We start from the raw sequence: 109328 nt of genomic DNA, 5'->3' as shown, positions 1-109328 counted from the left end.
CTGGATCATCACCGAGGCCGGCGACATCCTCTCGCCGCGCTGGATCCAGGCGAATTCCCGAGCGCGGGCGCCGCACTAGCCGGCGCCGCGCCGGAGGCGGATCGGATCAGCAGCCGATGCAGATGTCGCGGACCACGTGCTGGTGACGCTGGCCGGTGCGCTGGTTCGGGAGCTGCCCGTCGATCGACGAGAGCCCGCTGCCCAGGCCCCGGAACCGGCGCTCGACCGCCGGAACGGAGGCCGCCCTGACCGGAGCGGGCGGCTCCGCGGCCGCGGCGGGGGCCGGTGCCGCCGTCGGAGCGGGCGCGGGCGCCCCGTTGGCCATGCCGGGATCGGGCAGGGTCAGGGCCATGCCCGGCACCGGCGGGACCTGCGCGAACTCGCCCGCGCGCCCCGGCAGGGGCGCGACGACCAGAAGCGCGACGGCCGGGACCGCGACGACGCGCCGGTTCAGCGGATGCATCACACTCTCCTGCCTCGGGAGCCGGCACGCCACGGACCCCGTGCCTCTGGGCCATCGCCGGATTGGCGCCCGCTCCGATGACGGAACGGGGCCGGCCCCGGTTGTGCGCGGCGGAGCGGGGCGCCGCCACTCATCCATTCGGCGGAGCGTGCGCCGGGCGGCTCAGTAGGCCCGACCGTAGAAGGGCTGCGAGACTGGGCGATAGCGGTCGCTCACCGGCCACGTGTAGGGCTGCTCCTTGCCGGTGCGCAGGTCCGAGCGGAATTTCGGCTCGTTGAAGCCGATCCCGTGCAGGCCGGCCGTGCCCTTGGCGCCGTGAGCCTTCGGCCCGGCATCGCGCGCCAGGGCAGCGCCCGAGACGCCGATCACGAGAGCGGCCGCGAGCGAGACGCGGCCCAGCATGACGTTCATCTCTGTCTCCTGTCCCGGCCGAGGTGCCGGCACAGAAGGAACGGCAGCGGTTCGGCGCGGTTCCGGCCCCTGAGGCCGCTCAGAACCCCTGGCCGAGGCAGGCTTCGGCGAAGGGCCCGCCGCAGAGGTCGCCGGTCCGGACCGGCGCGGCCGCCGCGCCGCCGATGCCGGCACCGCCGATCGCCCCGCCGCCGGTCGGCAGGGTGCGGGCCGCCTGGGCGGGATCGTCCGCGGGCAGCCCGGGCGTCCCGGGGATCCCGGCGCCGCCCGTGCCGGCGCCGCCCGTCCCGGAAACCGTCGCGGCCGTGGCCCCGCTCGCGGCCGTTCCGGTCCCGAGCCCGAACAGTCCGAACAGCCCGAACAGACCGCCGGGGGACAGGGTGGCGCCTGTCGCGCCGATGCCCGACGCGGCCACGCCGCTGCCGAGACCGGCCGACGCGACGCCGGACGAGCCGGTCGCGAGCGAGGAGCCGAGGCTTCCGGCAGCGTTGAGGCCCGTGCCGACACCTACTCCAACGCCTGCGCCGACACCTGCGCCGACACCTGCGCCGACACCTGCGCCGAGGCCGGCTCCCGAGAGTCCGGTGCCCAGGCCGGGGGACAGGCCCGACCCACCCCCGAGACCGCCCGTTCCGAGGGTCGGTGTCAGGAGGCTCCCCGCGGTCGAGCCCAGGCCCGTGCGGGACGCGCCGCTGAGGCCGCTGCGGGCACCGGTGGCGCCGATCGTCCCGCCGGTCCCGAGGGTCGTGCCGGTGACGCCGGCACCGCCGGTCGCGGTGGATCCCAGGCCGCCGAGCTGGCCCGTCGCGCCCGAACCGGCGGTCGTGGCGCCGAGCGTCGTCCCGGCCGAGAGGCCGCCCGACGCGCCGATGCGGCCGCCGCCACCGCCGCCGCCCCCGCCGAAGCTCAGCTGGCCGGCATTCACGAGGCCGCCGGTCTGCGCCGAGACGGTCGGGAACTGCCCGGTGGTGGAACTGCCGCCGAGGCTCAGCTGGCCCGGATTGGCGACAGGGGTGATCGGCTCAAGCGATGCCGACAGGCTCTGGGCCCCGGCCGGGACGGCGATCGCCGGCAGCAGGGCGGCGGCGAGGATGGATCGCATGGCACGCTCCTCAGCGGGGACGGGGTCTGGCTCGGAAACCGGAGGGCGTCCGGCCGGTTCCGGCGGCGCGGGGACGCGGCGCGGCGCTGACCCGTGGGAGAAAGGAGGCCGCCGGCCTTCATGCTGCCGGAAAGACGGTGTGCTCTCGGCACCGGATCCGCCTGCCCCCACGTCCCGACCCGCGCCCGAACCTGCGACCGTGCCGTTGCCCGAAACTCTCGCCCAAGGCCTGCGCGGCGCCGGCTGGCTCGCCGGCCTCCCGGCCCTCGCGCTGATCTGGGCGAGCGCGACCCTCTACGCCGCCCCGCGGATCGCCGACGGCCTCGCGGCGCAGGGCGCGGCGATCGCCGCCGGCACGGCCACAGCCACCGGCGAGCCGTGGCTGCGCGTGGAGGCCGTCGGGCGCGACCTCGTGGCCGCCGGCGAGGCGCCGGACGTCGCCGAGCGCGCCACCGTGCTGTCCCGCCTCGCGGCCCTCGACGGCCCGCGCCGCATCGTCTCCGAACTCGGCATCGTGGAGACCGCCGCGCCCTTCCAGTGGGCGGCGATCCGCACGGGTCAGAACCGGATCGCCCTCGAAGGCAGCCGCCCGGTGGAGATCGGCCGGCGGGCCCTGGAGGCGCGGATCGCCGGCGCCCTCGATCCCGGCACCGGCCTCGACGACACCGCCCGGGCCGCCCGGGGCGCGCCGCCGGATTTCGCCGGCGCGGCCGCGTTCCTCGCGGCCCGGCTCTCCGGCCTCGCCAAGGGCGGGCGGGCGGCGCTCAGCGACACCGTGCTCAGCCTGTCGGGCGAGGCCCTCGACGTGCCGGCCTACGAGGCCCTGCGGGCCGCCCTGTCGGACCCGCCGGAGGGGTTCAGCGTCGGGCGGGTCGAGATCCTGCCCCCGAAGGTGGCCGCGTACCGGTTCGCCGTGGAGAAATCGGGCCGGGGCATCGTCCTCGACGGCTTCGCCCCCTCGGCGGCCGACCGCGAGGCCGCCCTGCGCGCCGCCACCGAGGCCGCCGCGGGCGGCACCGTGGAGGACCGGCTCCTGGCCGCCCGAGGGCTCGACCCGGCGATCGACCCGAAGAGCCTCATCGCCTTCGCGTTCAAGCTCGCCGAGCTGATCCAGTCCGGGCAGGTCGTGTTCCGGGACGGGGCGGTCTCGGTGACCGGCGACGCCATCGACGGGCAGGCGCTCCCCGACGCCGAGGCGCTGATGCGCGACGGCCGGCCCGCCGGCGTGGCGGCCGGGCGGGTGGCGCTCACGGCGCGGCCGCTCTCGCCCTACCGGGTGGCGATCCGCCGGACCGCCGACGCCGTGACCCTCACCGGCCACCTGCCGGACGCCACGACCCGGGAGCGGGTACTGGCCGCCCTGCGCCCGCGCCTGTTCCGGGAGCCGGTCATCGACCGCACCCGCCTCGCCGACGGCGCCCCGCCGGATCTCGGGGACGCGCTGGCCGCCGCCGCCCCGCTGGTGACGAACCTCGCGGACGGGACCGTCGCGGTCTCGGACCGCGCCGTGACGCTCACCGGCGAGAGCCTCTACCGGGAGGGCGCCGCGCGCACCCCCGACCGGCTCGCCGAGGCGCTGCCCCCCGGCTGGACCGGGCAGGCCAGCGTCACGGCGCGGGACGCGGCGGAGCGGCGCGACCCCGCCACCTGCCGCGCCGACTTCACCGCCGCCCTGGCGGGGGCGGACCTGCACTTCCCCGCGGGCGGCGCCGTGCTGACGCCCGCCTTCTACCCGACCCTCGACGCGCTGGCCGCCCTGGCGAAGACCTGCCCGTCGCTGCGCGTCGCGGTCTCCGGCCCCGCCGACCCGGCGAAGCCGCCCGCGACCCCGGCCGCGACCCCGACCGCCGGACCGGCACCGGGGGAGGGCGCGACCGCCGAGCCGACCCGGGTCGCCGACGCCGCCAAGCCGGCCACAGCCGCGCCGCCGGCCCCGGCGCCCAAGGAAGCCGTGATGCACGCGGCCAAAATCGCGGCCAAGGACGCGGCCAAGGACGCGGCCAAGGACGCGGCCAAGGACGCGACGAAGGATCGGAGCAAGGCGGGCGCGGCCAGGAAGGAGCCGGCCGCACCCGGCAAGGCGGCGGCGAAGAAGCCCGCCGAGGCCCCCGACGAGCCGCCGGTCGACCTGCCGCGCCTGCGCGCCCAGGCGGTGGTGGAGTACCTCCTCCAGGCCGGAGCCCGGCCGGAGCAGGTCACGGCCGGGCCGGACGGGCCGGCCGGCCCCGTCGTCTTCGCGCTGCTGCCGTGAGGGAGATCCGCTCCGCCGCGCGCCCGCCAGCCGGGCCGCGCCCATCCGCGCGCCCGGCCGCGCGCCACCATCGCGCCCGCAGGGAGGCCGGACGGCCGTGACGCTGCTGCTCGCCGGATTCTGGCCCGGGCTCGCCGGGGCGGCCGCGCTCGGCCTCGTGGTCGGCGCGCTGGTCGGCTGGCCGGACCGCCTCGCCGCCTCGCTGGGGCTCTGCGTGGTCGCGGGGCTCGTGGCCGCGGCGGCGATCGCCGGGTTCGTGCCGGGCCTGCCCGGCCTGTGGCTCGACGGCGCGGCCCTGATGCTGCCGGTCTACTGCGCGGCCTGCCTGCTCGGGGCGCTGGGACGCCGCCTCGCCGGCCGGACCTGACGGCGCGGGAACCTCTCCGCCCCCCGACGGCGTTTTTCCGGCAGAAAGGGCCCCAGGGCCCGCCCCGAACCCGGAGAGGCCGCGATGCCCAGGACCGTCGACCGTCCCCATCCCGCGCGACGCCGCGCCGTTCGCCTGCCGCGCCCCCGCGCCGGCGCCGCCGCCACCGGCCTGTTCCTGGCCGGACTGATCCTCTCGGCCGCGACGGTGCCGCTGGTCGAGCCCGCCGACGCCACGACCGGTGGCGGCACCGCGCAGGCGGCGCTCGCGACGCCGGCCCGCTGAGCGAGGCAACCCGCGCCCGCCCCGGAATGTTGTTCGCCCGGGCCCGTCCGGCCCGGGCCTACGGGGGGAGACGCGCATGGGACTGCTCGAATCGGCGATCGGCGGCGTGCTCGGTCAGGTGTTCGGCGGGCAGAAGCAGGGGTCCGGGGGCATGTCGCCCCTGGTCAAGGCACTCCTGATGCTCCTGCTGGCCAAGGGCGCCAGCGGCGGCTTCGGCGACATCTTCGGCCGCGGGCGCCAGGGCGAGCCCGGCCCCGAGGCCGACCGCTCCGGCGGCGCCGGACCCTACGGGCGCGATCCCGGCCAGCACCCCGCCGATGCCGGCGGGCGCCGTCCTCCGGAAGAGGGCGGCGACATCGGCGGCTGGGACCAGTACGGCGGCCGCCGCGACGGCGGCCCGGGCGGGCCGTCGGACCCGTCCCTGCCGCCCGGCGACTTCTCGGACCTCTCCGGCATGCTCGACGGCCCCGGCGACGCCCCGCCGCCGAGCCGCGCCACCCCGGACGGGCAGGGGGATCTCGGCGGCCTCGACGGGCTGGTCGACCGGTTCCGCCAGGGCGGCCTCGGCGACGTGATCGAGTCCTGGATCGGCCACGGCACCAACCGCCCGGTGGCCCCGGACCAGCTCGCCCGGGCGCTCGGCCCCGACACGGTGGACACCCTCCAGCAGCAGACCGGGATGGACCGCGAGACGCTGCTGTCGCAGCTCGCCCAGGCCCTGCCGGAGGTGGTGCACGCGCTCACGCCTGAGGGGCGGGTGCCGGGGGAGGCGGAGCGGCGGGGATGGTAGCCGGGCACGGGGTCAGGGGCCGCGCGGCGCGCCCGCCGCGGATCCCGATCACGACGGCATCCTGAAGGGCCCGGGCGCCGCGCGCGCTCGAAGACGCCCGCCGTCGCGGATGCCGCGCGGGAGGTCAGGATCTCGGTGCGCGCGGGCTCTCGCCCGCAGCGCGCACGGATCCGGACCCAGCGACGCGGGTTTCGGGAGCAGCCTCGGCGGGCACGATCGCCCGTTCGGAGGCCGCATTCCGCATGTCGGACGGAAGTCGGAGCGTCGGGACGAGGTGCGGCCGGTGTCGCGGTCGGACGGCGACGCGCCTACGCGACCCGCCGCATCACCAGCGACGCGTTCGTCCCGCCGAACCCGAAGGAGTTCGACAGCACCACGTCGACCTGCTTCCGCTTCGCCTCGAACGGCACGAGGTCGATCTTGGTCTGGACGGAGGGATTGTCGAGGTTGAGCGTCGGCGGGATGACGTTGTCCCGCAGGACGAGGATGGAAAAAATCGCCTCGACCGAGCCGGCGGCGCCCAGCAGGTGGCCGACCGAGCTCTTGGTGGACGACATGGTGGCGTTCGCGGCGGCGTCGCCCAGGAGGCGCTCCACGGCCTTCAGCTCCAGCTCGTCGCCCATGGGCGTCGAGGTGCCGTGGGCGTTGATGTAGCCGATCTCGGACGGCGCGATTCCGGCGCGCTTCACCGCGGCGGTCATGCAGCGGAAGGCGCCGTCGCCGTCCGGGGAGGGGGAGGTGATGTGGTAGGCGTCGCCCGAGAGGCCGTAGCCCACCACCTCGGCGTAGATCTTCGCGCCGCGGGCCTTGGCGTGCTCGTACTCCTCCAGCACCACGATGCCGGCACCCTCGCCCATGAGGAAGCCGTCGCGGTCGCGGTCGTAGGGGCGGGAGGCCTTCTCGGGCGTGTCGTTGAAGCCCGTGGTCAGCGCCCGGCAGGCGGAGAAGCCCGCGATCGAGAGGCGGTTCACCGGCGATTCGGCGCCGCCCGCCACCATCACGTCGGCGTCCCCGAGCGCGATCAGGCGGCTCGCGTCGCCGATGGCGTGGGCACCCGTGGAGCAGGCCGTCACGACCGCGTTGTTCGGGCCCTTCAGGCCGTGGGCGATCGAGACCTGGCCGGAGGCGAGGTTGATGATCCGGCCCGGGATGAAGAACGGCGAGATCCGGCGCGGGCCCTTCTCGTGCAGGGTCACGGAGGCGTCGTAGATGCCGCCGATGCCGCCGATGCCGGAGCCGATCAGCACGCCGGTGGCGCACTGGTCCTCGTGGCTCTTCGGCGCCCAGCCGGCATCCTTCAGCGCCTCGTCGGCCGCCGCCATTGCGTAGACGATGAACGGGTCGACCTTGCGCTGCTCCTTCACCTCCATCACGAGGTCGGGGTTGAAGGTGCCGTCGGTGCCGTCGCCGAACGGGACCTGCGCGGCGATCCGGCAGGGCAGGTCGGCGGATTCGAAGCCGCGGATCGGGCCGGCGCCGCTGTCGCCCGCGATCAGCCGGCTCCAGGTGTGCTCCACCCCGCTGCCCAGCGGCGTGACCATCCCCAGACCCGTGACCACCACCCGCCGCATGTGCCCTGTCCCGTCTTGAGGCGCCGTCCCGCCGGCACCGCCGCGGTCGCGCATCGTCCTAACTCGCTCGGAGGCAGAATCGGTCCCCGCGGGCCCCGTCACGACTCCGAGCCTTGAAACGCATAACGGCGCGGGGGCTGTTTCGCCTCACCCGCGCCGCGTCAAACCCGGTCCCCGGCGCCTCAGGCGGCGGAGTTCTTCTCCAGGAACTTCACGGCGTCGCCGACCGTCTGGATGGTCTCGGCAGCGTCGTCCGGGATCTCGACGTTGAATTCCTCCTCGAAGGCCATGACCAGCTCGACCGTGTCGAGGCTGTCGGCACCGAGGTCGTCGATGAAGTTGGCGCTCTCGACCACCTTCTCGGGCTCCACGCCCAGGTGCTCGACGACGATCTTCTTCACGCGCTCAGCGATATCGCTCATCGGTCTTCCGTCCTCGTCCTTCTGGTCTGTCAGTCTTCTCGGGGTGGTGCCGTGGCCGCGTCGCGCCCCTGCGGGCTTGTTGTGACGGGCCGGTGTCCGATCGCGCGTGCTTCTGAGGTGAACCGGCGCGTGAGCCGGGACGCCCCCGCCGGAGGGCCTTGGACTGAAAACCCGCTGAACCGTCAACCCCCTGTACGGCTGCGGGGCGTGGTAGCACAGGGTTCCAGCCCTGGCGAGGGCCCGTTCAGAAAGCCTTCATGGGTGTGGCACTTGCGTGTCGGCGGGGGTGATTCGCGCGCCGTTCCCGCCGGCCGGGAACCGGTATACGCGCCTTAGTACATGGCCATCCCGCCATTCACGTGCAGCGTGTGGCCGGTGACGTAGCCCGCCTCCGCGGAGGCGAGGTAGAGGCAGGCCGCCGCGACCTCCGACCCCTCGCCGAGCCGCCCGGCGGGCACGCGGGCGAGGATGCCCTCGCGCTGCTTCTCGTTGAGGGCGTCGGTCATGGGCGAGCTGATGAAGCCCGGGGCGATGCAGTTGACGGTGATTCCCCGCGAGGCGACCTCGGCGGCGAGCGCCTTGGTCATGCCCACGAGCCCCGCCTTGGCGGCGGCGTAGTTGCCCTGGCCGGGATTGCCGGTGCTGCCGACCACCGAGCCGATGTTGACGATCCGCCCGGAGCGGCGGCGCATCATGCCCTTCACGGCGGCCCGCGACAGGCGGAAGGCGGCCGTGAGGTTGACGGCGATCACCTGCTCCCACTCCTCGTCCTTCATCCGCATGAAGAGGTTGTCGCGGGTGATGCCGGCATTGTTCACGAGGATGTCCAGCGGGCCGATCGCGGCCTCGGCGGCCGGGACGAGGCCCTCGACCGAGTCCTTGTCGGAGAGGTCGGCCGCGACGGGGCTCGCGCGCTCGCCGAGCTCGGCGGCGAGCGCCTCCAGGGCCGCGGGCCGCGTGCCCGAGAGCGCCACGGTGGCGCCCTGCGCGTGCAGGGCCCGGGCGATCGCCTGGCCGAGGCCGCCGGTCGCGCCGGTGACGAGGGCCTTGCGGCCGGTGAGATCGAACATGCGGGACTCCGTCGGATCAGAGCGCGCGGGTCAGAGCGCGAAGGCGGCGACGTCGGCGGGGGTGCCGATTGCGGCGGCGCTCGCCTGGGGGGCGACGCGCTTGACGAGGCCGGTCAGCACCTTCCCGGCGCCGAGCTCGTAGAACCGGTCGACGCCGGAGGCCGCCATGGCGGCGACGCTCTCGCGCCAGCGCACGGTGCCGGTGACCTGCTCGACCAGGGCCGCGCGGATCGCCTCCGGATCGGTGACCGGGGCGGCCGCGACGTTGGCGTAGAGGGTGACGCGCGGGGCCGCCAGCGCGACGGCGGCGAGCGCCCGGGCCATGGCCTCGGCGGCCGGGGCCATCAGGCGGCAGTGGAACGGCGCCGAGACGTTGAGCATCACGGCGCGCTTGATCCCGCGGCCGGTGGCGATGCCGACGGCGCGCTCCACGGCCGCGCGGTCGCCGGAGAGCACCACCTGGCCGCCGCCGTTGTCGTTGGCGACGTCGCAGACCGCGCCGTCGCCGGCCTCGTCGGCCGCCGCCTCGGCGACGGACCGGGCGGCCTCGAGATCGGTGCCGATCAGCGCCGCCATGGCGCCGGCGCCCGGTGCGACGGCCGCCTGCATGGCCTCGCCGCGCAGGCGCAGCAGCCTGGCGGCGTCTGCGACGGTGAGGCTGCCCGCGGCCGCGAGCGCGGCGTACTCGCCGAGCGAGTGGCCGGCCACGCAGGCGACGTCGCGCCCGAGGTCGAGGCCGCGCTCGGCCTCCAGCACGCGCAGCACCGCGAGGCTCGCCGCCATCAGGGCCGGCTGGGCGTTGGTCGTGAGGGTCAGCGCCTCGACCGGCCCCTCGAACATCAGCCGCGACAGGTTCTCGCCCAGGGCGGCGTCGACCTCGTCGAGCACGGCCCGGGCCTGCGGGAAGGCCTCGGCGAGGTCCCGCGCCATGCCGACCGCCTGGCTGCCCTGGCCCGGAAAGATGAGTGCGCGCATGTTGCGTCCTGGTCGCCGGCGCCGCGCGGCGCGCGAGCGCCGCCCGTGTCGGCCGAAACTCTGGAATGGCGCGCGCACTCGCACCCGCGGCGCTGGGTGTCAACAATGCGCCGCACCATGATGCCGCAGCGACGCGGTCCTCCGGCTCCTCGGCGTTCGGCCCCTCGGCGTCCGGCCCGACCGGACCGGCACGCCCGCCGGACGCGCGCCGGGTTCGCGCCGGACGCGCGCCCCGCGCAACCCGCTGTGCTTGTTGCACAACGGCATCCGGTGTAGAGTGGCGCCATACCCGACATCACCCGTCGCTCAAGCCCAAGGAGCCGCCCCGCATGGCGCGCGTCACCGTCGAAGACTGCATCGAGAAGGTCGAGAACCGCTTCGAGCTGGTGCTGCTGGCGAGCCACCGGGCCCGCCTCCTGGCCGCCGGCGCCCCGCTGACCATCGACCGCGACCGCGACAAGAACCCGGTCGTGGCCCTGCGCGAGATCGGCGACGAGACCATCACGGCCGACGACCTCAAGGAGCAGCTGATCCACTCGATGCAGAAGTACGTCGAGGTGGACGAGCCCGAGGCCGAGACCGTGCCGCTGCTGTCGAGCTCGCCGGCCGCCGCCGCGGTGGCGCCGCAATCCTCCAGCGACGACGCGGCGGTCCAGTTCGACCGCATGAGCGAGGAGGACCTGCTGCGCGGCCTCGAGAACCTCGCCCCGCCGGTCGAGACCGACGACGAGGGCGAGTGAGCCTGGACACGTGGGCCTGGATGGGCGCGACCTGACAGAGACCGGACCCGGCGGAGACGCCGGGTTCTCTCGTTCCGTGGCCGGCCCGCCGGCATCCGGCGCGGCCCCGCCGCCGGGGGCTGGCGCCGTCCCGGCGGTTGCGGAACAATCGCGCGTGATCCAGACCCCGCGCACGACCCCGGACGCGCCGGCCCCGACCCGGCGGATGATGCGCCAGTACGAGCTCGTCGAGCGGGTCAAGCGCTACAACCCGGCCGCCGACGAGGCGCTGCTCAACCGCGCCTACGTGTACGCCATGCAGGCGCACGGCACGCAGAAGCGCGCCTCGGGCGATCCGTTCTTCGCCCACCCCCTCGAGGTGGCGGCGATCCTCACGGACCTTCACCTCGACGACGCCACCATCGTGGCCGCGGTGCTGCACGACACCGTCGAGGACACCGAGGCGACGCTCGAGGAGATCCGCCGGCTGTTCGGGCCGGAGATCGGCGCCTTGGTCGACGGCCTGACCAAGCTCAAGCGCCTCGACCTCGTCTCCAAGCAGGCCGCGCAGGGCGAGAACTTCCGCAAGCTGCTGCTCGCGGTCGCGGCGGATGTCCGGGTGCTGCTGGTCAAGCTCGCCGACCGCCTGCACAACATGCGCACCCTCCAGCACATGCGGGAGGACAAGCGCCACCGCATCGCGCAGGAGACCCTGGACATCTACGCGCCGCTCGCCGGCCGCATGGGCATGCAGGAGCTGCGCGAGGAGCTGGAGGACCTGGCCTTCCGCAACCTGGAGCCGGAGGTCTACGCCACCATCACCCAGCGCCTGACGCGGCTCTCCGCCAAGTCCGAGAGCGTCGTCGAGACCATCGCGCAGGTGCTGACCGAGAAGCTCGGCGCGCAGGGGATCACCGCCGAGGTCAGCGGCCGGCAGAAGCGCCCGTTCTCGATCTGGTCGAAGATGGAGCGCAAGTCCGTCGCCTTCGAACAGCTCTCCGACATCTTCGGCTTCCGCGTGGTCGTCGACACCGTGCAGGATTGCTACGCGGCGCTCGGCATCGTCCACACCAGCTGGCCGATGGTTCCGGGCCGGTACAAGGACTACGTCTCGACCCCGAAGCAGAACGATTACCGCTCGATCCACACCACGGTGATCGGGCCGAAGAGCCAGCGCGTCGAGTTGCAGATCCGCACCCGCGCCATGGACGACATCGCCGAGTACGGCATCGCCGCGCATGCCCACTACAAGGAGATCGGCACCGAGCTGGTGAAGGACCCGGCCCGCGCCGAGGGCAGCGTGCATCCGCGGCTCGCCGCGGAGAGCGGCGCCTACCAGTGGCTGCGCCGGACCATCGAGCTCCTCGCCGAGGGCGACAGCCCCGAGGAGTTCCTGGAGCACACCAAGCTGGAGCTGTTCCAGGACCAGGTGTTCTGCTTCACCCCGAAGGGCCGGCTGATCGCCCTTCCGCGCGGCGCGACGCCGATCGACTTCGCCTACGCGGTCCACACCGACGTCGGCAACACCGCGGTGGGCGCCAAGATCAACGGCCGGATGGCGCCGCTGCTGCACGAACTCGCCAACGGCGACGAGGTCGAGATCAGCCGCTCCGACGGGGCCTCGCCCCCGGCGGCCTGGGAATCCCTCGTGGTGACCGGCAAGGCCCGCGCGGCGATCCGGCGGGCGACCCGCACCGCCGTGCGGCGGCAATATGCCGGCCTCGGACGGCAGATCCTGGACCGGGCCTTCGAGCGCGCCGCCAAGACCTTCTCGGAGGACAAGCTCCGGGGCGCCCTGCCGCGGCTCGCCCGCGCGACGACCGAGGACGTGTTCGCCGCCGTGGGGCGGGGCGAGATGTTCTCGGGCGACGTCGTCCGCGCCGTCTATCCCGACCACCGCGACGAGCGCCGGCCCTCCGCCGCGCAGGGCGCCGCCAGCGGCGCCGGCCGGCTCGTGCGCTCCTCCGACCAGACCATGCGGCTGACCTTCCCGGGCGCCGAGGGCGGCAAGGAAGGCGGCAAGGAGGGGGAGGGCGCGGATCGCAGCGACGCCATCCCGATCCGCGGCCTCGCGGGCGACCTGCCGGTGACCTTCGCGCCGAACGGCGGCGCGGTCCCGGGCGACCGGATCGTCGGCATCCTGACCCCCGGCGTCGGCGTGACGGTCTACCCGATCCAGTCGGCGGCACTCGCGGCCTTCGACAACGAGCCGGAGCGCTGGCTCGACGTCCGCTGGGACACGGAGGCGCTCGGCGGCGAGCGATTCCCCGCCCGGTTGGCGCTCAAGTCGATCAACGAGCCCGGGGTGTTCGCCCAGATCGCCCAGGTGATCGCCGACCACGACGGCAACATCGACAACATCTCGATGAAGCGGCGAACCCAGGACTTCACCGACATCACCATCGACCTGTCGGTCTGGGATCTCCAGCATCTCAACGCGATCATCGCCGAACTGCGCGGCAAGCGCCCGGTCAACAGCGTCGAGCGCGTGAACGGCTGAGGTCGAGGGGCGGGGCGCGCGGCGCATCTGAGGTTTACAGGATCAACTTACGTAAACCACCATTTTCACGACGAAGCCCTGTCGTGGTCAATTAATCCGCCCCGAGAGTTCAGTTTTTCACGACCGCACAATCCCGTGCTCTGCTTGACACGGACCCGTTTGAAACGAATGGTCCGGCGGACGGGGCGTCGGTGGCGCGGGTCATCGACCGCGCCGGTCCACCCCGGTTTGCAGAGCGCGGCGGCCGCGATCGCGGCGCACCGTCCCGGCCACGCGCCCCGGCCTTTCGCCTCGGGCGAACCCTGACCGATTGTTCAGACGATTTCCTGTCACCCACGATTTTTCGGGACCTGACCTGTTCATGCCAGTCACCCAGCGCAGCGCCATCTTCATCGACGGCGCCAACCTCTACGCCACCACCAAGGCCCTCGGTTTCGACATCGACTACAAGAAGCTGCTCAAGGAATTTCAGTCGCGGGAGAACCTCCTGCGGGCATTCTACTACACGGCCATGATCGAGGATCAGGAATACTCCTCGATCCGGCCGCTGATCGACTGGCTCGACTACAACGGCTACCGCGTCGTGACCAAGCCCGTGAAGGAGTTCACGGACTCGATGGGGCGGCGGAAGTACAAGGGCAACATGGACATCGAGCTGGCGATCGACGCCCTCGAGCTCAGCCCGCACATCGACCACATGATCCTGTTCTCCGGCGACGGCGATTTCCGCTCGCTCGTCGAGGCGATGCAGCGGCGCGGCGTGAAGGTGACGGTGATCTCCACGATCCAGACCCAGCCGGCGATGATCTCCGACGAGTTGCGGCGGCAGGCCGACGAGTTCGTCGACCTCGCGAGCCTCGCGGGCCGGATCGGGCGCGAGCCCGGCGAGCGCCCGGCGCGGGCCTCCGGCGAGGCGCCGACCCGCTACCGCGGGGAGGGAAGGGCCAATCCGGGCCTGGAGAACCGCTACGGCATCCGCCAGCCGGAGGCCGAGGAGGAGTAGCGCCTCAGGCGCTGCCCCCGTCGAGCCAGTCGAGGACCTGCCTGGCGCTCCGGTCCGGCGGGAAGACCGGATAGAACAGCTCGCTCACGACGCCGTCGTCGATCACCAGGGTGAGGCGGCGCAGCAGCACCTGGCCGCCGGCCTCGAAGGTGGGCAGGCGCGCCGCCATCGCGAAGGCCCGGTGCGGATCGGCCAGCAGCGGGAAGGGCAGGCGCAGGCGCTCGGCCGCCTCCCGCTGGTAGGCGCTCGTCTGGGTCGAGAGGCCGAAGACCTGGGCGACGCCTCGGGCCGTCAGCGCGGCGTGGTGATCGCGGAAATCGCAGGCCTGCGGCGTGCAGCCCCGGGCGCCGGGAATGGCGTCCCAGTCGGGCGTCAGGCCCGGCTGGCCCGGCTCGCCGGTGCGCGGGTAGGCGTAGGCCACGGTGCGGCCCGGCAGCCGCGCCAGCGAGACCGTGCGGCCGTTGGTGGCGGTGAGCGCCACGTCGGGCAGGCGCATCCCGCGCAGGTGATCGGCCGCGCCGTCGTCGACGGGGACCGGCAGGTCGTCGGGCAGGGTATCGTGGGTGGAGGGCATGGGTCGCTCCGCAGGATCGCAGGCTCGGGACGCCGCACCGGCTAATCCGGGATCTTGTGACATCGCGCGGTCAGCGCAAGGCGAGCGCATCACGGCCTGCGCGCGCCCCCTGTAGGAACGATCGTCTTTGCGAGCGGAGCGAAGCAATCCAGCGGCACCACGCCCGCGGACGTCGCGCTGCCCTGGGTCGCTTCGCTGCGCTCGCGATGACGGCCCGGCCTCAGCCCCGGTCGCGCAGCAGCCGCGCCCGGTCGCGCTGCCAGTCGCGCTCCTTGACCGCCTCGCGCTTGTCGTGGGCCTGCTTGCCCTTGCCGAGGCCGAGCTCGACCTTCGCCCGCCCTTTGTCGTTGAAGTAGATCTTCAGCGGCACCACCGTGTAGCCCTGGCGCTGGGTCGCGCCGATCAGCTTGTTGATCTGGCGGCGGTGCAGCAGCAGGCGGCGCGGGCGCTTGGTGTCGTGGTTGAAGCGGTTCGCCTCCAGGTATTCCGGGATGTAGGCGTTGAACAGCATCAGGTCGTTGCCGGAGGGTCCGGCATAGGCCTCGCCGATCGTCGCCTTGCCGCCGCGCAGGGATTTCACCTCGGTGCCGGTCAGCGCGATGCCGGCCTCGAGCGTGTCCTCGATCGTGTAGTGATAGCGCGCGGCGCGGTTGTCGGCGACGATGCGCCGACTGGGCTCCGGTTTCGGGGCCATGATGCGTGACTTCCCTCAGTCGACCAGCAGGCCGGCGTGGCGCAGGGCGTCGTCGACGATGCGCTTGGTGGGCTCGGTCACCGGCACCAGCGGCAGGCGCAGCTCGTCGGTCATGTGGCCGAGCCGCGACAGCGCGTACTTCACCGGCGCCGGGTTAGCCTCGGCGAACAGGCCGGTCTGCAGGGGGAACAGCCTGTCCTGGAGGGCCAGCGCCTTGGCGTAGTCGCCCGCGAGCGTCGCTTCCTGTAGGTCGGCGCAGAGGCGCGGGGCGACGTTCGCCACCACCGAGATGCAGCCGTGGCCGCCGTGGGCGTTGTAGCCGAGCGCCGTCGCATCTTCGCCCGAAAGCTGGACGAAGCTCGCGCCCATGGCCTGACGCTGCTGGCTGACGCGGTCGATCTTGGCGGTCGCGTCCTTCACGCCGGCGATGTTCTTCAGCTCGAAGAGCCGGGCCATCGTCTCGACGCTCATGTCGACGACGGAGCGCGGCGGGATGTTGTAGATGATGATCGGGATGCCGACCGCGTCGTTGACGGCCTTGAAGTGGGCGTAGAGGCCCGCCTGCGTCGGCTTGTTGTAGTACGGCGTCACCACCAGGACGGCGTCGGCGCCCGCGCGCTCGGCGTGCTGCGCCCGCTCGACCGCCTCGGCGGTGGAGTTGGAGCCCGCGCCCGCCACGACCGGCACGCGCCCGCCCGCCTCGTCGATGCAGGCCTCGACCACCCGGTCGTGCTCGGAATGGGTCAGGGTCGGGCTCTCGCCGGTGGTGCCGGTGGGCACGAGGCCGTGGCTGCCCTGCTCGATCTGCCAGCGCACGAACTTCCGGAAGGCGGCCTCGTCGAAGGCCCCGTCGCGGAAGGGCGTCACAAGCGCGGTGAGCGAGCCCCGCAGGCGGCTCCCGGTCATCTCGGTCATCTCAGGCGTCCCAAAGGGTCCCAGCTGGGATTTCGGCGGTCTCGGCGCCGCGCGTGGTCCGCATCGTACGGGCACGGACCGGCAGACATAGGCGGTCGCGTCACGGCGCGCAAACAGATCGTGGGGACGGTTAACGCGATCTTAATGGTCACGGACCGATCCTCGACCTTTCCCGCTCCGGTGATCAGTAGGGGGGAATCGTGATCCGACCCGCGGCCTCGCATCCGGCCCCGAAGCGCACGTCCCTCACCGCCGCCGCGCTCGTCGCCACCGTCGGCGTGGCGCTCGCCGGCCCGGCCGGCCAAGCCGGCCAAGCCGGCATCGACGCGCCCACGACGCCGCCGGCCACGCAGCCCGCGCCGCCGGCGAGCGACGCCGCCCTCTCGACCGCCCAGGTCCGGGGCGCGCAGGCCGTGAAGGCGAGCGACCCTGTCGCGGCCGACGCCCTGAAGCTCGATCCGGTCCACGCCTCGAGCGGCGACGACAAGGGCGAGGAGCCCGCCCGGACGCTGCCGGCCGCGGCCTCGGCCTACGCCTCCGCCGACCCCGACGCCCCGGTGGCCTTCCCGCTGCCGGACGCCGCGGTCACCCCGGCGGCCCCGGTGCCCGAGGTGCCGGATCCCGCGCGCCCGAAGATCTCCGGCGACACCGACCCGACGCTGCTGCGCGGCGCCATCGACCTCTACCGCAAGGGCCGCGTCGCCGACGGCGACCGGATGCGCGACGGCTTCACCGACCCGGCCGCGAAGGCGCTGCTCGAATGGGTGGCGATCCGCGCGGGCGCCGGGATCGGCTTCAACCGCACCGTGGCCTTCGTCCGGGCCAATCCGGACTGGCCGGCCGGCCCGCTGCTGCGCCGCCGGGCCGAGGAGGCGCTGCTCTCCGAGAAGAAGGCGCCCGCGACGGTCCGGGCCTACTTCGCCACGGCGAAGCCGGTGAGCGCGCCGGGCAAGTTCGCCTTGGCGCTGGCCCTGCGCGCCGACGGCTGCGACGCCGACGCCGCCGAGATGGTCCGAGACCTCTGGCGCACCGAGAGCTTCGGGCGGAGCCTGGAAGCGAAGGTGCTCGACGCCTTCCCGGACGCGCTGACCCGGGTCGACCACCGCTACCGGATGGAGCGGGCGCTCCTGAAGGACGACTGGGAGAGCGCCGGCCGGGCCGCCGGCTACGCGGGCGGCGCCTATGCCAGCCTCGTGCGCGCCCGCCGGGCCGTGGAGGACAAGTCCTCCGGCGCCGCTTCCGCGCTCGCCGCGGTGCCGCCGTCGCTGCGCAGCGACGCGTCCTACATCTTCTCCCGGGCGCAGTATTTCCGCCGGGCCGACAAGCCCGAAGCCGCCGCCGCCGTGCTCGCGACGGCGCCGAGCAACCCGGACGTGCTGGTCGACGGCGACGAGTGGTGGATCGAGCGCCGGATCGTGGCGCGCAAGCTCCTCGACCTCGGCGATGCCAAGACCGCCTACGCGGTGGCGAGCCAGCCGGCGGCGCGCTCGCCCGAGAAGCGCATCGAGGCCGAGTTCCACGCCGGCTGGATCGCGCTCCGCTTCGCCGGCGATCCCGCCGCCGCCGCGCAGCATTTCGCCCGGGTGGCGGCGATCGCCGAGAGCCCGATCTCGGTGGCGCGGGCCGCCTACTGGCAGGGACGGGCGGCCGAGGCGCTCGGCCAGTCGGAGGAGGCGAAGCGCTTCTACGAGCGCGCCGCCCTGCAGCCGATCGCCTATTACGGCCAGGTGGCCCGGGCCCGGCTCGGCCAGACCAGCCTGCCCCTGCGGGCGCCGGCCGACCTCGAGGGCGCGGAGCGCCAGGCCTTCGACGGGCGGCTCTCCATCCGCGCCCTGCGCCTGCTCGGCGAGGCCGGGATCAAGGAGCTGGCCCTGCCGCTCTACATCGACGCCGCCCGGGACCTCTCGGACCCGCGCGAGCTCCAGGCGCTCGGCGACCTCGCCACCGACATGAAGGACGCCCGCGCCCTGGTGGCGATCGGCAAGCTCGCGGTCCAGCGCGGCCTGCCGCTCGACGCCCACGCCTACCCGACGATCGGGATCCCCACCTACGAGACCTTCACGGCGGTCCCGCAGGTCGAGCGGGCCATGGTCTACGCCATCGCCCGCCAGGAGAGCCAGTTCGACCCGCGCGCCCAGTCGGGCGTCGGCGCCAGGGGGCTGATGCAGATGATGCCGGCCACCGCCCAGCGCACCGCCCGCCGGGTCTCGACCGCCTTCGACGTCGACCGCCTGACCAGCGATCCCGCCTACTGCGCGAGGCTCGGCCAGGCCCATCTCGGCGAGCTGATGGAGGATTGGCGCGGCTCCTACGTGCTCGCCTTCGCCTCCTACAACGCGGGCGGCGGCAACGTGAAGAAGTGGATCGACGCCTACGGCGACCCGCGCAAGGGCGACGTCGACGTGATCGACTGGGTGGAGCGCATCCCCTTCACGGAGACGCGCAACTACGTGCAGCGGGTCATGGAGAACCTGCAGGTCTACCGCTCGCGGCTCGACAGCCGCAGCGCCCTGCTGATCGAGGGCGACCTCCACCGCGGCGCGCGGTAGCGGGCTCCTCACCGTCTTTGCGAGCGGAGCGAAGCAGAGACGAAGTTCTCGATCTGCGGCCTGCCGCCGCGACGTAACCCACACCCCAGCTCCGCCGCGGCATAGCTTTTGGTTGTGCCCTCGCTGCCTCGCTCCCTAGAAGATGGTCCGGTCCGCATTGACCGGCTCCCGAGAGCCCGCGCTGCCGAGAGGTTCCCATGCTGCGTTCGAGATCGGGTTTCGCCCTCCTGCTGAGCACCGCGCTCGCGGCCGCCGCCCCGGCCCTGGCCCAGGAGGCCTCCACCGCCGAGCAGACGATCGACGTGATGAACACGCTGTTCGGCAAGCATCCGGGCGCCCGGGCCAACCACGCCAAGGGCGTGGTCGCCGAGGGCAGCTTCACCCCGTCGCCCGAGGCGGCGAAGATCAGCAAGGCCTCCCTGTTCCAGGGGCCGGCGGTGCCGGTGACGATCCGGTTCTCGGACGCCACCGGCGTCCCGACCATCCCGGACGGCGCGGCCGACGCCAACCCGCACGGCCTCGCCCTCAAGTTCAAGCTGAGCGACGGCTCCGAGATGGACGTCGTCACGAACTCGCTGAAGTACTTCCCGGTCGCCACGGGCGAGGAGTTCCGCGACCTCCTGAAGGCCGCCGCCGAGAGCGGCCCGAACGCGGCCCATCCGACCGCGCTGGAGCGCTTCGCCGCCGCCCACCCGGCCGCCGCCACCGCGGGCGGGACCGCCAGGACCCCGTCGAGCCTCGCACGGCAGACCTACAACGGCGTCAACGCCTTCATCCTGGTGGACGCGGCCGGCAAGCGGCAGCCGTTCCGGTTCCGCTTCGTGCCGGTGGAGGGCGAGGAGATCCTCGCCCCCGAGGAGGCGGCCAAGCGCGATCCGAACTTCCTGATGGCCGAGATCGGCCCGCGGGTCGCCAAGACTCCGGCGAGGTTCCGGATGCTGGCCCAGCTCGCCGAGCCGGGTGACCCCACCAACGACGCCACCAAGCCCTGGCCGGACGACCGGAAGACGGTCGATCTCGGCACCGTGACGGTGAGCAAGGTCGTGCCCGACAGCGCCGAGGCCGAGAAGGCGCTGCTGTTCATGCCGAACAACCTGACCGACGGGATCGAGGTTTCGGACGACCCGCTGATCGACGCCCGCGTCCAGGCCTACGCGGTCTCGTTCAGCCGCCGCTCGCAGTAGCGCGGCCCGGCCGGACGGAGTCTCCGACCCGTCGCCTCATCCCGAGGTGCCGGAGCGGATCAGCGGCCCGTCCCGGCCTTCGGGGCGGAGGGCGGCTTCGCGCCGCCCGGCTGCCCCTTGCTCTCGACCGGGCCCGTGCGGGCGCCGTCCCGGGTGGCGCCGGTGCCGCTGAGGCCGCCCGCGCCCATGCTGGTCGTGCGGGCGCCGGCATCCTGGCCGGCCTTGCCCCGGCCCTCGGCGGCGTGAACGGTCCCCGTCGCGCCGGCGAGGAGGACGGCGAGCAGCGTCGTACGGGTCAGGATCCTCATGGGGCCTCCGCGGGTCCACCGCCGCCCGGGCGGGCTCTCCGGTCCAACCGGGCGCGCCCGGGAGCGTTCCCGTGAGGACGGGGCGTCACCCGGCGGCGCGCAGGCCCGCGGCGGCGCGGCGGCCCCGCCGCTCGGCGGGATCCTGGAACACCCCCGACCACAGGCCGAGGCGGCGCCCCCAGGCCCGGTCCGCCGCGGGCGCGTAGTCCGGCGCGAGGTCCCGGTCGGGCAGGGCGAGGCCCTGCGCCACCATCCAGGCCCCGAGATCCGCCTCGCCGACCCGGCAGAGCGCCGCGCCCGCCTCGCCCCGCGGCTCGCAGGTGACGGCCGCCCCGCCGATCCGGTCGGCGAGCGCCCGGGCGGCGTCGCGGCCGCACGGGTAGGGCCGGTCCCGGGCGTCCGCGCAGGTCGCGTCGGCCTCCGGCGCGGCGATCCCGAACAGGCTCACCGGCCGTCCGCCGACGCGCAGCGTCCCGCCGTCGATCACCTGGGCGGGGCCGCGCAGGATCTCGCCGGCCCGCGCGGGGCCGTGCCAGCCGAGGCCGCCCGCCACGAGCGCGGCGAGGAGCGGCAGGCGCGAGCGGTCGCCCCTGTCGTCCGGGCAGAGGAGGGTGCCGGCGAGGCCGGCCGCGCAGGCGAGGAGGATACCGACGTAGAGCGACATGGTCTCAGGTCTCCGGAAGGGCTATGGCGGCCCTTGTGCCGAAGCCCCGCCCCGCGACCCTGACGCCGGCTGTCAGCGTCCCGTCAGGCGGCGCGGCCTAGCCTGCGCCCGCATGAGCCCGTTCCCGCCCCGCCGCCTCGTTCTCGCCCTCGGCCTGCTGGCCACCCTCGCGGGCGGGCCCCTGCACGCCTCCGAGGATGCCGACCGGGCCCGCCGGGCCCTGGAGAGCGGCGAGATCCGCCCCCTCGACGCGGTGCTGGCGGCGGCCCGGGCGGCGGTGCCGGGGGACGTCGTGTCGGTCGACCTCAAGCACGACGACGGGCACTGGCTGTACAAGCTGCGCATCCTCGGGCCCGACGGGAAGCGCCGGACCGTGAAGGTCGATGCCGGCACGCTCAAGATCCTGGACGAGGACGACGATGATTGAGGAGGCCGGCCCGTGCGCGTCCTGATCGTCGAGGACGAGCCGCGCATCGCGGCGGACATCCGGCAGGGCCTGGAGAGGGCCGGCTACGTCGCCGACGTGGTGGCGGACGGCGAGGCGGCGTGGTTCCGCGCCGAGACCGAGACGTACGACGCCATGGTGCTGGATCTCGGCCTGCCGCGCCTCGACGGGCTCGGCGTGCTGCGCCGCCTGCGCGCCGCCGACATCACCCTGCCTGTCCTGATCCTGACCGCCCGCGACGGCTGGCGCGAGCGCGTCGAGGGCATCGACGCCGGCGCCGACGACTACCTCGCCAAGCCGTTCCGCATGGAGGAGCTGGTCGCGCGGCTGCGGGCGATCCTGCGGCGCACCGCCGGCCACGCCGCGCCGGTGCTGCGCGCCGGCACGGTCGAGCTCGACACCCGCACCCGCGCGGTCAGCGTCGACGGCAGGCCCACGGAGCTGACCGCCCTGGAATACCGGCTGCTGGCCTTCCTGCTGCACCGGCAGGGGCAGGTCGTGCCGGCGGGCGAGCTGCTCGACCACCTTCACGGCGTCGGGACCGAGCGCGAGGCCAACGCCCTGGAGGCGCTCCTGACGCGCCTGCGGCGCAAGATCGGGCCGGGGGTGATCGAGACCCGCCGCGGCCAGGGCTACCTGATTGCCGGACCGGACGGACCGTGAGGCGCGACTCCCTCCGCCTGCGGCTCGGCCTCGCGGCGGCCGCGCTGATCGCGCTGGCGCTGGTGCTCGCCGGGATCGGCCTCACGGTGATCCTCGACCGGGTGCTCGACGCCCGCACCGTCGCGGATCTGGACCGGACCGCCAAGCTCATCGCCGGCCGGGTGGGCCTCGCGCCGGACGGGACGCCGACCCTGTCCCGGGACCTGCCGGACCCGCGCTTCGCCACGCCCTACGGCGGCCTGTACTGGCAGGTCGAGGCGGGATCGCGCGCGCTGCGCTCGCGCTCCCTCTGGGACAGGAGCCTCGATCTGGGACCGGCCGGGGCGGGCGCGCAGGCCCCCGCGACCCTCGACACGACCGGGCCCGACGGCGGCCGGCTCATCGCGGTGGTGCGGCCGCTGCAGATCGGCGCGCCGGGCGCCGAGACCGCGCTGCGGGTCGCGGTGGCGGAGGACCGGCGCGGCCTCGCGGCGAGCCGGACCACGTTCCTGCGCCTGCTCGTCCCGGCGCTCGTCGCCCTGTTCGTCGTCCTGACCCTGGCGATGGGCCTGTTCGTGCACCGGGCGCTCGGCCCGTTCCGGGTGCTGCAGGCGGAGCTCCTGGCGGTCCATGCCGGGCGGCGGGCGCGGCTTCCGGAGCAGTTCCCCGACGAGGTCCGGCCGCTGGTCACCGATCTCAACCGGCTGCTCGACGCGCAGGAGCGCGCCCTGATCCGCGCCCGCGACGCCGCCGCCGACATGGCCCACGGCCTCAAGACGCCGCTGGCGGTGCTGGACGCGCTGGCGCGCCGGACCGGGTCGGCCGACCCGGCGCTGGCGGCCGAGATCGCCGAGCAGGCGCGGGCCATGGGCGGGCAGGTGGAGCGGGCGCTGGCCCGGGCGCGGGTCGCGGCCGGGGGCGACCTGCGGCGGCGGTCCTGCCCGGTCGCCCCGGTGGCGGAACGCCTCGTCGCGACCCTGCGGCGGCTGCCGGAGGGCGGGTCCCTCGACTGGGCCGTGGCGGTGCCCGGGACCCTCGCCTATCCGGGCGAGGAGGGCGAGCTGATGGAGGTGCTGGGCAACCTCCTCGACAATGCCCGGAAGTGGGCGCACCGGCGGGTCCGGATCACCGGGACGGAAGCCGGGACGGACGCCGGCCAGCCGGGCCTCGCCGTCGAGGATGACGGCCCCGGCATGAGCGCCGCGGCCATCGCGGGGATCGGGCGCGGCCAGCGCTGGGACGAGAGCCGGCCGGGCACCGGGTTCGGCATCGCCATCGCCCGCGACGTCGCCGAGGCCGCCGGCGCCCGGCTCGATTTCGGCCGCTCGGCGCTGGGCGGCCTGCGAGCGGAGCTGCGCTGGCCGGGCGGGTAGGGCGAGCCAGGCGCCTCCCAATTCGCGCCCTCATCCTGAGATGCTGGAGCGAAGCGCAGGCCTCGAAGGCGGGCTCCAGGGATCGCGCGGCCGGCTGGACCCCTCCTTCGAGCCCCGCTTCGCGGTCACCTCAGGATGAGGGGATGGCTGGGAGGACCCGGTGTGCGCGTCGGGAACCACACGCTCACCGCCCCCGCTCCGCACCCGCGCCCGCCCGGCTCAGCCGCATCAGCCGCGCGCTCAGGGCGCGGGCGCAGGCCGCGGTGCCGCGGCCCTCGGTGGCGATCGTCAGGTCCGGCCGCTCCGGCGCCTCGTAGGGCGCCGAGATGCCGGTGAAGCCCGGGATGCGGCCGGCGCGGGCCAGCCGGTAGAGGCCCTTCGGGTCCCGGGCCTCGCACAGGCCCAGCGGCGTGTCGACGAACACCTCCAGGAACGGGATGTCGCCGGCGATCCGGCGCGCCAGCGCCCGGTCGGCCCGGTAGGGCGAGATCAGCGAGACGATCACCACCGTCCCCGCCTCGGCCATCAGCCGCGCCACCTCGGCGGTGCGCCGGACGTTCTCGGCGCGGTCCTCCGGCGAGAAGGCGAGGTCGGCGTTGAGCCCGTGGCGCAGGTTGTCGCCGTCGAGGACGGCGCTGTGCCGGCCGCCCGCCACCAGGGTCCGGTCGGCCTCCGCCGCCAGCGTCGACTTCCCGGCCCCCGACAGGCCGGTCAGCCACGCGATCACCGGCACCTGGCCGAGGCGCGCCCAGCGCGCCTCCCGCGCCTGGAGGGGGTGCCAGGTCACGGGGCCCGGAGGGAGGCCGGCCGGAACCGTCTGCGGGATCTTCTGCACGACGCACATATCCACCGCCTGGTCACACGCCTGGGGCGGCGTCCGCGCGGGCGGCCGCCGGTTCTCGGACATCGACACGCGCGGGCCCCTACGGCACGCGCCAGACCGGGTAGCCGACGGCCTCGCCGAGGCGCTCCCGGCACTCCTCCAGGATGTGGGCCGTCCGCCGCCGCCACGCGGGCGGGGACCGGAAGGCGGCCCGCGCCGCCGCCGCCCGCACCAGCGCCTCGACCGCGGCCTCCGTCTCGGGCGCGACCGGCCCGGCGGCGAGCTCGTTCGGCGGGGCGGCGGGCGCGGCCGCGATCACCGCGTCCCAGCTCTGCCCCCAGCAGGCGGCGGCGAAGCGCGCGTTCCCGGCCGCGTAGCGCGCCGCGACGCGGGCCAGCCCCTCCGGGGCGGCGCCGCGGAACCGCTCCGCGTCGAGCCCCCGCGCCCAGGCCCAGTCGTCGAGGACGTGGCCGAGCAGCCGGCGATGCCCGGTCACCTGACGGTGCACGCCGAGCCGGTACAGGCGGCGCGACGCCTCGACCGCGACCGGCCCGGAACTCCGGTTGGTACGGTAGGCGAGGTCGGCCGGGCCGAGGAGCGGCGCGAGGCGCTCGCCCAGCCCGAGCCCGTCGACCAGCCGCGCCAGCAGCGGCGCGTCGGACCGCCGGTCGCGGTACGGCAGGGCGGTGACGCGCCCCGCGGCGGCGCGGCGCCAGGGCTCGAGCCGGTCCGCGTAGTCGTAGCGCCGGGACCCGCCCTCGGAACGCAGGAAGCCGCGGAACGTGCGGCCCTCGGCGACGACCTGCGCCCGCAGGGCGTAGGCCGAGGCCAGCTGCTCGGCCTGCGGCTTGACCACGAGCGCCGCCTCCAGGGCGAAGCCGCGGCGCGCGAACAGGTCGGACAGGATCTCGGGAACGCGCCAGAACGGGCGCTGGACGGAGAAGTCCTCGTAGGAGAGCAGGACCGTGTCGGCCGGCGTGGCGGCCAGGATCGCGTCGAGCCGCGCGAGGGCCTCGCGGCGCTCCGCGGCGCCGCGGCGCCGGTCCAGCGCCTGGCCGAGCCGGTAGTGGTTGACGTCGTCGCTGCCGGGGGCGCCCGGCGGGGCGAGGTTCGGGTAGCAGATCCCGGCCGCGGCGAGGCGGGGGCGCAGGCGGGCCAGCACCTCCTGGAACGCGGTGGAGCCGGTTCGGGGCATCCCGATGTGAACGATCGCGCGGCGCACGTGTCCTGTCGACCCTGCTGGAATTCGCGGTTGCGGCAAGTCTTCCGCGCAGCCGGGCACAGTCCACGACCCCTCGTGGACGCGCACGTCTCGGGATGAACGCCGGACGAATCCGTAATCACGGTCCGATCACGGGAACGCGACCAGAAATAGCCAAGCTCCGTTTCTGCTCTATTTCAGACGGATTGCGGAATCGCCGGGCCGGGGCGCCGCGGGTGCGCCCGGGAGAGACAGCGCCGCGCGGCGACCCTCGAGCGCCGGACAACAGCGGCGCGATGCTGGGGCCGCTTCCGATCGTGTTGCAACGGTTGGGAAGGACGACGACCCCGGTCGAGACATCCGCGCCACGCCCCCTCTCCCGCACGGGAGAGGGGACCCGCGCCTCGTCCGGCACGGGCTCGACGCGCCACCGCCTCGCCTTGCTCGGGAGCGGTTCTAGGGCCCGGCATCCTCGCGCCGGAGCAGGAACACGCCCTGCGCGCCGAACAGGTTCCAGACCCACCAGGGCATGGAGAACCGCATCGGCCGGCCGCGGGCGTCCAGCGCCGTGGCGTGCTCGATCCGCGCGCCGATCAGGCGGCACAGGCCGACGAAGTCGCGGATCGTGCAGTGGTGGATGTTGGGCGTCTCCCACCACGCGTCCGGCATGATCTCGGTGACCGGCATCCGCCCGCGGAAGGCCAGCTCGGAGCGCACCCGCCAGTGCCCGAAATTCGGGAACGAGATGATCACCTGCCGGCCGATGCGCAGCAGGTGCTCCAGCACCACCCGGGGATTGCGGGTCGCCTGGATGGTCTGGGACAGGACCACGACGTCGAAGGCCCCGTCCGGGTAGTTGGCGAGGTCGGTGTCGGCGTCGCCCTGGATCACCGACAGGCCCCGGGCGAGGCAGGCGTTCACGCCCTCGCGGGACAGCTCGATCCCGCGCCCGTCGATGGCGCGGCGGTCGCGCAGCAGCGCCAGCAGCGAGCCGTCGCCGCAGCCGATGTCGAGCACCCGGGCGCCGGCCGGGACGAGGCCGAGCACGACGAGGTGGTCGACGCGGGCGCCGCCGCCCTCGGCCGCGTGGGGCAGGGCGTCCGCGCCCTCCCAGGGGGCGCCGTGGCGGACCTTGCCCAAGGAGATCTTGCCCAGGGGCAGCTTGCCGAAGGTCATCTTGCCGGGCCCGCCGCTCGCCATCCGCGTCACAGCCCGCGCGCCCGGGCGGCGGCGTCGATGAAGCCGCGGGCCGCGGAGAACATCGCCGGCTCGTCGAGCAGGAAGGCGTCGTGGCCCTTGTCGCTCTCGACCTCCACGAAGGCCACCGGCGCCGCAGCGGCGTTGAGCGCGTGGACGATCGCCCGGGAGTCGCGGGTCGGGAACAGCCAGTCCGAGGTGAACGAGATCACGCAGAAGCGGGTCTTGGTGCCCCGGAAGGCGTTGGCGAGCACGCCGCCGTGGTCCTCGGCGAGGTCGAAATAGTCCATCGCCCGGGTCAGGTAGAGGTAAGCGTTGGCGTCGAACCGCTCGACGAAGCTCAGGCCCTGGTGGCGCAGGTAGCTCTCGATCTGGAAATCGGCGTTGAACGAGAAGGTCGGCGCCGTGCCGCCCTGGAAGCGCCGGCCGAACTTCCGGTGCAGCGCCGGCTCGGACAGGTAGGTGATGTGCGCGCCCATCCGGGCGACGCCGAGCCCCTTGGCGGGCCGGGTGCCCGCCTCGAGGTAGCGCCCGTCCGCCCAGGCGGGGTCGGCCATGATCGCCTGCCGGCCGACCTCGTGGAAGGCGATGTTCTGCGCCGAGTGGCGGGCGCCGGTGGCGATCGGCATCGCGGCGAAGACGCGCTCGGGATAGAGCGCCGCCCATTGCAGCACCTGCATCCCGCCCATCGAGCCGCCGATGCACAGGAACAGGTCCCGGATGCCGAGATGCTCCAGCAGCATTGCCTGGGCCCGGACCATGTCGCGGATCGTCACCAGCGGGAAGTTCAGCCCGTAGGGCCGCCCCGTCGCCGGGTCGATCGAGGCCGGGCCGGTGGAGCCCATGCACGAGCCGATGACGTTCGAGCAGACGACGAAGTAGCGGTCCGTGTCGATCGGCTTGCCGGGGCCGACCAGCGTCTCCCACCAGCCGGGCTTGCCGGTCACCGGGTGGGTGTGGGCGAAGTACTGGTCGCCGGTCAGCGCGTGGCAGATCAGGACCGCGTTCGAGCGCGCGGCGTTGAGCGTGCCGGCGGTCTGGTAGGCGATCTGGAAGGGCGCGAGCTCGACGCCCGCGTCGGTGAGCAGGGGCGTGTCGGCGGCGAAGCGCGCCACCGGGCTCCTCGGGTCGAGCGCCTGCGAGCGCTCGGACGCGCGCCGCGCCGGCTCGTCGATCGGGTCCGGCCTCAGGGCCGTGTCCGTTTGGGTGTCCATGGCGGGTCTTGACGACCGTGTATCGGTTCGGATCCGAACCGGGAGAGCACGGGATCGCCTGACGCGCCGCACTCGCCCGACGCGGCCAGCCCCGCCGAGGTAATGCGCGGGGGGCCGAGCGTCAACGCGGGCGGGCCGGACGGTCAGGCCCGGTCGGGTCGCTCACGCGATCGGGGCGGCCATCACGGCGAGCCCCAGGGCGGGCAGGCCGAGCGCGAGGGCGGCCCGGGCATCCAGACGGTCCGCGCGGACGCCCGCCCGCCAGTGCCGGCTCGCCGCGCTCTCGATCAGCATGCCGGCGAGCACGAGACCGCAGCCGATCAGGGCCTGCATCGAAACCATGGGAACCTCGCCCGGACAGCCGCGCGACCGGGGGCGCCGCGCGTCTCGGCGCGCCCCCGGTTGCCGCTGGGAAAGTCCGTCCGGTGTCTGACGGTTCCTCGCCGACGCCTCAGCCGGCGCCTCAGCGCATGGCGGCCGCGCAGGCCGCGAAGACCAGGGCGGCGCCGGCGGCCGTGATGCAGCCGTTGGCCCAGGGCGCCGCCTCGGCGCGCCGCAGGCGGCAATCCGCGGCGACCGAAACGAGGATCCCGATCAGGAAGAGGCTGCAGGGGATCAGGTCACCGGGCATCGTCGATCCATCCAGGGGTTGCGGGTCGGGGCACGCCCGACGCGCCCCTGTTCTCCCGGTTCAACAGGCCGAAACGTGGCGAGTGCCCCGCGGCATTTGCGCGTCGCCGATTTGCCGCGGCGCCCCGGATGGATCGCGCTGGTTGAAGTCCCGCCGATGAAGTCCCGCCGATCAGGTCCTGGCCGAGGCCGGCCGGGTGTCGAAATCCTCCGGGCCCAGATCGAGGAGGTCGTTGGGGGTCTCGGTGCGGTCGTAGGCCTGGCTCGCCGCGGCCTCGATCACCGGCTGATTGCGGGCGAACAGCTCCAGGGGGGCGAGGTCGGCGCCGCCGAACTGCTGGCGCAGCACGGGAACCGGGACCTCGACCGCGATCACCCGCTGGCCGTTCGTCATGGCGAAGCGGATCAGCGAGTCGTCGGCGGGGAGGATGTGGGCGCCGCCGTCCAGGTAGCGTTCGAGGGGCATGCGGGGATCCTTCGTGTTGGGCGCCTTTCGGCGGAGCGCCGGCATACAGGCACGACTCCGTGGGGCCGGACAAGTCGCCCCGGCAGGGTCGGGCCGCCACCTCCGGAGTCGGCCCCGGGTTCACCGGCCGAGGAAATGCTGTAGACGGGCGCGGAACCGACCGAACCCCGCGCATCCCGAGTCGCACCGCAATGTCCGCCCCCCGACCCGCCCGTCCGGAACCGCGTCCCGGCGTCCTGGCGATCGACACCTACGTGCCCGGCAAGAGCGGGCGGCCCGGGGGCGGCAAGGTCTACAAGCTGTCCTCCAACGAGACGCCCCTCGGCCCGAGCCCGGCGGCGCTGGCCGCCCTCCACGCGGCGACTTCCAAGCTCGAGACCTACCCGGACGGGCGCGCCACGGTGCTGCGCACCGCCATCGCCCGGCGCTACGGGCTCGACCCCGAGCGGATCGTCTGCGGCGCGGGCTCGGACGAGCTCCTGTCGCTGCTGGCCTACGCGTATGGCGGGCCGGGCACCGAGGGGATCTACTCGGAGCACGGATTCCTCGTCTACCGGATCGCCATCCTGGCCTCGGGCGGCGAGCCCGTGGTCGCGCCCGAGCGCGACCTCACCGTCGACGTCGACGCGATCCTGGCCCGGGTCACCGACCGGACCCGGATCGTCTACGTCACGAACCCCAACAACCCGACCGGCACCTACCTGCCCTTCGACGAGATCCGCCGCCTCCACGCCGGCCTGCCGCCGCACGTGCTGCTGGTGATCGACGGCGCCTACGCCGAGTACGTCCGCGCGAACGACTACTCGGCCGGGCTCGAGCTGGCCCTCGAGGCCGAGAACGTCGTGATGACCCGCACCTTCTCGAAGATCCACGGCCTCGCCTCCGTGCGGATCGGCTGGATGGTCGCGCCGGCGCACGTGGCGGACGCGGTCAACCGGATCCGGGGCCCGTTCAACGTCTCGGGCCCGGCGATCGCCGCGGGCTCGGCCGCCATCGCCGACGAGGCGCACATGGCTGCCGCCGCCGCCCACAATGCCGAGTGGCTGCCGAAGCTCACCGAGGGCGCCCGCGCGCTCGGCCTGGAGGTCACGCCGAGCGTCGCGAACTTCCTGCTGATCCACTTCCCCGACGCGCCGGGCCGCTCGGCGGAGGACGCGGACGCGTTCCTGACCGAGCGCGGCCTCATCACCCGGCGGGTCACCGCCTACGGCCTGCCCAACGCCCTGCGGGTGACGGTCGCCGGGGCCGAGGCGAACAAAGCCTTCCTGGCCGCGCTCGGCGACTTCGTGCGGGGCCGGCATGGCTGAGACGTCCGTGGCCGGGGCGCCCGGGACCGAGGCGCCCGCTATCGGCCGCCTCGCCATCGTCGGCCTCGGGCTGATCGGCTCCTCGATCGCCCGGGCGGCGCGCCGCTACGGCCTCGCCCGGACCATCGTGGCGGTGGACCGCGACGCGGCCGTGCGCGCCCGGGTGCGCGAGCTCGGCATCGCCGACGTCGTCACGGGCGACCCGGCGGAGGGCGCCGCCGGCACCGACCTCGTCATCCTGTGCGTGCCGGTGGGCGCGATCGGGGCGGCGGCGGCCGAGATGGCGCCGCATCTCAAGCCCGGCGCGATCGTGTCGGATGTCGGCTCGGTGAAGGGCGCCGTGGTGGCGGCGGTCCGGCCGCACCTGCCCGAGGGCGTCGCGCTGGTCCCCGGGCACCCGATCGCCGGGACCGAGTTCTCGGGGCCGGACGCGGGCTTCGCGACCCTGTTCCAGGGCCGCTGGTGCATCCTGACCCCGCCCGAGGGCACCGATCCGGCGGCGATCGAGACCGTCCGCGCCCTGTGGGCGGGGATGGGCGCCGACGTCGAGACGATGAGCGCCGAGCACCACGACCACGTGCTCGCCATCACCAGCCACCTGCCGCACCTGATCGCCTACAACATCGTCGGCACCGCGGCCGACCTCGAGGCGGCGACGCAGTCCGAGGTGATCAAGTTCTCGGCGAGCGGGTTCCGCGACTTCACCCGCATCGCGGCGTCGGACCCGACCATGTGGCGGGACATCTTCCTCAACAACCGCGAGGCGGTGCTGGAGATGCTCGGCCGGTTCAACGAGGACCTGTCGGCGCTCGCCAAGGCGGTGCGCTGGGGCGACGGCGACGCGCTCCACGCGATGTTCACCCGCACCCGGGCGATCCGGCGCAGCATCGTGGCGCAGGGCCAGGAGACCGCGGCCCCGGATTTCGGCCGGCCGCGTCCGCCGGAGGAATAGGGAAGGCAGCGGACCGACCCTCACACGGACTGGGTCCCTCAGCGCCGTCTTTGCGAGCGCAGCGAAGCAATCCAGGGTGGCTCTACGCTGTGGGGGATGTCGCGCTGCCCTGGGTCGCTTCGCTGCGCTCGCGATGACGGGGAGCGCTCAAGCCGGCGGGCGGTTGACCAGCACCGGCTGCGCGGCCGTCCGCTCCGGGAACAGCTGCTTCAGGGCCTCGAGCTTCGGCGCGTCGTTGGCGGCGATGTACGGGTGGCCGGGGTGCAGGGCCATGAAGTCCTGGTGGTAGCCTTCCGCCGGGTAGAACGCGGCGCCCGGCTCGATCCGGGTGGCGACCGGCCGCGCGTAGGCCTGGGCCGCGTCGAGCTGGGCGATGTAGGCCCCGGCCACCCGCGCCTGGTCGGCGTCCTGCGGGAACAGGGCCGAGCGGTACTGGCGCCCGGCATCGGGTCCCTGGCGATCCACCTGGGTCGGGTCGAGGGCCACCGAGAAGAAGATCCGCAGCAGCTCGTCGTAGCGGATGACCGACGGGTCGTAGGTGACCGACACGGCCTCGGCGTGGCCGGTCCCGCCGCCGCTCACGGTGCGGTAATCGGCCTCCGCGCGGGTGCCGCCGGCGTAGCCCGACACCGCGCCGCTCACCCCGCGCACGTGCTGGAACACCCCCTGCACGCCCCAGAAGCAGCCGCCGGCGAAGACGGCCACGCGCGGCCCCGGCGGCTCGGCGGAGCGGGTCACGGCCTCCGGCAGGCGCCGGGGCGCCTCCTCGGCGAAGGCCGGGAGCCGGGGGAGCAGGACGGCGCCCGCGAGCCCGAGCCCGAGCCCCGCCCCGAGGACCGGGCGGGAGAGGGTGCGGAACGTGTCGCGAAGGGCCATGGTCAACCTCCTGCCGGATGCTGACAGCCCGTTCGCGCCGGCGCCCGATCCGGTTACGCGCGCGGCTGGCCGCATTGCGGTGACGGCGACATGGGTCTAGGCACCCGGCAACAGATCGACACGCGCGCGCAGGATCCGTCCCGTGACCATCGCCCCCGAGCCCAACTCCTTCCGCACCGGCCCCGACGAGCGCGGCCGCTTCGGCATCTTCGGCGGCCGCTTCGTCGCCGAGACGCTGATGCCGCTGATCCTCGAGCTGGAGGCGGCCTACGACGCGGCCAAGCAGGACCCGACCTTCCAGGCCGAGATGGAGAGCTACGGCACCCACTATATCGGCCGGCCGAGCCCGCTCTACTACGCCGAGCGCCTCACCGAGCACCTGCGCGCCAAGGCGCCGGCGGGGCAGGGCGCCAAGGTCTATTTCAAGCGCGAGGAGCTGAACCATACCGGCTCCCACAAGGTGAACAACGTGCTGGGCCAGATCCTGCTGGCCCGCCGCATGGGCAAGCCGCGGATCATCGCCGAGACCGGCGCCGGCCAGCACGGCGTCGCCACCGCCACGCTCTGCGCGCGCTTCGGCCTCAAGTGCGTCGTCTACATGGGCGCGGTCGACGTCGCCCGGCAGGCGCCCAACGTCTTCCGCATGAAGATGCTCGGCGCCGAGGTGATCCCGGTGGAATCCGGCACCAAGACCCTCAAGGACGCCATGAACGAGGCGCTGCGCGACTGGGTCACCAACGTCGCCGACACGTTCTACTGCATCGGCACGGTGGCGGGCCCGCACCCGTACCCGGCCATGGTCCGCGACTTCCAGTCGGTGATCGGCCGCGAGACCCGCGAGCAGATGATCGCCCAGGAGGGCCGGATCCCGGATTCCCTCGTCGCCTGCATCGGCGGCGGCTCGAACGCCATGGGGCTGTTCCACCCGTTCCTGGACGACCGCGAGGTCGAGATCTTCGGCGTCGAGGCCGCGGGCCACGGCGTCCAGTCGGGCCTGCACGCGGCCTCGCTCACCGGCGGCAAGCCGGGCGTGCTGCACGGCAACCGCACCTACCTGCTGATGGACGGGGACGGCCAGATCGCCGACGCGCACTCGATCTCGGCGGGCCTCGACTATCCGGGCATCGGCCCCGAGCACGCGTGGCTGCACGAGATGGGCCGGGTCACGTACCTGTCGGCGACCGATTCCGAGACGCTGGAGGCGTTCAAGCTCTGCTCGATGCTGGAGGGGATCATCCCGGCCCTGGAGCCGGCCCACGCCCTGTCCAAGATCCTGGAGCTCGCGCCGCAGCGCCCGGCCGAGCACCTCATGGTGCTCAACATGTCGGGCCGCGGCGACAAGGACATCCCGCAGGTGGCCGAGATCTTCGGCACGAAGATCTGAGGGCGCGCGGCGGCAGTCCTCCGCCCGCCGCGCCCCGCCTGTCCCGCGCGCGGACCGTCGGCCTCAGGCGGTCTCGATGTCCGTGAGCGGGAAGTCGTTGCCCTTGTGGAGCAGCGGGATGCCGTGGGCGCGGGCACAGGCGTAGGCGAAGCAGTCGCCGAAGTTCAGGCCGGCCGGGTGCCGGCCCTTGCCGAAGCGGTCGTAGGCGTCCAGCGCGCCCGCTTCGGCCTCCGGCGGGACGGCCACGATCTCGATGCCGGCGAGGTCGAGATAGGCGTGCACCGCCTCGCGGGCGGCCGGGACCGGGAGATCGAGGTGGCGCGCCAAGGCCACGCCGGTTTCCCAGACCGCCAGGGGCGACGTCACGCGGCGCAGCGCCCGCTGAAGCCGGGCCGCCAGGGCGGCCGCATCCGTCTCGTCGGTGAGGATCGCCGTGAGGGCCGACGCATCCACGAACATCGGGTCCCGCCTCAGGTGCGCTCGTACAGACCGTCGATGAACGCCGCGTCGGCGGGCTTCCGGTCCGGACCGGCACGCTCGTGCAGGGCACGGACGAAGTCGGCCGTCCGCTCGACGAGATCGGGCCGGTTCGTCTGGCGGGCGATCTCGTTCTGAAGCGCGCGGCGCACCGCGTCGGTCTTGCTCGTGCCCAGCAACGCCATGAGCTGGGCCGCGAGGGCGTCGACCTGCGGATCCTTGACGTAGAGCGGCATGCGCGGCCCCCTGGGATATCCCGCACAGCGCTAATTTATATCCTCGGACGCCGCAAGGCGGAGCGGGCCGGAGCGGGTCGCCGGGCCGCGGCCGCTCACCGCACGGTCACCGCACGGTCACCGCACAGTCACCTGATCCTTGATCTTCTCGTAGACCGACCGGCTGAGCACGCGCTTCGACAGCAGCTGCTCCACCGACGTGTAGGGCCGCTTGGCGACGATCGCCCGGCCGATGGCGCCGCCGCCGCGCAGGTGATTGAGATCCGCCACCGAGGCGGTGTTGAGATCGAGGATGGCCAGGGCCCGGGGACCGGCGCTGTCCTCCGCCCGGTCGACCTCGGCCTGACCGGCCGCCTCCTGCGCCGACGGATCGGGCTGCGCCTCCCGCGGGAGCGGCTCGGCGGGGAAGGCCGTCGCGTCGGAGGGCATCTGCGTCGGCGCCGGAGCGCCGCCGGGCGGGGCGGGGGCAGGCTCGACCGCCGCCGCGGGCGGGGCGGACGGAGCGGCCGGGGCGGGCGGCGCCGCAGGAGCCGCGGGAGGCGGCTCGACGCGCCGGACCGTGGCCGAGGGCTGGGGGGCCGCCGGTGTTTCCGGAGCGGACGCGGGCGGAATCGCCGGTCCGGGTGCGGGGCTCGGCAGCAGGGCCTGCACCACCGCCGCGAGGATGCCGGCAATGATGAGGAGAACCGAAACTCTGAGGATTGCAGGACCGCTGAGCACGCACCACTCGACGAGGATTAAAACTATATGCATCTACAGTTAATGATATCCTTGCACGTCGTCCAATCCACGCCCCAAACCCGGCGGGTCATCCCCAGGGTATGAGCGGGCCCGTACCGCGGCCGGGGGCGGGACTGCGTCGGCGGCTGGGTGAGCGACTCGGCAAGCGCCTGGGCGCGCGCGTCGGCGCCCTGCGCTACCTGCCGACCCTGTTCCGGGAGATCGCCGCCGCGAGCCCGCGCCTGCTGGCGGCGAGCCTGTCGCTGCGCCTCGTGGCGGCCTGCCTGCCGGTCCTGACCCTCTACCTCGCTAAGCTCATCCTCGACGGGATCGTGGCCGAGCACGCCCGGCCGGCGCCGGAGGCGGGGCTCGCTTCGTGGCTCGCCGATCCCGGCCGGGCGCGGCTCGCCGGCCTCGTCGCCGCCGAGTTCGGCCTCGCCCTGCTCTCGGACCTGACCGGCCGGCTCTCGAGCCTCGTCGAGACCCTGATCGGCGACCTCTACGCCAACGCGGCCTCCCTGCGGCTGATGGCGCACGCCGCCGAGCTCGACCTCGCCCAGTTCGAGGACAGCGCCCAGCAGGACCGGCTGGAGCGGGCCCGCCGGCAGGTCAGCGGCCGCACCGGCCTCATCGGCACGGTGTTCGGCCAGCTGCAGGGCCTCCTGACCCTCGCGACCCTGGCGGTCGGGGTCGCGGCCTTCACGCCCTGGCTCGTCGTGCTGATCGCCGCCGCCCTGGTCCCGGCGGTGCTCAACGAGTGGCACTTCACCAAGGCCGGCTACCGCCTCGCCTGGATCCGCAGCCCCGAGCGGCGGCGGATCGACTACCTGCGCTACCTCGGCGCCAGCGTCGAGACCGCCAAGGAGATCAAGCTCTTCGGCCTCGCGGGCTACGTCACCGGGCTCTACGCCGCGGTGGCGGGGCGGCTGCTCGCCGAGAACCGCGGCCTCGCGGTCGCCCGGGCCGGCTGGGGCTTCGCCTTCGCGAGCCTCGGGACGCTCGCCTACTACGCCGCCTACGCGGTGATCGTCTGGCGCACGGTGGCGGGCGCCTTCTCGGTGGGCGACCTCGCCTTCCTGGCCGGCGCGTTCCAGCGGCTGCGCGGCGGCCTGGAGGGGCTGCTCCTCGGGCTGACCCAGATCACCGGCCAGGCGCAGTATCTCGAGGATTTCTACGCCTTCTTCGCGATCCGGCCGCAGATCCGCTCGCCCGCCCGGCCCGTGCCGGTGCCGAGCCCGATCCGGGAGGGGCTGGTCTTCGAGGATGTCGGCTACCGCTACCCGGGCGCGCAGGGCTGGGCCCTGCGCCACCTCTCCTTCGCGGTCCGGGCCGGGGAGACGGTGGCGCTGGTCGGCGGCAACGGCGCCGGCAAGACCACGATCGTCAAGCTGATGACCCGGCTGTACGAGCCGCACGAGGGCCGCGTGCTCCTCGACGGCGTGCCGCTGCCCGCCTACGACCTCGACGACCTGCGGGCGCGGATCGGGGCGATCTTCCAGGACTTCGTCCGCTTCGACCTCACCGCCGGGGAGAACGTCGCGGTCGGCCGGATCGCGGCCGCCGACGACGCGGACCGCATCGCCGCCGCGGCGGCCCGCGGGCTCGCGGCCCCGGTGATCGAGCGCCTGCCCGCGGGCTACGCCCAGCCGCTGGGCAAGCGCTTCGCCGGCGGCCTCGACCTCTCCGGGGGCGAGTGGCAGAAGGTCGCGCTGTCCCGGGCCTACATGCGCGAGGCCGAGATCCTGATCCTGGACGAGCCGACCGCCGCCCTCGACGCCCGGGCCGAGCACGACGTCTTCGCCCGGTTCCGGGAATTGTCGGCCGGGCGGACGACGGTGCTGATCTCGCACCGCTTCTCCACCGTGCGCATGGCCGACCGCATCCTCGTCCTGGAGGGCGGCCGGGTCTTGGAGGAGGGCAGCCACGCCGCCCTCATGGCGCGGGGCGGCCGCTACGCCGAGCTGTTCGCCCTCCAGGCCGAGGGCTACCGGTAGGCCGGCCGGCGCGTCGCCGGGGCGGCCCAAGCATTGCCCGATTCCCTGAGCCTGCTATCTGCGGCGGACCGAACCGGGGTTGTCCATGCGCCTGCGCCTCTTCCCACTGCTGACGGCCGGTCTTCTCGTCTGCGCCGGGCCCACCCGCGCGGCCCCGCCCGCCGCGCCCGAACCGGAGGCCAAGCCGCCGGCGCCCGAGATCGTGCTCGCCAACCACCGCGCGGTCTACGACCTGTCGCTGGCCGAGGGCGGCGGCACCCGCTCGGTGGAGAGCGCCCGCGGGCGCATCGTCATCGATTTCCGGGGCGACGCCTGCCGCGGCTACACGATGCAGACCCGCCAGGTGACGGAGCTGTCCTCCGGCGAGACCGGCGCGCGCCTGTCCGACATGCGCAGCACCACCTTCGAGGGCGGGCAGGGGCGCGAGTTCCGGTTCAAGACGACGACGCTCACCAACAACAAGCCCGCCGCCCCCGTGGACGGGACCGCCTCCGAGCAGGGCGACGCCCTGACGGTGAAGCTGAAGGGCGGCCCCAAGCCGTTCACCGTGGAGGGGCCGGTCCTGTTCCCGAGCGAGCACATGCGCCGTCTGATCGAGGCAGCGCGGGCCGGCCAGTCGACCCTCGCGGTCAAGGTCTTCGACGGCTCGGACGACGGCCGGAAGGTCTACGACACCTTCGCGGTGATCGGCCACGCCGCGACCGGCCCGGCCCCGGCCTCCGGCTCGACCCGCGACAAGCCCCTGCGCGACGGGTCGCTGGCCACCATGCCGCGCTGGCCGGTCCGCCTCAGCTACTACACCGAGGGCGCCGGGGAGCGGACGCCGATCTACACCCTCGGCTTCGACCTCTACGAGAACGGCGTCAGCGGCGCGCTCAAGCTCGATTACGGCGACTTCGCCATCCTGGGCGACATGACCGCCCTCGACATCGACGCCAAGGCGGGGCGGGCCGACAGGGAGGCGGGCAAGGGCTGCACGCCCTGAGGCCCCGCCTCACGCCCATGCGTCGTCCGGCCGCGGCGAGAGCGCCTGCCAGGCCGCGGCGATCCGCTCCGGCTTGATCCCGAGGCCGTTCGCGCAGGCGACCAGCACGTTCTCGTCGCCCATCACGTGGTCGAGGACGCCGACCAAGAAGGCCGGCTCCCGGGCGCTCGCGCGGAGCGTGTCGGGGCTCAGGCCGCTCGCCGCCAGGAAGGGCAGGAGACGGTCGTCGTCCCCAGCGATCCACAACAGAACGTCCAGGGCGAGCCGTTCGGCCGACTCATGCCCTTGAAGAGGTTTGCCATTCATCAACATGTGAACGCTACAAAGGTGACGGAGGGGCTTCACGGCCCGCTAATCATGATCGGCGCGCACCGGGACAACGGATCATGAAGAAGACGGTGCTGATCGTCGAGGACAACGAGTTGAACATGAAGCTGTTCAACGATCTCCTGGAGGCGAACGGCTACGCGACGCTCAAGACCGCCCACGGCATCGAGGCGATCGAGCTGGCGCGCGCCCATCACCCCGACCTGATCCTCATGGACATCCAGCTCCCCGAGGTCTCCGGCCTCGAGGTGACGAAGTGGCTCAAGGAGGACGACGACCTCAAGAGCATCCCGGTGATCGCCATCACGGCTTTCGCCATGAAGGGCGACGAGGAGCGGATCCGCGAGGGCGGCTGCGAGGCCTACCTGTCGAAGCCGATCTCGGTCGCGAAGTTTTTGGCAACGGTTCGGGCCTATCTTGAACCGCGTTGACGCCGGCGAGGCGTGCCGTTGAACCGGACCCCCGGCCGCGCCGGGCCGGGTGACCGGTTCAACCGTCCGTCCCGTCGTGTCCGCCCCGGCCCCGGCGGCCGACCGGCGGCGCGCCCCCACGGCACACGGCGCCCGGTCCGGGCCGCTCACCCGCGCCCGCACGAGGAACCATGTCGGCCCGTGTCCTGATCGTCGACGATCTGTTCCCGAACGTCAGGCTTCTGGAGACGAAGCTCGGCCTGGAATATTTCGACACGCTCGCGGCCATGAACGGCCGGGACGCGATCGCGATCTGCGAGAAGGGCCTCTGCGACCTCGTCCTGCTCGACGTGATGATGCCCGGCATGGACGGGTTCGAGGTCTGCCGGCATCTCAAGAACAACCCGCTCACGGCCCACATCCCGGTGGTGATGGTCACGGCCCTCGACCAGCCCGCGGACCGCCTGCGCGGCCTCGACGCCGGGGCCGACGACTTCCTGACCAAGCCGGTGGACGACACCGCCCTGTTCACCCGGGTGCGCAGCCTCGTGCGGCTCAAGGCCGTGACGGACGAGCTGCGCCAGCGCGCGCTCGCCTCCCGGGAGTTCGGGATCGGCGATCCCCTGGCGCTCGCCACCGCCGAGACCGGCCTCGACGCCCGGATCCTGCTGATCGAGGACCGGCCCGGCTCGGCCGAGCGCCTCGCCGGGGCCCTGCGCCAGCACCACGTGGTCACGGTCGAGCCCGACCCGCAGGAGGCCCTGCGCCTCGCCGCCGAGGAGTCCTTCGACCTCGCCCTCGTGAGCCTCGACCTCACCGGCTTCGACGGCCTGCGCCTGTGCAGCCAGCTCCGGTCCCTCGACCGGACCCGGGCGATGCCGCTGATCATGCTCGCCGAGGAGTATGACCGCGCCCGGGTGGTCCGCGGGCTCGATTTCGGCGTGCACGACTTCCTGATGCGGCCGGTCGACCGCAACGAGCTGATGGCCCGGGTCCGCACCCAGGTGAAGCGCAAGCGCTTCACCGACGCGCTCCGGGGGGCGATGCAGGCCTCCCTGCAGATGGCCGTGACCGACGCGCTCACCGGCCTGCACAACCGGCGCTACCTCGACAGCCACCTCGGCACCCTGTTCGGCGACGAGGCCGCCCGCCGGGCGAGCCTCGCCGCGCTGATCCTCGACATCGACCACTTCAAGGGGATCAACGACAGCTTCGGCCACGAGGCCGGCGACGAGGTGCTGCGCGGCTTCGCCGAGCGGGTCCGCCATCACACGCGGCCGATCGACATCGTGGCGCGCTACGGCGGCGAGGAGGTGGTGGTGATCCTGCCGGAGGCGGGCCTCGTCGAGGCGCAGGGCATCGCCGAGCGCATCCGCGAGCGCGTCGAGGCGGTGCCGTTCACCGTGCAGGGGGCGACCCGGACCGTGTCGGTGACGGTCTCGATCGGCGTCGCCGTGCGCCGCGGCGAGGATCTCGGCCCCGCCGACATGCTCCGCCGGGCCGACCTCGCCCTCTACCGGGCCAAGGCGGCGGGCCGGAACCGGGTCGAGTCGCAGGCGGCCTGACCGGCGGCCTGACAGGCGTCCCCGCGTCAATACGCGCGCCCGCGCGCGCGGATGAAAAGGCCGGCCTCGCCGTGTTATCGGATTCGGCCGGCCCGTCGAGGCCGGCGGAGCGGCGCGCGGGACCGAACCCATGGACATGCAGGTACCGGCCCGATCCGGCCGCGACGCGAGCGTGCTGAACCACCGCCGCCTGTGCAAGATCGCGTCCTCGCCGCACGCCTACGTCCGCGGCAGCACGGCGCGGTTCTACGAGCTGCTCGCCGGGATGCCGGCCGGCACCCTGCCCGAGGGGCCGCCCGTCTGGATCTGCGGCGACGCGCATCTCGGCAATCTCGGCGCGCTCGCCGGCCCGGACGGCGGGATCGACATCCAGATCCGCGACCTCGACCAGACCGTGGTGGCGAACCCGGCCTTCGACCTCGTCCGGCTCGCGCTCTCCCTGGTCACCGCGGCGCTCAACGCGACCCTGCCGGGCATCGTCACCGCCCGGATGATGGACGCCATGGCGGACGGCTACGCCGACGGGATCGCCGATCCCGAGGGGGCCGAGCGGGGCGTCGACCCGTCCGAGATCGTCGTCACGACGAAGCGGCGGGCGCTCGGCCGGCGCTGGCGCCACCTCTCGCGCGAGCGCCTGAAGGGCAAGGCCGCCCGGCTCCCACGGGGCAGCCGGTTCTTCGACCTCGACGCCGACGAGCAAGACTCGCTGACGGCGCTGATCCGCGATCCGGAGATCCGCCGCCTCGTCCTGGCGCTCGGCAGCGCGGCCGACGACGCCGAGATCCGGCTGCTCGACGCCGCCTACTGGATCAAGGGCTGCAGCTCCCTCGGGCGCCTGCGCTACGCCGCCCTGGTGGAGGTGCTGGGCGGCGACCGTCCGAACCTCGCCCTCCTCGACGTCAAGGAGGCGGTGCCGCACCTCGCGCCGGCCGCCGCCGGGATCGCGGTGCCGTCGGACCACGCCGAACGCGTCGTCGCGGGCGCGCGGGCGCTGTCGCCCAACCTCGGCGACCGGATGGTCGCCGGCCACATCGGCGGCACGCCCGTCACGGTCCGCGAGCTGCTGCCGCAGGATCTCAAGATCGACGCCGAGCAGTTCTCCCGCGGCGAGGCGGTCCGCGTCTCCCGGCACCTCGCCGCCATCCTGGGCCGGGCCCACGGCCGCCAGATGGGCGCGGCCGACCGCCGGGCCTGGATCGACGCCGTGCGGGCGCCGGGCCCGGGCCCCGACGCCCCCGGCTGGCTCTGGTCGGTGGTCACCGACCTGATGGGCGCGCACCAGCGCGGCTACCTAGAGCATTGCCGCCGGATCGCCCGGGAGGCGCTGGACGCGGCCTGACGCGGCCCGGACCGACCCGGACCCGGGGCGCTTCCGCCACGCCGCCGGTTGACACCATCCCCGCCATCGCCAACACCTCCCGCCCGCCGCCTCTCGCGCGGCGGACCCCGGGAAGACCTGTGATACGATGGCGGTGACGCGCACCTACCTCGACTTCGAGAAGCCGGTGGCCGAGCTGGAGGCCAAGCTCGAGGAGCTGCGCGCCGTGAGCGCGCGCGACGGCGCGGTCTCCATCGCCGAGGAGGTCGGCCGGCTCGAGGCCAAGGCCGGCCAGGCGCTCGCCGAGATCTACGCGAATCTGACCCCCTGGCAGAAGACCCAGGTGGCCCGCCACCCGCAGCGGCCGCACTTCGTGGACTACCGCGACGGGCTCATCACCGAGTTCACGCCGCTGGCCGGCGACCGCAGCTTCGGCGAGGACGAGGCGATCCTGGGCGGATTCGGCCGGTTCCGCGGCCGGCCGGTCCTGGTGCTCGGCCAGGAGAAGGGCGCGACGACCGAGGCGCGGCTGCGCCACAATTTCGGGATGGCCCGGCCCGAGGGCTACCGCAAGGCGGTCCGGCTCATGGAGACCGCCGACCGGTTCGGTCTGCCGGTCCTCGCCTTCGTGGACACCGCCGGCGCCTATCCGGGCATCGAGGCGGAGGAGCGCGGCCAGGCCGAGGCCATCGCCCGCTCGACCGAGGCCTGCCTCGCGCTCGGCGTGCCCAACGTCGCCGTGGTGATCGGGGAGGGCGGCTCGGGCGGCGCGATCGCGCTCGCCACCGCCAACCGGGTGCTGATGCTGGAGCACGCGATCTACGGGGTGATCTCGCCGGAGGGCGCCGCCTCGATCCTGTGGCGCGACCAGGGCCGCGCGTCGGACGCCGCGACCGCCATGAAGATCACCGCCCAGGACCTGCTGCGGCTCGGCGTCATCGACGCGATCATCCCGGAGGCCACCGGCGGGGCGCACCGCGACCGCGAGGCGGCGATCCGGGCCGCGGGCGACGCCATCGCCGACGCCCTCGCGCAGTTCGACGGCCTCTCGCCCGTCGAGGTCCGCGACCGGCGCGCCGAGAAGTTCCTGGCGATCGGCCGGACCCTGTGAGCGAGCCCGGGGCGACGGGGGGCCTGTTCGGCGCGCTCGGCCGGCTGCTCGGCTGGCGCGACGCGCGGGAGCCGGGCCGGCACAACCACGCCTCCCTGGGCTGCAATTGCCAGATGGCGCACGTCCTCAAGACGCTCGACCTGCGCCAGTGGTCGGGGCCCCTCGACTGGATCTTCTCCATGCCCGGCATGGCCCGGGACTGCCTCGCCGACGACTTCGCGGCGCTCGTCGACCGGGGCCAGCTGGAGAGCATCCCGGAGGCCGAGCGGCGCGGCCCCGGCATCTGGCGGGGACGCCACCGCCTCTACCGGGAGCGGCACGGCCTCGAGTGCGTGTTCAACCACCACGACCCGGCGACGAGCGAGGCGGACTACGCCTTCCTCACCGAGGGCGTGCGCCGGCTGCGCCGGGCCCTCGACACGCCGGGCACCGACAACCGCCTCTGGATGATGACCCATCTGCACACGCCCCGCGACGTGGTCGAGGCGATCGACGACCTGCTCGGGCAGCGCGCCAGCCGCAACCACCTGACCTTCGTGCAGCTCGAGACCGGGCACCCGCGCATGGCGGTGGTCGAGGCGCTCGACCTCCGGCCCACCCTTCGCTGGCTCACCGTGCAGACGCCCTCGGAGCCGGTCGGCCTGCGGCTCGCCGACCCGGCCGACGACGCGGCGCTGGTGGCGATCATCCGCGCCGAGGCGGCGCGGCGGCCGGCTCTGTTCGCCTGAGCGGGCGCCCGGGGGCGACGTTGCGGGGCGGCGGACGGTCGGCTCCCGGGGCGGCCGTCAATGCGCGGCGCGCGACAGGGCAACGATCGCGCCGACGATGACGATCGTCTGGAAGCCGATCGAGCCGATCACCCATTTCATGATGTCGAACTTCGCTTCGGCCAGATCGGTCTTGGTGACGAGGTTCGTCAGATCGGAATCCCGACTCTCGCGGATCGCCGCGGTGATCGCCTCGGCCTGATCCTCTGACAGGCCGGTCGCCCGCAGGCGACGGACGAGGGCGTGCGTGTCGAGCGAGAGGGCCGTCATGGGCGACGTTCGCGTGTTCGAGCCGTCCGGGTCGATCGGCCGAATCCGGATGGCAGCCTCCGCGAACGTGGCGCCTTCATCCCGCCGAGGCAAGCAGCTCAAAGTTGGGCGCCCGGCGCGGTCGCACGCGTCCGCTCCGCCAGGGAGCCCACCGGTCCGCGCACCGGGCCGGCAGGCCGGACCGCGGGCGGGACCGCGCACGAGCACAGCATGGATCGCCGCGCGGCCCTGCGGCTCGAACGGCGCCGTCCCGCGACCCCGCCGCGGCGCGCTGTGGATAGCGCGCATGCGCGGGCTCTCCACACCCGAGAACAATCCAGTGTTGCAGCCGGGTCCTTGCGGTAAGGAAGGCGCAAGCTTAACGAGCCTATTGGGTTGGGGAGTGGCACCCGACGCGGCCAGCAAGGCCCGCGGGCGCGCGTAAGACGATCGAGGTTCCCCATGACGGCGCGTCTCGCGACCGCGCGACTGCTGGCGGCGGCGTCCCTGCTGGCCCTGTCGCTCGCCGCCTGCCAGGACGGTTCCGGGATCAACGGCCCGAGCGCGCGCAGCCTCGCGCCGATCGCCCCCCAGACCGTCGCGTTGATGCAGTCCAAGGGGATGCAGCCCTCCGACCCGATCCTGATCCGCACCTTCAAGAAGGAGGCGGAGATGGAGATCTGGAAGCGGGGGAGCGACGGCCGCTACGCCCTCCTGAAGACCTACCCGATCTGCCGCTGGTCCGGCCAGCTCGGGCCGAAGACCCGCGAGGGCGACCGGCAGGCGCCCGAGGGCTTCTACACGATCACCCCGGGCCTGATGAACCCGAACTCGTCGTACTATCTCTCGTTCGACACGGGCTTCCCGAACGCCGTCGACCGGGCCAACGGCCGCACCGGCAAGTACCTGATGGTGCACGGCACCTGCTCGTCGGCGGGCTGCTTCGCCATGACCGACGCCACCATCGCGGAGATCTACGCCGTCGCCCGCGACGCGTTCATCGGCGGCCAGCGCAGCTTCCAGTTCCAGTCCTACCCGTTCCGGATGACGGCCGAGAACATGGCCAAGTTCCGCAACGATCCGAACATCGCCTTCTGGCAGAACCTCAAGGAGGGCTCCGACTATTTCGAGGCCCTGCACGAGGAGCCGAAGGTCGGCCAGTGCGGGACCAAGTACGTGTTCGGCGGGGCCGACGCGGCCGCCGGCTCGTGCAAGCCGCGGGTCGACCCGCTGGTGGCCGAGAAGAGCGCGCGCGACACGCACGCGGTCGCCGACCTCGTCGCCAAGGGCACGCCGGCGGTGCGGGTCGTCTACCAGGACGGCGGCCAGAACCCGGTCTTCCGCCCGCAGAACGCCAGCGCCTTCGCGAGCCTCGGCGGCACCGAGACGGTCCTGCCCTACGACGCCAAGGAGTACGGCCGGCACAATCTCGGCGACGTGAGCCGACCCGAGACCCTGGCGGCCGGCCCGCAGGAGATCGAGCTCGCGCCGAAGGGCCAGCCCACGATGCTGGCCGGCGCCGAGCCGGCGGCCGCGACCCGCGCCGCGAAGGCCGGCGGCAAGGGGCACGGGCGGGAGCCAGCGGCGCCCACGACGCCCACGACGCTCATGGCGAACCGCGCCGATCCCGACGCGCAGGTCGAGACCACGGCGGCCCTGCCCGACAAGCCCGCTCGCATCGCGGTGGCGGACGCGGACGGCGATGCGAGCAGCTACCAGAAGCTGTTCGGCCAGCTCTTCGCCAAGGACAAGCCGGCCCCGGCGGCGCCCGCGGCCCCGGCGGTCGCCGCCGCGGTCGTGCCCGCGGCGGCGCCGGAGCCGGCGAAGGTCGCCCACGCCGCCGAGACGGTCGCGCCGAAGGCCGCCAGGGCCCACGCGGTGAAGACCGCGAAGGTCGAGGGCAAGGGTGAGTCGAAGGCCGACGCGAAGGCGGAGAAGCCCGCCCTCCGGAAGGGCGAGCCCGAGGGCCGGAAGCCCTGACGGTTCAGACCAGCGGCCGGTCGCGGTTCATCAGCCACAGGGCGTGGACCGTGCCGGGCAGCCAGCCCAGGATCCACAGCAGGATGTTCAGCAGGAACTGAAGGCCGAAGCCCGTGGTGACGAGCACGGCGATCGGCGGGAAGAAGATCGCGAGCAGGATGCGGACGAGGCTGGACACGGGGACTCCGGGCGTGAGGTCGGCACGTCCCGGCTCCAACGAAACACGGTTTTATCCGTTCCGCCCGATCTGACCCCGAACCGGCCCCGAAGACCCCGGCAGGCCGGGGCCGCGGGGGCGGCGCCTCAGTTCTTCGCCGGCGGCGTGGTGGCCGAGGGGACGTTGGCGGCCTGCTTCTCCGGGTGCTTCACCTGGCTGTAGGCGACGTTCGCGAAGGTGCCGATCACCGCGGGCCAGCTCGGGTTGCCGTATTGCGGGTCGTCGCGGCCGACCTTGCAGAAGGCCGTGGTCAGGCCGTTGACGATGTCGTCGTCGGTGACCCCGGTCGGCTCCGCCTTCACCTGCTGCACCAGCCGGGCGAGGGTCGGGACGAAGTCCTGCTGCTTCAGGCCCTTCAGGCTCGCCTGCAGGCCGATCTTGTCGAAGGCGGCCTTGAGCTTGTCCTGCTCGATCTCCGCGCAGGGCGCCGTGCCGGCCAGCATGGTCTTGGTGGCGGCGCGCGCCTCCGAGGCCTTCTCGCCGGTCACGACCGGCGCCTTGTTGCCCCAGGAATTGCGGATGTAGTCGGTGACGTTCTTCACCTCGACGTCGGTCATCTGCTGGCCGATCGCCACCATCGGGGCGAGCCCACTCTGGGCGCCGAGCCCGCCGTAGATCACCCGCAGCACCGTCTCGGGGCCCTCGGACTGGACCGAGGTGTTGCCGGCGAGCGCCGGGACCGCGCCCTCGATGCCCTTGCCGTCGGGCTGGTGGCAGGAGGAGCAGTAGGTCAGGTAGGTGGAGGCGCCGGGCGCGTCGGGCGTGTCGAAGGCCGTGAGGTCCTTCGGCTTGTAGGTCTGCTTGGCCGGCACGGTGCGCAGGTACGCCACCATGGCCTTCAGGTCCTCCTCCTTCACCTTGGAGAGGGATTCCATGATGGTCTGGCGCATCGGCCCGGCGGCGACGCCCGGCCGGTCGCCCGGGGCGGTGCCGGTCTTGAGGTAGGTCACCACCTGCTCGTCGGTCCAGGCGCCGATGCCCTGGTGGCCGTCCGGGGTGATGTTGGGGGCGTACCAGCCGTCGATCACGCCGCCGCCGAACCGGCCCGCGAAGCTCGAGTTGCCGACGAGCTTGTTCTCGTTGTGGCACATGGCGCAGTGGCCGAGCCCCTCCACGAGGTAGCCGCCGCGGTTCACCTCGGCGCTGGCCTTCGGGTCGGGCTTGAAGCGCTCCTCGGTGAAGAAGGCCGTCCGCCACGTCACCAGCGCCGTGCGGACGCTGAACGGGAACGGGATCTGGCTCTCCTTCCGCTTCTCGTTCACGGCCGGGACCGACTGGAGGTAGGCCCAGATCGCCTTGGTGTCCTCGTCGGTGACCTTGGTGAACCACGCGAACGGGAAGGCCGGGTACAGGTAGCCGACGTTCTTGCTGTAGCCGTGCCGGAACGCCTGGTCGAAGTCGGCGTAGCTCCAGTTGCCGAGGCCCGTCTCCTTGTCGGGGGTGAGGTTGGGGGTCATGATCACGCCGAAGGGCATGTTCAGCGCGTAGTTGCCGGCGAGGTACTTGCCGCCCGGCGCCGTGTGGCAGGCCGCGCAGTCGCCCATCGTCACGAGGTACTTGCCGCGCTCGATCTGGTCGGCCGACCCGTCCTGCGCCAGCGCCGGCGCGGCCAGGAGCAGGCCCGCGAGGAAGGGGGCGGCCCGCATCGGGGCCAGCCGCGCCGGGGCCGCGCGGCCGGAGGAGAGGGCTCTCGTGCGCTGCATGCCGCGTCTCCCATCCCGATTTTAGAGCTGTTTGAAACTTGTGACGCGCGTGAACGCGGCCGTCGCGGGCGTTGTTCCGGCCGGCGCCGCGCTGCGGCGTTGTGCCGTGGCCGCCCGGACCCGCAGGCCGAGGTCGGCGAGATGGGCGACGAGCCCGGCGAGCATCCACCCGGCGACCGCGACCCAGCCGGCCCCCACGAGCGCCGCCCGCAGGGCCAGCATCAGCGCGGCGCCGGAGGCGAGGTTGGCCAGCAGGGACGGCAGCGGCGGGCCGCCCCGGCGGGCGAGCCACGCGAGGGCGAGCGCCTCCAGGGCGACGAGCAGCAGGATCCCGTCGACGATCCGGCCCGACGCGAAGGCGGGGCCGAGGACCGGGTCGAGGAGCGCCCCCATCAGGCGGGCTCCGCGAACGGCCCGTTGAGGCGGACGATCCGCAGGTTCAGGCAGGCGGCGACGCTGACCCAGGCGAGGTAGGGCAGGTTCATGAGCCCCGCCGCGCCCGAGACCCGGCCGGTCACCAGCACCAGCACGGCGATGGACAGCCACAGGACCGCGACCTCGGCCAGCGCCCAGTCGGGCCGGCGGAACCGGAAGAACAGCACGCTCCAGGCGATGTTGAGCACCCCGTTCACCGCGTAGGCGGCCAGCAGGACGCCCCGGGCGACGGGGTCGGCGTCGCCGTTCCAGGCCAGCACGCCGGCCGTGGTGGTGAGCGCGAAGATCACCGCCCAGACCGGGCCGAAGGCCCAGTCCGGCGGCTTCCAGGCCGGGACCCGCAGGCGCCGGTACCACGTGTCCGTCGTGGTCGCGAGGCCGCCGGCCACGGCCACCAGCACGGCCGCGACCGCCGCCACCGCGGGCGGCCCCAGATCGGCGGCGGCGAGGCTCACGGCGAGACCCAGCGGAACAGGTGCGCGAGGTCCTTGAAGAAGATCCGCGCGTGGGCGGCGGGCTTCGCGCGGACCAGCTCCTTGTTCATGTAGCTGTCCCAGGTAAGCTGCTGGACGTCCTTGTCCCGGCAGATCGAGACGAAGCGCTCGCGCAGGCCGTCGCTGCGGTACCAGACCCACTGCATCATCCCGAGGATCCAGAACACGCGCCCGTGCAGCTTCATGAACTGCTTCCGCGCGCCCGCGAGGGCGCGCGCGTCCCCGGTCCGCAGGAAGGCGGCGGCGGCCTCGGCCGACAGCCGGCCGCCGAGCATCGCGTAGTAGATCCCCTCGCCGGAGGCCGGCGCGACGACGCCCGCGGCGTCGCCCGCGAGCAGCACGTCCCGGCCGTTGTCCCAGCGCTTCAGGGGCTTCAGCGGCAGCGGCGCCCCCTCGCGGCGGACGGTCTCGGCGTGGTCGAGGCCGGTGGCGGCGCGCAGGGCCCGGATCGAGGAGCGCAGCGAGAACCCCTTCCGCGCGCTGCCGGTGCCGATGCTCAGCGTGTCCCCGTGGGGGAAGATCCAGCTGTAGAAGTCCGGCGAGTGGCGACCCTGGTAGTAGACGTCGCAGCGGGTGGCGTCGACCGACCCGGCCCCGGGGGCGCCGGCCTCCGGGACCCGCAGGATCTCGTGATAGGCGAAGACCTGCCGCATCCTGGCGTGGCCCGGCACCTCCGCGCGGCCGACCGGCGAGCAGGCGCCGTCGGCGCCGAGGACGAGGCGGGCCCGGACGGCGTGGCGGGCGAGGCCGGCCCCCGCGCCGGTGGTGAAGTGGACCAGCGGCGGCCCGTCGTCGGGCCGGGTGATCCGGTCGTAGGCCGCCGCGCGCAGGTCGGCGCCGGCCGCCGCGGCCCGCTCGCGCAGCCACGGGTCGAAGTGCTCGCGGTCGACCATGCCGACGAAGCCCTCGCCCACCGGCATGTCGACGGCCTTGCCGCTCGGCGCCACCATCCGGGCGGACCGGATCTTCGCCACCAGGAGCGCGTCCGGGATCGCGAAGTCCCGGATCAGCCGGGGCGGGATCGCGCCGCCGCAGGGCTTGATCCGGCCGGGCTTGTCGAGGAGCAGCACCGCGTGGCCGGCCCGGGCGAGGTCGGTCGCCGCCGTGGCGCCCGCCGGCCCGCCGCCGACCACGACGACGTCGTAGCTGTCGCGGCCGGGGCCGCCATCATCCAACCGGGCCATGGCCTCACCTCGCGCTGAAGGCAGGATCGAGCGGCACCGTGTCCGGTGCCGGAGCGGGTTCGAGCCGCGCCGCCAGGACGACCGCGACGAGGAACAGCAGCCCTTCCGCGGCGAAGACCGCCGCGTAGGCCTGGACGGGTTCGGCGGTGACCAGCCGGACGGCGTCGACCGCCACGGCCCCGAGGAAGCCGCCGGCCCCGAAGGCGACGCCCTGCGCGGCGCCCCAGACGCCCATGCGGGTTCCGCGCTCCCGCGCGTCGCCGCGGCCGGCGAGCGCCATCATCGAGCCGATGGCGGCGACCGCGTAGGCGCCGTTGGCCACCCCGAGGGCGAAGACCGTCGCGCGCAGGGGGAAGTCCGATCCCGCCGCCGCGCCGCTCGCCAGGGCGAAGAGGGCGGCGGCCGAGCCGGCGCAGCCGATCCCGATCCAGAGCCGCAGGGAGGCGAGGACGGTGCCGCGGGCGAGGAGCGTCACCGCCGCCACCAGCAGCATGCCGGCGAGCACGCCGCCGTGCTGGAGGCCGGCGAGCTTGGTGGTGGCGCCGGGGCTCATCGCGAAGACGAGGCCGGCATAGGGCTCCAGGATCAGCTCCTGGGCGCTGTAGGCCAGCATCGACACGAAGACGAAGATCGTGAAGGTCCGACTCACGGGGTCGGCCAGCACGTGGGCCAGCACGGTGAAGAACGGGCGGCGCGCCTCCGCGGGCTCGGGCGCCCGGACCGGCAGGCGGCGCTCGACGCCGGCGACCGCGAGCGCCGCCACGCAGAAGGCGACGAGCGAGACCGTGCCCGACACCGCCGCGAGGCGCGGGCCGGAGAACGGGTCGAGGAAGTGCCCGGCGAGCGGCGCCGTGACGGCGAAGCCGACGATCATCATCACCCAGACGACGGTGGCGGCCGCGCCCCGCCGGGCCGGCGCGACGCCGCCCGACAGCAGGACGAGGAGCGAGGTCCCGGCCGCGCCGACGCCCATGCCGACGCACAGGAACGAGAGGGCGGCGAGCGCCAGCCCCAGGGCGAGGCTCTCGGCCGCCAGCGCGGTGCCGCAGGCGGCGCCGAACCCGCCGAGGCAGAGGGCCGCCATGCCGCCGACGATCCAGGGGGTGCGCCGGCCGCTGCGGTCGGAGCCGTAGCCCCAGCGCGGGCGCAGGACCTGCACGGCGTAGTGCAGGGCGACCAGCAGGCCCGGCACGAGGGCGGGCAGCGCCAATTCCACCACCATGACCCGGTTGAGGGTGGCGGTCATCAGCACGACGACGCTGCCCAGCGCGGTCTGGACGAGGCCGAGGCGGACGATCTGGGGCCAGCCGAGGCCCGTGCCGGGGTCCGGTGCCATCACGCCCCTCCCACCAGCGGGCGCAGCGCGAAGGCCGCGACCAGCATGCCGAGGACGTAGAGGGTGGTGCCGGTGCCGTTGTACCAGATCGCCCGCTCCCGGGGATTCTCCAGAAACCGGGCCATCAGGGCGAACTGCCCGGCGAGCAGCGCGGCGACGAGGCCGGCGTGCCAGTAGCGCTCCCAGCCGACGAGGAGCGCGATCACCGCCACCTGCGGCAGGGCCATGACCAGGCAGGCGAAGCGCGCGGCGCGCTCGGAGCCCATCTGCACCGGCAGCGACAGCAGCCCCATCCGGCGGTCGCCCTCCACGGACTTGAAGTCGTTGAGGGTCATGATGCCGTGGGCCCCGGCCGCGTAGAGCAGCGCCACCAGGAGCACCCGCCGGTCGGGCAGGGCGGCGGCCATGACGGCGGCGCCGGTGAACCAGGGCAGCCCCTCGTAGCAGAGCGCCACCGCGGCGTTGCCCCACCAGCCGTTCCGCTTCAGCCGCACCGGCGGCGCCGAGTAGATCCAGGCCAGGACCAGCCCGAACAGCGCGGCCCCGAGGATCCAGGGCCCGAGCGCGGCGGCCACCGCCAGCGACAGCGCCGTCCAGGCAAGCGCGAGGTAGAGCCCCCAGCGGCCCGGGATCCGCCCGGAGGGGATCGGCCGGTTCGGCTCGTTGATCGCGTCGACGTGGCGGTCGAACCAGTCGTTGGCGGCCTGGCTGGTGGCGCAGACCAGCGGGCCGGCCAGCAGGATGCCGGCGGCGATCACCGGCCACTGGCCGCTGGCCGGCTGGCCCGAGGAGATCACCCCGCAGGCGAAGGCCCACATCGGCGCGAACCACGTGAGCGGCTTCAGCAGCTCGATGACTGCGCTCGGGGCGGGCGTAGCGGTCATGACGGGAGGCTACCGGCGCCCGGCGGGGTGTCAAGCCAGATTTACACCGCGCGCCAGCATGTGCGCGACGTTTGTCGAATAAATACAGCGGCGGACCAGAAATACATTATCCGAAACACCGACAAACCGTGCCGGCGGGACCGCCCGCGCGGGCGCTTTCCGGCGCTCCGGCGGCGCCCCGGGCGTTCCCGGCGACCCCCGTCCGCGAGGACGATTCCGGGATCTTCGAGGCCTTCGGTGCCAGGATCCGAGGGGGTCCGGCGCCCCGCCGCGCGCACCTTCGGGGGATGGGAAAGGATGGGATGGGATGGGATGGGACGGGTCCCGCCGCGCCCGGAGGCCGCGCCCGGATCCTCAGATGTCCTCGACCGGGCCGTCCAGGTCGCCGACGCCGTAGCGCCGCATCTTGGCGTAGAGGCCCTGCCGGCTCAGGCCGAGCATCTCGGCCGCCGAGGCCCGGTTGTCCCGGGTGATCCGCAGCGCCGCCTCGATGCAGAGCTTCTCGATCAGGTCGGTCGTCTCGCGCACCAGGGTCTTCATCGAGACCCGGCCGACCAGCTCGGTCATCTGCTCCACCGAGCGGGGCACCTCCCGCCCGACCCCGGGGCGCCCTTCGGCGATCCGCCGCGGGCCCGACCGGATGGCGAAGCCCAGGCAGGGGCGGGCGCCAGCCACCGACACGGCGGCGACCTCCACGTCCTCCATGCCGCCGTAGGCGCCGCGGACGACGGTGGCGAAGCGGCGCACGGCGCCGTGGTCGACGAGGGTCGCGAACAGCGCCTGCGCCTCGGTCTCGTCGCGGCCGAGCCAGTGGTCGAGGGTGCGCCCGCGGGCCTGGCCCACCGTGGCGAGCTGCGCCAGTTCCAGGAAGGCGGCGTTGGCCATGAGGATCCGCCGCGCCGAATCGGTGACCACGAAGCCCTCCGGCATCGCCTCGATCACCGCGGCGGTGGGCGCCTCCTGGTCGGGCCCGGGCGCCGCCGTCGCCGGGTCGGCGACCAGCTGCAGCAGCGCGCTCGCGCCGCCCTCGCCCCGGAACAGCGAGGCCGAGACCGTGACCTCCCCGCGCCCGTGCTGCAGCGCCGCCCGGATCTCGCCCGCCTGCCCGGTCGCCCGCAGGGCGGCGAACTGCGCCTCCAGGGCCCGGGTGCTGGCGGGGTCGAACAGCTCGACGGCGTCCTGCCCGGCGATGCGCTTGGCCGGGCGCCCGAGGAGGCGCGCCGCGGCCGGGTTGGCCTCGGCCACCCGGCGCGTGCCGGCATCGACCACCAGCACCGGCTCGCCGGAGATCTGGAACAGGAGCCGGTAGCGGGTCTCGGCGGCGCGGAGCCGGTCGTAGTCCCGCTCCAGGGCCTGCTGGGTCTCCACCAGCCGGCGCTGCAGGGCGGCCACCGCCCGCATGTCGCGCCCGAGCACGAGGATCGGGCCGCCCTCCGAGGGCCGGATCGACGCGTAGCGGATCGGCAGGTCGGCGCCGTCGGGCGAGGGGTGGTTCACCTGGCGCCAGCGGGTGATGCCGTCGGCCCCAGCGTCCCGCAGCAGGGCGTCGACCTTCGGGCGGCTCTCCACCGTGACGGTGTCGATCCAGCGCCGGCCCAGCCAGCCCGCCACGGTCTCGGCCGCGAGATCGGCGCCGACCGTGGCGTCCCGAATCACCCCGTCCGCGTCGATCACCAGGGAGAGGTCCGCGGACGCCGCGACGATGCGCCCGACCGCCTCACCCTGGAGGAGGCCGGCCACCTGCTGCAGGACCGCGGGCGGCGACTGCGGGGAGGGGCGGGGCTGAGGGGTCACGGTCACCGCAATGTGATAGTCGGTTGGAGGCCCTTTCAGCAGGCCAAGGCCTGTCTGTCCAGCAAAGCTTCGGCCGCGGCGGGCGCGAGGCACGCGTCCGACGCGCAGGCATCCGCCCCGACGATCCCCGCCTCGCCGCCGTGGCGCGCGAAGAAGGGGCCGCCGACCAGCACCCGGACGTCCCGGTTGCGCGAATCGCGGCGCACCTCCGCCACCGTCGCCGTCAGGACCGGCAGCAGGACGTCGCAGGAGAGCGACAGGCCGACCACGTCGAACCAGTCGGACCGGAGCAGGTCCAGGGGGTCGACCCCCGGCCCGGGCACCGCGGTGGTCACGTCCCAGCCGGCCTCCCGGAAGAAGCTCGCGACCAGCGACAGGCCGAAGACGTGGGTCTCGCCCGGGCAGGGCAGCAGCAGGACGCTGCGCCCGTTGGCCGGGACCGATTCGCTCTCCAGCTCGGCGCAGAGGCGGCGGCTCACGGTGTGGAGCCGCCCGAGGGCCTCGGTCACCGCCAGGAAGTCACAGGCATCCTCCTCCCAGAGGGCGCCGAGGTGCCGGGCGGCCGGGGCGAGCAGGTCGAGGAGCAGGCGCGGGAGCGGCAGGCCGCCGTCGCGCAGGGCGTCCACGCGGGCGTCGAGGTCGACCGGGCCGGAGGCCAGGAGCAGGGCGCTGAAGTCGGCGATCTCCCGCGCGCTCGGCGCCCGGTCCGCCGGGACGGCGCGGCCGGCGGGCCGGTGGGCCAGCATCAGGCGGGGCAGGATCTCCGCCTCGACGACCTTGGCGAGCGCGTCGGGCACAGGCCTGTGCAGGTCGGGCCAGCCGAGGGCCGCCTCGCGGAACACGGGGAGCCCGTCGCTCACGGGGCTGCAGCCGGCCGCGGACGGACCGTGATCCAGACGGCCACCGAAATGCCTCCAGTTTCCCATCGGCATCCTCCCTGAGACGGCCCCGTCCCGGAAGGGCCGGCGGATCCGCTCGCGCGCTCGGTGTGGCGTTGCTCGCCCGTCTATTCTTCGTGTCCGTCAGTTCCTGAGTCTGACAAGCCGAACGGCAGCAATCTCTGCCGCCACGGCCGACGATACGCTTCCTGACGATCTTGGCAATGATCTTATTCGAAGAAAAAATATCCCTGCCACTGTCATGTCGTGGAAGCGTCAAGCGCACTTGACACTTCCCGGACCCCCGCCCTAGCCTCTGTCCACGACGGAGCCTGAGGCGCCGCCGACGACCAGGGAGCGGATGCATGGGTCCCGAGGACCGGCCGGCACGACCGCTCTACACGCCCGCCGAACGGCGCCGGCGCGATTCGTCGCTCTGGACCGTGGTCCAGGGAGTGCTGGCGCCCCTCCAGTTCGCGATCTTCCTGGTGAGCCTCGTCCTGGTGCTGCGCGCCCTGGCCACCGACGACGGCCTGCGCGCGGCCGAGATCTCGGTCGTCGTGAAGACCCTGGCCCTCTACGCGATCATGGTCACCGGCTCGATCTGGGAGAAGGTCGTGTTCGGGCGGTGGCTCTTCGCGCCTGCCTTCTTCTGGGAAGACGTGGTCAGCATGCTGGTGCTGGCTCTCCACACCGCCTACCTCGCGGCCCTCGCCACGGGCGCGCTCAGGGGTCAGGCGCTGCTGCTCCTCGCGCTGGCGGCCTACGCGACCTACGTGATCAACGCGGCCCAGTTCCTCCTGAAGCTCCGGGCCGCGCGCATGGAGAGTGCCGGAAGTCGCGCGCCGCGCCTCGCGGAGGCGCTGCCGTGAACGCTCCCCTGGTCCATCAGCCACCCTGCGGCGGCATCGAGCTCCGCCAGGAGCAGGGTCAGCGGGCCGTGTTCTGCGGGCTGACCGGCATCGTCTGGCTGCACCGGAAGATCCAGGATGCCTTCTTCCTGGTGGTCGGCTCGCGCACCTGCGCGCACCTGATCCAGTCCGCCGCCGGCGTGATGATCTTCGCCGAGCCGCGCTTCGCCACGGCGATCATCGACGAGCGCGACCTCGCCGGCCTCGCCGACGCCAACGAGGAGCTCGACCGGGTGGTGACCCGGCTGATCGAGCGCCGGCCGGACATCAAGCTCCTGTTCCTCGTGGGCTCATGCCCGTCGGAAGTGATCAAGCTCGACCTGTCCCGGGCGGCCCAGCGCCTGTCGGGACGGCTCGCCCCCGTACGCGTGCTGAACTACTCGGGTTCCGGCATCGAGACGACCTTCACGCAAGGGGAGGATGCCTGCCTCGCCGCCCTCGTGCCCGACCTGCCCCGCGAGGCCGAGACGGCGGTCCCTTCGCTCCTCGTGGTCGGGGCGCTGGCCGACGTGGTGGAGGATCAGTTTCTCCGGCTCTTCGCCGCGATGGGGATCGCGGATGTCCGGTTCCTGCCCGCCCGCCGGGCGAACGCGATGCCGGCTGTTGGGCGCAACACCCGCTATCTGCTGGCCCAGCCCTTCCTGACCGACACGGCCCGGGCCCTCGACGAGCGTGGCGCCCGCCGGCTGCCCGCGCCGTTCCCTCTAGGCGCCGAAGGCACTACCGGCTGGCTTCGGGCAGCCGCCGAGGCGTTTGGCGTCTCCGAGGCCGCCTTCGAACAGGCCACGGAAGCGGGCCGCGCCCGCGCCGAGACCGCGCTCGCCCCCCACCGCGAGAGGCTCGGCGGCAAGCGCGTGTTCTTCTTCCCCGATTCGCAGCTGGAGGTTCCGCTCGCCCGCTTCCTCGCCCGGGAGCTCGGCGCGGACCTCGTGGAGGTCGGGACGCCGTACCTGCACCGGGGGCATCTCGCCGCCGAGATCGAGCTGCTGCCCGCGGGCACGCGGGTGACGGAGGGCCAGAGCCTCGACGACCAGATGGACCGCTGCCGGGCGGAACGGCCGGATCTCACGGTCTGCGGCCTCGGCCTCGCCAATCCGCTGGAGGCGGAGGGGCTGTCGACCAAGTGGTCGATCGAGCTGCTGTTCACGCCCGTGCAGGGCTACGAGCAGGCCGGCGACCTCGCGGAGCTGTTCGTGCGCCCGCTCCGCCGCCGCGCCCTGCTGGAGGTGTAGAGCCATGCAGCTCACGCTCTGGACCTACGAGGGACCTCCTCACATCGGCGCGATGCGCGTCGCCACGGCGATGTCCGGGCTGCACTACGTGCTGCACGCGCCGCAGGGCGACACCTACGCCGACCTGCTGTTCACGATGATCGAGCGGCGGGACGCCCGCCCGCCCGTCACCTACACGACCTTCCGCGCCCAGGATCTCGGCCGCGACACCGCCGAGCTGTTCAAGCAGGCGGTCTCGGCCGCCCACGCGCGGTTTCAGCCCCAGGCGATGATCGTCGGCGCCTCCTGCACCGCCGAGCTGATTCAGGACGATCCGGGCGGCCTCGCCAAGGCGCTCGACCTGCCGATCCCGGTGATTCCGCTGGAATTGCCCGCCTACCAGAAGAAGGAGAACTGGGGCGCATCGGAGACCTTCTACCGCCTCGTCCGGGCGCTCGCCGGTCCGCCCGCCCCGCATCCGGCGCGGGAACCCAGGCAGCGCCCGCTCTGCAACATCCTGGGACCGACGGCGCTGGGCTTCCGCCACCGGGACGACCTGATCGAGATCCGCCGGCTGCTCGACACCCTCGGCATCGCGGTCAACGTCGTGGCACCGCTAGGCGCCTCGCCCGCCGATCTGGGCCGGCTGCGCGAGGCCGATTTCAACGTCGTGCTCTACCCCGAGACCGCCCGGTCGGCCGCGGACTACCTGAAGAAGAGTTTCGGGCAGCCGTTCACGCAGACCGTCCCGATCGGCGTCGGCGGCACCCGCCGGTTCGTCGAGGAGGTTGCGAGCCTCGCCGGGATCGACCCGGCACCGGTGCTCGACGGCCCCGGCTCGCGGCTGCCCTGGTACTCCCGCTCGGTCGATTCGACGTATCTCACGGCCAAGCGCGTCTTCGTCTTCGGCGACGCGACCCACGCCATCGGTATCGCCCGGGTCGCCGCCAAGGAACTCGGCTTCACCGTCGTGGGACTGGGCACCTACGGCCGCGAATTCGCCCGCGAGGTTCGCGCCGAGGCGGCCGAGCACGGCATCGAGGCGCTGATCACCGACGATTACCTCGACGTCGAGGCGGCGATCCGCGCGGCCGCGCCGGAACTGGTGCTCGGCACCCAGATGGAGCGCCACGTCGCGAAGCGGCTCGGCATCCCCTGCGCGGTGATCTCCGCGCCGGTGCACGTCCAGGACTTCCCGGCCCGCTACGCCCCGCAGATGGGGTTCGAGGGCGCCAACGTCCTGTTCGACACCCTGGTCCATCCGCTGATGATGGGCCTCGAAGAGCACCTCCTCGGCATGTTCCGGGAGGATCCCGAATTCCACGACGGCGTCGGCCCCTCGCATCTCGGCGGCAAGTCCTACGGGACTCCGGCGGACGGGGCGTTCGAGGCCGCGGAACGGGCGCCGGCCGACACCCCTCCGACGCCGGCGCCCGTTCCGATTCTTCTGGACCGGGCCGCAGCGTGGTCGCCCGAGGCCGAGAAGGAACTCAAGAAGATCCCGTTCTTCGTGCGGGGCAAGGCGCGCACCAACACCGAGACCTTCGCCCGGGAGCGGCATCTGCCGCTCATCACCGTCGAGACCCTCTACGATGCCAAAGCGCATTTCGGCCGATAGGCCGCCGATCCGCATCGTCATCGTCACGCTCGACAATCACTTGGCGAGCGCGGTGGAACGGGCGCGCCTGCGCCTCCGGACCGAGATGCCCGGGCTGGTTCTGGGCTTCCACGCGGCGGCCGAATGGGACAACGACCCCGCGACCCTGGAGGCCTGCCGGGCCGACATCGCGCAGGCCGACATCGTGCTCTCGGCCATGCTGTTCATGGACGAGCACGTGCGGGCGATCCTGCCGGCGCTGGCGGCGCGGCGCGACGCCTGCGACGCGATGGTCGGCTGCCTCTCGGCCGGCGAGGTGGTGAAGACCACGAAGCTCGGCCGCTTCGACATGAGCGGCACCAAGCGCAGCGCCCTCGACTTCCTCAAGAAGCTGCGCGGCAAGCCGGGCCAGCAGGGCAATGCCGGACGGCAGATGGCCCTGGTGCGCAAGCTGCCGAAGATCCTGCGCTTCATCCCGGGCTCGGCCCAGGACGTGCGCGCCTATTTCCTCACCCTGCAATACTGGCTCGCGGGCTCGGACGAGAACGTCGCCGCGCTGGTGCGCTTCCTCGTGCACCGCTACGCGGCCGGCGAGCGGGCCGCCTGGCGTGACGGCCCGGCGGCGCCCGCACCCCTCGACTACCCCGAGACCGGCCTCTACCACCCGCGCCTGCCCGGCCGGATCGGCGCCGACCCGTCACGGCTGCCCCGCCTCGCGGGCGCGAAGGGCCGCGTCGGCCTCTTGGTGATGCGCAGCTACGTGCTCGCCGGCAACACCGCCCATTACGACGGGGTGATCGCCGCCCTGGAGGCGCAGGGCCTCGACGTCGTGCCGGCCTTCGCCAGCGGCCTCGACAACCGCCCGGCGGTGGATTCCTTCTTCATGAAGGACGGTCGCGCCTGCATCGACGCGCTGGTCTCGCTCACCGGCTTCTCGCTGGTCGGCGGCCCCGCCTACAACGACGCCGCCGCGGCCGAGTCGATGCTGGCCCGCCTCGACGTGCCCTACCTCGCCGCCCAGGCACTGGAATTCCAGACCCTGGAGCAGTGGGAGGCAGGCGACCGCGGCCTGTCGCCGGTCGAGGCGACCATGATGGTCGCTATCCCCGAACTCGACGGCGCCACCGCCCCGATGGTGTTCGGCGGACGGTCCTCCGCTTCCGGCAGCGACAACGCCCGGGACATGCGGGTCCATCCCGAGCGGGCGGCCCGCCTCGCCGAGCGGGTCGCACGTCTGGTCTCCCTCCGCCGGACCGCGAGGGCCGAGCGGAAGCTCGCCGTGGTGCTGTTCAACTTCCCGCCCAATGCCGGCGCCACCGGCACGGCCGCGTTCCTGTCGGTCTACGCCTCGCTGCTCAACACCCTGAAGGGCTTGGCGGCGGACGGCTACACGGTCATGATCCCGGAAGACGTCGATGCCCTGCGCGCGGCGATCTTGGAGGGCAATACCAAACGCTACGGCACCCAGGCCAACGTCCACGCCCGCATCCCGGCCGAGGATCACCTGCGCCGCGAGCCCTACCTCGCCGAGATCGAGGCCCAGTGGGGCCCGGCGCCCGGCCGCCACCAGACCAACGGCGCCGAGATCTTTGTCCTCGGCGCGCAGTTCGGCAACGTCTTCGTCGGGGTCCAGCCGGCCTTCGGCTACGAGGGCGATCCGATGCGGCTGCTGTTCGAGCGCGGCTTCGCGCCGACCCACGCGTTCTCGGCCTTCTACCGCTACCTGCGCGAGGATTTTTCTGCCGACGCCGTGCTGCATTTCGGCACCCACGGCGCCCTCGAATTCATGCCCGGCAAGCAGACCGGCCTGTCCGAGGCCTGCTGGCCGGAGCGTCTGATCGGGGCGCTGCCGAACGTCTACCTCTACGCGGCCAACAACCCCTCGGAGGGGACGCTCGCCAAGCGCCGCTCGGCCGCGACGCTGGTGAGCTACCTCACCCCGAGCCTCGCGGCTGCCGGGCTCTACCGTGGGCTGATCGACCTGAAGAGCTCGATCGAGCGCTGGCGCGGCCTCGGCCCCGAGGCGGCGGGCGAGCGCGAGACCCTGGCCCGCCTGATCCAGGATCAGGGCGCGGCGGTCGACCTCGTGGCGGCCGATCCGGGCTGGAGCGGCGATCTGGAGGCGCGGGTCTCAGGCCTCTGGACCGCGCTGCAGGAGCTGGAGCAGACCCTGATCCCGCACGGGCTGCACGTGGTCGGGCAGGGGACGCCGGAAGAGGAGCGGGTCGATCTGCTCCTGGCGCTCGCCGAGTCGGCGCACGGCGTGAAGCCGGAGCGGGCCGGGATCGAGGCCCTGGTGGCCGGGCGGGGGATCGAGGCGGCGCTCAAGGCCTCCGGCCTCTCCGCCGACGAGACCAACCGCGAGACACTCAAGAACCTCGCCGAGACCGACCGGCTGCTGTCCCGCGACCATGAAGTTCCGGCGCTGCTGCGGGCGCTCGACGGCCGCTTCGTGCCGCCGGTGGCGGGCGGCGACATCCTGCGCAACCCGGCCGTGCTGCCGACCGGCCGCAACCTCCACGGCTTCGACCCCTACCGCCTGCCCTCGGCCTTCGCGGTGGCGGACGGCGCCCGGCAGGTCGCCCGGATCCTCGAGCGCTTCGCCGCCGACGGAAAGCCCTGCCCGGAGAGCGTCGCGCTGGTCCTGTGGGGCACCGACAACCTCAAGAGCGAGGGCGGCCCGATCGCCCAGGCGCTCGCGCTGATCGGCGCCGCGCCCCGCTTCGACGGCTACGGCCGCCTGAGCGGCGCCGAGTTGATCCCGCTGGAGACCCTCGGCCGCCCGCGCATCGACGCGGTGGTCACCCTGTCCGGCATCTTCCGGGATCTGCTGCCGCTGCAGACGAAGCTCCTGGCCGAGGCCTCGTACCTCGCGGCGATCGCCGACGAGCCGCTCGAGCAGAACTACGTCCGCAAGCACGCCCTCGCCATCCAGGCCGAGCAGGGCTGCGACCTGGAGACGGCGGCGCTCCGGGTCTTCTCCAACGCCGAGGGCGCCTACGGGGCCAACGTCAACCACCTCGTCGATTCGGGGAACTGGGACGACGACGCGGAACTCTGCGAGACCTTCTCGCGCCGCAAGAGTTTTGCGTATGGCCGCACCGGCCGCCCGGCGCCGCAGCGCGCCCTGATGCAGGCGGTGCTGGCCTCCGTCGACATGGCCTACCAGAACCTCGACTCGGTCGAGGTCGGCGTCACCTCCGTCGATCACTACTTCGACGGGCTCGGCGGCATGGGCCGGGCGGTGGCCCGGGCCAAGGGCGAGTCGGTGCCGATCTACATCAGCGACCAGACCCGCGGGGAGGGGCGCGTCCGCTCCCTGGAGGAGCAGGTGGCGCTGGAGACGCGCACCCGGATGCTCAACCCGAAATGGTACGAGGGCCTGCTCGGCCACGGCTACGAGGGCGTCCGCCAGATCGAGACGCATCTCACCAACACGGTCGGCTGGTCGGCCACCGCCAACGCGGTCCAGCCCTGGATCTACGAGCGGATCACCGAGACCTACGTCCTCGACAAGGACATGCGCGAGCGCATGGCCGCCTTGAACCCCACCGCCTCCGCCAAGGTCGCCCAAAGGCTGATCGAGGCGCACCGCCGCGGCTTCTGGACCCCCGACGCAGAGATGCGCGACGCCCTCGACCGGGCCGAGGAGGAGCTGGAGGACCGCCTGGAAGGCGTCACCGCAGGAGTGGCCGCATGAACATCGCGATCCGCAATCCCGTCGTCGCCCGGAAGGAGGAGGGGAGCCTTCAGGTCGCCCTCGACCCCGACCTGAAGATCGAGACCGCCAAGGTCTTCGCGGTCTACGGCAAGGGCGGGATCGGCAAGTCGACCACCTCGTCGAACCTGTCGGTGGCCTTCTCGAAGCTCGGCAAGCGGGTGCTGCAGATCGGCTGCGACCCGAAGCACGACTCGACCTTCACGCTGACCAAGCGCCTCGCCCCCACGGTGATCGACGCCCTGGAGGCCGTGAACTTCCACTCGGAGGAGCTGCGGGTCGAGGATTTCGTGGTCGAGGGCTACAACGGCGTGATGTGCGTCGAGGCCGGCGGCCCGCCCGCCGGCACCGGCTGCGGCGGCTACGTGGTCGGCCAGACCGTGAAGCTCCTCAAGGAGCACCACCTCCTGGAGGACACCGACGTCGTCGTCTTCGACGTGCTCGGCGACGTGGTCTGCGGCGGCTTCGCCTCGCCGCTCCAGCACGCCGACCGGGCGCTGATCGTCACCGCCAACGACTTCGACTCGATCTTCGCGATGAACCGGATCGTCGCGGCGATCCACGCCAAGTCCAAGAACTACGGCGTGCGGCTCGGCGGCGTCATCGCCAACCGCTCGGCCAAGACCGACGAGATCGACCGGTTCAACGACGCGGTCGGCCTGAAGCGCCTCGCCCACTTCCCCGACCTCGACGTGGTCCGGCGCTCGCGGCTCAAGAAGTCGACCCTGTTCGAGATGGATTCGTCGCCCGAGCTCGACGCCGTGACCGCCGAGTACATGCGGCTCGCCGAGACGCTCTGGGCCGGGGGCGAGCCCTGCGAGGCAATCCCCATGAAGGACCGCGACCTGTTCGAGTTCCTCGGTTTCGATTGAGTCTGGAGTTCGACCGATGGCCAGCGCCAGCTACGACGCCCGCCGGGGCGAGCTGACCACCTACTTCGACCGCACCGCGGTCGAGGCGTGGTCGCGCCTGACCTCGGACGCCCCGGTGAGCCGGATCCGCGCCACCGTGCGGGCCGGGCGCGACGCCATGCGGGCGACGCTGCTGTCCTGGCTCCCGGCCGACATGACGGGCTCACGCCTGCTCGATGCCGGCTGCGGCACCGGGGCGCTCAGCGTCGAGGCGGCGCGGCGGGGCGCCGAGGTGGTGGCGATCGACGTCTCGCCGACGCTGATCGGGCTGGCGCAGGAGCGGCTGCCGGCGATCGCGGGCGCGGGGCGCATCGACTTCCGGGTGGGCGACATGCTCGATCCGGCGCTCGGCCGGTTCGACCACGTCGTGGCGATGGATTCGCTGATCCACTACCGCGCCGCCGACATCGCCCGGGCGCTGGCGGTGCTAGGCGCGCGCACGGACGGCTCGGTGCTGTTCACCGTAGCGCCGCGCACGGCGCTCCTGACGGTGATGCACGCGGCCGGGAAGTTCTTCCCGCGCGGCGATCGCTCGCCCGCCATCGTGCCGGTGACCGAGGGCGGGCTGCGGCGGCGGATCGCCTCGGAGAGGGCCCTCGACGGCTTCGCCTGGGCGCGGTCGCACCGGATCAACAGCGGATTCTACCTGTCGAACGCGGTGGCGCTGACGCGCGCCCTGCCTCACCGCGCGGATGGTCGGCCAATGACACCCGGGGCGCGACCATGACCCCCGCCCGCAAGCTCACCGAGGCCCTGATGCGCCTCGGCCCGGCGCTGCTTCCCTTCGCGGACGCCGCCACCGCCGAGCTGCCGCTGGGACGGCTGCTCCGCCTCGCCCTGTTCCAGGTCACCGTCGGCATGGCCGCGGTGCTGCTGATCGGCACCCTCAACCGGGTGATGATCGTCGAGCTCGGCGTTCCGGCCTGGATCGTCGCGATGATGCTGGCGCTGCCGCTGGTCTTCGCGCCCCTGCGGGCGCTGGTCGGCTTCCGCTCGGACACCCACCGCTCGGTGCTGGGCTGGCGGCGCGTCCCCTACATCTGGTTCGGCACGCTGCTCCAGTTCGGCGGCCTCGCGATCATGCCGTTCGCCCTGCTGATCCTGTCGGGCGACACGACCGGGCCGCTCTGGGTCGGCAACCTCGCGGCGGCGCTCGCCTTCCTCCTGGTCGGCGCGGGCCTGCACACGACCCAGACCGTCGGGCTGGCGCTCGCCACCGACCTCGCCCCGGCGCACGCGCGCCCGAAGGTGGTGGCGCTGCTCTGCGCGGCGCTCCTGTTCGGCATGATGGCGAGCGCGGTGCTGTTCGGCCTGTTCCTCGCCCATTTCTCACCCGTCCGGCTGATCCAAGTGATCCAGGGCGCGGCGCTGGTCACGATCATCCTCAACGGGTTCGCCCTCTGGAAGCAGGAGCCCCGCGATCCGAACCGGACGCGGACGGCACCGCAGCGCGACTTCCGGTCCTCCTGGCAGGCCTATGCGGGGCAGGGCACCGCCCGGCGACGCCTCGTGGCGATCGGCCTCGGCACGGCGGGCTTCTCGATGCAGGACATCCTGCTCGAACCCTACGGCGGTCAGATCCTGCACCTCTCGGTGGCGGCCACCACGGCGCTGACCGCGCTGCTGGCCGCTGGAGGCGGGCTCGGCCTGCTGGTCGCGGCGCGCTGGCTCGGGCGCGGGGGCGACCCGTTCCGCGTCTCCGCGGTGGGCGTCGGGATCGGGATCCTGGCCTTCTCGGCAGTGGTCTTCGCCGCCCCGCTCGCCTCGGCCGACCTGTTCGCCGCGGGCGTGAGCCTGATCGGCCTCGGCGGCGGCCTGTTCGCCCACGGCACGCTCACCGCCTCGATGAACCGCGCCGGCCCCGAGGATACCGGGCTCGCCCTCGGTGCCTGGGGCGCCGTGCAGGCGACCGCGGCCGGGCTGTCGATCGCGGCGAGCGGCCTCGTGCGCGACGTCGGCGGCGCCATCGCCCAGTCGGGGGTGCTCGGCGAGGGCATGAACGAGCCCGCCATCGGCTACCTCATCGTCTACCACATCGAGATCGCCCTGCTGTTCGCGGCGCTGCTCGCGCTCGGACCGCTGGTGCGTGAGGACGCCCGGATACGAGTTCGAGACAGCATCACCGACGGCCTCGCCGGCCGCACAGCCTGAGACTTGGGGAGGACAGCCATGCCAACCGGCGCACTTACGGGTTACGTCGACGTCGCCCAGGTCGTACTCTACGCGTTCTTCCTCTTCTTCGCGGGGCTGGTCTTCTGGCTGCGCCGGGAGGACCGGCGCGAGGGCTACCCGCTGGAGAACGAGACGGTCGGCCGCCGCAAGGCGGACGACCCGATCCTGATCCCCCGGTCCAAGGCGTTCCATCTGCCGGGCGGCGAGACGACCTACGCGCCGCAGGCGGTTCATGGCCGGGACGACATCGAGACCGGGATCCCGGCCCGCAAGGTCGAACCCTGGCCGGGCGCCCCCTACGAGCGCACGGAGACGTCGCTCCAGGCCGGCGTCGGCCCGGGCTCCTGGGTGCTGCGGCACGACGTGCACGACCGGACCTGGGACGACGAGATCCGCATCGTGCCCCTGCGGGTGGCGAAGAACTTCGTCATCCACGAGGACGGCCCGAACCCGATCGGCATGACGGTGTTCGGCACCGACAACGCGGTCGCGGGCGTGATCAGCGACGTCTGGGTCGACCGCGGCGAGTCGCTGATCCGCTACTACGAAGTCGAGCTCCCGACGGGCGGGCGCCGGCTGATGCCGACAACGTTCTGCCGGGCCGGCGGCTTCACCAAGACGGTGACGACCGAGGCTCTGCTCGCGAGCCAGTTCGCCGACATCCCCAGCACCCGCGACCCCGACAGCGTGACCTTCCTCGAGGAGGAGCGGATCATCTCGTATTTCGGCGCCGGCACGCTCTACGCGACGCCGGCCCGGGCGGAGCCCCTGATATGAGCGGCGACTTCCTCCCCGAGGGCACCCTGCGGGGTCTGCCCGGCCCGCTGCCGGCGGGCGAGCGCATCCTCTGGCAGGGTGCGCCGACGACCGCGGGCCTGCTGGTCCGGGTGTTCCACGCCCGCTTGGTGATCGCGTGGTTCTCGGTCTGCGCCGTGGCCTTCGGCCTCGCGGCGGGCTCGCCCGCGGCGGCGATCAAGGTGGTGGCGCCGACCCTGGTGATCGGCGCCGGCGCCGTCGCGCTGCTCTGGCTGCTCGCCTGGCTCACTCACCGGACGACGCTCTACACGGTGACCAACCGCCGCGTCGTGCTGCAGGCCGGCATCGCCCTGCCGGTGACCCACAACCTGCCCTTCGCGCAGATCGAGACGGCGGCCCTGCGGGCCTTCACGGATGGCAGCGGCGACCTGCCGCTGCGGTTGCGGCCGGGCCTCCGGATCGCCTACCTTCACATCTGGCCGCATGTCCGGCCCTGGCATCTCGCCCGGACCGAGCCCATGCTGCGCTCGGTGCCGGACGCGGACGCCGCGGCGGCGCTGCTGGCACGCGCCCTCGAGGCCCATGCCGACGGCACCGCGCCGCCGGTTCGGGTGGCGCGTCTCGGCCGAGCGGACGAGAATCCCGGCCGCCTCGTCGCGGCCGAATAGGGAGGGGCACGATGGGCGAGCGGGCGGAGGGCGCCAGCCGGGCCATGGCGGTCGCGGGACCGGCACCGGCGCTGCTGATGATCGGCGCCGGCGCGCTGATGGGCTTCACCATGCTGGCGGTCCTGATCGGCCGGAGCGAGAAGGTCGGCCTCGTCGCCCTGCCGCCCGCCAAGGTGGTGGAGCGCCTCGAGTTCCGCGCCGAGGATCAGGTCGACGGCTCGATCGCCCTGCGGGACGTCGCCGACCGGCACATCGTCGCCTGGATCCGTCCCGGCGAGGACGGGTTCCTGCGCGGGACCCTGCGGGGCCTCGCCCAGGCCCGCCAGCGGGAGGGCCTCGGCCCCGAGAAGCCCTTCAGCCTGACCCGCTACGACGACGGCCGCCTCGCGCTGGCCGACGAGGCCACCGGCCGCCGGGTGCCCCTGGAGGCCTTCGGGCCGACCAATGCCGGGGCCTTCGCGCGGCTGATGCCCGCGCCGGGCGCCCCCGCCGCGGAGACGCGGTGATGGGCCTGTTCGGCAGCCGCACCGTCACCGTGCCCTGCACGGTGGAGATCGAGCAGACGCCCGAGAGCCTGCACGCGCACGTGACCCTCGATGCCGGCTTCGAGATCGAGCCCGGCGACGAGGTCCAGGTCCACGACGCGCCGACCTCGGTGCCCTACGGCGAGCGCCTCACCGTGCGGCGCACCGCCACCGTGACGCGGGCCGGCGCGCTGGAGCGGGCCTGGACCAAGCTCATCGCGCATCTCGAGCTGACCGAACTCTACGAGGTCAGCTTTTCCGAGAGGAGGAAGCTGTGAACGCACCCGTCCCGCCACCCTCCGGCCAGCCCGTCCCGAAGACGCCGATCAATGAATCGACCCGCTCGGCGCAGGAGACGACCTTCCTCAGCCCGCGCTTCTACACGACCGATTTCGACGAGCTCGACCGCACGAACGTCGAGCCGGTGCGGCGCGACTGGGACATCCTGATCGCCGAGCTGCGCTCCGACCCGAACAAGCGCCACTTCACCCGCAACGAGGAGTTCGACTGCGACCTGTCGAAGATGGAGCCGGAGCTGCGGAAGGAGTTTTTGGACTTCCTCGTGTCGTCCATCACCGCCGAGTTCTCCGGCTGCGTCCTCTACGCCGAGATGCGCAAGCGGGCGAAGAACAAGGACATCAAGGAGCTGTTCGGCTTCATGAGCCGGGATGAAGCCCGCCACGCCGGCTTCATCAACGACACGCTCAAGGATTTCGGCATCGGCGTGGACCTGGGCTTCCTCACCAAGTCCAAGAAGTACACGTTCTTCCGGCCGAAGTTCATCTTCTACGCCACCTATCTGTCCGAGAAGATCGGCTACGCCCGCTACATCACGATCTTCCGCGAGCTGGAGCGGCACCCGGAGCGGCGCATCCACCCGATCTTCAAGTGGTTCGAGCTGTGGTGCAACGACGAGTTCCGCCACGGCGAGGCCTTCGCGCTGCTGATGCGCGCCAACCCGAAGCTGACGAGCGGCGTGAACCGCTACTGGATCCGGTTCTTCCTGCTCGCCGTCTTCGCCACGATGTACGTGCGCGACCATCACCGCCCGGCCTTCCACGCCGCGCTCGGCGTCGATCCCAGCGATTACGACTTCAAGGTCTTCCGGATCACCTCGGAGATTTCCCGCCAGACCTTCCCGCTGGAACTCGATATCGACAACCCGAAGTTCAAGGCGGGCCTCGACCGGCTGCTCGCCTGCTCCCGGGCGATCGCCGACGCCAAGGCGCGGGGCGGCCTCGTCGGCAAGGCCCTGCAGGGCCTCCACGCCGCCCGGGCGGCCGTGACCTTCGCGCGGCTCTATCTCCTGCCCGTCAAGGCCAACGCCCTGCCGGCCGACATCCGCCTCCAGCCGGTCTGGTAGCATGGGGACCTACGCCGCCCCGGTCCTGTATGCGGTCCTGCTCTGGTGGTTCTCCACCGGGCTGATCCTGCTGCTCGATCACGCCCCGCGGCGGACGCATCCGTGGAGCATGGCCGGGGCGACCCTCCTGCTCGCCGGCGCCCTGGTGGCGATCCGGTCCAGCGCCGCCGACACGAGCGCCACGGGGGCCTACACGGCCTTCACGGCGGCGCTCGTCGTCTGGGGCTGGCAGGAGATGAGCTACTACATGGGCTTCCTGTCGGGCCCGCGGCCCGTCGCCTGCGCGCCGAGCGTGCGCGGGCTCGACCGGTTCTTCGCCGCGCTCGCCACCAGCCTGTGGCACGAATTCGCCATCGTGGTCGGCGGCCTCGCGATCCTGGCGCTGGTCTGGGGCAGCCCCAACCGCTTCGCCCTGTGGACCTACGGCACGCTGGTGGTGATGAACCTGTCGGCGCGGCTCAACCTGTTCCTGGGGGTGCGCAACCTCCACGCCGAGTTCCTGCCGGACCATCTCGGCTACCTCGCCTGCTACCTGTCCCGGAAGCCGATGAACCTGCTGTTCCCGGTCTCGGTGAGCCTCGGGACCATCGCGGCGGCCCTGCTCGGGCGCGCGGCGCTGGGTGCCGACCTGCTGGAGCACGAGCTGATCGGCTTCACGGTCCTGGCGACGCTGACCGCGCTCGCCACCCTGGAGCACTGGTTCCTGATGCTGCCGCTGCCCTCGGCGGAGCTGTGGCGCTGGAGCCTGCCGGCCCGGGCGCCCGGGGAAGCGGCCGGGCCGCCGGACCACATGTAGGCCGAGGGATCACGAGCGGGCGACGCACGTCCACCAATCTGGAACTGGTCTTGTGCGAAGTCCGGTGTCACAGGCGGGATCAACCCGCAGGATTTGTTCGGGGAGAGGCGACATGGATTACGAGACCTTCTTCGGGGCTGAGATCGCCGGGCTCCACCGCGAGGGCCGCTACCGGGTCTTCACCGACCTCGAGCGCCACGCGGGCAACTTCCCGCACGCCACCCACCACCACGCGGCCGGCACCCGGCCCGTGACGGTCTGGTGCTCCAACGACTATCTCGGCATGGGCCAGCACCCGACCGTCACCGGGGCGATGCACGAGGCGATCGACCGCTGCGGCGCGGGCGCCGGCGGCACCCGGAACATCTCGGGCACCAACCACTACCACGTGCTGCTGGAGCGCGAGCTCGCCGACCTCCACGGCAAGGAGGCGGCCCTGCTGTTCACCTCCGGCTACGTGTCGAACTGGGCGGCGCTGGGGACCCTCGCGTCGCGCCTGCCGAACTGCGCGGTCTTCTCCGATTCCGAGAACCACGCCTCGATGATCGAGGGGATCCGGTTCTCGCGGGCCGAGCGCCACATCTTCCGCCACAACGACCCGGAGGACCTGAACCGCAAGCTCGCGCTGGTCGATCCCGCCCGGCCGAAGCTGGTGGCCTTCGAGTCGGTCTACTCGATGGACGGCGACATCGCGCCGATCGCCGAGATCTGCGACGTGGCCGAGGCCCACGGGGCGCTGACCTACCTGGACGAGGTCCACGCGGTCGGCCTCTACGGCGCACGCGGCGGCGGCATCTCGGAGCGGGACGGCGTCGCCCACCGGCTGGACGTGATCGAGGGCACGCTCGGCAAGGCCTTCGCGGTGCACGGCGGCTACATCACGGCGTCGGAAAAACTCTGCGACTTCGTGCGCAGCTTCGCGTCGGGCTTCATCTTCACCACCTCGCTGCCGCCGGCCGTCGCGGCGGGCGCGGCGGCGTCGATCCGCCACCTCAAGGAGAGCGGCGTCGAGCGGGCCCGGCATCAGGAGCGGGTGGCGAAGGTCCGGCAGGCGCTGGAGGCCGCCGACATCCCGACCATGCCGAACGACAGCCACATCGTGCCGGTGATGGTCTGCGATCCGGTGCTCTGCAAGGGGATCTCCGACACCCTGCTCGACGAGTTCGGCATCTACGTGCAGCCGATCAACTACCCGACGGTCGCCCGCGGCACCGAGCGCCTGCGGATCACCCCGTCGCCGCTGCACACCGACGCCGACATCGCCCATCTGGTCGAGGCGCTCACCACGATCTGGGGCCGGATCGGGCTCCGGCAGAAGGCGGCGGAGTAAGCGCGGGCGGGGGTTCCCTTCTCCCACCTTCGCCCTCATCCTGAGGTGCCCGCGTCAGCGGGCCTCGAAGGAGGGCTCCAGCCATCGCACGTCTTCTGGAGACCTCCTTCGAGGCCTCCGCTACGCTGCGGCACCTCAGGATGAGGGGGTGGGTTGGATGCCCCCGCAGCATCGAGTCATCGCGTGCCCACCTTCCCCTTCTCGGCCATCGTCGGCCAGGACGAGATGCGCCAGGCGCTGCTGATCGCGGCGGTGGACCCGGCGGTCGGCGGCGTGCTGGTCTTCGGCGACCGCGGCACCGGCAAGTCCACGGCGATCCGGGCGCTGGCCGCCCTGCTGCCGCCGATGCGGGCGGTGGTCGGCTGCCCGTACAATTGCGATCCCGAAAGTCCCGCAGAATCCTGTCCGCACTGCGCGAGCCTGCCGGGCGCGCGGAGAAAGTCCGAGAAAAAACCGGTGCCGGTGGTGGACCTGCCGCTGGGCGCCACCGAGGACCGGGTGGTCGGCACCCTCGACCTGGAGCGGGCGCTCGGCGCCGGCGTGAAGGCCTTCGAGCCGGGGCTGCTGGCCCGCGCCAACCGCGGCTTCCTCTACATCGACGAGGTCAACCTCCTCGAGGACCACCTCGTGGACCTCCTGCTCGACGTGGCGGCCTCCGGCGTCAACACGGTCGAGCGCGAGGGCCTGTCGCTCCGCCACCCGGCGCGGTTCGTCCTCGTCGGCTCCGGCAACCCGGAGGAGGGGGAGCTGCGGCCGCAGCTCCTCGACCGGTTCGGGCTGGCCTGCGAGGTCGCGACGCCGAGGGACATCCCCACCCGCATCGCGGTGGTGCGCGCCCGCGACGCCTACGAGCGCGACCCGGAGGGGTTCTGTGCTGCCCGTGAAGGCGAAGAGCGAAAGATTCAAAAAAGAATCCTGCTGGCACGGGAGCGCCTGCCATCGGTCACCGTGCCGGATGCCGCCCTGGAGCGCGCCGCGCGGCTCTGCCTCGCCCTCGGGACGGATGGCTTGCGCGGGGAACTGACCCTGATGCGCACGGCCCGGGCGCTCGCGGCGCTCGACGGCGCCGCGATGGTCACCGACGATCACCTCCGGCGCATCGCCCCGGCCGCCCTGCGCCACCGGCTGCGGCGCAACCCGCTCGACGAATCCGGATCCACCGCCCGGGTGGAGCGGGCGCTGGCGGAGGTCTTCGCGTGACGGCGCCGCTGCGCGCGCCCCGAGCGCGAGGGCGTTCATCGCGCGGCTCCGGCCGAGTCGGCGCGGAACGGAGCGCGGGGCCCCTCTCCCGTGCGGGCGAGGGACAGGGTGGAGGACGGGGACCGGCCGGACGAGGCTCGGCCCGAACGCGTCGCGCGCGTCTGCTCAGTCCTGGAACTCCGCATCCCGCACCCCGACCCTCTCCCGCCCGGGAGAGGGGGCCGGTCGCGCTCCGTCGCCCGCGTCGGGGTCCGATGGACGTGTCTGACCCTCGGCACCCGCTCGGGAGCGGGGCCCTGTCGCGCCCCGCTCGAGCCGATGCCTGAGCATCGCCGTCCCGCAGAGCAGGGAGGGACACCGACCTGCGCCTGGGCCGATGCCCGCCTGGCCGCCCGGCTTCTCGCCGCGAACCCGCACGGGCTCGGCGGCGCGGTGCTGCGGGCCCCCGCCGGGCCCGTGCGCGAGCGCTGGCTCGACAGCGTGCGGGCGGCGCTGCCCCCGGGAACGCCCTGGCGGCGCCTGCCGCCCGGCATCGGCGACGACGGCCTGCTCGGCGGCCTGGATCTCGCCGCGACCCTGGCGGCGGGCCGCCCCGTCGCGCGGGCCGGCCTGCTGGCGGAGGCCGATGGCGGGATCGTCGTCGTCCCCATGGCCGAGCGTCTGCCTCCGGGCACCGCGTCGCGGCTCGCCGCCGCCCTCGACACCGGCACGGTCTCGGACCGCGGCGCCCGGTTCGGCCTGATCCTCCTCGACGAGGGCGTGGCGGACGAGACGGTCGCCGAGGCGCTGGCCGATCGCCTCGCCTTCCGGCTGGACCTGAGCGGGCTCGGCCTCGCGGACGCCGCGGCGGCCGAGCCGGAACCCGCCCCGGGCGCGCCGGAGCCCGACCCGGTCGGGAGCCTCTGCGCCCTGGCCGAGGCCTTCGGGATCGCGTCGCTGCGCGGCCCGATCCTGGCGGCGCGCGTGGCGCGCGCCCTCGCGGGAGACGGGCCGATCGGCCAGGGGGCGATCGTGGCGGCCGGGCGCCTCGTCCTGGCGCCGCGGGCGACGCGCCTGCCCGCACCGGAGCAGCCCGCCCCCGAGACCGCGGAGGCGCCGGCGGAGCCGCCCGAGCCGAACGACGCGGAGGAGGCGTCGGGTCCGGCCGCAGAGGCGCCCGACGACGTCGTGCTGGAGGCGGTGCGCGCCGCGATCCCGCCGAACCTCCTCGACCAGCTTCTGGCGGGCGCGCAGCGTCTCCCGGCCGCGAAGGCCGGCCGGGTCGGGCAGGCGGCCTCGGCCCGCACCGGCCGCCCCGTGGGCAGCCGGCGGGGCGACCCGCGGCGGGGACGGCTCGACCTGCTCGCCACTCTGCGGGCGGCGGCGCCCTGGCAGGCCGTCCGCAGAGTAGAAGGAGAGACGCGCCGCATCGTGGTGCGGCGGGACGATCTGCGGATCCGGATCCTCAAGCAGCGGACCGAGACCACCACGGTGTTCTGCGTGGACGCCTCGGGCTCGGCCGCCCTGGAGCGGCTGGCGGAGGCCAAGGGCGCGGTCGAGCTGCTGCTGGCGGAGGCCTATGTCCGGCGGGACCGGGTGGCGCTGGTGGCGTTCCGCGGCACCGGCGCGGATCTCGTTCTGCCGCCGACCCGGTCGCTCACCCGGGCCAAGCGCGGGCTCTCGGGACTGCCGGGCGGAGGCGGGACGCCGCTCGCGGCGGGGATCGACGCCGCGGTCGCGGTGGCGCTGGGCGTGCGCCGCGGCGGCAGCCGGCCGGCAATCGTGCTGCTGACCGACGGGCGCGCCAACGTCGCGCGGTCGGGGGAGGGGGGACGGGCCCGGGCGGGCGCGGAGGCGCTGCAGGCGGCCCGAGCCCTGCGTGCGGCCGGGCTGCCGGCCCTCGTGGTCGATACCGGCACGCGGGGCGACGAGGCCCGTTCTGTGGCGGACGCGATGGGCGCCCGCTACCTGAAGCTACCCCGGGCCGAGGCCGGTCAGCTCAGCGCGGCGGTGCGGGCGGCGCTCTGAGCGCCGCACCCGTCACCCCCGCGACAGGGTGTCAGAGGTCGCCGCCGATGCCGCTGTCGGCGAGGCGCTGGTGGTGGGCGAGCCAGGAGCTCAGCATCTCGCGGACGATGGCCTTGAGGCTCCAGCCGCCGGAGACCGGAGCGGCGATGTTCTGGGTCGAGGAGGTGAAGAGGATCATGACCTTCTCCGGAGTTGGTGGACGCGTCTTGTTCTTGCTCGCCCGAGATATGCCGTTGCTGTTGCAGCGCAGCAATCGGTCTCCGCTCACCGGTGGCATGCGGCCGCCGCATAGGATTGTTCAGTGTTACGAAATACTTCCGGCCATGAACGATAGCGCCGCCGTCGCCCCTGGATCGTCCGGCCATGCCGCAGTGCAGGATACGCGCGCATGCTGACCGGCTTCGACGCGGACCGGCCCGACTGGGCCGTGGAGGGCCGGGACTGGCCCCATCGGGAGGCCAGCCGCTTCGTGGAGGCGGCCGGCCTCCGCTGGCACGTCCAGGAATACGGGCCTCCGGACGCCCCGATGCTGCTGCTCCTGCACGGGACCGGGGCGGCCACGCATTCGTGGCGCGGGCTGGCGCCGCTCCTCGCGCGCGACTTCTCCGTGATCGCCCCGGACCTGCCGGGCCACGGCTTCACGGACCCGCTGCCCGACGCCGACCTGTCGCTGCCCGGCATGGCCCGGGCCGTGGCGGGCCTCGTTGCGGCGCTCGGCCGGCCGCCGGTCCTGGCGGCGGGCCACTCGGCCGGCGCCGCCGTCCTCGCGCGGATGTGCCTCGACGGCACCATCGCGCCCCGGCTGCTGGCGGCGTTCAACGGCGCTCTCGCGCCGCTGCCGGGGGCGGCGAACCTGCTGTTCCCCAGCATGGCGCGCCTCCTGTTCCTCAACCCCTTCACCCCCCGGATCTTCGCCTGGACGGCGGACCGGTCCGCGGCCAAGCGCCTGATCGAGGGGACCGGCTCGCGCCTCGACCCGGAGGGGGTCGACCTCTACCGGCGGCTCTTCGCCCGGGCCGGCCATGTCCGCGGGGCGCTGGGCATGATGGCGAACTGGGATCTCGCCGGGCTGCACCGGGCGCTGCCCGGCCTCGCCACCCGGACCCTGCTGATCGTCGGCGGCGACGACAAGGCCATCCTGCCGGACACCGCCTTCGCCCTGCGCGACCGCATGCCCGACGCCCGCGTCCGCCTGATCCGGGGGCTGGGCCACCTCGCCCACGAGGAGGCGCCGGAGCGCGTGGCCGAGGTCCTCCGCGCCGAGGCTTCGGACGCGGGCGTTCTGTCGCCGCCGTGAGCCGGACGGGACTGGCGCCGGCCTTGCGTGGGTCGTAGAGCCTGCCGCGGCGGGCAGGGCAGGATCGAGGAGCGGCCGGAACGATGGCGAGACCCGTGATCGGCGTCATCGGCAACGCGCGCCTGATCGACAGCCGCTTCCCGGCGCAGATCGTCGGCGAGAACAACATGCGGGCGGTCGCCGCGGTGGCCGGCGCCCTGCCGCTGATGTTCGCCGCCGTCCCGACGATCACCGACCTCGGGGACCTCCTCGACACCGTGGACGGCGTCCTGCTCACGGGGGGCCGCGCCAACGTCCATCCGGCGCGCTTCAACACCGAGCCCTGCGCGGCGCACGAGCCCTACGACGAGGATCGCGACGCCGTGGCGCTGCCCCTGATCGAGGCCTGCGTGGCGGGGGGCGTGCCGCTGTTCGGCATCTGCCGCGGCTTCCAGGAGATGAACGTCGCCTTCGGGGGCAGCCTGCACCCGGAGATCCGCGATCTGCCGGGCCGGCTCAACCACCGCATGCCGCGCCTCGCGAACGGCGAGATCCACCCGGACCTGGAATTGATCTTCGCCGACCGTCACGAGGTCCGGCTGACGCCCGGGGGCGCCTTCGCCCGCCTCCTGGAGCGCGAGACGATCCGGGTGAACTCCCTGCACGGCCAGGGCATCCTGGAGCCGGGCGGCCGGATCGTGATCGAGGGCCTCGCCGAGGATGACACGGTCGAGGCGATCCGCGTCCGCGACGCGGCGGGCTTCGCGCTGGGCGTCCAGTGGCACGCCGAGCACGATCCGGCGGCCAACCCGATCAACCGCACGCTGTTCGAGGCCTTCGGGGCCGCGGCGGCGACGCGGCACCGGGCGCGGCGGGCCGGCCGGGGATGAGCCGCTCGCGCGCTGGGACGACCCAGTGCAGAGGCCGCGCGTGGCAGCACAGCGCCGGCACACCGCCGGCACCAGGAGTCTTTCCGGCCTTAACCTATGTTTATTCGCTGGCGCTGATCCACGGAATATTGGCTGTCCATCCGCACAGATCTTGATCACACGCGACCGGATTCACCTTATCCCCCGGACGACCTGTCGCAGGACGGAACAGTGGCCTCGCGGTGGTGTTCCCGGAGTCCCGAACAGCGGCCGCCTCGCGTGGAGGCCGGCCGCGCAGAGACCGGGCAGGCCCTGCATGCATCTCCCCCGCGACGACCGAGAGCACCCCCGTGCCGAGGCCTTCCGCGACTTCATCCGGAACCCGCCCTTCCCCTGCGTGGGCGCCAAGTCGGCCCTGTCCCGCGGGCGGATGCGGATCGTGGTGGCCCGGGACATCACCTCGGGCTGGGACGACATGCGGATCTACCCGGCGCTGCTCGCCTTCGTGGCGCAGTACCGGGCGCAGCCCGACCTGTTCCAGAGCTTCGCGGTCGTGTTCGAGGGGCCGGGCGACCTCTCGGAGGAGGCGTTCGAGCACAACCTCTGGGCGCGCGCGCAATCCCTGACCGACAAGGACGCCTGGCTCGGCCAGCCCCACGATGCCCGCGTGGCCGAGGATCCCGACAACCCGCACTTCTCCCTGAGCTTCGGCGGCGAGGCGTTCTTCGTCGTCGGGCTGCACCCGCAGGCGAGCCGGCCGGCGCGGCGCTTCTCGTCGCCGGTCCTGGTCTTCAACCTGCACGCGCAGTTCGAGCGGTTGCGGGCGGAGGGACGCTACGAGAAGCTGCGCGCCGCGATCCTGGAGCGCGACGAGGCCCTCGCTGGCAGCGTGAACCCGATGCTGGCGCGCCACGGCGAGGCCTCGGAGGCGCGCCAGTACAGCGGCCGCGCGGTCGACGCGGACTGGCGCTGCCCGATGAAGGGCCGACCGGCGCCGGCCCCGGAGGCCCGGGACTGGAACCCGCCGGCCCTGCCCTTCGATTGCGGGCTGCCGGGCAGCGGCGCCTGAGCCGGTCGGATCCGGTCCCCAGTACGGAGCGAGCCACCCCCATGTGCCAACCCACCCTGTGCCAGGCCGACGTGCAGACGATCGCGCCGCGCTCCGGCGTCGCCTTCACGCTCGACCGGGGCCAGCGCCTCACGGTGATCGACCCGTGCGGGGAGCAGGTGGCCGACCTCCTCGCCTTCAACCGCCACGATACGGGAGAGGTGATCTCGTCGGGCCGGACCCTCGACTACGCCAGCCGGATCTACCTCACCACCGGCGACCCGCTCTACTCGAACCGCTCGAAGATCCTGCTGCGGATCCTCGAGGATACGGTCGGCCGGCACGATTTCCTGCTGACGCCGTGCTCGGCCGACACGTTCCGCATCATCTACGGCGACGCGAACCCGCATCGCGGCTGCTTCGGCAACCTCGCGGCGGCGCTCGCACCCTACGGCATCGCGCCGGACGCGATCCCGGTGGCGTTCAACTGCTTCATGAACGTGCCGATCGACGGCGCGACCGGGGCGCTCACCGTGGCGCCGCCCCTCAGCCGGGCGGGGGACCGGATCGTGTTCGTGGCCGAGACCGACCTGATCATCGGGCTCACCGCCTGCTCGGCCCTGCAGTCGAACAACGGCAGCTTCAAGCCGATCCACTACAGCGTGAGCGCCTAGCTGCGGGCCCTCAAAAGCCCCGGCCCGATCCCGATATTGATCCATGTAAAGCTGTAGACTGTATCGCATTCAATGACTTGACATCGATATTCACCCACTGACTGCCGGCGAACGGCCGCAGGTCTTTGCGATTTACTAACCCGAATGCACGAGGTTGAGCCCGTACGGCGCCCACGGCGAGTCCCCGCCGGCCGCAGGCTCCCTGTTCCGGTGCTCGGATGACCCCCACGCAGACCAGCCGCCCGCCCGCCGACCGTGCCGCGCCGTGGCAGCGCCTCGCCGATCTCCGGCTTCGCCACAAGCTCGCGGCCGTGATGGCCCTGGTGCTCCTGGCCATCGGCGCCCTCAGCGCCCTGAGCTTCCTCGACATGCGCGGCTCGGCGCTCGAGGACCGCGCGCTGATGACCAAGCGCCTGACCGAGGTCGCGCAGAGCCTGCTCGTCCACTACGAGGCGCAGGCCCGGACAGGCCAGATGCCCGTCGCCGACGCGCAGAAGGCCGCGCTCGCGGCGATCACCGCCCTGCGCTTCGGCAGCGAGGACTACTTCTTCGTCCTCGACGACCGGGGCCACCTGATCGCCAACGCCTTCAACGCCAAGAACGTCGGCAAGCAGGTGGTGGACCAGACCGACGTCCCCGGCGGCAAGCGCTACTTCGCCGAGATGGTCGAGACCGCCAAGCGCGACGGCTCCGGCTTCGTCGACTACATGAAGCCGCGCCCCGGCGGGTCCGTGCCGGTGGAGAAGGTCGCGAGCGTGCAGATGTTCAAGCCGTGGGGCTGGATCGTCGCCACCGGCCTGTACCGGGACGACGTCCACGCGGCCGTGCGCGACCGCGCGATCACCATCGGCCTCTGGTCCGCCGGCCTCGCCCTGCCGATCCTGGCGCTGCTCCTGCTCGTCGGCAACGGCCTGTCGCGCCCGATCACCCGCCTGACCGCGGCGATGCGCGGCCTAGCGGACGGCGACCTCGCGGTGACGGTCGCCGACCAGCGCCGCGGCGACGAGGTCGGCGCCATGGCGCGCGCCGTCCAGGTGTTCAAGGACGCCCTGATCGCCAAGCGCGCCGCCGACGCGGCCGCCGTCGCGGAGAACGACGCGAAGATGCGCCGCGCCCAGATGCTCGACACGGTCACCGCCCGGTTCGACGCGCAGGTCAGCGCGCTGACGCAGGGCCTGTCGGCGGCAGCGGTGGAGATGGAGGCCACGGCCCGGGAGATGACGCGCACCGCCGCGCGGACCACCGACCAGTCGGTGCGCGTCGCCGCGACCTCCGAGCAGACCTCCAGCAACGTGCAGACCGTGGCGGCGGCCAGCGAGGAGATGGCCGCCTCGATCAACGAGATCGCGTCCCGCGTCGCCCAGTCTTCCGCGATGGCCGACCGGGCCGGCACGGACGTGGCCCAGACCAACGCCCTGATGCAGGTGCTCGCCCGCGGCACGGACCAGATCAGCGAGGTGATGGGCCTGATCGCCGGGATCGCCGGGCAGACCAACCTGCTGGCCCTCAACGCCACCATCGAGGCCGCGCGCGCCGGCGAGGCCGGCAAGGGCTTCGCCGTGGTGGCGGGCGAGGTGAAGGCGCTGGCCTCGCAGACGGCCCGGGCGACCGAGACCATCGCGACGCAGATCGCCGCCATCCAGAACGAGACCCGCCAGGCGGTCGAGTCGATGCGGACGATCGGCGGCACGATCGACGAGATGCGCACGGTGGCGCTCAGCGTGGCCGCCGCCATGGAGGAGCAGGGCGCGGCGACGAGCGAGATCGTCCGCAACGTCACCCAGGCGGCGCAGGGCACCCAGGCGGTGAGCACCGACATCGCCGACGTCCGGCAGGCGGCCCGCGAGACCGGCGCGGCCTCCGACCAGGTGCTCAGCGCCGCGCAGGAGCTGGCCCGCTACTCGACGAGCCTCGGCCAGGAGGTCACGACCTTCCTGGCCGCCGTGAAGGCCGCCTGAGGGCGGGGTCGCCGGACCGCCCGGCGACCCCGCCCTTACAGGCTGATCCGCTCGCGCACCGCGATGTCGGGGCTCGACGCGCCGCAGGTCGGCAGGCTCTCGACGGGGCCGTGCACCGCCGACGTCGTCGCCGAGAGGTCGTGGTAGCAGATGCAGCCTTCCGCGAAGTAGTGGTGCACCAGGGCCTTGCGGGAGCGCTGCATGTCGGCCCGCGCGGAACCGCCGTGCAGCAGGTTCGCGTGCCAGAACAGCACGTCGCCCTTGCGCGCCGTGAAGTAGGCCGGCGTCGCCCCGTGCTCCCGGATCTCCTGCTTGATCGCCGGTTCGTAGCGCTCGGAATAGGCACCGTAGCCGCGCTCGCGGAACTCGTCCGTGGTGATGCCGACGTCGTGGCTGAACAGGTACGGCAGGCGGTGGGTGCCGGGATAGTAGACCAGCGGCCCCGCATCCGCGTGGATGTCCTCCATGGCGACCCAGCAGGCGGCCAGGTAGCCGAGCGGGTAGGTCGTCATGTGGATCGAGTCCGAGTGCTCGGATTGCTGGCTGCCCTTGTGGGACGCGATGGTCTGGAACGGGATCGCGGGGCGGCCCAGCACCATGCTGCTGAAGTTCATCAGCACGGGGTGCTTCAGCAGCCGGTCGATCGCCTCGACCTTCAGGTGCGGGTTGAGGTAGCGGCCCGGATGGGGATCGTCCGGCGCCGCCTTCTCGGGGGCGAGGGTCAGGTCGCCGCCGGCGATCGCGGCCTCGTAGGCGGCCCAGACCTCGTCGATCGTGTCGGGATCGATCGCGCCGCGCAGGACGTAGTAGCCGTGCTCCACCCAGGACCGGCAGATCTCGGCCTGCCGGGGCGTGATCTCCCGGCGCGCGACGCGGCGCGCGACGATGTCGAGGGCGTCGGGCTGATCGAGCCAGGGGCTCGGCCCGGATTCCGGGAAGCTCTCGGCCCGGAACACCTTGATGCAGCCGATATCGACCGGAATGTCGGCGTCGACCGTGTGGGACGGCGCGGGCGGCAGGTGGGGCGCGAGGGGCGGGACGTCGTCGCGCCCGAGGGCGAGGTTGCGCACCGTGGTCCCCACCGTGCGCGCCAGCGATGCAGCGCGCGCAAACCCCTGAGCCATCGTCTCAACCCGCCGGTTCCGTCTCCAGCGTAACCAGGCCGGACGATCGCGACTTTAGCGAGGCAAACAACTTTACGGCGACGGACTTTCGTCTTCGTCGCGTCGGCGGTCTCATCGATGCTCGGGTTGGCCGTCCGGTCCGCCCGCGGCTCAGGCGATCCCGTCGATCGCCACCCGCAGGTGCTCCGGGCCGCGCAGGGCGGCGCCCGGCCGGTAGGGTGGCGGGTCCTCGACCAGGCGCGGCGCCTTCAGCCGGCGGGCGAGGGCGGTGAGCGCCGCCTCGGCCTCGAACCGGGCCAGCGGCGCGCCCACGCAGTAGTGCAGGCCGCCGCCGAAGCCGAGATGGCGGATCCCGCTGCGGTCCGGGTCGAACCGATCGGGATCGGGGAAGACGGCCGCGTCGCGGTTGCCGGAGGCCAGCAGCAGCACGAGATCGGCCCCCTCGGGGATCGTGACCCCGGCGATGTCGATGGGCGACAGCGTCCGCCGCGTCCGGAACTGCACCGGCGGCTCGTAGCGGAGCAGTTCCTCGATCAGCCGCGGGGCCCGGAGCGGGTCCTGACGCAGGCGCTCCAGCTCGTCCGGATGCCGCAGCAGGGTCAGCAGGCCGTTGGTGATCAGGTTCACGGTGGTCTCGTGCCCGGCGACCAGCATCAGGATCGAGGTGGCGATCAGGTCGTAATCGCCCATCTTCACGCCGGCCGGGGTGGCGTGGTTGGCGAGGCCCGACAGCATGTCGTCCTGCGGGTGCCTGCGCTTCTCCCTGATCAGGTCGCCCATGTAGCCGCCGATCGCGTCGAAGGTCCGGCTGTTCGCGGCGCGGATCTCGGGGTCGGACAGGCTGTCGGGCTCCAGCGCGGTGGCGAGCTGCGTCGCCCAGCCGTGGAATTTCGGCTCGTCCTCTCGGGGCACGCCGAACAGCTCGCAGATCACCGTCACGGGCAGCGGGTAGGCGAGGTCGTCGACTGCGTCGATCTCCCGGGCACCGCACTTCTCGTTGAGCAGGTCGGCCACCAGCCGGTCGGAGCGGGCGCGCATCGCCTGGACGCGCTCGCGGGAGAACTGGTGCATCACCGCCGAGCGCAGGGCGTCGTGGTCCGGCGGGTCGCGGAAGATGAAGACCCGGTGCCGGTCCATCATCCAGTCCTTGAGCGGCTTGACGATCAGGTCGGTGAGGGGATTGCCGGTGCGCGGCCGGTCGGCCGGGGGCAGGGTCTCGGAGCTGACCCGCGGGTCCTGCAGCAGGCGCGCGATGGTGCCGTGGGTCGCCGCCACCCAGGTGCCCGCCTCGGTGCCGTCGTCCTGGCGCGAGACGGGATTCTCCCGCAGCTTCGCGTAGACCGGGTAGGGGTTCGGCCGGTTGGCGAAGTCCTTGACTTGGTCGAGGAGGGTGGCGTCGGGCATGCGGTCTCCTTCACGCATCGACCCGGATGGCGGCCACCGGCCCTCGGGAAAGATGCTGCAACGACAAAGGCTTCGCCCGATGGGCCGGTTCCGTTTCCCGACGCGTTACGGAAAGCCCGGCTCGTGGACCGTGACGCGCTTCGGCCGGTCGGTCGCGGCGTCCTCGGGCGGGAACGGCGCGCGAGCCTCCACGAGCTCGGCATGGGCCGGCAGCCAGCGGGCGGAATCCACCGCGACCGCCGCGATGCAGCGCCCGTCGCGGCCGTAGGTGGCGACGAAGCGGCCGGCCGCCGGATCGCCCTGTGTGATCGCCACCGCGTCGGCGCCCTCGGTCAGGCCGACGGATTTCACCACGAGGTCGCCCTGCGTCGACCAGAAGGTCGGCAGGGCGCCGTAAGGGACTTCAGGCTCCGCGCCGGCGAGCAGACGGCCGGCATGGACGCCCTGCGCCACCGCGTGGCTCCAGTGCTCCAGGGCGACGCGCCGGCCGTCGTAGAGGGGGTGGGGAAAGCGCGCCACGTCGCCGGCGGCGGCGATGTGCGGGTCGGGCCGGCCCTCGGTATCGAGGACGTGGCCGCGCGCGTCGCAATCGACCCCGCCCGGATCCGCCGACAGGCCGGACCCGTCGAGCCACTCGGTGTTGCGCACGGCCCCCAGGGCGATGACGGCGACGTCGGCCGCGAGGCTGCTGCCGTCGACCAAGTGGGCGCGCACCAGCCGGCCGTCCCGACCCTCCAGCCACTCGACCTCGCGGCCGCAGCGCAGCGCGACCCCGTGGCCCTCGTGGATCGCGCCAATGAACGCCCCGACGGTGCTGCCGAGGATGCGGGCCAGCGGCGTCGGGCCGGGCTCGACCAGGGTGACCGGCAAGTCGAGCTGCCGGCACAGGCTCGCGACCTCGCAGCCGATGAAGCCGGCGCCGATCACCAGCACGTGGTTGGGGCCGGCGGCCAGCGCCCGCCGCAGGGCGGCGGCGTCGTCCCGCCCGCGCAGGGTGAAGACGCCGGCGAGGCGGCCCTCGTGCGGGTTCGCCCAGGGCCGGGCGCGGGTGCCGGTGGCGATGAGCAGGCGGTCGTAGGGGAGGATCCGCCCGTCCGCGAGGCCGACCGTGCGCGCCTGCCGGTCGAGGCGCCGCGCCGCGCTGCCGAGCTGCCACTCCGCCGCGAGGGCGCCGACCCCCGGCAGGGTCGTGGCCTCCGCGGGGATCGCGCCGGTGAGGACGTGCTTCGAGAGCGGCGGCCGGTCGTAGGGCCGGTGCGGCTCGTCGCCGACGATCGTCAGCGCGCCGGAGAAGCCCGCTTCGCGCAGGGCCTCGGCCCCGCGCAGGGCCGCGAGGCCGGCGCCGACGATCAGGACGCGCTCGGAATCGCGCGCCATCAGGCGCCCCGCTCCGGATCCTCGACCCGGATCGCCTGGACCGGGCAGGCGACGCGCGCCCGCTCGATGTCGTCCCGGTCCCGCGCGGCGGGGGCGGGATCGTAGAACAGGGCCTCGTGCCCCTCGATGCGGAAGTGCCGCGGCGCCGCGTAGCAGCACTGGGCATAGGCCTGGCACAGGTTGAGATCGACGCTCACCCGCAGGCCGGGCGGGGGGCCGGAGGACGCATCGGCAGGGGCGGACATGGCGGGGCAACCGCGCGCGGCGCCGCGGGTTCCGCGGGCTCTCGTCGCGGGGCACGTCGCGGGGGATGGCGCGGGGCACGTCGCGGGGCACGTCGCGCGCCGTACCCCGCGACCGGTCGTCGGACGGCCCGGCCGCGTCCGGCGCCGAGCGTCATCCGTATTAAACGTGTTTCGGCGATCCTGGTGGAAATGCAGCGACGCGATTCCCCTGCGCAGCGGTTCGATCTATTGTCGCGCTGCTCCGCGGATCTGTCCGAAACCCCGCGATGACAGGAGGGCGCCATGCCGCACGGTGCGCGAACGAGCCTCGCCGCCCTCATGCTGGTCCTCGGGATCGGCGGCGCCTCCGCCGAATCCGTCGCCACGACATGGACGGATCCGCCGGCCCACAAGGCCGGGTCCCCGAAGGCGCCGGCCACGGACACGAAGGCCGCCCCGCCGGCGCCGTCCGCCGCGACTCCAACCGGGACGCCGGCCGCCGCGACCGAGACCCGGCCGGCCACCGCCCGGCGGAAGGCCGTGGCGGTACGGCGCGCGCCGGAGCGGAAGGCCGCCCGCGCGGCGGTGGCGCCCAAGCGGATCGCCGCCGCGCCGCGCCGGTCCCGCGTCGCCGCGGCACCGGTCCGGTCCGTCCGGGCCGCCCCGCAGGCCGTCGCCGCCGCGCCGCCGCCCCCGGAGGGCTACGCCCGCTACCGGGCCTACAATTACGGGCCGGGCTACGGCTACGAGCCGGGTTACGCCCAGGGCTACACCCAGGGCTACACCGACGACCGCCTCGACCGCCTGAGCAGCGCCCAGGCCGCCGGCTACGTCGTGGTCCACCGCCGGACGGTGCAGTTCCCCGACGGCCGGACCCTGCGGGTCTATCGCCCGGACGACGAGGGCGAGCCGTTCTGAGCTGAGCCCGCCGCGAACACCGCCCGCAGGGGCGCCCGCAGGATCTTCCCGGCGGGATTGCGGGGCAGGAGCCCGTCCCAGATCTCGATCCGCACCGGCACCTTGAACGCCGCGAGCCGCTCGGCCGCGAAGGCGCGGATCGCCTCCGGGTCGGTCTCGGCGCCCTCGGCCAGCACCACGATGGCGCCCGGCTCCTCGCCCAGCGTCGGGTGGGGCACCGGCAGCACCACGGCGTCGATCACGTCCGGGTGCGCGTAGAGGGCGTTCTCGACCTCGCAGCAGTAGATGTTCTCGCCGCCGCGGATCAGCATGTCCTTGATCCGGTCGACGATGGTCAGGAAGCCCTCCTCGTCGGCGCGGGCGAGGTCGCCGGTGCGCAGCCAGCCCTCGGAGAGGACCTCCGCGGTGGCGGCCGGGTCGTCCCAGTAGCCGCGGACCACGTTCGGGCCCTTCACGCACAGCTCGCCGACGCTGCCCGGCGGCAGATCCTGCCCGAGGGGATCGAGGATCCGCACCTCGCAGACCGGCAGGGGCGGTCCGCAGGATTCCGGGTGGGCGAGGTAATCCTCGCCCTGGTGGTGGGTGAAGGTCGCCGAGGTCTCGGTCATGCCCCAGCCGGTGCCCGGGACGACCCGCGGCAGGGCCTCGCCCAGCGCCCGCACGAGGTCGCCGGCGGCCGGGGCGCCGCCGTAGGTGACGCCCTCGAGGGTCGGCAGCGGCCGGCCGGCCTCCCGGGCCGCGCTGGCGAGCTGCCACGCGATGGTCGGCACGCCGCCCGCGCTGGTGCAGCCCTCCCGCTCGATCAGGTCGAGGGCCGCGGCGGCGTCCCAGCGGTGCATCATCACCAGCCGGTGGCCGCCGTAGAGGGCCGCCCCCAGGCTCGCGTGGCAGCCGGTGACGTGGAACAGCGGGATTACCAGCAGCGCCGCCCGCTGCGGCGCGGCCGGGTCGGGCTTCGGCGGCGCCTCGCCCCGGCGCAGGGCGCTGCGCGCCGCCGAGTAGGGGTAGGCCATCACCGTGGTAGCGGCCGCCCGGTGGGTGCCGACCGCGCCCTTCGGCTTGCCGGTGGTGCCGGAGGTGTAGAACAGGGTCGCGTCGTCCTCCGGGTCGAGGGCGACGTCCGGCGTGGGCAGGTCGGGGAGGGCGCCCCAGTCGTGGACCCGGCCGACGATGTCGGTGAGCGGCGTCGCCCGGGGGTCCGGCGCGGTCCGGGTGGTGAGGACCCGCTCCAGGGCCGGGTATTCGCGCAGGTGCGGGGCGATCCGGTCGAAGCGCTCGCCGTCGGCGATCAGCACCCGCGCCCCCGAATGCTGCAGGCCGTAGGCGAGTTCGGGCCCGGTCCACCACGCGTTGAGCGGCGTGGCGATGGCGCCGGCGAGCAGCGCGCCGAAATAGCTCACCGGCCATTCGGGCAGGTTGCGCTGCGCGATGGCGACCCGGTCGCCCTTGCGCACGCCGGCCTCGACCAGAGCCCGCGCCAGGGCGGAGGCGGCGCGGGCGAAGCCCGTGAAGGTCACGCGCTCGTCCTGGTAGACCACGAAGGTCTTGTCCCCGTGGCCGCGCGCGATCCGGAACAGGTCGCCCAGCGTCGGCGGTGCCTTCTCCCAGATCCGGGTCGGCACACCCCGGATCGGCACCGTGGCGATGGCGAAGGGCCCACCTGAGGCGGTGAGCCGCACCTCGGCCTCGCGGAAGGGCAGGGCCGGCCAGCCGGCGGGGATGCGGGGATCGGGGTTCATCGGGCGATGGTCACGCCGCCGTCGATCACGAGCGCCTGGCCGGTCACGAACCGGCCGGCCGCCGAGGCCAGGAACACGGCCGCGCCGGCGATCTCGTCGGGCTCGCCGATCCGGCGCAGGGGCGCGGCGTCCGTGGTGGCGGCCAGCATCTCGGGATCCTCCCACAGCGCCCGGGCGAAGTCGGTGCGGATCAGCCCCGGGCAGAGGCAGTTCACCCGCACGTTGGCGGGCCCGTACTCCACCGCGTAGTTGCGGGCGAGCTGGAGGTCGGCGGCCTTCGAGACGTTGTAGGCGCCGATCACCGGCGAGCCCTTGAGCGCCCCGATCGAGGAGACGATCACGATCGCGCCGTCCCGCCGCGCCACCATGCCGGGGGCGACCATCTGGATCAGCCAGTGGTTCGACAGGACGTTGTTCTCGAGGATTTTTCGGAACTGCGCGTCGGAGATGTCGGCGAGCGGCCCGTAATAGGGATTGCTGGCGGCGTTGCAGACCAGCACGTCGACCGGGCCGAGCCGGCTCTCGGTCTCGGCGACCAGAGTTTCCAGCTCCTCCTTCACCGAGATGCTGGCCGGAATCGCCACGGCGCGGCCGGCGCCGTGCGCGGCCTCGATCTCGGCCACGACCGCCTCGCAGGCCTCGCGCTTGCGCGACGAGATCACCACCCGGGCGCCGTGCTCGGCCATCCGCAGGGCGATCGCCCGTCCGATGCCCCGCGACGAGCCGGTGATGAGGGCGGTCTTGCCGGTCAGATCGAACAGCGACATGGCACGGCTCCGCGCTGGATGAAGCGGCGAACGGCTTCGATCCTCGTTCCACAGGATAGGAAGGTCGCGACGCGCCCCCTCTCCCATGCGGGAGAGGGCACCCGCGCCGCATCCGGCCGCGGACGCTGTCGCCGGACGCCGCCCATCCTCACGCCCCCACCCGCATCGAGCGGCGCAGTCGCGCCATGCCGGTGAGCCAGCGCTCGGGGTCCTCGGCCCGGCGGCGGGCGTACTCGGCCACCTGCGGATGCGGTAGGATCAGGAAGCGCCCCGCCGCCAGCCCGTCGAACGCGGCCTCGGCCACGGCCTCCGGCGCCAGCACGCCGTCGCGCGACGCGGCGCTGGCTTCCCCCAGCATGGCGGTGTCGACGCCCTGCGGGCACAGGGCCGCGACCCGGATCCCGTCCTCGGCATGGGCGATCGCGAGATGCTCCAGGAAGGCGAGCGCCGCGTGCTTGGTCGCCCCGTAGGTGGCGCTGCCGATCTGGCCCAAGAGCCCGGCCGCCGAGACCGTTCCGAGGAACGCGCCGCCGCCGCGGGCGCGCCAGAGCGGGACCAGCACCCGCGCGGCGTGGACGTGACCCATCACGTTCACCGCGAAGGCGCGCGCCCAGCTCTCCGGGTCGGCGGAGGTGGCCAGATCCGGATCGGGGTCGCGCTCCAGGATGCCCGCGTTGGAACAGTAGAGCGCGATCGACCCGGTCTCGGCCTCGATGCGCGCCAGGACCGCACTGACCGCCTCGGCGTCGCCGACGTCGAGCGCGAAGGCCCGTCCGCCGAGTTCCGCCGCCACGGCCTCCGCCCCTTCCCCGTCCCGGTCGAGGGCCACGACCGTCGCGCCCCGGGCCCTGGCCGCGACCGCGAGCGCCCGGCCGATGCCCCTCGCGGCCCCGGTGACGGCGACGACGCGGCCGGACAGCTCCATCTTCAGGCCCCCGCCCGCTCGGCGAAGCGCCAGGCCGCTTCGGCGAGCTTCGGCACGCGCGCCGCCATGGCGGCGGCGTGCTCGCTCGCGGCATTGCCGGCCTTGGCGCGGGCCGCCACGCCCTGGAGGATGCCGACCAGCCGGAACAGGTTGTAGGCGAAGTACCAGTCGAGGTCGGGCAGGTTTTTCCGGTTCGCAGCCCGGCAGTAGAGCGCCACCGCCTCGTCACGGGTGGGGATGCCCAGAGCCGTCAGGTCGAGGCCGCCGAGCCCGCTGCGCCCGTCGGCGGGCAATTCCCACTGCATCAGCAGGTAGCTGAAATCGGCCAGCGGATCGCCGAGCGTCGACAGCTCCCAGTCGAGCACCGCGCTGACGCCGCCGTCGCGGGAGAAGATCAGGTTGTCGAGGCGATAGTCGCCGTGGACCACGCAGGCGCCCTGCTGCTCCGGCACCGTCCGGGGCAGCCACGCGATCAGCCGCTCGACATCCTCCAGGCGCCCGTCCTCGGCGGCGCGGTACTGGCGGGTCCAGCGGTCGACCTGCCGGGCGAAGTAGTTGCCGGGCCGGCCGTAATCGGAGAGCCCCGCAGCCTCCGGGTCGATGGCGTGGAGCCGGGCGAGCGTCGCGATCATGCCGGCATAGTGCCGGTGGCGGGCGTGGGGATCGAGGCCGGGCAACGCCCCGTCCCAGTGCACGGCGCCGTCCACCGTCTCCATCACGTAGAAGGCCGCGCCGATGATGTCGGGATCCTCGCACAGCGCGAAGGGGCGCGGCACCGGGAACCCCTCGCCGTAGAGGGCGCCGATCACCCGGAACTCGCGCTCCACCGCGTGGGCCGAGGGCAGGAGCGGGCCGAAGGGCTTGCGCCGCACCACGTAGGCCTGGCCCGGCGTGTCGAGCCGGTAGGTCGGGTTCGACTGGCCACCGCGGAACTGCTGCACGGTGAGCGGTCCGGCGTAGCCGCGCACATGCGCTTCCATCCAGGCGGCGAGCCGCGCCTCGTCGATCCGGTGGCGCGGCTCGATCGGCTTCACGCCGGAGAAGATGTCGGCGTCGCTCATGCGCGCTCCGCCTCGCTTCTGTTGGTGTAGCGCCCGAATTCCAGCCGGGCGATCGACCGGTTGTGGACCTCGTCGGGCCCGTCGGCGAGCCGCAGGGTGCGGATATGGGCGTACATTTTCGCGAGCCCGAAATCCTCCGAGACGCCGGCCCCGCCATGGGCCTGGATGGCGTCGTCGATCACCTTGAGCGCCACCCGCGGCGCCGCGACCTTGATCATGGCGATCTCGAGCTTGGCGCCCTTGTTGCCGACCTTGTCCATCATGTCGGCGGCCTTCAGGCAGAGGAGGCGGGTCATCTCGATGTCGATCCGCGCCTCGGCGACCCGCTGCTCCCAGACCGACTGCTCGCTGATCCGCTTGCCGAAGGCGACCCGGGACACGAGCCGCCGCGCCATGGCCTCCAGCGCCACCTCGGCCGCCCCGATGGTGCGCATGCAGTGGTGGATGCGGCCTGGCCCGAGCCTACCTTGCGCGATCTCGAAGCCGCGCCCCTCGCCGAGGATCAGGTTCCCGGCCGGGACGCGGACGTTTTCCAACACCACCTCGCCGTGGCCCTTGGGCGCGTCCTCGTAGCCGAAGACCGGGAGCAGGCGCTCCACCCGGACCCCGGGCGTGTCCATGGGAACGAGGATCTGCGATTGCTGCCGGTGGCGGGGGGCCTCCGGGTCGGTCTTGCCCATCAGGATCGCGATCTTGCAGCGCGGGTCGCCGACGCCGGTCGACCACCATTTGCGGCCGTCGACGACGTAGTGGTCGCCGTCGCGGCGGATCGACGTGCTGATGTTGGTGGCGTCCGAGGAGGCGACCTCCGGCTCGGTCATCAGGAAGGCCGAGCGGATCTCACCCGCCATCAGGGGCTTCAGCCACCGGTCCTTCTGGGCCGCGGTGCCGTAGCGGTGCAGCACCTCCATGTTGCCGGTGTCGGGCGCCGCGCAGTTGAACACCTCCGAGGCGATCCCGACCCGGCCCATCTCTTCGGCGCACAGCGCGTAGTCGAGGTTGGTCAGGCCGGCGCCGCGATAGGCGTCGGTGTCGTGCTCGGCGGAGGGCGGCAGGAACAGGTTCCACAGGCCCTCGGCCCGGGCCCTCTCCTTCAGCCGCTCCATCGTGGGAGAGGGTTCGCGGCTCGCGGCGCGCTCGGCCGACACCGCGGCGGCGGCCGGCAGGATCGCGTCGGCGATGAAGGCGCGGACGCGGGTCAGCCAGTGGGTCTGGGACTGGGAGAGGGTGAAGTCCACGGTGTCCGCTCCCTAGGGTTTCTCTGCCGGGCGAGCGCACCGAGCTTGCGTGCGCGGGCTGCCCGCCTTCCCATTGCCTTCACCCACGGCGCGACGCGCCCCCTCTCCCGTGCGGGAGAGGGTTGGGGTGAGGGACGAGAAGCCACAGGATCGAGCCCGCCCTTGTCGCGCAGTCAGGTCGAGCCCTCTCTGGACAGACCTGATCCCTCACCCTGTCCCTCTCCCGCACGGGAGAGGGGACCCGCGCTCCGACCCGAATCGAACGTGGCGCTCGATCGACCCACATCACGCCGCCGCTCACAGATAGGCCGATCCCATCTCGCTGGCGAAACGCTGCGGCGGTCCCTCCCAGACGATCCGCGCCTGCTCCAGCACGTAGACCCGGTCGGCGTGCGGGAGCGCGAAGGTGACGTTCTGCTCGCCGAGCAGGACCGTGATCGGCGTGGTCTGCCGCAGCTTCTCCAGCGCCTTCGACAGCAGCTCCAGGATCACCGGGGCGAGGCCGAGCGTCGGCTCGTCGAGGATCAGGAGGCGGGGGCGCATCATCAGCGCCCGGGCGATGGTCAGCATCTGCTGCTCGCCGCCCGACAGGGTGCGGGCGCTCTGCGCCTCGCGGTCCTTGAGGATCGGGAACAGCTCGTAGAGCCAGTCGCGCTGCCTGGCGCTCTCGGCCTTCGGGAAATGCTGGCCGCCGAGGTCGAGATTCTCGCGCACGCTGAGATCGCCGAACAGCTCCCGGGTCTCGGGCACCTGGACGATGCCGGCCCGGGCGATGGCGGCGGGCTTCATCCGGGAGAGGTCCCGGCCGTCGAACCGGATCGTGCCCGTGTGCGGCACGAGGCCCGAGATGGCGTTGAACAGCGTGGTCTTGCCGGCGCCGTTCAGGCCGACCACCGAGACGAACTCGCCCTCGTGGACGTGGATCGAGGCGGCGCGCAGGGCCTGCGCCTTGCCGTAGAGCACGTCGACGCCCTCGACGGTGAGCAGCGAGTCGGGCTTGAACGCCGCCTCGGGCCGGGCCGCCGTCTCGATGCTGCCGCCGAGATAGACCCGGCGCACGGTCGGGTCGGCCATCACCGACTCGGCCGAGCCCTCGGCGATGCGCTCGCCGAGATACATGGCGAAGACCCGGTCGACGATGGCCGCGACGCTCTTCACGTTGTGGTCGACGAGGAGCACGGCCTTGCCCTCGTCGCGGAAGCCGCGGATTAGCTCGGAGAAGGCCGCGACCTCGCCGCCGGTCAGGCCCGCGAAGGGCTCGTCGACCAGCACCACCCGGGGGTCGCGGGCGATGGCCTTGGCGAGCTCCAGCCGGCGGAGATCCGCGAAGGGCAGGGTGCCGGGGCGCCGGTCGACGACCGCGCCGAGGCCGACGCGCTCGGCGATCTCCCTCGCGCGCCGCGCCACGTGGGGGTCGGCCGCCAGCCGGATCAGGCTGTCGGGCAGGAGCGCGAGGCTGATATTCTCCAGCACGGTCTGCCGCTGGAGCGGCCGCGCGTGCTGGAACACGAGGCCGATCCCGGAGCGCGCCACCCGGTGGGCCGGCATGCCGCCGATCTCCGTGCCGTCGAGGCGGATCGAGCCGGCGCTCGGCCGCTCCAGCCCCATGATCAGCTTCATCACGGTGGACTTGCCCGAGCCGTTGGGGCCGATCAGCCCGAGGATCTCGCCCGGGCGCAGGTCGAGGTCGATGTTCTTGACGGCGACGAGGCCGCCGTAGCGCTTGGTCAGGCCGCGCACGGTGAGGCAGGGCTCGGCCAGGACGGGCGACACGGCCGGCGGGGGCGCGACGGCGACGGTCATCGGGCTCTCCGGAGCGATCCGAGGCCGAGCAGCCCCGAGGGCACGAACAGGATCACGAGGAGCGCCACCGCCGAGACCACGAAGGTCGAGAGGCCGCCGAGCGGCCGCAGCAGCTCGCCCGCCGCGATCAGGAACACCGCGCCGAGCGCCGCGCCCACGATGGTGCGGCGGCCGCCGAGCACCGCCGCGATGATCACCTGCACGCCCACCGACGTGTTGATCAGCGTACCGACCGAGGCGGTGCCCATGTAGAAGACCACCAGCCCGCCCGCGAGGCCCGAGAAGGCGGCGCTGACCGCGAAGGCCGCGAGCTTGTGCTTGGCGACGTTGAAGCCGAGCGCCCCGGTCACCACCGGGTCCTGGCCGGCGGCCTGGAGGATCAGCCCCGCGGGCGAGCGGGCGATGGCCGTGAGGATCAGGCCCGAGACCGCCATGAAGCCCAGCGCCAGCCAGTAATTGGTGTCGGCGTCGATGGAGATGACATCCGGCACGGTCAGGCCGATCTCGCCGCCGGTGAGGCCGGAGAAGACCACGATCATGTTCTGCAGGAGCAGGACCGCCACCAGGGTGATCAGCCCGAAATAGGGACCGCGGACCTTCAGCGCCGGCAGCGCCAGGGCGAGGCCGCCGACCACGGCGAGCACGGTCCCGGCCGCGAGGCAGTAGGGGATCGGCAATTCGTAGCGGTTGTTGAGGATGCCGGCGCCGTAGGCCCCGAGGCCGATCAGGAAGGTCGGTCCGAAATTCACCTCGCCGGCGAAGCCGAAGAGCAGGTCCCAGGCCATGGAGAACACGCCGAAATAGTAGGCGATGGTCAGGAGGCCGAGGATGTAGCCGGAGACCCACCAGGGCAGGGTGGCGGCGGCCAGGACGGCGAGGATCGCGATCCAGAAGCCGGGGGTGGTGAGGAGCTTCATGGGGTGGCCTCGCACACGGCAGCGATCCGGCTCGTTCGGCGCAGAGGCCTTTCCCACCCACGCCCCTCATCCTGAGGTGCCGCGCCAGCGGCCTCGAAGGAGGCCTCCAGAGATCGCGCGGCCGGCTGGAGGGCTCCTTCGAGGCGGCTTCGCCGCACCTCAGGATGAGGGCGCGGGCTGGACACCCGGGGTATAAAAAGAACCATCACCGCCGCCCCAGCAGACCTTGCGGGCGCAGGTACATGACGGCGACCAGCAGGAGCAGCGCCGGGATCACCCGGTAGGCCGGCGAGATCAGGTAGGCGGTGGCGGTCTCGAGGTAGCCCACCACGTAGGCGGCGATCAGCGAGCCGGTGACGCTCCCGAGGCCCCCCAGCACCACGATCGAGAAGGCGCTCGCGGTGAGCGGCCCCACCGAATACGACGACACCCCGAGGAACATCCCGAGCAGCACCCCGGCGGTGCCGGCGAGCAGGCCGTAGATCGCCCAGACCGCCACGTAGATCTTGCCCATGTCGTGGCCGAGCAGCGTGACGCCCCGCGGGTTCATGGAGGCGGCGAGCAGGACCTTGCCGGCCCGTGCCCGATTCACGAACAGCCAGAGCAGGCCGATCACCACCCAGCAGATCACCGCGGTGAAGACCTGGTTCCTCGGCGTCCGCACCCCGGCGATCTCGAAGACGCCCTCGACGATCGGCAGCACGGTCTTCGGGTTGTCGGTGAAGAAGTAGGCTACCAGCTCCTGGATCATGATCCCCCAGAGCAGCGTCCCCGTGAGCACGAAGATCTCCTTCTCCTCCCGCGGGATGGCCCGGCTGCGCTCGATCGGCGCGACCACCGCGAAGTAGGTGACCAGCGCGCCCGCGAGCCCGCACAGGATGCCGATCACCGCGCCCGCGTAGGAGCCGAGCCCGAACAGCGCCGAGGCCGCCCAGGCCGCCACCGCGGCCATGACCATCAGGGCGCCGTGGGTCAGGTTGAGGACGCCCGAGACCCCGAAGATCAGGGTGAAGCCCATCGCGCCGAGCGCGTAGAGGGACGAGATCGCGAAACCGTCGACGAGGATCTGGAGGCCGATCATCGCGCTCTCCCCGCCCGGTTACCGTCCCGCCGCCTTCACCGCAGGGGGCAGGATCATGGTCCCGTTGGCGGTGGTGGCCGGCCAGATCGCCACCTGCTTGCCGTTCTGCCACTGCCCGAGGACGCTGGTCATCAGGCCGGGCCCGTACTGGATCGAGTGCGTGAACGGCTCGTCCTTGCCGTAGAATTTCAGGCGCCCGACGGTGCCGACGTAGTCGGTCTTCTCCAGGGCGTCGACGAGCTTGTCGGCCTCCGTGGAGCCCGCCCGCTTGACCGCCTCCGCCGCGTAGTGCGTGGCGTCGTACGCCATGTAGCCCGCGTAGGACGGCGCGCCGCCGAAGCGCTTGGTGAAGGCCTCGGCGAACGGGATCGTCTTCTCGGTGAGCGCCACGCCCGGCACCGCCACGCTGTCGAACAGCACGCCCTGCGTGCCGCCGTTGGTGTTGGCCCAGAAGGTCGAGGAGGTCGCCTGGCCGCTGATCCCCGTCATGGCGATCGGCACCTGCTGGTTCTGCCACTGCACGGTCGGCTGCACGCCGACATGGGCGATGCCGGTGACGATCAGGTCGGGCTTGGCCGCCTCGATCTTGTTGTAGATCGGCGTGAAGTCGCCCGTGTCCGGGGAGAAGCGGACGTGCTCGACCACCTTCAGCCCGGATTTCGGCAGGCATTCCTGGTAGGCGGCGTCGAGCGGGCGGGTCCAGGCCGCGTCCTCGCTCATGATCGCGGCGGTCTTGGCCTTGAGCTTCTCGACCAGCACCTCCTTGGCCGAGTCGCACACCGCCTGCGCCAGGGCGTGCGAGGTCAGGTAGCCGTGGAAGGTGTACTTGTTGCGCGCGTAGTCCTTGTGGACCGCGACGCTGATCTCGTTCGAGGCCGCGCCGGGCGTGATCATCGGCGTCTTGAGCCGGGCCGCCCAGGGCATCAGCGCCAGCACGACCTCCGAGATGTAGCTGGCGATGACGAGGTTGACCTTGTCCTCGGAGACCGCCCGCTGAAAGGCGCGGACCGCGTCGGAGGCGGAGGACTTGTCGTCGTAGGTGACGACCTGGATCTGGCGCCCGTCGACGCCGCCCTTGGCATTGATCTCGTCGGCGGCGAGCTGGACGGCCTGCGGGATCGAGGCCCCGGCCACCGACTGCGCCTCGGCGATCACCCCGATCTTGATCGGGTCCGCGGCCCGGACGGGCCCGGCGGCGACCAGCCCCGCGGCGATCAGCGCGGGCAGCGTGCGCCGAATCGGGGCAACCCGGGCGGCGGCGCGCACGGTCTCGGACATCGGCGTTCCCTCATCCCAGTGCCCGAATTTTATATTCGCGGGCTTGGCCCGGACTGTACCCGCGCTCCGACGGATCACAAGGGGCCGGTCGGGACCGGCCGGTGACGTTTGCACCGAGTCGTTTTCCGCCCGGGGTATCGCCGCGCGCCGCCGCATCCTAGGCTCGCCGCGGCCCTGCGAAGCGCGGGCCCGGCGGCCTCGAAGAAGGGCACGGTCCGGTGAGGAACGCACGCTCGGCCGCGGCCGGGGTTCGCCCCGGACCGCGGCCCCGGAGCCTCGGGAAGCGGCCCGCTCCGCGGCCGGCACGGGCAGGGGAACCACAGGCATGACCCTGCGCTGGACGCGGCGGCCCGAGGGCTCGACCTGGGGGGATTTCGGCCCCGACGACGAGCTGGGGCGCCTGAACCTGCTCACCCCCGAGAAGGTGCTGCAGGGCATTGCCGAGGTGCGCGAAGGAGTCACCTTCTGCCTCAGCCTGCCGCTGGACCTGCCGGGCGGCAACGTCCTGAACCCGCGCCGTCACCCGCCGCAGATCACCCCGACGCGCCGCGCCAACGGCCGGCCGAACATGAACTTCCCGGTCTGCGAGGAGGTCGACGGCGCCACCGACGTGATCTGCGACGACCGCGCGCTGATCCACCTGCAATACTCGACGCAGTGGGACTCGCTCGCCCATGTCGGCTCGCTGTTCGACGCGGACGGGGCGGGCGCCGCGCCGACCTTTTACAACGGCTTCCGCGGCGGCCGCGACATCGTCGGGCCGAGCGCACCGGAGGCGGCGGATGAGCCGTCCCGGGCGAAGCGCCTCGGGATCGAGCGCCTCGCCGAGACCGGCATGCAGGGCCGCGCCGTGATGATCGACCTGCGCGCCCATCTCGGCGACGCCAGGACACGCGTCGGCTACGACGAGCTCGCCCGGATCCTGGAGGCCGACGGCGTCGTGGTGGAGCCGGGCGACATGGTCTGCCTGCACACGGGCTTCGCCGAGCGGCTGATCGCCATGGGCGGCGCGCCGGACCCGAAGCTCGTCCACACCCTCTGCGCCGGCCTCGACGGGCGCGACCCGCGCCTCCTCGACTGGATCACCCGCACCGGGCTCTGCGCGCTGATCGCCGACAACTACGCGGTGGAGGCCTACCCGGCTGGCCCCGGCCCCGCCTGCTGCGCGACGCTGCCGCTCCACGAGCACTGCCTGTTCAAGCTCGGGGTCAATCTCGGCGAGTTGTGGCACCTGACGCCGCTGGCCGACTGGCTGCGGGCCCGCGGCCGCAGCCGCTTCCTGCTCACCGCCCCGCCGCTGCGCCTGCCCGGCGCCGTCGGCTCGCCGACGACGCCGATCGCCACGGTGTGACGATCGGGAACGGCCCCGCGGCGCGCTCCCGGGGTCGCCCGGATCAGCCGAGGGCGGCGGGTGCGGCGGCGCGCGGCGGGTCGCCGACCGGCTCCGCGGCGTCCTGGGGCGGCCCGGGGCGGAGGACGGCGCGCTCCCGGAAATGCGGGATGGCCGCCTCGAACACGGCCTCGGCGGCCGCCCGGTCGCCGGCCGCCACGGCGTCGCGCAGCCGCGCCACCCAGGCGTCGAGCCGGTCCCGATCGGCGAAGACCGGCCGCGCCGCCATCACCCCGTCGATGCCCGGCAGGGCGATCCGGGGCTCCTCGCGGGCGAACAGGATCTCGTTGAGCCGCTCGCCGGGCCGGGCGCCGGTATAGGCGATCTCGATCTCGGTGCCGGGCTCGAAGCCGGCCAGCCGGATCATCCGCTCGGCGAGGTCGGCGATCCGCACCGGCTGCCCCATCTTGAGCACGTAGACCGCGGCGCGCTCCGCGCCCGCCCGGGCCTCGCCGTCGGCGTGGGAGGCGGCCGTCAGCACGAGGTCGCAGGCCTCGCGCACGGTCATGAAGTAGCGGACCATGTCCGGGTGGGTGACGGTGACCGGGCCGCCCCGGGCGATCTGCGCCTTGAAGACCGGCACGACCGAGCCCACGGAGCCCAGCACGTTGCCGAACCGCACGGCGATCAGCCGGGTCGGGTGGTCCGGCCGCGCCGACTGCGCGGCGTCGAGGGCCTGGGCGACCATCTCGGCGAAGCGCTTCGTGACCCCGAGCTGCGAGACCGGCTCGATCGCCTTGTCGGTGGAGATCATCACGAGCGCCCGCGCGCCCGCCGCCACCGCCGCCTCGGCGACGTTGATCGAGCCGAACACGTTGGTCTTGATGCCCTCCTGCCAGTCCCGCTCCAGGTAGGGCACCTGCTTCAGCGCGGCGGCGTGGAGCACGTAGTCGGGCCGGAACGCCGCGATCACCGCGTGCGTCCGCTCACGGTCGCGGATATCGGCCAGCACCCCCGTCACGGCGGTCTCGGCGGCCAGGATCGCGGGGTGGCTGAGGATGCCGTGGAGCGCCGGCTCGGAGGATTCGAGCACCAGCACGGCGGCGGCCCCGAAGGCCACGGCCCGCAGGCAGATCTCCGAGCCGATCGACCCGCCGCCGCCGGTCACCACGACCCGGCGGCCGGCGAGGAACGCCTCCAGACGCGGCCGGTCGATGGCGACGGTCGGCCGCAGCAGCAGGTCCTCGATCTCCAGCGGCGCCAGTTCCGGACCCTGCACGCCCTCACCGAGGCCGACGACCCGAGCGAGGGGCAGGCCGAGGCGCCGGGCGCGGGCGATCAGGTCGTCCGGCGCCGCCTCCGGCACGAGGGCGCTCGGGGCGGCCACGAGCCGCCGCACCGGCTCGCCGCGGGCGGCGAGGTCGGCGACCACGCGCTCGAGATCCGGGAAGCCGCCGAGCACCGGCACGCCGCGCATGAACTGGCCGCGCTCGTCCGCTCGGGGCGACAGGATGCCCCGCGGCGCGAGCTTCCGCACCGAGCCCGCCTCGATGGCGCGGATCAGCACGTCCATGTCGGCGCCGCGCCCGAGGAGCAGGGTCGGGACGGTGGCGGCCCGCGCGCTCGACTGCCGGGAGCGGGTGTCTTTCAGGTAGCGGAACGCCAGGCGCGTGCCGCCCAGGAAGAAGATCTGCAGCACCCAGTAGAGCAGGATCGCGATCTTGCCGAAGAAGTAGAATCCGTAGAGGTCGGACGAGACCAGCACCCAGTCGATCACCAGGAGCGCCAGGGCCAGGACGCTGGCCGCCCGGACGATGCCGGCGAGGTCCTGCAACGAGGCGAAGCGCCACTTGGTCCGGTAGAGCCGGAAGCGGCCGTAGACGAGGCCGGCGAGGACGAGGAACGGCGGCAGCAGCAGGGGCAGGGCGTGCAGACGCTCGGCCAGCATGCCGCCCTGGAAGCGGAACAGGAAGGTGAGCACCACGGCGGCAGCGGTCGCCGCGAGGTCGTGGGTCACCATCACCGCGGTCTTGTAGAGGCGCTGCTGCATCGGGAGCCGGATGGGATGCCGCGGGGTATCCGCCGCGGCACCGGCCCTGTCAACGCGGCCCGCCCAGGGCCGGAGCCGGGGCCGGAGCCGGGGCCGGAGCCGGGGCCGGAGGCGGCGCCGGCCTCAGCCCAGCGCCCGGGCCGCCGCACCGGCCGCGTCGTCCACCCGGTCGATGTCGGGGGCGTCGATGAGCCGGTAGCGGGCCTGGATCAGCCCGAAGGCCCCGAAGGCGGCGTGGCCGGCCGCCACGAGCCCGAGGAGGATCCAGCCGTAGGGTTGTGCGCGCAGCAGCGCGAAGGCCTCGGCCAGACCCTTGGCATCCGAGGAGCGCTGGTGCCACGCGGCGGCCACGAGGAACCCGCCGATGATCAGGAAGGCGAGGCCCCGCGCCGCGTAGCCGAAGCGGCCGATCGGGCCGGCCCAGCGGTCCCGGGCCCGGGCCCGGGCGTCGAGGGCGAGCCGGTCGGTGACGTCCCCGCGCCACGCCTTGCCGAGGAAGCCGAACCCGCCGCCGACGACCGCGAGGCCGACGAGGGCCACGAGCCAGCGGCCGAAGGGCTTGCTCAGGAGCCACGCGGTGCCGTCATGCACGCCGTCGCCGCCGCTCATGCCCAGGCCGAGGCTGAGCGAGGCCGCGCTGGCGGCGAGCCCGAGATAGAGCCCGGCGCTGATCAGGTGGGCACCGCGCACCGCGAGGCCCTTGGCGGAAGTGCCCCGCCGGTCGGCATCGGTGATGCCCTCGACGAGGCGCCAGAGGGCGAAGCCGGCGAGGCCGAGGGCGATCAGGCCGACGACGGCCGCGCCGAACGGCCCGGCCATGACGGCGCGGAGCGCGTCCTTGCTGTCGCCGGCCCGGCCGCCATGCCCCAGGGCCGCCAGCAGGGCCAGGGCGCCGACCACGATGTAGACCACGCCGCGGGCGCCGTAGCCGAAGCGGGCGATGCGCTCGATCGCGTTGCGGCCGCCGGGAAGGGTCCTCATCGGCGGGACCCGGCTTCGGGGAATCGGGTGTCGGGCACGGGCGGCATCCTGTGGAGCGGGAGCGTTCAACGCCCGGCGGCGCGCACCCGATCCGTTGCCGGCACAACCTCCGTGGCCGCCCTACATGGGCGTCCGGTCGGCGCGGCCGGTGAGCGCCACGTAGAAGCCGAGCCCGTCCTGGGCCGGCAGGGTCTGCAGGCGCTCGATCAGGCCGCGGCGCTTCGCGTCGAGGAGCAGGCGCCCGGCCGGCTGGAACAGGGTCTCGCCGCCGCCCTCCGGGGGCGGATCGAGCCGGATCGCCACGGTCTTGCCCTTGGCGAAGCGGCTGCGCTCCAGCATGTCCTTGAGCGAGGCCTCGGCGGTCGCCCGGTTGGTGCCGCGCAGGTCGAGCACCGACTCGGCGTCGGTCACGCCGAGGGAGCCGCGCAGCTTGGCCGCGTAGAAATCTTCGAAATGGGGCAAGTCGGTGCCTTGATGCTTCGCCGTTCGATCAGGTGGGGTGCGGCCGCTCAGAAGGCGAGACCGCGGTAGAGGTCGCGCACCGGCACGGCGCCGTCGAGCTCCGGCAGCGACACGGTGCCGTCGAGCCCGAGGGCCGCGACGCTCCAGTCGTCGCCCGCGCGTCGCCAGACCTCGACCCGCGCCTCGTCGGAATAGACGATCAGGAGCACGGCGAGGCTCGGCACCGTCCGGTAGAAGTCGATCTTCCGGCCGCGGTCGAGACTCATGCTCGAGGGCGAGAGCACCTCGGCGACGAGGAGCGGGTCGGTCGCGTAGCCCTCCGGCAGCGGCGGCCCGCACCGCACCACCACGTCGGGGATCGGGGCGAAATCGTCCATCGCGGCGCTGAGGATCGCCAGCCCCGGCATGGCGCGGCAGCCCTTGGCATCCGCGAAGTCGCCGATTCGGCGGATCAGGTTCGCGACGATTGCCTGATGCCGCTCCCGCGGCGGCGCCATGAGCACGGGCTCGCCGTCGAGCAGCTCCCAGCGCTCGTGCGCGGGCCGGCCCTCCACCCAGAGCCTGAACTCGGACACATCCATCCGCGCGTCGCGCTTCGCGGCCAGAGCCATCGCCGATCCCCACCTCGGCCGGATCGTAGCACCGGGCCGGCCGCCCGCAACAGGTCCGGCCCGGAAGGCCATCCCCGCGTGGACGTCACGGCCAATGCCAAGCCGGCCTCCCTCGGGGACTCGGAGGCCGGCACAGGGCGACCGGCACAGGGCGAACGGCGCAGCGACGGACTCAGTCGGCGCCGGGTCCGGCCGCCGCGACGGTGGCGCCGGCCTCCAGGAAGCGCTGCGGATCCACCGGCTCGCCGTCGATGCGGGTCTCGTAGTGGAGATGCGCCCCGGTGGAGCGCCCCGTCGAGCCGACAGCGCCGACCGCATCGCCCGCGGCCACGCGCTGCCCGGGGCGGACCGTGATGCGAGCGAGGTGGCCGAACCGCGTGGTGACGCCGTGGCCGTGGTCGATCTCGACCATGTTGCCGTAGCCGCCAGCGGCCTCGGCGGCGATCACCCGGCCCGGCGCGGTGGCGCGGGCGGGCTCGCCGTACTCCGCCTTCAGGTCCAGCCCGGTATGGAGGGCGAGGCCGCGGGTGAAGGGGTCGAGGCGCGTGCCGAACGGGCTCGACACGGTCGCGCCTCCCCGGATCGGGCGGGCCAGGGGCAGGGTGGCGGCGAGCCGGCACAGGCGCTCGCCGTCGTCGAGCGCGCGCCGGGCCAGGGCGAGGCCCTCCGCGAAGCCGGTTCCGTCCAGGGCGCGGCCGTCGAGGGGCACGAACGGTCCGCCCAGCCCGGCGGCCGGCGCGGCCGCGCCGGTGCGGTCGGGATCGAGGCGGTCGGGGTCGAGACCGGTGCGGCCGATCAGCCCGCGCAGCCGCCGCACCGCGTCCCCGGCCCGGGCGGCCAGCCCGGCGAGGCGCTCGCCCTGGGCCGCCTGCAGGCCGTCGAGCCGGGCCTCCAGCCGGATCAGGCCGGTCTCGGCCTCGCGCGCGCCGCGGCGGGGCAGGGGATCGCGGGCGGAGCGCGGCGCCGGAGCCGCACCCTCAGTCGGACGCAGGAAGAGATCGTCGTAGCTCCCACCGGGCGCAGCGCCGGGCCGCCCGGGCAGGGCGCCGGTCGTGGACGGCTCGGGTAGGGCCTGCCGCTCCAGGTCTGCGAGGGCGGCCGTGCGCCGCTCCAGCTCGGCCTGGCGCTCCAGGGCGGCCGCAACCCGGTCGGCCAGACCCGCCTCGCTCCCCGCCCGGTCGCTCCGGTCGCGGTCGAGGCGGTCCTGGAGCTCGCCGATGCGCGCCTCGTAGGCGTCGCGCAGGGCGGCCTGCCGGGCCACGAACCCGGCGAGCACCTCGTCGTGGAACACGATCAGGCAGGAGGCCCCGAGCGCCCAGGCCACCGCCAGGGCGAGGCCGGCGGCGAGCCAGGGAGCTGGCCGGTGCGGCCTGAGACGCGCGGGGAACTTCGGAAGCTGCATCGGGACGGCACCGGAGGAGCCGCCATTCAGACCTCAGTAGGGTTAAGGATCCGTCGCGCGCCGGGCGTCAGGAGGACGTCAAGGGGACGTCAAGGGGACGTCAGGGCAGGGCGCGCGCGGCCGCCAGGACGGCCTCGGCGTGGCCGGGCACCTTCACCTTCGGCCAGATCCTGGCGACGCGCCCTTCCCGGTCGACCAGGACGGTGGTGCGCTCCACGCCCATGTACTTGCGCCCGTACATGCTCTTCTCGACCCAGACGCCGTAGGCCTCGAGCACGGTCTTGTCCTCGTCGGCGGCGAGCGGGAAGGTCAGCCCGTACTTGCCGCAGAACTTGTCGTGGCTCTTCACCGGGTCCGGCGACAGGCCGACGACCTTGGCGTCCGCTTCCGCGAAGGCCGGCAGCAGGCCGTTGAAGTCCTGCGCCTCCAGCGTGCATCCGCTCGTGTCGTCCTTCGGGTAGAAGTAGAGCACGACTTTGTGACCGCGGAGCGCGGACAGTCCGACACGCCCTCCGCCCGAGGCGGGAAGGTCGAAATCGGGGGCGGGATCCCCCTCTGACAGCGGCATCGTGCCTTCCTTTCGGCCGATTGATGATGTGCAACCGATCTCGTGCGCGGGCTCGAGCGATGGCACCGCGCACGTCCGAGCCAAGCCCGGAGTCGCGGCCGCTGTAAAGCGCGGGTGCGCTTCGATCCACCGGCCGCGGAGCCCGAGGGCGCCGCGCGCAGAGACCCCGGAACAAAGGTCCCGATGGCGGACGAGACAACGCCGGCATGCAGGCCTCGGGGGAAGGCGCGACGCGTCGGCGGCGTCTGCCTCGTGAGCGCCCTCGCGCTGGTGCTGCTCGTCTGCGCCGGTGTCGGCCTCGTGGCCCTGCGCCTGTCGAACGGGCCGCTCCAGATCGACGGCCTGTCGCGCCGCGTCGCCGCCGCCGTGGCCGAGAGGATCGGGCCCGGCTGGAGCATCGGGCTGCGCGGCAGCAGCCTCGAGCTCGACCGCGAGAACGCGCTCAGCCTGCGCTTCTCCGGCCTCGACATTCGCAACCCGCAGGGCGACCTCGTGGTGCGCGCCCCCCTGGCGCTCGTCAGCCTCGACCCCTGGGGGCTCCTGCGGCTCAACCTGCAGCCGCGCTCGATCGAGTTCCGCGAGACGCAGACCACCGCGCTGCTGCACCGGGACGGCTCCATCGCCTTCGCGGCCTCGGAGGCCAACCACCCGGTCGACGTCGCGCCGCACACGCCGCCGAGCGTGGACGGGGTGCGCGGCACCGTCTCGCCGCTCTCGGCCGCGATCGCGTCGATCTTCGGGGTCGTCCTCGATCCGGGCGGCGTGGTCGGCGCCCTCGACCGCGCGCGCGTCACCGACGCGCGGCTGCGGCTGATCGACGAGGACGGCCGCGAGCGCGCGGTCTTCGCGCGGGTCAACGGCCTGTTCGGGCGCGACCCGGTCAACGGCACCCGGAACTTCGAATTGCGGCTCGACGGGCCGCACGGCGAGTGGCGCTTCGGCGGCACGCTGCGCGACGGCGCGGACGGGCAGGAGCGCTCGGGCGTCATCACCCTCGACGACCTGCCGGTCACGGATCTCCTGTTGCTCTCGGGCCAGTCCGGCCTGCCGCTGACCACGGACCTGAAGGTCTCGGCCCGCGCCGACGTGAGCCTGACGGCCGGCCGCATCCGGACCATGAACGCCAAGCTCCACACCGGCGACGGCACGTTCCTGATCGAGGAGAAGGACTTCAACCCGGTCACGGTCGAGAGCCTCGACGCCTCCCTGGACTGGGACGAGGCCAACCGCGTGATGTCGCTGACCGGCCTGGACTATCGCGGGGCCGGCAACGCCGTGCACCTCGCGGGGACGTGGACGGGCAGCCCCGCGGGGGCGAGCACGAGCTGGACCGCGACGCTGGCGAGCCGCGACGCCACCTTACGCGGGGCGACCCCGCAGGACGCGCCGGTGAAGATCGACGCCCTGGACGCGCAGCTCTCCGGCCGCGACGGCGGGATCTCCATCGACGCGCTGACCCTGTCGGGGCCCGGCGTGAAGGGCGCCATCACCGGGACGATCGGCACCAGCGCCGACGACGGCGGCCTGACCCTGCACCTCGCCGGCCACGACGGCGAGGTCCGTACCGGGCTGCGGCTCTGGCCGGAGCACATCGCGCCGCCGGCCCGCACCTACCTGGTGGACCAGCTCCGGCGCGGCCGGGTCGATTCCGTCGACATCAAGGTGAAGATGTCCGGGGCGGTCCTGGCGGCCGCCACCCGGGGCGACCCCGCCCCCGACGACGCGGTCCACATCGATTTCCACGTCTCGGACGCGGCCATCGACGTCACCGCCGATTCCCCACCGGTGACCAAGGGCAACGTCGTCGGCGTGATCACCGGGCGCTCGACCACGGTGCGCAACGTGACCGCCGAGGTCCACGGGCCGGACGGGCGCGGGCTCGCCATCTCGGACGGCAGCTTCGTCATCCCGCAGATCACCCCGGACCGGGTCGTGGCCCAGATCGGGATGCGGCTCTCCGGCGGCGCCGACGGCATGGCCTCCGTGCTCCAGGCCAAGCTGTTCAAGAGCGTGATGAGCGTCGACCTCGACCCCGCCACGATCAAGGGCAGCGCCGACCTGCGCGTCGACTTCCCCCTCGACCTCAAGCACATCCCCGACCTGCCGGACCTGCCGGTGACGCTGACCGGCTCGCTGGCCGACCTCTCGGTCGACAAGGTGATGGGCCGGGACCGGCTCGAATCGGGCCGGTTCAACCTCGTCTACGACCGGGGCGCCTTCACGCTGAAGGGCGACGGCCGGGTCGCGGGCGCGCCCATGTCGGTCGACCTGCGGCAGCCGAAGGTCGGGCAGCCCGGCGAGGCGGTGGTCAACGTGTCGCTCGACGAGGCAGTCCGCAGCCGCAAGGGCCTGCCGACCGCGCCGCAGCTCACCGGCACCATCCCGGTCCGCGCGGTGGTGCAGATCGGCCGGCCGGGATCCGGCAAGCCGCCGATCCGGGTCGAGGCGGATCTGGCGAAGGCCGGGATCGACGGGCTGGTCCCGGGGCTGACCAAGCCCCCGGGCAAACCGGGACGGCTCACCTTCACCCTCGTCGACAGCGGCCAGACCTTCGACCTGCGCGACTTCGCCCTCGACGCGGCCCCGGCGAGCGCGCGCGGCACCGTCTCGATCACCCAGGAGGGCGGCCTGGAGCGGGCGGACCTGACCAGCGTCAAGCTCTCCCCCGGCGACGACCTGCGCGTGAGCCTCGACCGGACCGGCGGCGGCTACAAGGTCGTGGTCCGGGGCGCGGTGGCCGACGCCCGGCCGTTCCTGAAATCGCTGGGCGCCCCCGACCCGAAGGGAGGCCGAGAGGCGCGGGACGCGAATCCGAAGGATATCGACGCCGACATCCAGGTGCCCATCGTCACCGGCTTCAACGAGGAGGCGCTGACCGGCGCCAACCTGAAGCTCTCCCTGCACGGGAAGACCCTGCGGGCCGCCAACATCACCGGGCGCTTCCGCGCGGCCCCCTTCGCCGCCACGGTGACCCGCGGCGAGCGCGGCGTGCCGACCCTGTCGGTGGAATCGGCCGATGCCGGCGCGACGCTGCGGTTCGTCGACGTGTACCGGCGGATGTATGGCGGCCGGCTCACGGCCGGGATCGGCCTCAACGACGGCCCGCAATCCGGCGTCGTGCAGATCCGCGACTTCATCCTGCGCAACGAGCCCGCGCTGTCGAGCATCATGGCGCAGGGCCCGGAGCCGTCCGACGCGGAGACGGCCCGCGGCCGACGGGTCGCCCCGGGCCGGGGCGCGGGCGACGTCACCTTCGACCGCATGCGCGCCAATTTCGTGCGCACCGGCACCCGCGTCGACTTCACCGACGCGGCGATCTCGAACGCCGCCATGGGTTTCACCCTGTCGGGCTGGCTCGATACCGGCCGCGAGCGCACCGACATGACCGGCACCTTCGTGCCGCTCTACGGCCTGAACAACGTGGCCTCGCAGCTGCCGCTGCTCGGGCCGCTGCTGGGCGGCGGCCACAACGAGGGCCTGTTCGCGGTCAATTTCCGCGTCTCCGGCAAGCTCGCCTCGCCGGACGTGAGCGTGAACCCGCTCTCGGCGATCGCCCCGGGCTTCCTGCGCAAGCTGTTCAGCGCCGGCGGCGGCCCCTTCGCGGACGGGATGCCGGGCGTCCCGCAGCAATAGGGCGGGCGGCCCGGAAGAGCCGCCCGCCCCTGTCTCACGCGCGGATGAAATCCGCGATCACGGCCGGAGCCGCGGTGTCGAAGCCGACCACGTCGAGCATGCCGGGATCCTCCGGGTCGGCGATGCTGAAGCCGTTGGAGACCAGCCCAACGACCACCAGCTTCGCCGGGATCCCGGTCTTCTCCCGGTACGCCCGCAGCGCCTGGACCGGGTGGACCGGCCCCGCCCAGGTCTCCGAGTCCGTGTAGACCACGAACGCGTCGGCCTTGACGCCCCGCTCCAGCGCCCAGCGCATCGGCAGGGAGCAGTCGGTGGCGCCGAACGGCAGGTCGGCGGTCGCCCGCACCGCCTGATCGAGCCGCGTCGACGGCCCGATCGGCAGCGGCGTCATCGCGGCCCCCTGGCTCCAGGCCCGGCCGGCCTCGGCGGTGAAGCCCAGCACCTGCCAGTGCTCCTCGGTCGCCGCGGTGACGAGCGCCATCGCGGCGGCCGCCTCCCGGGCCGTGAGCGTCGAGCCCGCGACCGTGCTGGCGCCCATCGAGCCCGAGACGTCCAGCGCCAGCACGAGGCGCCGGCCCGTGGGCTCGACCGCGCCGAACGCCGTGTAGAACGCGGCGTTCAGCGCCTCGACGATCGCCGCCACCGGCTCCCAGGCGAGCTTGCCCCGCTGACCGTGCCCGGAGGCGTAGGTCTTGAGGGCCAGCAGCAGCGCCATCGGGTGCAGGCGCGCCCGGAGGATCCGCTCCCGGTCCGACAGGACCGCCCGGACGTGCTCGGTGCCCTCCGAGAAGGGCGCGAGCACCCCCGCGGCCGTCAGGCGGCCGAGCTGGCGCACGAGGGCGCCGACCGGCATCCGCTCGATCAGGGCCTCGTTCACCGCGCGGCTGCCCATCAGCCCGGTCGGCAGCGCCTCCCACGGCAGGCCGTGCGAGCGCACCAGGGCGGCGGCCACCGCCCCGTCGAGGCCCTCCGCCTGCACCCGCGCGAAGGCGTGGACGAGCCCGGGGGCGGCCTCGGTCACGGTGCCGCGGCAGATCCAGTCGAACAGCGCCTTCCGGGCGGGCTCCTCCGTCTCCGGATGGGCCAGCCGCAGGAGGTCGCGGTGCGACCAGCCCTGGCGGGTCCGGTACTTCACCGCCTGGAAGGCCAGGGCCTCCACGGGCTTGGCGCAGTACCAGTCACCGACCGCCCGGCGCAGGCCCCGGCCCCAGCCGCGCATCGCCTCGACGGAGGCGGCGAACTGGAACAGGTGCGTGCCGGTGCGGCAGACCCGCGGCAGGGCCGCGAGCGCCGCGCGCCGGGTCGCGAGGTCCGCCGACGCGGCGGCCAGCGCCAGGGCGAAGATCGCCGGATCCGGCTTCGGAGCCCGGCCGCCCTCGCTCACCGCCACGATGGCGGCGACCGCGCGGGCGCCGTCCTGCGCGATGCACCGCTGCACCGCCGCCGCGTTCTCGGCGGTCAGGGCGCGCGGGCTCGCGTAGTACGAGCCGCCCTCGGAGCCGAGCACCAGGAAGCGGTCGAGCCGCGCCCAGTCGCCGACCGCGAAGGCGTGGCCTCCGGCGGCGTTCGGCACCGTGCCGGGGATCGGCTCCGTCTGCGGGGTGGCGCGGAGCCGGAACATCTGTGCGAGCTTCGTCATGGCGGGCTCCTCTCGGTCTCTCCTCTCTCCATCGCGGCCGATCGCCGGCCGGTGGCGCGTCCCGGCGCGCGCGGTCGGGCGGGGACGCGGCCGCGGCGCGTCGTCCACCGCCGCTCGCGCGCGGCCGGTCTCTCGTATGGTCGGTGGCGGGGTTCCGTCCGGCCGGGCGCGGGCGTGGCGGCGACGAGGGGCTTATCCGATGCTCTGCTTGAGCTACGGGCCTGACGACCCGGCGGGACTCGCACCCGCACCCCTCGGATCCCGATAACCTTCGTCTTCCGGCCCGCGTCCGGGCGATGCGGGCGTGGGGTGAGGAACGGTGTCCGGGCGCTCTATCCGGTCTGAGCTACGGGCCTCGCGGCCCGGCGGGATTCGAACCCGCGACCTCCCTTCGGTGAAGATAACCGTTCCTCTCCGGCCCGCATTGTCGGCCGGGATCCGCGCACGGTCGGCGCCCCGGTCGTCTCGCGGGGCCCTGCGGTCGTGGTGTCGGAGACGGGCATGAGCTCCGGCGACCTCGCGGCCCCCGACGGGGATCGAACCCGCAACCTCCGCGGGACAAGCCCGCGGCGCTCTACCGATGATAACCGTCCCCTGCCGGCCCGCAGGGTCCTCGAGACGCGCTCAGCCTCTCGGGCCGAGAGCCCCGCGATACGACCGTAACGGTCGCATCAGCCCGGAACGGGCGAACGCCGCGACGTCGATGCCGTCGTGCTGTTTCATGCCATGCTCCGTCCGAACGGGGCTTCGGGTGACGCGGGCGTGTCGATGAGGCTCGGGGGGATCCGTGACAGGGATAACCGAGCGTCTCCGGCCCGCGCCGGTGAACTGCGATGGGCTGCCAGCGGCGACCGTTGCGAAGGGAACCGGACTCGTCCGCCGCGGCGCGCGGGCCGCGGATACGAGGAGCGTGCGGTCACTTCAGATCACCGGCCCGGCAGGCCGATGGCGCGGTGGATACGGTCGCGCTCGGCCTGCGTCAACCGAAAACTTGAAAATTCTTTCAGTTCGGGCGATCTCCGGCCCATGATCACTGCCGCTCAGATCCGCGCCGGCCGCGGACTTCTCAAGTGGACGCAAGGGGTTCTCGCGAGCCGCGCCGCGGTCTCCGTCGTCACCCTGAACATGATCGAGAGCGAGCAGGTCCAGCCCCGCAGCCGGACCCTCGCGGCGATCCGCACGGTCCTCGAAGGGGCGGGCATCCGCTTCGTCGGCGACGCGCAGGAGGGCTACGGGGCGATCCTGCGCCCCGCCCCCGCGACCGGGTCCGGAGACGCACCGGCACAGAAAAGCCCGGCACGGCGGACCGCACCGGGCTGAAGCCGAACCGGCCTGCGCGGGTGCGCTATTTCTCGACGAAGGCCTTCTCGATGACGTAGTGGGCGGCCTCGCCGTGGTTGCCCTCCTCGTAGCCGC

Annotated in this window: 104 protein-coding genes and 2 tRNA genes (1 of these 106 running past the window's edge); 49 read left to right on the top strand and 57 right to left on the bottom strand. The window is 73.4% G+C overall.

What is annotated here, in order from left to right:
• Nucleotides 1-79 carry the 3' portion of a hypothetical protein gene (locus ABIC30_RS25595; RefSeq protein WP_020095195.1) on the top strand. 149 nt of this gene lie to the left of the window's left edge, so 79 of the gene's 228 nt are visible here — the last part of the coding sequence; the start codon falls outside the window, past its left edge; it ends in the stop codon at nt 77-79.
• Nucleotides 80-106: 27 nt separating this feature from the next.
• On the opposite strand, the gene ABIC30_RS25590 is transcribed toward ABIC30_RS25595, so the two are convergent.
• The 3 genes from ABIC30_RS25590 to ABIC30_RS25580 form a co-directional block, all read right to left on the bottom strand.
• On the bottom strand, nt 107-463 hold the full coding sequence (locus ABIC30_RS25590; protein WP_026605252.1) for a hypothetical protein: 357 nt from the start codon (nt 461-463) through the stop codon (nt 107-109).
• 162 nt (nt 464-625) lie between these two features.
• The gene (locus tag ABIC30_RS25585; protein WP_020095196.1) at nt 626-874 is read right to left on the bottom strand and encodes a hypothetical protein; all 249 of its coding nucleotides are present in this window, start codon (nt 872-874) and stop codon (nt 626-628) included.
• Between the two features lie 79 nt (nt 875-953).
• Nucleotides 954-1976, bottom strand: coding sequence for a hypothetical protein (locus tag ABIC30_RS25580; RefSeq protein ID WP_042672486.1), 1023 nt, complete (start codon nt 1974-1976; stop codon nt 954-956).
• Nucleotides 1977-2175: 199 nt separating this feature from the next.
• Between ABIC30_RS25580 and ABIC30_RS25575 the strand changes: the two genes are divergently transcribed.
• From ABIC30_RS25575 to ABIC30_RS25560, 4 genes are all read left to right on the top strand, one after another.
• The gene (locus tag ABIC30_RS25575; protein ID WP_354456243.1) at nt 2176-4227 is read left to right on the top strand and encodes an OmpA family protein; all 2052 of its coding nucleotides are present in this window, start codon (nt 2176-2178) and stop codon (nt 4225-4227) included.
• A gap of 97 nt (nt 4228-4324) precedes the next feature.
• Nucleotides 4325-4594 (top strand): hypothetical protein, encoded by a 270-nt coding sequence (locus tag ABIC30_RS25570; protein WP_020095199.1) that lies wholly within the window; start codon nt 4325-4327, stop codon nt 4592-4594.
• Nucleotides 4595-4678: 84 nt separating this feature from the next.
• Nucleotides 4679-4879: a hypothetical protein gene (locus ABIC30_RS25565; RefSeq protein WP_020095200.1), complete on the top strand. Its 201-nt coding sequence runs from the start codon at nt 4679-4681 to the stop codon at nt 4877-4879.
• Nucleotides 4880-4955: 76 nt separating this feature from the next.
• Nucleotides 4956-5669: a YidB family protein gene (locus tag ABIC30_RS25560; RefSeq protein WP_020095201.1), complete on the top strand. Its 714-nt coding sequence runs from the start codon at nt 4956-4958 to the stop codon at nt 5667-5669.
• Nucleotides 5670-5977: 308 nt separating this feature from the next.
• Here the strand turns inward: ABIC30_RS25560 and fabF are convergent, their stop codons facing one another.
• From fabF to fabD, 4 genes are all read right to left on the bottom strand, one after another.
• A complete protein-coding gene (gene fabF / locus ABIC30_RS25555; protein WP_020095202.1) occupies nt 5978-7240 on the bottom strand; it encodes a beta-ketoacyl-ACP synthase II in 1263 nt (420 codons plus the stop codon).
• Between the two features lie 182 nt (nt 7241-7422).
• Nucleotides 7423-7662 (bottom strand): acyl carrier protein, encoded by a 240-nt coding sequence (locus tag ABIC30_RS25550; RefSeq protein ID WP_007559070.1) that lies wholly within the window; start codon nt 7660-7662, stop codon nt 7423-7425.
• A gap of 332 nt (nt 7663-7994) precedes the next feature.
• Complete coding sequence (gene fabG, locus ABIC30_RS25545; RefSeq protein ID WP_020095203.1) at nt 7995-8732, bottom strand: 3-oxoacyl-[acyl-carrier-protein] reductase; 738 nt, start codon at nt 8730-8732, stop codon at nt 7995-7997.
• Between the two features lie 30 nt (nt 8733-8762).
• The gene (fabD, locus tag ABIC30_RS25540) at nt 8763-9707 is read right to left on the bottom strand and encodes an ACP S-malonyltransferase (RefSeq protein WP_020095204.1); all 945 of its coding nucleotides are present in this window, start codon (nt 9705-9707) and stop codon (nt 8763-8765) included.
• A 329-nt stretch (nt 9708-10036) separates the two neighbouring features.
• On the opposite strand from fabD, the gene rpoZ reads away from it, so the two are divergent.
• From rpoZ to ABIC30_RS25525, 3 genes are all read left to right on the top strand, one after another.
• Nucleotides 10037-10447 carry a DNA-directed RNA polymerase subunit omega gene (rpoZ, locus tag ABIC30_RS25535; RefSeq protein ID WP_010685409.1) on the top strand — a complete coding sequence of 137 codons (411 nt, stop codon included), beginning with the start codon at nt 10037-10039 and terminating at the stop codon, nt 10445-10447.
• A gap of 205 nt (nt 10448-10652) precedes the next feature.
• The gene (locus ABIC30_RS25530; protein ID WP_026605253.1) at nt 10653-12926 is read left to right on the top strand and encodes a RelA/SpoT family protein; all 2274 of its coding nucleotides are present in this window, start codon (nt 10653-10655) and stop codon (nt 12924-12926) included.
• Between the two features lie 361 nt (nt 12927-13287).
• Nucleotides 13288-13929 carry a LabA-like NYN domain-containing protein gene (locus tag ABIC30_RS25525; protein WP_020095206.1) on the top strand — a complete coding sequence of 214 codons (642 nt, stop codon included), beginning with the start codon at nt 13288-13290 and terminating at the stop codon, nt 13927-13929.
• A gap of 4 nt (nt 13930-13933) precedes the next feature.
• On the opposite strand, the gene ABIC30_RS25520 is transcribed toward ABIC30_RS25525, so the two are convergent.
• The 3 genes from ABIC30_RS25520 to dapA form a co-directional block, all read right to left on the bottom strand.
• Complete coding sequence (locus ABIC30_RS25520) at nt 13934-14503, bottom strand: peroxiredoxin (protein WP_020095207.1); 570 nt, start codon at nt 14501-14503, stop codon at nt 13934-13936.
• Nucleotides 14504-14723: 220 nt separating this feature from the next.
• The gene (smpB, locus tag ABIC30_RS25515) at nt 14724-15197 is read right to left on the bottom strand and encodes an SsrA-binding protein SmpB (RefSeq protein WP_020095208.1); all 474 of its coding nucleotides are present in this window, start codon (nt 15195-15197) and stop codon (nt 14724-14726) included.
• A gap of 15 nt (nt 15198-15212) precedes the next feature.
• Nucleotides 15213-16112: a 4-hydroxy-tetrahydrodipicolinate synthase gene (gene dapA / locus ABIC30_RS25510; RefSeq protein ID WP_020095209.1), complete on the bottom strand. Its 900-nt coding sequence runs from the start codon at nt 16110-16112 to the stop codon at nt 15213-15215.
• 200 nt (nt 16113-16312) lie between these two features.
• On the opposite strand from dapA, the gene ABIC30_RS25505 reads away from it, so the two are divergent.
• Together ABIC30_RS25505 and ABIC30_RS25500 are read left to right on the top strand one after the other, a co-directional pair.
• Complete coding sequence (locus ABIC30_RS25505; protein ID WP_020095210.1) at nt 16313-18661, top strand: transglycosylase SLT domain-containing protein; 2349 nt, start codon at nt 16313-16315, stop codon at nt 18659-18661.
• Nucleotides 18662-18858: 197 nt separating this feature from the next.
• On the top strand, nt 18859-19845 hold the full coding sequence (locus ABIC30_RS25500) for a catalase family peroxidase (protein WP_020095211.1): 987 nt from the start codon (nt 18859-18861) through the stop codon (nt 19843-19845).
• Between the two features lie 59 nt (nt 19846-19904).
• Here ABIC30_RS25500 and ABIC30_RS25495 read toward each other — a convergent pair whose 3' ends face one another.
• Nucleotides 19905-20153 carry a hypothetical protein gene (locus ABIC30_RS25495; RefSeq protein ID WP_020095212.1) on the bottom strand — a complete coding sequence of 83 codons (249 nt, stop codon included), beginning with the start codon at nt 20151-20153 and terminating at the stop codon, nt 19905-19907.
• A gap of 85 nt (nt 20154-20238) precedes the next feature.
• Nucleotides 20239-20817, bottom strand: a complete 579-nt coding sequence (locus ABIC30_RS25490) for a thermonuclease family protein (RefSeq protein ID WP_020095213.1) — start codon at nt 20815-20817, stop codon at nt 20239-20241.
• A 112-nt stretch (nt 20818-20929) separates the two neighbouring features.
• Here ABIC30_RS25490 and ABIC30_RS25485 point away from each other — a divergent pair, with 112 nt between their 5' ends.
• The 3 genes from ABIC30_RS25485 to ABIC30_RS25475 are packed head-to-tail and all read left to right on the top strand — an operon-like array spanning nt 20930 to nt 23277.
• The gene (locus tag ABIC30_RS25485; protein WP_020095214.1) at nt 20930-21244 is read left to right on the top strand and encodes a PepSY domain-containing protein; all 315 of its coding nucleotides are present in this window, start codon (nt 20930-20932) and stop codon (nt 21242-21244) included.
• Nucleotides 21245-21256: 12 nt separating this feature from the next.
• Nucleotides 21257-21925 (top strand): response regulator transcription factor, encoded by a 669-nt coding sequence (locus ABIC30_RS25480; RefSeq protein WP_020095215.1) that lies wholly within the window; start codon nt 21257-21259, stop codon nt 21923-21925.
• On the top strand, nt 21922-23277 hold the full coding sequence (locus tag ABIC30_RS25475) for a sensor histidine kinase (RefSeq protein ID WP_020095216.1): 1356 nt from the start codon (nt 21922-21924) through the stop codon (nt 23275-23277). The genes ABIC30_RS25480 and ABIC30_RS25475 overlap by 4 nt, the downstream gene beginning before the upstream one ends.
• A gap of 184 nt (nt 23278-23461) precedes the next feature.
• Here the strand turns inward: ABIC30_RS25475 and cysC are convergent, their stop codons facing one another.
• From cysC to ABIC30_RS25440, 7 genes are all read right to left on the bottom strand, one after another.
• Nucleotides 23462-24121: an adenylyl-sulfate kinase gene (cysC, locus tag ABIC30_RS25470; RefSeq protein WP_020095217.1), complete on the bottom strand. Its 660-nt coding sequence runs from the start codon at nt 24119-24121 to the stop codon at nt 23462-23464.
• Nucleotides 24122-24200: 79 nt separating this feature from the next.
• Nucleotides 24201-25322, bottom strand: coding sequence for a hypothetical protein (locus tag ABIC30_RS25465; protein WP_020095218.1), 1122 nt, complete (start codon nt 25320-25322; stop codon nt 24201-24203).
• A gap of 435 nt (nt 25323-25757) precedes the next feature.
• The gene (gene metW, locus ABIC30_RS25460) at nt 25758-26477 is read right to left on the bottom strand and encodes a methionine biosynthesis protein MetW (protein WP_051123778.1); all 720 of its coding nucleotides are present in this window, start codon (nt 26475-26477) and stop codon (nt 25758-25760) included.
• Between the two features lie 29 nt (nt 26478-26506).
• The gene (gene metX, locus ABIC30_RS25455; protein WP_020095220.1) at nt 26507-27712 is read right to left on the bottom strand and encodes a homoserine O-acetyltransferase MetX; all 1206 of its coding nucleotides are present in this window, start codon (nt 27710-27712) and stop codon (nt 26507-26509) included.
• Nucleotides 27713-27874: 162 nt separating this feature from the next.
• Nucleotides 27875-28054, bottom strand: coding sequence for a hypothetical protein (locus ABIC30_RS25450; protein ID WP_020095221.1), 180 nt, complete (start codon nt 28052-28054; stop codon nt 27875-27877).
• Between the two features lie 121 nt (nt 28055-28175).
• A complete protein-coding gene (locus tag ABIC30_RS25445; RefSeq protein WP_020095222.1) occupies nt 28176-28343 on the bottom strand; it encodes a hypothetical protein in 168 nt (55 codons plus the stop codon).
• A gap of 171 nt (nt 28344-28514) precedes the next feature.
• Nucleotides 28515-28808, bottom strand: coding sequence for a hypothetical protein (locus tag ABIC30_RS25440; RefSeq protein WP_026605255.1), 294 nt, complete (start codon nt 28806-28808; stop codon nt 28515-28517).
• A gap of 191 nt (nt 28809-28999) precedes the next feature.
• On the opposite strand from ABIC30_RS25440, the gene ABIC30_RS25435 reads away from it, so the two are divergent.
• On the top strand, nt 29000-30115 hold the full coding sequence (locus ABIC30_RS25435; protein ID WP_020095224.1) for a pyridoxal phosphate-dependent aminotransferase: 1116 nt from the start codon (nt 29000-29002) through the stop codon (nt 30113-30115).
• A complete protein-coding gene (locus tag ABIC30_RS25430; RefSeq protein ID WP_042673722.1) occupies nt 30108-31067 on the top strand; it encodes a prephenate/arogenate dehydrogenase family protein in 960 nt (319 codons plus the stop codon). The genes ABIC30_RS25435 and ABIC30_RS25430 overlap by 8 nt, the downstream gene beginning before the upstream one ends.
• 147 nt (nt 31068-31214) lie before the next feature.
• Here the strand turns inward: ABIC30_RS25430 and msrA are convergent, their stop codons facing one another.
• Nucleotides 31215-31943: a peptide-methionine (S)-S-oxide reductase MsrA gene (msrA, locus tag ABIC30_RS25425; protein ID WP_020095226.1), complete on the bottom strand. Its 729-nt coding sequence runs from the start codon at nt 31941-31943 to the stop codon at nt 31215-31217.
• 142 nt (nt 31944-32085) lie between these two features.
• Here msrA and trpB point away from each other — a divergent pair, with 142 nt between their 5' ends.
• Nucleotides 32086-33327 (top strand): tryptophan synthase subunit beta, encoded by a 1242-nt coding sequence (gene trpB, locus ABIC30_RS25420; protein WP_020095227.1) that lies wholly within the window; start codon nt 32086-32088, stop codon nt 33325-33327.
• A gap of 63 nt (nt 33328-33390) precedes the next feature.
• Here the strand turns inward: trpB and ABIC30_RS25415 are convergent, their stop codons facing one another.
• The 3 genes from ABIC30_RS25415 to ABIC30_RS31845 all read right to left on the bottom strand — a co-directional run bounded on the left by ABIC30_RS25415 (nt 33391) and on the right by ABIC30_RS31845 (nt 34469).
• Nucleotides 33391-33786: a type II toxin-antitoxin system VapC family toxin gene (locus ABIC30_RS25415; protein WP_020095228.1), complete on the bottom strand. Its 396-nt coding sequence runs from the start codon at nt 33784-33786 to the stop codon at nt 33391-33393.
• A gap of 11 nt (nt 33787-33797) precedes the next feature.
• Nucleotides 33798-34040 carry a type II toxin-antitoxin system VapB family antitoxin gene (locus ABIC30_RS25410; protein ID WP_020095229.1) on the bottom strand — a complete coding sequence of 81 codons (243 nt, stop codon included), beginning with the start codon at nt 34038-34040 and terminating at the stop codon, nt 33798-33800.
• Between the two features lie 117 nt (nt 34041-34157).
• Nucleotides 34158-34469 carry a helix-hairpin-helix domain-containing protein gene (locus tag ABIC30_RS31845; protein WP_020095230.1) on the bottom strand — a complete coding sequence of 104 codons (312 nt, stop codon included), beginning with the start codon at nt 34467-34469 and terminating at the stop codon, nt 34158-34160.
• A 392-nt stretch (nt 34470-34861) separates the two neighbouring features.
• Here ABIC30_RS31845 and ABIC30_RS25400 point away from each other — a divergent pair, with 392 nt between their 5' ends.
• On the top strand, nt 34862-36754 hold the full coding sequence (locus ABIC30_RS25400) for an ABC transporter ATP-binding protein (RefSeq protein ID WP_020095231.1): 1893 nt from the start codon (nt 34862-34864) through the stop codon (nt 36752-36754).
• A gap of 85 nt (nt 36755-36839) precedes the next feature.
• Nucleotides 36840-37739, top strand: coding sequence for a cell envelope integrity EipB family protein (locus tag ABIC30_RS25395; RefSeq protein WP_020095232.1), 900 nt, complete (start codon nt 36840-36842; stop codon nt 37737-37739).
• Between the two features lie 9 nt (nt 37740-37748).
• Here the strand turns inward: ABIC30_RS25395 and ABIC30_RS25390 are convergent, their stop codons facing one another.
• The gene (locus ABIC30_RS25390) at nt 37749-38045 is read right to left on the bottom strand and encodes a DUF3572 domain-containing protein (RefSeq protein ID WP_026605257.1); all 297 of its coding nucleotides are present in this window, start codon (nt 38043-38045) and stop codon (nt 37749-37751) included.
• 80 nt (nt 38046-38125) lie between these two features.
• Here ABIC30_RS25390 and ABIC30_RS25385 point away from each other — a divergent pair, with 80 nt between their 5' ends.
• From ABIC30_RS25385 to ABIC30_RS25365, 5 genes are all read left to right on the top strand, one after another.
• Nucleotides 38126-38497, top strand: a complete 372-nt coding sequence (locus ABIC30_RS25385; RefSeq protein ID WP_007560977.1) for a response regulator — start codon at nt 38126-38128, stop codon at nt 38495-38497.
• Between the two features lie 170 nt (nt 38498-38667).
• Nucleotides 38668-40041, top strand: coding sequence for a PleD family two-component system response regulator (locus tag ABIC30_RS25380; protein WP_020095234.1), 1374 nt, complete (start codon nt 38668-38670; stop codon nt 40039-40041).
• 130 nt (nt 40042-40171) lie between these two features.
• Nucleotides 40172-41380 (top strand): DUF2252 family protein, encoded by a 1209-nt coding sequence (locus ABIC30_RS25375; protein WP_020095235.1) that lies wholly within the window; start codon nt 40172-40174, stop codon nt 41378-41380.
• A 127-nt stretch (nt 41381-41507) separates the two neighbouring features.
• Entirely contained in the window at nt 41508-42470 is a 963-nt protein-coding gene (locus ABIC30_RS25370; protein WP_020095236.1) for an acetyl-CoA carboxylase carboxyltransferase subunit alpha, read from the top strand.
• Nucleotides 42467-43198 carry a DUF1796 family putative cysteine peptidase gene (locus ABIC30_RS25365; protein ID WP_354456234.1) on the top strand — a complete coding sequence of 244 codons (732 nt, stop codon included), beginning with the start codon at nt 42467-42469 and terminating at the stop codon, nt 43196-43198. Before ABIC30_RS25370 ends, ABIC30_RS25365 begins: the two co-directional genes overlap by 4 nt.
• Before the next feature lie 57 nt (nt 43199-43255).
• Here the strand turns inward: ABIC30_RS25365 and ABIC30_RS25360 are convergent, their stop codons facing one another.
• Complete coding sequence (locus ABIC30_RS25360; protein ID WP_020095238.1) at nt 43256-43507, bottom strand: CCDC90 family protein; 252 nt, start codon at nt 43505-43507, stop codon at nt 43256-43258.
• Between the two features lie 441 nt (nt 43508-43948).
• Between ABIC30_RS25360 and ABIC30_RS25355 the strand changes: the two genes are divergently transcribed.
• Nucleotides 43949-45466 carry a L,D-transpeptidase family protein gene (locus ABIC30_RS25355; protein ID WP_020095239.1) on the top strand — a complete coding sequence of 506 codons (1518 nt, stop codon included), beginning with the start codon at nt 43949-43951 and terminating at the stop codon, nt 45464-45466.
• Between the two features lie 4 nt (nt 45467-45470).
• On the opposite strand, the gene ABIC30_RS25350 is transcribed toward ABIC30_RS25355, so the two are convergent.
• The 9 genes from ABIC30_RS25350 to ABIC30_RS25310 form a co-directional block, all read right to left on the bottom strand.
• Nucleotides 45471-45644, bottom strand: coding sequence for a YqaE/Pmp3 family membrane protein (locus ABIC30_RS25350; protein ID WP_012318839.1), 174 nt, complete (start codon nt 45642-45644; stop codon nt 45471-45473).
• Nucleotides 45645-45769: 125 nt separating this feature from the next.
• Entirely contained in the window at nt 45770-47386 is a 1617-nt protein-coding gene (locus ABIC30_RS25345; protein ID WP_020095240.1) for a cytochrome c, read from the bottom strand.
• 21 nt (nt 47387-47407) lie between these two features.
• Nucleotides 47408-47779 (bottom strand): hypothetical protein, encoded by a 372-nt coding sequence (locus ABIC30_RS25340; RefSeq protein WP_020095241.1) that lies wholly within the window; start codon nt 47777-47779, stop codon nt 47408-47410.
• Nucleotides 47779-48276: a TspO/MBR family protein gene (locus ABIC30_RS25335; RefSeq protein ID WP_020095242.1), complete on the bottom strand. Its 498-nt coding sequence runs from the start codon at nt 48274-48276 to the stop codon at nt 47779-47781. Before ABIC30_RS25335 ends, ABIC30_RS25340 begins: the two co-directional genes overlap by 1 nt.
• Nucleotides 48273-49499, bottom strand: coding sequence for a geranylgeranyl diphosphate reductase (locus ABIC30_RS25330; protein ID WP_020095243.1), 1227 nt, complete (start codon nt 49497-49499; stop codon nt 48273-48275). The genes ABIC30_RS25335 and ABIC30_RS25330 overlap by 4 nt, the downstream gene beginning before the upstream one ends.
• A gap of 4 nt (nt 49500-49503) precedes the next feature.
• Complete coding sequence (locus tag ABIC30_RS25325; RefSeq protein WP_020095244.1) at nt 49504-50835, bottom strand: BCD family MFS transporter; 1332 nt, start codon at nt 50833-50835, stop codon at nt 49504-49506.
• A complete protein-coding gene (gene chlG, locus ABIC30_RS25320) occupies nt 50835-51719 on the bottom strand; it encodes a chlorophyll synthase ChlG (RefSeq protein ID WP_020095245.1) in 885 nt (294 codons plus the stop codon). Before chlG ends, ABIC30_RS25325 begins: the two co-directional genes overlap by 1 nt.
• A 354-nt stretch (nt 51720-52073) precedes the next feature.
• Entirely contained in the window at nt 52074-53519 is a 1446-nt protein-coding gene (ppsR, locus tag ABIC30_RS25315) for a transcriptional regulator PpsR (RefSeq protein ID WP_354456231.1), read from the bottom strand.
• Nucleotides 53520-53548: 29 nt separating this feature from the next.
• A complete protein-coding gene (locus ABIC30_RS25310; protein WP_026605259.1) occupies nt 53549-54439 on the bottom strand; it encodes a cobalamin B12-binding domain-containing protein in 891 nt (296 codons plus the stop codon).
• A gap of 317 nt (nt 54440-54756) precedes the next feature.
• On the opposite strand from ABIC30_RS25310, the gene bchF reads away from it, so the two are divergent.
• The 16 genes from bchF to ABIC30_RS25230 all read left to right on the top strand — a co-directional run bounded on the left by bchF (nt 54757) and on the right by ABIC30_RS25230 (nt 73555).
• On the top strand, nt 54757-55263 hold the full coding sequence (gene bchF, locus ABIC30_RS25305) for a 2-vinyl bacteriochlorophyllide hydratase (protein WP_020095248.1): 507 nt from the start codon (nt 54757-54759) through the stop codon (nt 55261-55263).
• On the top strand, nt 55260-56534 hold the full coding sequence (locus ABIC30_RS25300; RefSeq protein ID WP_020095249.1) for a ferredoxin:protochlorophyllide reductase (ATP-dependent) subunit N: 1275 nt from the start codon (nt 55260-55262) through the stop codon (nt 56532-56534). The genes bchF and ABIC30_RS25300 overlap by 4 nt, the downstream gene beginning before the upstream one ends.
• 4 nt (nt 56535-56538) lie before the next feature.
• Nucleotides 56539-58131 (top strand): ferredoxin:protochlorophyllide reductase (ATP-dependent) subunit B, encoded by a 1593-nt coding sequence (gene bchB, locus ABIC30_RS25295; protein ID WP_020095250.1) that lies wholly within the window; start codon nt 56539-56541, stop codon nt 58129-58131.
• Nucleotides 58106-61810, top strand: a complete 3705-nt coding sequence (locus ABIC30_RS25290) for a magnesium chelatase subunit H (RefSeq protein ID WP_354456229.1) — start codon at nt 58106-58108, stop codon at nt 61808-61810. The genes bchB and ABIC30_RS25290 overlap by 26 nt, the downstream gene beginning before the upstream one ends.
• Entirely contained in the window at nt 61807-62700 is an 894-nt protein-coding gene (gene bchL, locus ABIC30_RS25285) for a ferredoxin:protochlorophyllide reductase (ATP-dependent) iron-sulfur ATP-binding protein (protein WP_020095252.1), read from the top strand. The genes ABIC30_RS25290 and bchL overlap by 4 nt, the downstream gene beginning before the upstream one ends.
• Before the next feature lie 16 nt (nt 62701-62716).
• Nucleotides 62717-63466, top strand: coding sequence for a magnesium protoporphyrin IX methyltransferase (gene bchM, locus ABIC30_RS25280; RefSeq protein ID WP_020095253.1), 750 nt, complete (start codon nt 62717-62719; stop codon nt 63464-63466).
• A complete protein-coding gene (locus ABIC30_RS25275) occupies nt 63463-64890 on the top strand; it encodes a BCD family MFS transporter (protein WP_020095254.1) in 1428 nt (475 codons plus the stop codon). Before bchM ends, ABIC30_RS25275 begins: the two co-directional genes overlap by 4 nt.
• Nucleotides 64891-64908: 18 nt before the next feature.
• The gene (puhA, locus tag ABIC30_RS25270) at nt 64909-65688 is read left to right on the top strand and encodes a photosynthetic reaction center subunit H (protein ID WP_020095255.1); all 780 of its coding nucleotides are present in this window, start codon (nt 64909-64911) and stop codon (nt 65686-65688) included.
• Nucleotides 65685-66335, top strand: coding sequence for a photosynthetic complex putative assembly protein PuhB (gene puhB / locus ABIC30_RS25265; protein WP_020095256.1), 651 nt, complete (start codon nt 65685-65687; stop codon nt 66333-66335). Before puhA ends, puhB begins: the two co-directional genes overlap by 4 nt.
• A gap of 11 nt (nt 66336-66346) precedes the next feature.
• Complete coding sequence (gene puhC / locus ABIC30_RS25260) at nt 66347-66841, top strand: photosynthetic complex assembly protein PuhC (RefSeq protein ID WP_020095257.1); 495 nt, start codon at nt 66347-66349, stop codon at nt 66839-66841.
• Entirely contained in the window at nt 66841-67137 is a 297-nt protein-coding gene (locus tag ABIC30_RS25255) for an O2-dependent cyclase accessory protein (RefSeq protein WP_020095258.1), read from the top strand. Before puhC ends, ABIC30_RS25255 begins: the two co-directional genes overlap by 1 nt.
• Nucleotides 67134-68222, top strand: coding sequence for a magnesium-protoporphyrin IX monomethyl ester (oxidative) cyclase (gene acsF, locus ABIC30_RS25250; protein ID WP_020095259.1), 1089 nt, complete (start codon nt 67134-67136; stop codon nt 68220-68222). Before ABIC30_RS25255 ends, acsF begins: the two co-directional genes overlap by 4 nt.
• Nucleotide 68223: 1 nt before the next feature.
• Nucleotides 68224-69018, top strand: a complete 795-nt coding sequence (puhE, locus tag ABIC30_RS25245) for a putative photosynthetic complex assembly protein PuhE (RefSeq protein WP_020095260.1) — start codon at nt 68224-68226, stop codon at nt 69016-69018.
• Between the two features lie 112 nt (nt 69019-69130).
• A complete protein-coding gene (gene hemA / locus ABIC30_RS25240) occupies nt 69131-70348 on the top strand; it encodes a 5-aminolevulinate synthase (protein ID WP_020095261.1) in 1218 nt (405 codons plus the stop codon).
• A gap of 183 nt (nt 70349-70531) precedes the next feature.
• Nucleotides 70532-71548, top strand: a complete 1017-nt coding sequence (gene bchI, locus ABIC30_RS25235; protein ID WP_042673186.1) for a magnesium chelatase ATPase subunit I — start codon at nt 70532-70534, stop codon at nt 71546-71548.
• Between the two features lie 318 nt (nt 71549-71866).
• The gene (locus ABIC30_RS25230; RefSeq protein ID WP_051123777.1) at nt 71867-73555 is read left to right on the top strand and encodes a magnesium chelatase subunit D; all 1689 of its coding nucleotides are present in this window, start codon (nt 71867-71869) and stop codon (nt 73553-73555) included.
• Nucleotides 73556-73586: 31 nt separating this feature from the next.
• Here the strand turns inward: ABIC30_RS25230 and ABIC30_RS25225 are convergent, their stop codons facing one another.
• Entirely contained in the window at nt 73587-73733 is a 147-nt protein-coding gene (locus tag ABIC30_RS25225) for a hypothetical protein (RefSeq protein ID WP_020095264.1), read from the bottom strand.
• A gap of 210 nt (nt 73734-73943) precedes the next feature.
• On the opposite strand from ABIC30_RS25225, the gene bchO reads away from it, so the two are divergent.
• The 5 genes from bchO (at nt 73944) to ABIC30_RS25200 (ending at nt 79380) form a co-directional block, all read left to right on the top strand.
• The gene (gene bchO / locus ABIC30_RS25220) at nt 73944-74852 is read left to right on the top strand and encodes an alpha/beta fold hydrolase BchO (protein ID WP_020095265.1); all 909 of its coding nucleotides are present in this window, start codon (nt 73944-73946) and stop codon (nt 74850-74852) included.
• 83 nt (nt 74853-74935) lie between these two features.
• Entirely contained in the window at nt 74936-75721 is a 786-nt protein-coding gene (locus ABIC30_RS25215) for a gamma-glutamyl-gamma-aminobutyrate hydrolase family protein (RefSeq protein ID WP_354456224.1), read from the top strand.
• Nucleotides 75722-76016: 295 nt separating this feature from the next.
• Nucleotides 76017-76769: a guanitoxin biosynthesis heme-dependent pre-guanitoxin N-hydroxylase GntA gene (gntA, locus tag ABIC30_RS25210; RefSeq protein WP_020095267.1), complete on the top strand. Its 753-nt coding sequence runs from the start codon at nt 76017-76019 to the stop codon at nt 76767-76769.
• A gap of 41 nt (nt 76770-76810) precedes the next feature.
• Complete coding sequence (locus ABIC30_RS25205; protein ID WP_020095268.1) at nt 76811-77422, top strand: DUF1989 domain-containing protein; 612 nt, start codon at nt 76811-76813, stop codon at nt 77420-77422.
• A 218-nt stretch (nt 77423-77640) separates the two neighbouring features.
• The gene (locus tag ABIC30_RS25200; RefSeq protein WP_020095269.1) at nt 77641-79380 is read left to right on the top strand and encodes a methyl-accepting chemotaxis protein; all 1740 of its coding nucleotides are present in this window, start codon (nt 77641-77643) and stop codon (nt 79378-79380) included.
• Between the two features lie 35 nt (nt 79381-79415).
• On the opposite strand, the gene ABIC30_RS25195 is transcribed toward ABIC30_RS25200, so the two are convergent.
• The 4 genes from ABIC30_RS25195 to ABIC30_RS25180 all read right to left on the bottom strand — a co-directional run bounded on the left by ABIC30_RS25195 (nt 79416) and on the right by ABIC30_RS25180 (nt 83530).
• Nucleotides 79416-80504, bottom strand: coding sequence for a phytanoyl-CoA dioxygenase family protein (locus tag ABIC30_RS25195; RefSeq protein WP_043713080.1), 1089 nt, complete (start codon nt 80502-80504; stop codon nt 79416-79418).
• A gap of 150 nt (nt 80505-80654) precedes the next feature.
• A complete protein-coding gene (locus ABIC30_RS25190; RefSeq protein ID WP_020095271.1) occupies nt 80655-81908 on the bottom strand; it encodes a cytochrome P450 in 1254 nt (417 codons plus the stop codon).
• Between the two features lie 105 nt (nt 81909-82013).
• The gene (locus ABIC30_RS25185; RefSeq protein ID WP_020095272.1) at nt 82014-83285 is read right to left on the bottom strand and encodes an NAD(P)/FAD-dependent oxidoreductase; all 1272 of its coding nucleotides are present in this window, start codon (nt 83283-83285) and stop codon (nt 82014-82016) included.
• Complete coding sequence (locus ABIC30_RS25180; protein WP_020095273.1) at nt 83285-83530, bottom strand: ferredoxin; 246 nt, start codon at nt 83528-83530, stop codon at nt 83285-83287. The genes ABIC30_RS25185 and ABIC30_RS25180 overlap by 1 nt, the downstream gene beginning before the upstream one ends.
• 282 nt (nt 83531-83812) lie before the next feature.
• On the opposite strand from ABIC30_RS25180, the gene ABIC30_RS25175 reads away from it, so the two are divergent.
• The gene (locus ABIC30_RS25175; RefSeq protein WP_026605263.1) at nt 83813-84427 is read left to right on the top strand and encodes a hypothetical protein; all 615 of its coding nucleotides are present in this window, start codon (nt 83813-83815) and stop codon (nt 84425-84427) included.
• On the opposite strand, the gene ABIC30_RS25170 is transcribed toward ABIC30_RS25175, so the two are convergent.
• From ABIC30_RS25170 to ABIC30_RS25130, 9 genes are all read right to left on the bottom strand, one after another.
• Nucleotides 84394-86166, bottom strand: coding sequence for a class I adenylate-forming enzyme family protein (locus ABIC30_RS25170; RefSeq protein ID WP_020095274.1), 1773 nt, complete (start codon nt 86164-86166; stop codon nt 84394-84396). The genes ABIC30_RS25175 and ABIC30_RS25170 overlap by 34 nt on opposite strands.
• Complete coding sequence (locus tag ABIC30_RS25165) at nt 86163-86933, bottom strand: SDR family NAD(P)-dependent oxidoreductase (RefSeq protein WP_020095275.1); 771 nt, start codon at nt 86931-86933, stop codon at nt 86163-86165. Before ABIC30_RS25165 ends, ABIC30_RS25170 begins: the two co-directional genes overlap by 4 nt.
• A 148-nt stretch (nt 86934-87081) precedes the next feature.
• Nucleotides 87082-87858 carry an SDR family NAD(P)-dependent oxidoreductase gene (locus ABIC30_RS25160; RefSeq protein WP_020095276.1) on the bottom strand — a complete coding sequence of 259 codons (777 nt, stop codon included), beginning with the start codon at nt 87856-87858 and terminating at the stop codon, nt 87082-87084.
• A gap of 2 nt (nt 87859-87860) precedes the next feature.
• Nucleotides 87861-88919: a phosphotransferase family protein gene (locus tag ABIC30_RS25155; RefSeq protein ID WP_020095277.1), complete on the bottom strand. Its 1059-nt coding sequence runs from the start codon at nt 88917-88919 to the stop codon at nt 87861-87863.
• Complete coding sequence (locus tag ABIC30_RS25150) at nt 88916-90157, bottom strand: acyl-CoA dehydrogenase family protein (RefSeq protein ID WP_020095278.1); 1242 nt, start codon at nt 90155-90157, stop codon at nt 88916-88918. Before ABIC30_RS25150 ends, ABIC30_RS25155 begins: the two co-directional genes overlap by 4 nt.
• A gap of 297 nt (nt 90158-90454) precedes the next feature.
• Complete coding sequence (locus ABIC30_RS25145) at nt 90455-91960, bottom strand: ATP-binding cassette domain-containing protein (RefSeq protein ID WP_020095279.1); 1506 nt, start codon at nt 91958-91960, stop codon at nt 90455-90457.
• Entirely contained in the window at nt 91957-92877 is a 921-nt protein-coding gene (locus ABIC30_RS25140) for a branched-chain amino acid ABC transporter permease (protein ID WP_020095280.1), read from the bottom strand. Before ABIC30_RS25140 ends, ABIC30_RS25145 begins: the two co-directional genes overlap by 4 nt.
• Nucleotides 92878-93082: 205 nt before the next feature.
• Entirely contained in the window at nt 93083-93958 is an 876-nt protein-coding gene (locus ABIC30_RS25135) for a branched-chain amino acid ABC transporter permease (protein ID WP_020095281.1), read from the bottom strand.
• An 18-nt stretch (nt 93959-93976) separates the two neighbouring features.
• Entirely contained in the window at nt 93977-95236 is a 1260-nt protein-coding gene (locus ABIC30_RS25130; protein ID WP_091926034.1) for an ABC transporter substrate-binding protein, read from the bottom strand.
• A gap of 325 nt (nt 95237-95561) precedes the next feature.
• On the opposite strand from ABIC30_RS25130, the gene ABIC30_RS25125 reads away from it, so the two are divergent.
• Entirely contained in the window at nt 95562-96587 is a 1026-nt protein-coding gene (locus ABIC30_RS25125) for a cyclase family protein (RefSeq protein WP_020096435.1), read from the top strand.
• Nucleotides 96588-96630: 43 nt separating this feature from the next.
• Here the strand turns inward: ABIC30_RS25125 and ABIC30_RS25120 are convergent, their stop codons facing one another.
• The 6 genes from ABIC30_RS25120 to ABIC30_RS25095 form a co-directional block, all read right to left on the bottom strand.
• Nucleotides 96631-98616, bottom strand: a complete 1986-nt coding sequence (locus ABIC30_RS25120; protein ID WP_020096436.1) for an SDR family NAD(P)-dependent oxidoreductase — start codon at nt 98614-98616, stop codon at nt 96631-96633.
• A gap of 123 nt (nt 98617-98739) precedes the next feature.
• Nucleotides 98740-99597 carry a DUF1206 domain-containing protein gene (locus tag ABIC30_RS25115; RefSeq protein ID WP_354456218.1) on the bottom strand — a complete coding sequence of 286 codons (858 nt, stop codon included), beginning with the start codon at nt 99595-99597 and terminating at the stop codon, nt 98740-98742.
• 120 nt (nt 99598-99717) lie between these two features.
• A complete protein-coding gene (locus ABIC30_RS25110; protein ID WP_020096438.1) occupies nt 99718-100059 on the bottom strand; it encodes a hypothetical protein in 342 nt (113 codons plus the stop codon).
• A 47-nt stretch (nt 100060-100106) separates the two neighbouring features.
• A complete protein-coding gene (locus tag ABIC30_RS25105) occupies nt 100107-100670 on the bottom strand; it encodes a Uma2 family endonuclease (RefSeq protein ID WP_020096439.1) in 564 nt (187 codons plus the stop codon).
• Nucleotides 100671-100842: 172 nt separating this feature from the next.
• Nucleotides 100843-102072: a M23 family metallopeptidase gene (locus tag ABIC30_RS25100; protein ID WP_354456217.1), complete on the bottom strand. Its 1230-nt coding sequence runs from the start codon at nt 102070-102072 to the stop codon at nt 100843-100845.
• 100 nt (nt 102073-102172) lie between these two features.
• The gene (locus ABIC30_RS25095) at nt 102173-102640 is read right to left on the bottom strand and encodes a peroxiredoxin (protein ID WP_012318789.1); all 468 of its coding nucleotides are present in this window, start codon (nt 102638-102640) and stop codon (nt 102173-102175) included.
• A gap of 183 nt (nt 102641-102823) precedes the next feature.
• Here ABIC30_RS25095 and ABIC30_RS25090 point away from each other — a divergent pair, with 183 nt between their 5' ends.
• Nucleotides 102824-106273, top strand: coding sequence for a hypothetical protein (locus tag ABIC30_RS25090; RefSeq protein WP_502915867.1), 3450 nt, complete (start codon nt 102824-102826; stop codon nt 106271-106273).
• 34 nt (nt 106274-106307) lie between these two features.
• Here the strand turns inward: ABIC30_RS25090 and ABIC30_RS25085 are convergent, their stop codons facing one another.
• From ABIC30_RS25085 to ABIC30_RS25075, 3 genes are all read right to left on the bottom strand, one after another.
• Nucleotides 106308-107912 carry a TROVE domain-containing protein gene (locus ABIC30_RS25085; RefSeq protein WP_020096443.1) on the bottom strand — a complete coding sequence of 535 codons (1605 nt, stop codon included), beginning with the start codon at nt 107910-107912 and terminating at the stop codon, nt 106308-106310.
• 224 nt (nt 107913-108136) lie between these two features.
• Nucleotides 108137-108268: transfer RNA gene (locus tag ABIC30_RS25080), tRNA-OTHER, on the bottom strand.
• Nucleotides 108269-108335, bottom strand: a tRNA-OTHER gene (locus ABIC30_RS25075).
• 603 nt (nt 108336-108938) lie between these two features.
• Here ABIC30_RS25075 and ABIC30_RS25070 point away from each other — a divergent pair.
• Nucleotides 108939-109232 carry a helix-turn-helix domain-containing protein gene (locus ABIC30_RS25070; protein WP_020096444.1) on the top strand — a complete coding sequence of 98 codons (294 nt, stop codon included), beginning with the start codon at nt 108939-108941 and terminating at the stop codon, nt 109230-109232.
• Nucleotides 109233-109328: the final 96 nt, after the last annotated feature.

It is taken from the genome of Methylobacterium sp. 1030 (assembly GCF_040544715.1).
In the GTDB taxonomy this organism is placed as follows: Bacteria; Pseudomonadota; Alphaproteobacteria; order Rhizobiales; family Beijerinckiaceae; genus Methylobacterium.
The sequence above is the reverse complement of the archived record's forward strand: the minus strand, read 5'-3'. Positions and strand labels throughout refer to the sequence as shown.

Bases quoted from the DNA above. Each gene is read 5' to 3' on its own strand.
- bchF (WP_020095248.1), top strand. From the start codon at position 54,757: ATGGGTCCCGAGGACCGGCCGGCACGACCGCTCTACACGCCCGCCGAA.
- ABIC30_RS25205 (WP_020095268.1), top strand. From the start codon at position 76,811: ATGTGCCAACCCACCCTGTGCCAGGCCGACGTGCAGACGATCGCGCCG.
- metX (WP_020095220.1), bottom strand. From the start codon at position 27,712: ATGGACACCCAAACGGACACGGCCCTGAGGCCGGACCCGATCGACGAG.
- metW (WP_051123778.1), bottom strand. From the start codon at position 26,477: ATGACCTTCGGCAAGCTGCCCCTGGGCAAGATCTCCTTGGGCAAGGTC.
- ABIC30_RS25495 (WP_020095212.1), bottom strand. From the start codon at position 20,153: ATGAGGATCCTGACCCGTACGACGCTGCTCGCCGTCCTCCTCGCCGGC.
- ABIC30_RS25375 (WP_020095235.1), top strand. From the start codon at position 40,172: ATGGACATGCAGGTACCGGCCCGATCCGGCCGCGACGCGAGCGTGCTG.
- ABIC30_RS25175 (WP_026605263.1), top strand. From the start codon at position 83,813: ATGCCGCACGGTGCGCGAACGAGCCTCGCCGCCCTCATGCTGGTCCTC.
- ABIC30_RS25560 (WP_020095201.1), top strand. From the start codon at position 4,956: ATGGGACTGCTCGAATCGGCGATCGGCGGCGTGCTCGGTCAGGTGTTC.
- ABIC30_RS25095 (WP_012318789.1), bottom strand. From the start codon at position 102,640: ATGCCGCTGTCAGAGGGGGATCCCGCCCCCGATTTCGACCTTCCCGCC.
- ABIC30_RS25215 (WP_354456224.1), top strand. From the start codon at position 74,936: ATGGCGAGACCCGTGATCGGCGTCATCGGCAACGCGCGCCTGATCGAC.
- cysC (WP_020095217.1), bottom strand. From the start codon at position 24,121: ATGTGCGTCGTGCAGAAGATCCCGCAGACGGTTCCGGCCGGCCTCCCT.
- ABIC30_RS25385 (WP_007560977.1), top strand. From the start codon at position 38,126: ATGAAGAAGACGGTGCTGATCGTCGAGGACAACGAGTTGAACATGAAG.
- ABIC30_RS25100 (WP_354456217.1), bottom strand. From the start codon at position 102,072: ATGCAGCTTCCGAAGTTCCCCGCGCGTCTCAGGCCGCACCGGCCAGCT.
- ABIC30_RS25520 (WP_020095207.1), bottom strand. From the start codon at position 14,503: ATGCCCTCCACCCACGATACCCTGCCCGACGACCTGCCGGTCCCCGTC.
- bchL (WP_020095252.1), top strand. From the start codon at position 61,807: ATGAACATCGCGATCCGCAATCCCGTCGTCGCCCGGAAGGAGGAGGGG.
- ABIC30_RS25275 (WP_020095254.1), top strand. From the start codon at position 63,463: ATGACCCCCGCCCGCAAGCTCACCGAGGCCCTGATGCGCCTCGGCCCG.
- ABIC30_RS25580 (WP_042672486.1), bottom strand. From the start codon at position 1,976: ATGCGATCCATCCTCGCCGCCGCCCTGCTGCCGGCGATCGCCGTCCCG.
- ABIC30_RS25415 (WP_020095228.1), bottom strand. From the start codon at position 33,786: ATGTTCGTGGATGCGTCGGCCCTCACGGCGATCCTCACCGACGAGACG.
- ABIC30_RS25160 (WP_020095276.1), bottom strand. From the start codon at position 87,858: ATGGAGCTGTCCGGCCGCGTCGTCGCCGTCACCGGGGCCGCGAGGGGC.
- fabG (WP_020095203.1), bottom strand. From the start codon at position 8,732: ATGTTCGATCTCACCGGCCGCAAGGCCCTCGTCACCGGCGCGACCGGC.
- ABIC30_RS25390 (WP_026605257.1), bottom strand. From the start codon at position 38,045: ATGAATGGCAAACCTCTTCAAGGGCATGAGTCGGCCGAACGGCTCGCC.
- puhE (WP_020095260.1), top strand. From the start codon at position 68,224: ATGGGGACCTACGCCGCCCCGGTCCTGTATGCGGTCCTGCTCTGGTGG.
- ABIC30_RS25330 (WP_020095243.1), bottom strand. From the start codon at position 49,499: ATGGCCCGGTTGGATGATGGCGGCCCCGGCCGCGACAGCTACGACGTC.
- ABIC30_RS25585 (WP_020095196.1), bottom strand. From the start codon at position 874: ATGAACGTCATGCTGGGCCGCGTCTCGCTCGCGGCCGCTCTCGTGATC.
- ABIC30_RS25230 (WP_051123777.1), top strand. From the start codon at position 71,867: ATGCCTGAGCATCGCCGTCCCGCAGAGCAGGGAGGGACACCGACCTGC.
- dapA (WP_020095209.1), bottom strand. From the start codon at position 16,112: ATGACCGAGATGACCGGGAGCCGCCTGCGGGGCTCGCTCACCGCGCTT.
- ABIC30_RS25155 (WP_020095277.1), bottom strand. From the start codon at position 88,919: ATGAGCGACGCCGACATCTTCTCCGGCGTGAAGCCGATCGAGCCGCGC.
- ABIC30_RS25255 (WP_020095258.1), top strand. From the start codon at position 66,841: ATGGGCCTGTTCGGCAGCCGCACCGTCACCGTGCCCTGCACGGTGGAG.
- ABIC30_RS25340 (WP_020095241.1), bottom strand. From the start codon at position 47,779: ATGGGGGCGCTCCTCGACCCGGTCCTCGGCCCCGCCTTCGCGTCGGGC.
- msrA (WP_020095226.1), bottom strand. From the start codon at position 31,943: ATGGCCCTTCGCGACACGTTCCGCACCCTCTCCCGCCCGGTCCTCGGG.
- ABIC30_RS25410 (WP_020095229.1), bottom strand. From the start codon at position 34,040: ATGCCGCTCTACGTCAAGGATCCGCAGGTCGACGCCCTCGCGGCCCAG.
- ABIC30_RS25380 (WP_020095234.1), top strand. From the start codon at position 38,668: ATGTCGGCCCGTGTCCTGATCGTCGACGATCTGTTCCCGAACGTCAGG.
- ABIC30_RS25490 (WP_020095213.1), bottom strand. From the start codon at position 20,817: ATGTCGCTCTACGTCGGTATCCTCCTCGCCTGCGCGGCCGGCCTCGCC.
- ABIC30_RS25130 (WP_091926034.1), bottom strand. From the start codon at position 95,236: ATGTCCGAGACCGTGCGCGCCGCCGCCCGGGTTGCCCCGATTCGGCGC.
- ABIC30_RS25395 (WP_020095232.1), top strand. From the start codon at position 36,840: ATGCGCCTGCGCCTCTTCCCACTGCTGACGGCCGGTCTTCTCGTCTGC.
- ABIC30_RS25200 (WP_020095269.1), top strand. From the start codon at position 77,641: ATGACCCCCACGCAGACCAGCCGCCCGCCCGCCGACCGTGCCGCGCCG.
- ABIC30_RS25190 (WP_020095271.1), bottom strand. From the start codon at position 81,908: ATGCCCGACGCCACCCTCCTCGACCAAGTCAAGGACTTCGCCAACCGG.
- ABIC30_RS25135 (WP_020095281.1), bottom strand. From the start codon at position 93,958: ATGATCGGCCTCCAGATCCTCGTCGACGGTTTCGCGATCTCGTCCCTC.
- ABIC30_RS25530 (WP_026605253.1), top strand. From the start codon at position 10,653: ATGATGCGCCAGTACGAGCTCGTCGAGCGGGTCAAGCGCTACAACCCG.
- ABIC30_RS25430 (WP_042673722.1), top strand. From the start codon at position 30,108: ATGGCTGAGACGTCCGTGGCCGGGGCGCCCGGGACCGAGGCGCCCGCT.
- chlG (WP_020095245.1), bottom strand. From the start codon at position 51,719: ATGACCGCTACGCCCGCCCCGAGCGCAGTCATCGAGCTGCTGAAGCCG.
- ABIC30_RS25345 (WP_020095240.1), bottom strand. From the start codon at position 47,386: ATGCAGCGCACGAGAGCCCTCTCCTCCGGCCGCGCGGCCCCGGCGCGG.
- ABIC30_RS25145 (WP_020095279.1), bottom strand. From the start codon at position 91,960: ATGACCGTCGCCGTCGCGCCCCCGCCGGCCGTGTCGCCCGTCCTGGCC.
- gntA (WP_020095267.1), top strand. From the start codon at position 76,017: ATGCATCTCCCCCGCGACGACCGAGAGCACCCCCGTGCCGAGGCCTTC.
- ABIC30_RS25310 (WP_026605259.1), bottom strand. From the start codon at position 54,439: ATGGGAAACTGGAGGCATTTCGGTGGCCGTCTGGATCACGGTCCGTCC.
- hemA (WP_020095261.1), top strand. From the start codon at position 69,131: ATGGATTACGAGACCTTCTTCGGGGCTGAGATCGCCGGGCTCCACCGC.
- ABIC30_RS25115 (WP_354456218.1), bottom strand. From the start codon at position 99,597: ATGAGGACCCTTCCCGGCGGCCGCAACGCGATCGAGCGCATCGCCCGC.
- ABIC30_RS25500 (WP_020095211.1), top strand. From the start codon at position 18,859: ATGCTGCGTTCGAGATCGGGTTTCGCCCTCCTGCTGAGCACCGCGCTC.
- ABIC30_RS25450 (WP_020095221.1), bottom strand. From the start codon at position 28,054: ATGGTTTCGATGCAGGCCCTGATCGGCTGCGGTCTCGTGCTCGCCGGC.
- ABIC30_RS25360 (WP_020095238.1), bottom strand. From the start codon at position 43,507: ATGACGGCCCTCTCGCTCGACACGCACGCCCTCGTCCGTCGCCTGCGG.
- ABIC30_RS25125 (WP_020096435.1), top strand. From the start codon at position 95,562: ATGACCCTGCGCTGGACGCGGCGGCCCGAGGGCTCGACCTGGGGGGAT.
- bchM (WP_020095253.1), top strand. From the start codon at position 62,717: ATGGCCAGCGCCAGCTACGACGCCCGCCGGGGCGAGCTGACCACCTAC.
- ABIC30_RS25325 (WP_020095244.1), bottom strand. From the start codon at position 50,835: ATGGCACCGGACCCCGGCACGGGCCTCGGCTGGCCCCAGATCGTCCGC.
- smpB (WP_020095208.1), bottom strand. From the start codon at position 15,197: ATGGCCCCGAAACCGGAGCCCAGTCGGCGCATCGTCGCCGACAACCGC.
- ABIC30_RS25105 (WP_020096439.1), bottom strand. From the start codon at position 100,670: ATGGCTCTGGCCGCGAAGCGCGACGCGCGGATGGATGTGTCCGAGTTC.
- ABIC30_RS25590 (WP_026605252.1), bottom strand. From the start codon at position 463: ATGCATCCGCTGAACCGGCGCGTCGTCGCGGTCCCGGCCGTCGCGCTT.
- ABIC30_RS25090 (WP_502915867.1), top strand. From the start codon at position 102,824: ATGGCGGACGAGACAACGCCGGCATGCAGGCCTCGGGGGAAGGCGCGA.
- puhB (WP_020095256.1), top strand. From the start codon at position 65,685: ATGAGCGGCGACTTCCTCCCCGAGGGCACCCTGCGGGGTCTGCCCGGC.
- ABIC30_RS25195 (WP_043713080.1), bottom strand. From the start codon at position 80,504: ATGGCTCAGGGGTTTGCGCGCGCTGCATCGCTGGCGCGCACGGTGGGG.
- fabD (WP_020095204.1), bottom strand. From the start codon at position 9,707: ATGCGCGCACTCATCTTTCCGGGCCAGGGCAGCCAGGCGGTCGGCATG.
- bchB (WP_020095250.1), top strand. From the start codon at position 56,539: ATGCAGCTCACGCTCTGGACCTACGAGGGACCTCCTCACATCGGCGCG.
- ABIC30_RS25565 (WP_020095200.1), top strand. From the start codon at position 4,679: ATGCCCAGGACCGTCGACCGTCCCCATCCCGCGCGACGCCGCGCCGTT.
- bchO (WP_020095265.1), top strand. From the start codon at position 73,944: ATGCTGACCGGCTTCGACGCGGACCGGCCCGACTGGGCCGTGGAGGGC.
- ABIC30_RS31845 (WP_020095230.1), bottom strand. From the start codon at position 34,469: ATGCCCTCCGACGCGACGGCCTTCCCCGCCGAGCCGCTCCCGCGGGAG.
- ABIC30_RS25140 (WP_020095280.1), bottom strand. From the start codon at position 92,877: ATGAAGCTCCTCACCACCCCCGGCTTCTGGATCGCGATCCTCGCCGTC.
- ABIC30_RS25180 (WP_020095273.1), bottom strand. From the start codon at position 83,530: ATGTCCGCCCCTGCCGATGCGTCCTCCGGCCCCCCGCCCGGCCTGCGG.
- ABIC30_RS25120 (WP_020096436.1), bottom strand. From the start codon at position 98,616: ATGCAGCAGCGCCTCTACAAGACCGCGGTGATGGTGACCCACGACCTC.
- ABIC30_RS25440 (WP_026605255.1), bottom strand. From the start codon at position 28,808: ATGCCCCTCGAACGCTACCTGGACGGCGGCGCCCACATCCTCCCCGCC.
- ABIC30_RS25435 (WP_020095224.1), top strand. From the start codon at position 29,000: ATGTCCGCCCCCCGACCCGCCCGTCCGGAACCGCGTCCCGGCGTCCTG.
- ABIC30_RS25085 (WP_020096443.1), bottom strand. From the start codon at position 107,912: ATGACGAAGCTCGCACAGATGTTCCGGCTCCGCGCCACCCCGCAGACG.
- rpoZ (WP_010685409.1), top strand. From the start codon at position 10,037: ATGGCGCGCGTCACCGTCGAAGACTGCATCGAGAAGGTCGAGAACCGC.
- ABIC30_RS25185 (WP_020095272.1), bottom strand. From the start codon at position 83,285: ATGGCGCGCGATTCCGAGCGCGTCCTGATCGTCGGCGCCGGCCTCGCG.
- ABIC30_RS25525 (WP_020095206.1), top strand. From the start codon at position 13,288: ATGCCAGTCACCCAGCGCAGCGCCATCTTCATCGACGGCGCCAACCTC.
- puhC (WP_020095257.1), top strand. From the start codon at position 66,347: ATGGGCGAGCGGGCGGAGGGCGCCAGCCGGGCCATGGCGGTCGCGGGA.
- ABIC30_RS25400 (WP_020095231.1), top strand. From the start codon at position 34,862: ATGAGCGGGCCCGTACCGCGGCCGGGGGCGGGACTGCGTCGGCGGCTG.
- ABIC30_RS25485 (WP_020095214.1), top strand. From the start codon at position 20,930: ATGAGCCCGTTCCCGCCCCGCCGCCTCGTTCTCGCCCTCGGCCTGCTG.
- ABIC30_RS25070 (WP_020096444.1), top strand. From the start codon at position 108,939: ATGATCACTGCCGCTCAGATCCGCGCCGGCCGCGGACTTCTCAAGTGG.
- ABIC30_RS25165 (WP_020095275.1), bottom strand. From the start codon at position 86,933: ATGTCGCTGTTCGATCTGACCGGCAAGACCGCCCTCATCACCGGCTCG.
- ABIC30_RS25170 (WP_020095274.1), bottom strand. From the start codon at position 86,166: ATGAACCCCGATCCCCGCATCCCCGCCGGCTGGCCGGCCCTGCCCTTC.
- ABIC30_RS25445 (WP_020095222.1), bottom strand. From the start codon at position 28,343: ATGCCCGGTGACCTGATCCCCTGCAGCCTCTTCCTGATCGGGATCCTC.
- fabF (WP_020095202.1), bottom strand. From the start codon at position 7,240: ATGCGGCGGGTGGTGGTCACGGGTCTGGGGATGGTCACGCCGCTGGGC.
- ABIC30_RS25225 (WP_020095264.1), bottom strand. From the start codon at position 73,733: ATGATCCTCTTCACCTCCTCGACCCAGAACATCGCCGCTCCGGTCTCC.
- ABIC30_RS25290 (WP_354456229.1), top strand. From the start codon at position 58,106: ATGCCAAAGCGCATTTCGGCCGATAGGCCGCCGATCCGCATCGTCATC.
- ABIC30_RS25355 (WP_020095239.1), top strand. From the start codon at position 43,949: ATGACGGCGCGTCTCGCGACCGCGCGACTGCTGGCGGCGGCGTCCCTG.
- puhA (WP_020095255.1), top strand. From the start codon at position 64,909: ATGCCAACCGGCGCACTTACGGGTTACGTCGACGTCGCCCAGGTCGTA.
- ABIC30_RS25550 (WP_007559070.1), bottom strand. From the start codon at position 7,662: ATGAGCGATATCGCTGAGCGCGTGAAGAAGATCGTCGTCGAGCACCTG.
- ABIC30_RS25370 (WP_020095236.1), top strand. From the start codon at position 41,508: ATGGCGGTGACGCGCACCTACCTCGACTTCGAGAAGCCGGTGGCCGAG.